Raw genomic sequence first — 115,343 nt, 5'->3', positions numbered from 1 at the left:
AGCATTACTAATATTTTGCACTAAAGAAGTTAAACTACTTAAATCACCTAAAAAATAATTTATAACGGCTTTTATTAATAAAATTCTGCCCAAACTATGAAGATGATCTCGATGGGCAAAGTGACCTAATTCATGGCCTAAAACCATCATTAATTCATTTTCAGAGTTCATTTCTTTTAATAAACCTTGATAAATAATAATTCTATCTCCAGGGATCGCAAGTGCATTAATGGTAGCTTCAGGAATATATAATACTTGATAATTACGATTTTCTTTTTTTGGTAAATTATTTTCTAAACGATCTAATAACTGATTGAGGGTATTTTGAGTAGGAGAAGGCAAAGATTTTGTTTCATAAACGGGGACAATTATTTTACCTAAATTTTGTTCAAATTCAGGAGGAATTAAATTAATTAAACTATTAATTAAAAACCAAATTATTAAAATAATTGAAATAATTACAGTCAAAAATAAACCCCCTAAAATTAATAATTGACTATTACTAACTTCAGGATTGCGATCGCTAAATTTGGCGGATGATTTAGGCATAATTAATGATAATTTTTGGCTTAAGTTAATTCAATTAATTTTGTTTTGTTAATTTCTATTTTGAGCAATTTATGTCGCTAATTGTGATTTTGTTGTCTTTGTTAAAGATTAGGTAAAATCATCAACTATTTTTTGAGCATAACCATTATGTTCCCAAGCACCTGTTACAGCACCTGCCACCCCTACAATTAAAAAACCGAAAACTGGGATATTTTTCTGTAATTTTTTAAATTCAGCAATTTGATAACATCTACAATCTCCTGTAGCCACAAGTCTAGCCCAATGTTCACAATTAAAACGATATAATTCATATAACCAATTTTCGTGAAATTCTTTTACAGAAATATGTAAAGCTTTGTTAATATTTTCTTTTGACCAAGATTTTGTTTGATCTGGTTTAAAATTATTCTTAATAGGCCAAATTGCTAATTTTCCTCTATCTTTTTCTTCCTGAGTTAATACTCCTTTTTTCGGTTTTTTCTTTGGGGTGATAATTTGTGGCTCTCCCACATAAGCTTTATCCCCTTTAAACGTTTGATTCATTCCAAACTTATTAAGATTTTGACGACAGATGTTAATATCACTTGAAGGCCCTGGTTTTCCCGCCACTACATCCACAATATCTCGGCCTTTTGGAAGACTAATTAATTGATTTTTAAAAGTATGTTCACATTTTTTTACACTATAACATTTTTTCTGTTCTTCATAGTCTAAAGGTCTTTCTCTTGGCTGTTCTTCACTATCTACTAATAATTCATTTTCCTTCAATTTTTCCAACATTTCTTCTATTTTTTCTGGGGACTTTTTTACTTGTTCTAGTAAAGAACATGGCAAAGCTTCTCTCATAATTTTTTGCCAATAATCAAACAAATTATTCGCCGTTGATTCACTTACTTGAAAGATGATACCTAATAGTTGAAAACTCAGGTGATGTCTTAAATAAATTAAAGTCAAAATAATCTGGTTTTCTTTTGAAAGTTTACTCTCTCTACCACCACCGGAATTGATAATTCTAGTTTTTTGTTTTTCGGATTCTTCTTTTGCTTGTTTCTCCAAGATCAAAAGATGTGCGATTAGCTGTTGTAATTGTTCATAATTAATTCCTAATAATCTTTTAGTTGCTTGTTTGTGATCTTGAATATATTGCCAAGTATAATTACTCATTTTTGTTATTTCTCCTTAAAATCTTTGTTGATGATAGCTTAATTTTTTTATTTCTATTATATTAGACATCTCCAATAACTGATAAAGCTTATATGGTAACAGTTTCATCTTTAATCAGCACTCAGCAATCAATCGCCGTAAAGTTAATTTCACGTCAAAATTTCCTCTAAATCTAATTTCCTCCCAAAAGTATGACTGATTAAAACATCAATTACTTCACTTGATGACGATGATTTTACTATTTCTAAAACTAAACTCTCAATTCTTAATCTCACTAACCCACAAACTGTTAAAAATACTGACTGATATTTATCTTTTCTTAATCTAAATCTTTCTCTTGCTACTCGCCATATTTTTATGATTCTAATTAAATGTTCTATAAATATTCTGACCGATGAAATCTTTTTATTTTCTTCTTTTTCTTCCTGAGTTAATACTCCTTTTTTCGGTTTTTTCTTTGGGGTAATAATTTGTGGCTCTCCCACATAAGCTTTATCCCCTTTAAACATTTGATTCATCCCAAACTTCTTGAGATTTTGACGACAAATGTTAATATCACTTGAAGGACCTGGTTTTCCCGCCACTACATCCACAATATCTCGGCCTTTTGGAAGACTAATTAATTGATTTTTAAAAGTATGTTCACATTTTTTTCCACTATAATATTTTTTCTGTTCTTCATAGTCTAAAGGTCTTTCTCTTGGCTGTTCTTCACTATCTACTAATAATTCATTTTCCTTCAATTTTTCCAACATTTCTTCTATTTTTTCTGGGGACTTTTTACTTGTTCTAGTAAAGAGCATGGCAAAGCTTCTCTCATAATTTTTGCCAATAATCAAACAAATTATTCGCAGTTGATTCACTTACTTGAAAGACGATACCTAATAGTTGAAAACTCAGATGATGTCTTAAATAAATTAAAGTCAAAATAATCTGGTTTTCTTTTGAAAGTTTACTCTCTCTACCACCACCGGAATTGATAATTCTAGTTTTTTGTTTTTCAGATTCTTCTTTTGCTTGTTTCTCCAAGATTAAAAGATGTGCGATTAGCAGTTCTAATTGTTCATAATTAATTCCTAATAATCTTTTAGTTGCTTGTTTGTGATCTTGAATATATTGCCAAGTATAATTACTCATTTTGGCTATTTCTCCTTAAAATTTTTGTTGATGATAGCTTAATTTTTTTATTTCTATTATATTATAGAGATGTCTATTATAGAGATGTCTAATAAACCACTTCTTTTTCCTTAATTTCATTAGAAATTAACTCGATTTGTGATTGCCAAACTTCCACCGTATCTAAAGGAATTAAACCTTCTAAACTATAACCATCTTCCCCTTCAGGATGATGATAATATTCAACAATTGTACCAATTTTACCTCGTTTTAAATTATATTCAGGTAAATCTTGATTTAAACGGACTTGAGTAAATAAATTAAATTTCATATTTTAACCTCCAAAATAAGGAAATAATGTGACAAATCTTGTTTCAGTTGGTGTAACTATCCAAATAGTTTTTACTGAAAGTATTTTTTGATTAACTCCTCTTAAATTGGCAATAATTTCATATTTTTGACCATGTTTTGTCTTAGTAGTAGGAGTTGCATCTAAAGTAAGTATTTGCTTTCTTAAATCTTGTTCTAATTGTAACCAATTATTTTGAGTATAACCACCTTTTGCTAAATATTGTGATTTATCATCTTTTGGCAATAAGACTAAGAGATAATCTCTTAATTTAGCTGGAGAAATTATAGCATTAGGATCGAGTAAAGTCATAATTTTATTAATAAATTTAGATCAATAATTATTACTTTAACTATTAATAACTCCCGTTAAAGGTGAACTCGCATCAGCATATTCTTTAACCGGAATACGCCCTGCTAAATATCCTAAACGCCCTGCTTCGGTGGCTAGTTTCATCGCTTTACCCATCCCTACGGGATCCTTCGCCATGGCGATCGCACTGTTAACCAGTAAGGCATCAGCCCCCATTTCCATCGCTAAGGCCGCCTCCGAAGGTGTACCAATACCAGCATCAACCACTACGGGGATCTGAGCCTGTTCAATAATAATGCGAATATTGGCGGCCGTTTGTATGCCTTGCCCCGATCCAATGGGCGATCCCAAGGGCATCACCGTGGCACAGCCTACCTCCTCTAAGCGTTTCGCCAAAAGGGGATCGGCGTTGATGTAGGGTAACACCGCAAAACCTTCTTTAACAAGCTTTTCGGCCGCTTCTAACGTGCCGATGGGATCGGGTAATAAATATTTACTATCCGGTATAACCTCTAATTTGATAAAGTTATTATCCTCTTGTCCTAATAATTTTGCCATTTCACGGCCTAAACGTGCCACTCTGATGGCTTCCTCGGCGGTTTGACATCCGGCCGTATTGGGTAACATCCAAATTTTACCCCAGTCTAAAGCCTCGGCTAAACCCTCATGGCCGGGGGCGTTGGTTTGTACCCTACGCACCGCCACCGTCACTATTTCACAACCACTACTGATCACACTGTCTTGCATGGCTTTAATACTGGGATATTTACCCGTGCCTGTCATTAAACGGGAGTTAAATTGTTTTCCCCCGATGATCAGAGGATTGGGATCGGTGAAAGTAGTTATAACAGGAGCGGAAGGAGTGGCAAAAGTTGTTAAATTCATAGTTTGATTTGAGTTTAAAAATCTTTCAAATGTAAAATTATTTAATAAAGAATCTGTTTTATTTTCTAAAATTTGATTAGCTAATAAAGAGGCTGTCACGGGAGCGAGTAAAATTCCGTTGCGATAATGACCAGTTGCTAAGGTTAAATTATCAGCAAAACTTTTACCTAAAATTGGTAATTCGTCAGGTGTTCCGGGACGAAATCCATACCAAAAACGCTCAATTTTCCAGTTTTTTAACTGAGGATATAATCTAATCGCACGATTTAATAAAGTTTGGATGCCTTCTGCTGTATTGTGAGGCTCAAAATCCACTGATTCGGAAGTTGCTCCGATGATTAACTGTCCTGTTTGACGGGGTACTAAATAGGTATTTTCTCCATAAATGACCCGTTTTAAGGGAAAATTATGCCCTTGTTTGGGCATTTGCAAAGCTAACATTTGGCCTTTAACGGGAGTTACAGGCAGGGGCAATAATTGATTTGACCATGACCCAGAGGCTAAAACGTATTTTTGTGCGGAAAATATCCCTTGATTAGTATGAATGGCGGTAATTTTTCCCCTATTTTGTGCTAAAGTTTGAACATTAACACCCTCTTTAATTTGAACTCCTAAAGTTTGAGCAGTTTGTAATAAAGCCTTAGTTAATAAAAGTGTATCTACTTGACCATCTTCAGGATACCAATAACCGCCGATCACATCCTCTCCTAAATTTGGTTGATAAAATTCAAGTTGATTTTTTTCTAACCATTGTCCTTGAGATAATGAATTATTGTGATTATTTTTACTATAAACCGGAGCAATAATACCTGTGGGTAAATAACCAGTCTCTAAACCGCTCAACTGTTCAATTTTGCTGATCCAGTCAGGATATAAATAAAGCGATTTTAAACATAATTCTAACAGATGTTGATTCGTGAGATTTTCGGCGTTAGGCGCTAACATTCCGGCCGCCGCCTGTGCCGCCGCTTCTTGAAAATTGCGACTTAAAACGGTGACGGTAGCCCCCCTTAACTGCAACTCAACGGCGATCGCCACTCCAATGATACCCCCACCGATGACAATAATTTCACTTTGATTTTGATTCATTGTTAATTTATCCCTTTAAGATCAGTTTTTCATTATAGCTTAAAGAATTGATCAAAAAGTTAAATGATTTCTGGTTTACTTTGTATATTTTATGAAATAATATTTAATAACTGTTTAAAATCTAATCTAAATATGAGTAAATATCAGCCTATTCAAAAAAAATTTTTGGTAGTCTGGGAACGGCAAAAAGCTATAAGTCTATACATATTAATAATTGGTTCACCAAGAAAAAAGAAAACAATTTGTTTATGAATATTTATTGCAAAAAGAAATTGAAAAAAATAAAGAAATAGCTCAAAATTATATTTTTAAATATTGATAAAAGTTAAGTCAAAATCATGATTTTAGTTTATTTGTAGAGATCTAGTTTACAATAAAGTCATATTATAATCAAAATTTGAGCTTGACTATGAATAATAAAGAGCAAATTAAACAAGATTTCATCAAAAAATTGAGGGTATTTGTAGATGAATTATCTGACTATTCTCAAACAAAAGACGGTCAATGGTCTATCAAAGGCTTTATTGATGTATTTAAAAATGTTTATACCATTTCTAATGATACAAAAATTATTTCCAAAATTATTGAAATACATTTATTTCCTAAACTTCTTGAATTTGCACAGAGATACTCTTATAAAATGGTATTAGCAGAACATCAAAATTTTGGACTTTGGACAAAAAGAAATTGGTAGAGGTTAAAATAGAAGATAAAAAAATAGACAAAGTAAAACTAACCTAAAATAATTTTAGGGGAAAAAAGATTAATTAACAGTCGTTTCTAACAGCAATTTAGCTATTTTGTTGACATTTTTGATTCTTTTTTATAACCTGATAACGTGGTCTTTTCACTTGTATTTCACCTTTTTCCGTCCAGAAGAATAACCACGGGGTTTGGGAAAATTAGAATTGATCTCAATGGTGCTAATAATTCTATAAAAGTCTCTCTGAACCAGCACTGGGGTAATCTTACTCTCACGAAAATTAGGCAAATATTTCTCCCAAGGGCGGGGTAAGCAAACAGCTAAATTCCTTGCATTCCACAATTGAATATAAGCAATTAAAATTAGGTTCATCCAGTTTTCTTCATAACTTGTATGAGAGGTTAAATAGTCGTTCATTAATAATCTTTGTTTGCCAAATCGAAAAAAGTGTTCCAAGTCAAAACGTTGACGATAAGATTGATAAATTTCAAGCAAAGTTAATTCGTTACGGCGTTTACCAATGGCAATTAACCACATTGGTTTCCAAATAGAATTACCTTCTTGATCAGTAACAGTAATTTCCAATAATGTAAAGGGATAATCATGCAATTTATGTTCCTTTGTTCCCTTCATTAACATATTATTCCAACCCTTAATTTTGACATTTAATAATTTACCACGTTTCGTAGTAAAATTAGTTTGAATTAAATCATCAGGGGGATGCCAAGAAGTTGAATCTTTTAAATCAAATTTATCACCATACCAACGTGGATGTCCACTTTTTAACTCAGAAGAATCTTTGACAAAAGGACGAAAAAAAACACGATTACTTTTAACTCTGGTGACAACAAGTCGATCTTGATTAAGAACTTGTTTGCCAATAAAATCTTTTTGACTATAAAGACAATCTACGACAATAACTGATAGAATTATCTTAAATAATAATGAATCTGTCAAAACTTTATTAATCTGTTTATGAGCAACAGAAACATCTTTTTCATCGCTTTTTACTCGTTGAACTGATAAAGGAATTGTCCAAGAAGCATCACAATTAGATATTTTTTCAGGTAAGTAAAAAAGCCAAGAATAAGCATGACCAATATTGATGGGTTTATTGCCTTTAATACTGTTAGGTTGATGAATAAACGTTTTATCAGATACAGTAGGAGAAAACTGGCGTGAATTAGGGGTTACATCAATGCCAAATAGATGAAACTTTCGCTGATTATTTTGAGGAATACTCTCTAAAATAATCTTAGATATTTCGGCTTTATTTGTGATTTGTGATTTCTTTTTTCCCGCTTTATTAAAATCAGCAATTGCTCGATAAATACTTTGGTATTTATGTTTAAATAGAGGATTTAAACTTAATTCCACGACTGTTTTAGCATCTTGATTACTACTAAGAGCATCGAGTAAATTCATCAAGGCATCTTTTCTTAAACCAAGACTTTGATATAATCGTTGACGACCTTGAATAAATTGTTCAACTTCTTGGTAATTTTTATTTTTGATTTTCATATTATTTTGAATAATAAACTATCTATTTATTCTAATCTATAGAACAAACTTGTTGAGAAAGAAAGTTTATTATTTGACATTATGCTATTAGACAATATTCAATTTCTCTTAATATAAATATCTTATTTTAATTTTTTCGGTCTGATGTGAGCTTCATTAAATCTAATTTTTTGTCCAAAGTCCAATACCTTGGATTTTAAGTAATCTTAATTTAAGCAAAAATAGCCTCTGGATAGAGCCTTTTATGGGGTCTGGAGTTGTTGGCTTTAATGTTTTACCAACAAGAGCTATTTTTAATGATCTTAACCCCCATTTAATCAATTTTTATCAGGCAATTAAAGAGGAAATAATTACACCATTTATTGCTAGAGAATATTTAGAAAATGAAGGTAATTTGTTAAAACATCAAGGGGAAAATTATTATTATGAAGTGAGAAAAAGATTTAATCAAAAACATGATCCTTTAGATTTTTTATTTTTGTCAAGGGCAGGTTTTAATGGCGTTATGAGATTTAATGCTAAAGGGGAATTTAATATTCCCTTTTGTAAAAAAATTGAAAGATTTAGTAAATCTTATATTACTAAAATTGTCAATCAAATTGGTCACATTTATGGTTTATTAAAAGTATATGATTGGCAATTTATTTGTGGTGATTTTGAATCTTTAATTATTCAAGCCAATCAAAATGATTTTATTTATTGTGATCCTCCTTATTATGGGAGATTTGCTGACTATTATCAGTCATGGCAAGAAACTGATGAAGAAAGATTAAGTTTTTTATTAAATCAAACTCAAGCTAAATTTATGGTTTCTACTTGGTACAGTAATCAATATCGAAATAATCCTTCTATTACTAAATATTGGGGGAATTTTTATCTACTCAAAAAAGAACATTTTTATCATATTGGAGCAAAAGAAACTAATCGTAATAGTATCATTGAAGCTTTAATTATTAATTATCAATCCTCATCACAATTAATTGATAATCAAAATAATTATCAACTAGCATTAAACTTGTAAAAGTTTGACTTTTCAGTTATGCTATTAATTGTTAAACTAACGATGAGTAAAATAACTTTTTAAGTTGTTACAAACAGGATACTCTTTTTACAAAAATTTTACTTAAATTAAACTTATGAATGAAGATTCCTTAGAAAATCAATTAAATAAAGAAGTTGAGAGTTTAAATATTAATCATCTTAACCAATTGGGTAACAAGGCTGTAAAATTAGGTTTAATTATCGGTCATGGTTATTTTCGTGGTGAGTATGAAATCCTCTTAAAAGACGAATCTCTTTTACTTACCCCCCTTCAAGCACAGGAATATTTGGAAAATTTAATCGCAGAAGCCGGAGGTTAACTTTTGACTGCCCTTTCCCCACAAACTACCTCACAAACTCAATCTTGGACTGAGGCTAATCATCTTTATTTAATGAAGGCGATCGCGCGAAAAGCGGCCTTAAAAGTGGGTTTACAACTTCATGGTATTTCCGCCGAAACTTTACCCACCGATCTTAATCAATTATCTTTATTAAAGTGTTTATTAGAAAGATAATATGCCTTAACTAATACCAAAATATTATTAAATTGTGATTATATTAAGATTAATGAGATTAATAAAGAAAAAGATCAAGTTATTTCAAGGTTTATTGATGTGTTGAATTGTCCTTTAATTTATCATCAAATTTGGGATATTTGTCGAGGGCAGTCGCGCCCCCGTTTAGAAGAATTAGCCCAAAGAATTGAAGCACAAGCCGACTGGGATGGGTTGAAGTTTTTTGAGTTGAATATTTACTAATATAAAAACCCCCTTAGGCCGGTTTTTCTGATGTAGCAAAGGGTTTTAAGCAGTCGCTTAAAAAATATTTGTTATAATATTTTCTATCAAATCTTAATTTCTAATTAAAAATATGATTAAAGTTCTCCTTGTAGAAGACTCCCCTATTGCTAAAACTTTACTTTCCCGTTTGATCGATTCCACAAATGATCTTAGGGTGGTGGGTACTGCTTCTACGGGAGTAGAAGGTTTGGAATTAATTCCAAAATTAAAGCCCGATGTGATCTGCACTGATCTTCATATGCCGACAATGGATGGCCTCCAATTCACTTCGGAAGTAATGATTAATTATCCTACTCCTATTTTAGTCATTAGTGCCTCTGTTCAAGAAGAAGATACTCGGAATGTTTTTTTATTATTACAGGCCGGAGCGGTAGATATTTTCCCTAAACCAAGAGCAGGATTAATTCAAGAATATGAATCTATTAAGCAAGAATTAATTAATAAAATCAGAATTTTATCAGGGGTAAAGGTTTTTAAACGGTCAAAATCGGCTCAAACAAATTTGCTTAAAACTGAAGTTAAGGAAAATAAACAGTTAATTCCATCTATTATTAAAACCCAACCACCTGAGTTGATTGCACCGATTAACCGTTCAGGAGTTAAAATTTTGACGATCGGCTCATCAACGGGCGGGCCTCAAGCTTTATTAGAATTATTCAGTAAATTACCCCCTCATTTTCCCATTCCAATTGTTTGTGTTCAGCATATTAGTGAGGGTTTTTTACAAGGTTTATTAGATTGGCTCTCTTATAATTCTGATTTAAAATTTCGCATCGCTCAACATTCGGAAATTCCTCAGCCTGGGATTGTTTATTTTCCGCCGGAAAAACATCATTTGGAGTTAGATCGTCAAGGGCGTTTTTTGCCTAGCACCGCCCTGCCTGTGGGGGGGCATCGGCCTTCTGTGACGGTAACTTTTCAGGCGATCGCTAAATTTTATCGCAACCGAGCGATCGGCATTTTATTAACGGGAATGGGGCGAGATGGGGCGGAGGGCTTATTGGAACTTTATAAAGCCGGAAGTTTGACTATTGCCCAAGATGAAAACACATCGGTGGTTTTTGGAATGCCCAAAGAGGCGATCTCGTTGGGAGCGGCACAAAAAATTTTACCAATTCAAGAAATTGTGCCATTATTATTACAAAAACTAGGCATAAGTTCTTTCTGCTAAAAAACCTAGTTTTATTTTGAAAAACTAAGATAATATTGATCCATAATTATTTATAAATTTTTTTTAATAACGATTTTTTAAGAAGATGTCCCAATATACAAACTATTTAAAACAAAAACAAATTTCAATCGAAACTTGTGATGGTGATTTTACCCCGATCATTTGGTCAGAACTAACTGATTCAGACTTTAATCAGATTTTATCAGATTTACTTTTATATAATCCTGATTATGACAATGAACAAAATCAACTTTTTGAAGTTAAATGGGAAGAATTTGCTTCAGAATTTCAAAATCAATCAAATTTTAATCAAAATTTAGAAATTCCCCTTATTGATAGCGAAATTATTGAGCCAAATAGTCCACCTCAAACTAAAGTTAATTCGCCAAAATCAACTAAGCAAACTTATGTCAAAAAATCTCAAAAGTTAGGTCAAAGTAGAAAAAAAGCTTTACCAATAATTAAATTACATGAGGATCTTTATGAAGAAAAACCTTTAAAAGCTAGTTCTTTTTTTAAATGGGTAATCTTAATTACCGTCAGTTTTATTTTAACAGGTTTGATGTTACAAAATCGAAGTTCTGTTATTGCTGAGAAAATTCCCATGACTAATCAATTATCTGTTGATAAACCATTAAATCCTACTCAAAATGTTTTGGATACTAATAATAACAAATTAGCCCAAATTCCCCATAATTCTAGTCAACAATTAGCCCAACCTATCCCCCAACCACCTAAGTTACATCAAAATAATCTTAAAGATAAAATGATAGTTGATCGTTATTATTTTCCCCAAAATAATTCCAATCAAAATCCCCAAATGATGATAGTCGATCGCTATTATTTAGCTCATGATCAACTCAATCAAATGATTATACCTCAAACAGAGTCTTTGATTAAAAATAATCTCCCGATCAAAGTTAATTCTTCAGATAATTATGTGACAAATAATCGAGTTTTACCCCCCCCACCGCCACCGCAACTTAACTCATCTATTCCTACTTTTACTCCTAAAGTTAATACTCCCGATTTATCCCAAACATCGCCGAGCAATGGCAATCAAAATACAACTTATACTTTACAGGGAATGATTAATTTTGGGGAATATTCAGCGGCCTTATTTAAAAATGCCGATGCGATCGTGCGGATTAATCAAGGTGAGGCGATGGGAAATAATGGTTGGATTTTAGCTAAAATAGATCAAGAAATGGCAATTTTAACTAAAAATGGAGAAATTAAAACCTTAAAAGTAGGAGAATCTGTTTCTATTTTAGAATAAAAAAACTTAACCATTTTATATTATCAGTATCTTACTTGTAATAGTTTACAAAAATTTTAAATAATGATTTTTTTTTATGTTTAAAACCTTGAATTAATTTTTTTAATTTAAACTAAAAACAATCATTTTAACTTTAAAATTTACTTAGAATAGTAATTATTTGATTACTTTTTAAAATCAAATAATTTTTACTTAAAACTTGAAAATACTTTAACCAATCTTCTACTATCATGCAACCAATAGTACATATTCTTGAAATATTTGGAAAACTAGATCTTTTAACAGGAAAACAATTAATTGCAACAACCCATGCAATTATGGAATTTGAGCCTGAATTTTTACTATTAGATCTTGAAGGGGTTACATTTGCAGATAGTGGTGGCTTAGGGGCAGTTGTCAGAGCATTTAAAATTGCTCAGGTAGGGGGAGTAAGATTTGCAATTTTTACTTCTCAAACTCAAGTTTTAAGTATTTTTCGTTTAACTTCAATGAATCAAATTATGGAAATTTATAAAGTCAAAGAAGAATTTTATGAACAATTAAAAGTAGAAATTCCTGAATATCGTTATCTTAATGAAATTCCTGAAGTTTCGATTCAAGTAAAATTATCAATTGATGATTGATGAATTTCCAGATTTATCATTTAAAAAATTTTTTTAATTTCAATTTTTTTTATTTTTTTAATTTTTTAATTTTTTTAATTTTGTCTTATGAATAATAATCTTACCGCCCAAAAAATTGAACAACTTTTAGCCCTATATAATCAAGGGCAACGTAACTTTAAAGGTTTTACATTAAATCAAGCTAATTTAGCACAAGTTAAACTCCCTTTAATTGTGATGGAAGATGCAAATTTAGAAGCAATAAATTTTGAACAAGCTAACTTAATGGGAGCAAATTTAAACCGTTCAAATTTAAAAAATGCTAATTTTAAAAGTGCTAATTTAATGGGAGCAGATTTAGTTAAAGTTGATTTAGAAAATTCTAATTTATCAAAAGCTTTAATCAGTGGAGTTAATTTAAGTGCTTCTAATTTGTGTAATTGTGATTTAGGAGGGGCTAGTTTTGTCGGCTCTGATTTAACGGCGGCCGATCTACGGGGAGCTAATTTAAAAGGTACTAATTTAAGGGGTGCTAATCTCAGAGGCACTAATTTAACTGAAACAAATATTGATTATGCGATTGTGGATTATGATGATTTAAAAAATGCAATTATTCCTGAACAATTAAGGGATAAAATATTATCTTTACAAGAAGAAATCCCAGATATTGAGGTAGATCAAGGGCTTAATGAATCTATTGATGATGAGGATCAAAGCCATGATTTTTTAATAGAAAATAATGATAATAATGCTGAACAAACAGAAATTAATCAGGCTCAATTTTTTGAAAATCAAAATCAAATTGAAACTAATGAAATTGATACAGATATTATTTATGATAGTTATTTATCCGAGGTAGAAACTGATAGTAAAAGTGATGATTTATCTAATTATTCTCCATTTTTAGAAATGGATAATTCTGAATGGTTTGAAAATGAAGATCAAGAGGATCATGCCGTTATTTTTGGCCATAATTTAGATCAATCTAATGATTCACAGGAAAATACACAAGTTAATCAAGAAATTCCCTCTAATCAAATAGAAGATCAGCCTTTAAGTAATATTTTAGATGATTATCAATGGTTTAATGATTCTGAAGAAAATCAAATGATTGAAATAACTGAACCCTTTTTAGAAATGCCAGAAAATGATCAAAATAGTATTTTTAAAGATAAAGATAGGGCTAATTTAGATAATTTAGATAATCAAGAAAATAGAGAATCAGGTGAGATGTTTGAAACAATTTTACCTGATAATAGTGATCAAGAATGGTTAAATGATTCTGAAGAAATTAAAATTGAAACTTTAGAAATTAGTGATCCTTTTTTAGAAGAAATGCCCAATAAATCACCAGAAAATCTTACTTTTGATCATAATTTATCAGAGCAAAAATCAGAACAAAATCTTGATAGTTTATTAGAAATTCCTGATCAATCTTCAGAAAATATGGAATTAGGTAATATTTTAGAAAGCATTGTAACCAATGATCGAGGATGGTTAAATGATTCTGAAGAAATCAAAATTGAAACTTTAGGAAATGTAGAAAGTTTAGAAAGTTTAGACAATTTAGATAACTTAGAAATCAGTGATCTTTTCTTACAAAGTGCTAGTAATCAAGAGCAAAAACCAATTATTTATGCTCAAAGTTGGGAAGAAAATGAGCTTGATCAATTATTAGCAGAAGATTTAATTTTATCCCATGAAAGTTATGATTTAGATCGGGAAATCAATGATTTATTTAACTTAGGAAGTGAGAAAAAAGAAACTTTAACTAAGGCCACTTTAGTTGATGAAGATAATATTTTTGATTTATCTATTGGGCTAAATAATGAGATAGATTCCCTTATAACTGAGGAAGAAACTATTAAAAATATCTCGGTTTTTGATAATAATAATAAACCTACTTTAATCTTAGAAGATAATCCCAATGAATTACAACAGATATCTGAAACTCAAAATGAGTTATTAGAATTAACTGAAAATCAGGTAATTATTGAGCAATTTGAATCAATAGAAAAAGAGGAAAAAAGTGAAGATTTACCATTGATTTTACCTGATGATTTAGCAACTGAAACTAATTTATTTGTCGCTGAAAATGAAGGTGAAGAAAAACAAACTTTAACTAAAGAAACTTTGATTGATCTTGATATTAATAGTCAAGATTTACCAGCAATTTTACCTGATGATTTAGAAACAGAAACTAATCCCTTTTTCCTTGAAAATGAAACTGAAAATGATAATTATGATCATTTCTTTGAATCAGAAAGTGAAGAAAAAGAAACTTTAAGTAAAGAAACTTTGATTGATTTTAATGCTGATAATGAAGATTTAGCTAACATTTTACCCCGTGATTTAGACATAGAAACTAATCCTTTTTTCACTGAAAATGAAAGTGCTAATTCCGATCATTTATTTGAATTAGAAAATCAATTATCTGAAAAGATTGAAGAAGATCAACATTTATCCCCCGAACAAATTGCTAAATTTAATCAATTTTCTGATTCAATAATTGAAGATCAAGAAGAAAAATTAACTCAATCTCAATCTAATTTTGAAAGTGAAATAACTGCTCAAAATGAAGAAAATGAATCTAATACAGCCATAGAAAGACGAAGAATCAATCAATCAAAATCTACCTTTATTCAAAAGTTAAATAATCCCGTGATTGAGTCTATTCAATCTGTTTTAAAAAACCGACTTCAATACCATTTTAAGAAAAATGTTTTTGAATATTATCAAAATCAATGTGCAATTACCCAATGTAATATTTTACCACTATTAGAAGTTGTAATGATCAATCCTTCCGCTCAAGAAATGCCCGATCACCCTTCTAATGGATTAGTATTAAGACGGGATTTAAGTGTACTTTTCCAATTATTTTTATTAGCAATTAATCCTGATGATTTAACCGTTTTAGTATCTCCTACTATTAAAAATAAGGAATATCAAGCTTTAAATGGGCAAAAAATATTGATCTCAAATCTGCCTAATAATCGCTCTTTAGTTGCCCATTTAAAAAACTGTTCATGGCATCAATCAAATCTTACTAATTTAGGACAAAAATCCCTCAAAAATCAACCATTATCTAAGCAAATAAAAGTTAAAAAAGTTAATGATTTTGACAATCTTAAAACTTATTTAATGGCCCAATCCCAACAACCACGCTGGTTAACTTTTGGCTTGGTGGGAATTACTGCTTTTTCCATAATTGGAGCATTTTTATTTAATTATTTTGGCGGAAATAAAGAATCTGAAGTTATTTCTTCTACTCAAAATTTAAAACCCATAGATGTTACAATCGGTGATTTAACTTATGAAAGTAATGGTTTAATTGATAACAATAATACCTATTTTTCTTTACCTGTTTTAAATCATTTAGGCTTAAATAGTGGTAAGATAAAACCTGAAGCCAATAAGATTAATTTAGAATTTTCAGGTAAGTTCAAAATTAAATTTGTTGATTTAAAAATTAAAGATGAAACCTTTAAAAATCAAGGTTTAATTATTGAAAAAACGGGTATTTCTTATATTCCAATTAATTTAATTAAATCCCTTAAAATTAAATCATCAAATCTAGTGGAAAATCAAACTATTACTTATCAAAATATCACCTATATTAAAACAGGAGAATTGAAAAGATTAGGAGTTAAAATTGGTTGGGATGAAAAAAGTCGGATTTTAACTTTACAGTAGAATATTTGCCCTCATCCCCCGCCCCTCTCCTGTGGAAGCAGGGCTTTTTCACTTATTTTTAAGATTAATAAATCACAAATTATTAAAAAAGTTATAATTTCTAATATAAATTAAGTTCAATTCATTGAACGATTTATATTAGCCTTGAAATTCATTTCAAGGCGGGATCAATACTTTAAGAGATCACAGTGAGTAATTCACTCCCAATGAAATCAATTTCATTGCTAACAGTGATCGTTCAATAAATTGAACTCAGAATTGTATTTTACCCCCGACTTTGAAAACGCCCTGCTGTGGGAGAGGGAAAAAAGAAAATTAACTTAATTTATATTTTAAAATTGCTCATTAAATTTTAATAATAAAAAAATGGATTTAATACCTTATTTATTAATATTTATATTCGGCTCTGCCATCGGTAGTTTTTTAAATGTGGTAGTCTACCGTTTACCCGCTAAAATCTCTTTACTTTACCCACCTTCCCGTTGCCCTCAATGTTTTCATCCTTTAGGAAAAACCGAAAATATCCCTATTTTTGGATGGCTTTGGTTAAGGGGAAAATGCCGTTGGTGTCATAGTCAAATTTCCGGCCGTTATCCCTTTATTGAAATAATCACAGGCCTATTATTTTTAGTTATTTTTAGTCATTTTGGCTTAACTTTTACTACCATTGGTTATTGGCTTTTTATTAGTTGGTTATTAGCCTTATCTTTAATAGATTTAGATACAATGACCTTACCCAATCAACTAACTCAATCAGGCTTAATTTTAGGCTTAATTTTTAACTCAATCAACGGCTTTTTAAATAATAGTTTAACCGGATTAATTTCTGAGTTAACATGGGCTTTAATTGCCATGACAGTGGGCATTTGGAGTTTAGATTTAATCGGTATTCTTGGCACAATTATCTTTAGAAAACAAGCAATGGGAGGAGGAGATCCCAAATTATTCGCCATGATTGGCGTTTGGATCGGTTGGAAAGCCTTATTAATTTCCGGTTTCTTAGCCTGTGCGATCGGGTCAATTTTTGGCATAATTGGCATTGGTTTTAAACAGCTAGGAACTTTTCAAAAAATACCTTTTGGGCCTTTTTTAGCATTGGGCGCGCTCTGTAGTGTCTTTTGGAGTGATATGATAATAACCACCTATCAAAAATTGTTTTTAAACAATTTAGCTTTTTAATTTCTTAACTCCTAATTATTATTGAATTTTTATTTTTAAAATTTGAATTTTTATGTCTTTATTTGATTGGTTTGCAAATCGCCAAAAAATGGATCCACCTCTACAAAAACAACAAGAAAGAGAAATCGCCGATGGTCTTTGGACAAAATGCCCCGTCTGTGGCCATGTGGCTTATACCAAAGACCTCAAAGCCAATAATTTTGTCTGTTCAGAATGTGATCATCATATTCGCATCGGTAGCCAAGAGCGGATCCGTCAACTGATAGATGATCAAACTTGGCAAATTTTAAATGAACAAATTAAACCTAAAGATCCCTTAAAATTTAAAGACCGTAAGGCTTATAAAGATCGTCTTAAAGATTATCAAGATAAAACGGGTTTAACTGATGCGGTTAAAACTGGTACAGGTTTACTAGATGGTTTACCCGTTGCCCTTGGCGTGATGGACTTTGATTTTATGGGGGGCAGTATGGGATCCGTAGTGGGGGAAAAATTATGCCGTTTGATTGAATATGCTACGGCCGAAAATCTCCCCGTGATTATTATTTGTGCTTCTGGGGGGGCTAGAATGCAGGAGGGAATGCTCAGTTTAATGCAAATGGCCAAAATTTCCGGCTCTTTACAACGCCATAAAGATGCCAAATTACTTTATATTCCAGTTTTAACCCATCCTACGATGGGCGGAGTTACAGCCAGTTTTGCCATGTTAGGGGATATTATCATTGCCGAGCCTAAAGCGGCCATCGGTTTTGCCGGCCGTCGTGTCATTGAACAAACTTTACGGGAAAAATTACCCGATGAATTTCAAACTTCTGAATATTTATTAAAACATGGTTTTGTAGATGCCATCATTCATCGTACTCAACTTAAAAAAACCTTAGCTAATTTAATTAGTTTACATCAACCTTATTATTCTCTTGTTCAACCCGTGCAATAATAAATAATAAATAATAAATAATAAGTAATAAGTAATAATTAATAAGTGTTGATTTTTAAATATTAAAAATATATGGAAGCACCTTTTGAACGTTTTAAATTATCTCAAACTGGCAAAACTCAATTAGGAAAACTCAAACAATATACCAAAATTGATCAGTGGAATATCCTTTGTCGTTGGGCTTTTTGTCGTTCTTTAGCAGAACCCACTATCCCCACCCCAATTGACATTCCAGCCGATAGTAATGTAGAGATAACATGGCGTGTTTTTGGGGGTGAATTATGCGATTTATTATTAATAGCTTTAAAACAAAGATGTTATAATGATGGTTTGAAAACCGATAAAGAAACTTTGACTCAACAATTTAGATTACATTTACATCGTGGAATTGGTTATTTAGCAGGGGATCTTAATTTAAAGAAAATTGAAGATTTAGTTATTTTAATTTCAGATCAAAATATAGTTTAATCCCATTTTTCTTAAATCAAAATACAATAATAACTAAGTCGGCCTAGGCAGAATTTTTGATGATAAACCAACCCTTAAGGGCTTTATTCTTTAACACCAAATATCATTTGTAAAACCATATTTTTACCACCTTTTTGATGATATTTGTCAGCCCAAGCCCTAATAATTTGATCTAATTCTTGCTGTGCTTCTTCTAAATTTTCTTCAGCAATATCAAACTCCTCTAAAATGCGCATATACTTTGTATTTTTAGTTGCCCATTCACTCATCATCCGAAAATAACGAGCCGTATCTTCTACCATCAAATAATTGCGTTCTTCCGAATTTTCAGGCGCATAAAAAGGAGTCAATAAAGCATAAAAAGGTAGATTATTCCCATGATCAATTCTTAAAATTGTATTAGAATAAACTAATCTTCTTTTAATATGTTCAGTTAAAGCATCACTAATTGGAACTCTTTTTTCTTCAGGAATATTCTTTTGTGAACCCTCATGTAAAATTTCAATTAATTCTAATAATTGAATTGAAGTAATTAATTGAGCAAAAGGCAAATTTGAAGGCAATTTTTCGAGGATTTTCTGTTGTTGTTCCTTAGAAATATTGATTTGATTAAAACGAGATATTTCTGGCAATAAAGGATATTTTTGTAGCCAAAGATAAGGAAATTGAATTAAATAACGAGGCTCTTGAGAGCCTAACATTTGTAATAGTTTTCCCTCAGTTAAAGCCTCTTTAATTTCCTTAACTATTTGTCTGACTCTTTTGGGTTCAATGTGATGAAGATGCCCTGTCATTCTTGCATTTTCATCTTGTTCAATATAGGTAGCGTAAACAGCTAATTTAGCGGCAGTGGCCGTGGCTTCTAAAAACGCTCCATGACGATGACCTCCCGTTCTTAAAGCGGTAAAAGCCAGATAAAATAGTATTTGATCCATTGAACTTGGACTAATACTTTTGATTAAATTGAGATCGGTTTTTAGATTTGGCATTTGTAGGAACTTTTTAAATCAATTATGATCAAACATTAATGCGTATTTTTAGTAGAATTATATTTTTATTTTGCTAGATCTTATTTTTAATAAAAGCAAAATATTGATATTTTACTAATAAAATATAATGGCTACAGCACCCTAACTTATTATCTGCCAATTGTTTATATTATAAATTGCATTATAGCATATAATTATCATTTTGGCATCAAAATTTCCAAGATTTTAGAAAAAAAACTTGAGATCTAAACATTATTCGACCCAACCCAAACAATTAAGATAATTTGGGTTGTTCTTCTGGATCACGGCCACTGCCCCTTTCGGCGGTTAATTCAGTATGATTATCTGATGAATTAGCGGTATAAAGGTTTAAAATATTTTTGATAGAAAAAGAAGTTACTAAAGCGATTAATAAGATTGGTAAAAATGATTTTTTGAACATTGTTAATAAAACCTCTAATGAATTTAGTTTCTCTTTACTCTCCTTACTTTTTATTCTCGTTCCGGAAATTTTTAAAAATTGTTCTTTTTTTAGATTGAATATTAGATTTAACCATAAAATTTTAATTAGAAAATAGACAAGAAAAATCAATAATTCTTGTCAAAAAATAAAATTGTGATCTCAATCAATTTAAGGCTTTTGACTCGATCACAACCTTCTCTAATTTATGATAAATTCAATAGATAAAGAAATTATTAAAAATTTTCTTCCTCCGTTCAAGGCCATGAAGAAAATCTAATTTGAAACAATTAACAACAGTTATTCACCAAGATCAGGACAAATTTGCTTAAATTTTTCCACTAATAACCAATTTCCCGAAGCATTAAAATTTCCCCAAAGTGAAACTTTTTGTAGATTAAGGCTTTGTTTTAATTCAATATGAATTTGTGGTAAAATCGTGATTAATTGAATTGATTGCTTATGTTTATTTTCAGGATATGTCACCTCTAAATAATATTCTTGATTTTCTTGGTGATGGATAATACCTTCATAAAAATTCGGTTTTTTCTCTTTTAAATAATTTAGTTTTTTGTCAAAAATTTGATCATTTTTTTGAGTAATGGCATTTTTTTGACTGTGTTTATCCCCTTTTGAGCCATAAAAATAACCACTAATAGGATATTCTTCTGGGCGATCGAGGTAAAATCTTTGACCCTCTACCCATTGGGAATGTTCCCACAGCAGATCAAAAAATGGCACGATGATCGCTGGTGCATTTTGATCTGTTAATAACTTTTCTTGAATTATTCTCACATTTAATTCATTAGGCTCACAATTTAATTGAATAGATAAAGCGGCCGCCATGCCGGCCGCCTGTCCAATATTCATCACTAAAGGCTGTAAACGGGTTGAACCGTTGGCAAGATGGGAAACACTAATATTTTTTTCACAAACCAGAAAACCCTCTGTATTTTCAGGGATTAAACTCTCATAAGGGATACAAAAAGGCGTTCCCGTCCATCTTCCGCCCCAACGAATAGACTTAGGCTGAAGGGGGAATTGAAAATTGGGGTAATGGTGATCATTGGCATAATTTCCCACTGCGATCGCACTGATCTGCCCTTGCTCATTAAGAGGTAACTGAGCCACATTCCCCCCAGCAACGGGTAAAATATCTTGTTCAATAATTGTTTTTTTACCAATTAAACGGCGACTTTCTCTGAAATAAGGATGTAAAGCAAAAGCACCACATCCTAATTCACTCGGAAAAGTATTTTTAGCTAAACCGTAACGGATGCCTAATTCCTGTTGAATAAAATAAGCAAAACCTAAACTATGATTAAAAGCCTCAGTTAAAAAACTTTGACGCTCCTCTTGAGAAGATATTAAACGGTTTAAATTTTCGCCGTAATCATTACCATGATGAGGCCAATTAATCATAAATAAATTATGGGGGAGACGACCATAATTTAAAAACATCTCGCCCCCATAACCATCCCATGCCCCCTCATAATTAGTAGGATTATAACTAGATGGTGGGGTAATTTTAGGAGCTTTTTGTCCCTGTCCATAATCCTGTAAAATGACCACCCATGTGGGAGACTGTACCGGATATTTGTGAGTTAACTGAGTTGGAGCGTGGGGAGCGCTCGGCTCTTGCCAATTTTCTCCAAAATCCCACCCCCAACGGTGAGAAACCTCACCTAAAGCCAATAAATCCCCCAATTCCGTGCCATCAATCACAATTTTGGCAAAAATGATATAATCTTGAAAACGAACCCCTAAAATTCGATTATTTTCCCTAATTAATTCCAGAGGTTTTTGTCCTGCAATCCACTGTAAATTATCTAATTGATTAACCCAATCCCTTAAAATATTAGCACCAGTGCGAGGATGATAGGAAAATAAACTAACCCAACTATGATTTAATTGTCCTTTTTGTCGGCGTTGTAAAGCCCTCAAATATGCCCCCCATAGCCCCGTTTGCCAACAAGCCAACTCATTGCCATCGGGAGCAGAAACACCGGCCGAGGTTAACATCCCTCCTAGCCAATATTCTTCACTTACCAGAATGGTTTTTACACCACAACGAGCCGCTTGAATAGCGGCGGCCGTGCCTCCCACGCCCCCACCTACTACTAAAATATCGGTTTTAATTTTTTCCATGTAAAGTCAAATTTTGTGATGATTTTAACCTTGATCTGATAAGAGTTTGAGGTTATTTTACCACCTAAAAAATCAAAAAATATTACAAAAGAGACAATTGCTAACAAAAATTAGTTCAATTTATTAAACAATTGAGGTTAGCCTTAAACCGAAGTTCAAGGCAGGTTAAGGCTTTTAGCATTTAACCCGCAATGAAATTAACTTCATTGCTAACAGTGATCGTTGAATAAATTGAACTAAGAATTGCATTTTCCCTCGACTTTGAAAACCCCCCAAGTCGGGAATGAGGGTTTTTCTAACATTTAAAATTCTCTCACAGACGGCTTTCCATCAATGATTTCACCAACTAAAACCACATCAGCTACCCCCACAAATAAACCATTATCAAGCACTCCGGGAATATTATTAATTTCCTTTTCTAAATCCGCCGGATTTTCAATATGATCAAATTTAACATCAATAATTAAATTTCCTTCATCCGTCACCACAGGGCCGGCTTTTTTAACGCCCATGCGTAACTGAGGTTTCCCCCCTAAAGCTTCTAACTTTCTCATGGTGGGAGTTAAAGCCATGGGGATCACTTCCACAGGTAACAGAAAAGTCGAGCCAAGTTTATCCACTAATTTTCCAGAGTCTACCACTACCACAAATTCATTAGCTAAACTATCCACTACCTTTTCTCTGGTATGAGCCGCGCCGCCACCTTTGATCATGTGTTTATCGGGATCAACTTCATCCGCCCCATCAATAGCTATATCAATGTGATCCACCGCATCGAGGGTAGTTAAGGGGATTTTATATTGTTTGGCTAAAACTTCCGCCTGAAAAGAGGTAGGAATACCCACAATATTTTTAATTTCACCACTAGCTAAACGCTCTCCAATATATTGAATGGCATAAGCCGTAGTTGAGCCTGTACCTAAACCTACCACAGAATCAGATTTAACTCTAGCGGCGGCGGCCTTACCTACCTCTTGTTTCATTAAAGTTACCGGATCCGCACTATTACTCATAAATTTAAAAATCTCCTGAAAATAAATTTTTTTAAATGTTTTTTGTGATTGATAATTAATAACTGACAATACACAGTGAACAGTTGACAATAACAAAAACTTATTGTCAATTGTCCATTGTCAACTGTCAACTGGGATTAACTGGCAGTTTGAGCGCTTAATCTTTCTTTAAGAATGGTTAACTGAGCCGCCCAACGGGGATCGGGCTGAAATGACTCGTTATTGCTGGTGCTGGTGACAGAGGGCTGACCATTGGCATTAGACTTCTGACGAGCATTTTTCTTATTCTTTTTACGGCCAGCGCCACCAATGGAAGGGGTAGGAGTAGAATTAGTATTAGCAACTTTAGGAGTAGGCTTACTCACCACAGTTACGCCTTCTTCTTTCTGATCTCCTTTACCTTTAGTGCGAGGAAGTGCTTTTTCAATTTTTAAGGTATTATCCATAAAAGGATGGCCATTATATTTTTCAATAAAGCGATCGGCATCTTCATCACTAGCCACCGTCACAAAACCAAAGCCACGACATTTACCAGTTTTACGATCTTTAATTAATTTCGTAGTTACCGCCACTTCAGAGTCAACAAAAACTCCTTGAAAAGCCTCACGATCGATCACGTCTTTAGGTAAATTACCAACATATAAACGAATAGACATATATATACCTCCAAATGGATAAAATCAAAAAATTGTGATGATGGACTGTATTCACAAACTATTCACAACAATGACACAAAAAAGAGAAGGATAGACTCGCAGTTTTTCAACTTTGTGCCTGTCGTCTTCCCTTTTCTGTGTCATGATGATAGTTTTTTTAATCAATATATGATTAGTCAATATCTGCTCACTCCTGAATACTGAGAGCCTTAAGAGCAATGTTTTTAGTTTTAGATCAAACAAGTAGTTATAAAAAAAACATAACCTGTTTGATTTGTCTCTTTAATAATTATTACAGATTCTTTTAACAATACGTTAAACAGTACCAAACGTCAAATAATTTTAAATCTATTTGTGTTATTAGTCGTGATATTGATCATTTGTCATTAGTCATTAGTTACCTTGACGCAATTTTGATCTGATTTTCATTAAAATTTTACCTAATTCATTTCGCCCCGTGCCATCTTTCCCACAGCCCCAATAATAGTCTGTAGGCGAGTTTTCCATAATTATTTCTTCACCTGTTGCCAATAAAATTTCTTGTAATTGACCATAGGTGTTAAATTTTATGGTAACTGCTTTTTCCATGATCCCTTGTTTAACTTGTTCCCAGTCTAATCTTACTCGATATTGGCTATTGCGCCCGATGGCCGCCGCTTCTTCAGGAGTTTTAACATCATAAATTTTCGTCATTAACCATTGATCTGGGCTATCATAAAATTTATGAGCTTGATAATAATGTTCTACAGTTAACCATAATTTCCCATCACAAGTAATAGAATGGGAAGAAAAATTAGAAAAACAACCATAAGCTTCATCTGCTTTATAAAAGTAAATTGTCATTGTTAAATTAGCTCTAGTTTTTTTATTTAAAATTTGATTATTTTTTTAATTCTACTAACTTGATAGGTAAAACTATTTAAAATAATAATTGCATTTGTAAATTACCAACATAAACATTATTATTATTAAATTGATTGGGATTAACAATTAGATAAAAAGTAGGAACTAATGCTAAATAATCATTAACAGGAAAATAATAAGAAGCCTCAAACTCTTGTGTCATTGTACCATTACCACCCCCCGCCACTAAATAATTTTTTCCCGTTAAAAGATCAAAAGGAATTGTATAAATAAAACTGGTAATAGTTCCCTCCTTTCCTAAATCTAAAATATTAATACCTGTTTGAATTTGTTGACTATTAATCAAACCATAATTAAGATTAACATTCCTTGGATCAATCTTGGTACTACTATAATTATAACTGCCAAAAAGACGAATTTCTGGATCAATAAACCAATCAAAACCTAGGCCAATCATTTGAGAATTTCCCCCCTTCAATTTCCCCCCTTCACCATCATCTATTACACCCCAAACAGGCAAACTTGAAACCTGTCCATTTTGATCTATTTCTAAATTAAAAATTTGTTGGTATAGCAGTTGAAAATTAAAATTATGACTGGGAGAATAGGTTAATTCACTACTTAAACTATTAGTGCCTTCAAATAAACTATTTTTGCGATTTCCAGCAGAATTAGAGCTATTTAAACGAGTGTTATTTTCTGTTAAATAAGCCGTATTTAATTGTAATTGATCATTGATCGCCCATAACACTATTATACCAGTACCCTGTCCCATCGGAGAAACTAAATTTTGATTAAAATTATTAGGTATAAAATTAACTATTTTATTAAAATAATTAGACCAATTAACACGAGGAGCAATCACCAATTGTAAAGAATTATTAATAGGTAATTGATACCATAATTCTTCAATGATAAACTGATCATCACCGCCAAGTTGACTATTATTAAAATTAACTCCCAACCGATCAAAATTACCCGTTGACATTAGTTGATTAATAGGATGATTATTATTACTCATAACCAACTTTGTTAATAATAGATCATCCCCATTAAAAGAAGTATTTAAACTTAATTCAAGGCGATGGGAAATAGTTAAATTTTGCTGATCAATTTGACGTTGAATAGGTTGATTATTTTCACCCCTTAAAGCTAAATTTTGATTAAGACCTTCAGCCTTAATTTGATCAGCAAAAATCACACCTGATAGGTTAAAATTAGCAATTCCTGTTAACTGGGTAGTAGTAGAAAATTTAGTTAATTCTTGTTCCGTAATTCTAGCTTCTAAACCATCATTTCTACCCTTTAAAATAGCTAATTCTAAAGCGAATTGATTTTGTAATTGTTGAATTTTAGTTAAATCTTCTGGTAGAATATAATTAAGATTATTTTGCTCTAAAATCTGATTGATTATCTCGTCAAAAATAATCGCAAATTCATCCCTTGTTAACTCTTGAACATTATTAAAAATTAATTGAAATTGCCCATTATTGATACTATATTTTTCGATTAATTCCTTTAAAACTAAAAAAGCCCAGTCAGTAGATTGAACATTATTTAATTGATAAACTAAAGGAGAATCTAAAGATAAATCTAAAGATAATTGATTATAATTATTATGATCAGCTAAAACTGGATTAATTCTCAAAAAATAAGCCCCCAGAATAACAGTTGATAAAAACACTGTTTTCATTAAGCTGAAATTCATAGAGTCTATCTTGTTCATTTCTAAAGCTTCGATTCAACAATTGACAATTACCTTTACTTCAAAGTAGAGGATTGAAAAGAAGGAAAATTTTTAAATTTTTCCCTATTCATCAATTGTCAATTGTCCATTGTTAATTGTCAACTGATCTTAATATAACTCATCAGTGATACATCCATAATCAGATAAAGCTTGATTAACTTTTTCTGTGACAGAATCGGGTAAATCAGGGGGTAAAATAGGTGGAGAAGTAGAAGCTAAAACATAACTATTATTTTGCTCATCTAAAACAGCAATTAATTCCACCCCATAAGTTTCAGATAAACTAAAATCTTGAGTAGAAATTACCTCTAAGCTAGTGCTAATTTGACTACTTTGTAATTGTCCTGATTGTTCTTCACCTAAAGAAAATGATAAAATTTGTGGACTAATCATATCTTTATTATATTGACCCGTTTCCTCATTTAAAATTAATAAACTCCATTCTGCTCTAAATTCTAAAATACACATTTTTCCGTCTATATTAGAAGGAAAAATACTCAAATAATAATTAGGATAATCCCCATCATGCCAAAGCCCTAAAAAGGGAGCGCTCCTTGGATTGACATTGCTCCATCTTTCTCGATATGATTGTAATTCAGGTGAAAATCTAGGAGGTGGATTCATTTTATCAAGGCCGGCTAAAGCAAACCAACTTTGAGATCTTTCTGTTAAAAAAGTTTTAAAATTAGATAGATTTTCTTGATTTAATTGAGGTAATAAAGGGGTAATAATTACAGGAAGATCTATTTCCTCCTTTGTGGAATAATCAGATGGAGGTAATGTTTCTATCAGTTCAGAATTGTGATTATTTTGATTAGAATTATCTTCAATAATTTGTGGTGATTGACAAAATTCTGAACTAATCACTAAGGCAAAAGAAAACAAGAAATTAGATATTTTGACTGACATAGAATAATCCTCAATAGCTTGTAGCCAATCCATTATTTGTTAAATTTTAGGTTAACCTTTTTAGCCGATATTTTAAGATTAATTAATCAAGAATTATTAACAACTAGATAATATCTCACAATTGTTAGTTCAATCAATTGAACTAACAATTGTATTTTAACCCCGACTTACAACATAATGAAGATATTTTCTTAAAATTGACCTAATAATTTAACTTCAGGATGTAAACAAATTGTCCAATGTTTTTCCACCTGTTCTTGAACGTAATTAATTAAATTTAAAATATCGATCGCTTTGGCTTGATTATAATTCAAAATAAAATTAGCATGACGTTGAGCCACCTGTGCGCCCCCGATCATATAACCTTTTAAACCTAATTGTTCAATTAACCAACCCGCTTTATAATCGTGGGGATTACGGAACACACTACCACAACTGGGCTTATCATAAGGTTGGGATTGTTTCCTCATGTGTAAATTTTGAGAGGTGATCGCCCTTACTTCCTCTTTACTGAAACCGGGTTGAAGTTGAAAAGTCGCTTCAATCACTAAACGCTGATCATTTTGTAACGATGAACTACGATAACTATAATTCAAATCCTGTGCTGTTAAAGTCTCTATTTTACCATCAGGATTAATCACTTTCACACTAACTAACACATTTTCAGTAGAACTTGTGTGCGCACCCGCATTCATAACTACCGCCCCCCCCACTGTGCCAGGGATACCCACCGACCATTCTAAGCCTTTACAGCCATATTTAGCGGCCTTCCATGCCAGTTTGGGCAAAGCTTCTCCTGCCCCAGCCGTCACCGTACCATTCTCTAGGTCAAATTTACTATAACTTAAATGACGAGTACATAAGACTAAGCCCTCAATACCTCGATCGCTGACTAATAAATTTGAGCCGGCCCCCATTAAAGTTAAAGGAAGATGGTGTTTTTGTAACCATTCAAAACTAGCTTCCACTTCATTAATATTTTGGGGAGCAACATACCACTGGGCTTGCCCGCCCACTCGAAAACTGGTTAAGTTAGCAAGGGCAACTTGAGGTTGGATCAAACATTTTGTTCCGGCAAGGGCGATGGCCGTGGGTTTTGAGCTTTGGGGAAAGAAAAAAGAGGACATGGTTTGGGTGGGAGTCAAGGAAAGAGTCATAAACCTAATATTTTCAGTAATAGTTTCAGTTTAAATGAAGATGTGAGCAATATTAAGTACAGATTTTGTTATAACAATAATCAGGTTTTTTTATTAGGTCAACTGTAATTTAAAGAATTTTGTCTTTGACTTAAAGACAAAATTAATTTAAGTTGTTAGGGGTTTAAGCTTGATTTTGATATAAATTAATCAAAGGATCAATCATTTGATTAAGATTACCTGCACCTAAAAACAAAGCCAAATCACCAGATTTAAGTATGGTTTTAAGAAAATCGGGTAAATTGGTTAAACTAGCTTGATAATAAACTTGGGGATGGTGATCGGCAATTAAATCAGCCAGTTCTTGTCCAGTAATTGTACCTAGATTTTCTTCCCCTGCACTATAAATATCTGTAATGATAACTACATCAGCATCTTGAAAAGATACGGCAAAATCATCTTTAAAAGTTAAAGTGCGACTATAACGATGGGGTTGAAAAATAGCAACTACCCTGTTATATTCAGGCTCTAAAGTGCGTAAACGGGCGGCTTTTAAAGTGGCTTGAAGCTCACTGGGGTGGTGAGCATAATCATCTATAAAGGTAATACCATTGGCACTTCCTTTATATTCAAAACGCCGTTTTGCCCCTTCAAAATTTTTAATCGCTTCGGCAATGGTGGTAAAATCTAAATTAATTAGTCTGCCCACTGCAATGGCGGCCAAAGCGTTACTGAGGTTGTGTTGACCTAATAATTTGAGGTTTAATTCTCCTAACAAAAGGCCTTTTTCCCAAATTTGAGCAGTTGTCCCATTGCCATGATAATTAACCTCTTTGACGGTATAATCGGCATTACGTTCCGCAAATAAACTATAACTAATTTGGGGTTTTAATTTTTCCTTAACTAGCTCACAGTCAACACATCCCACTACTATCTCCGATTGATCGGCAAAAATTTTAAAGGTTTTAATAACTTCCTCTAGATCTTGATAGTGATCAGGATGATCTAATTCAATATTAGTAATAACGGCAATTTTAGGAGAATGTTTTTTTAATGAGCCATCAGACTCATCGGCCTCGGCCACTAAATATTTTCCCTTGCCTAAACGAGCATTGCCCTCAAAAGCCTGAACTTCCCCCCCGATAATTACAGTGGGGTCTAAACCGGCCTGGTATAAAATATAAGAAATTAAACTACTGGTGGTGGTTTTACCATGAGTTCCGGCCACTGCAATACTTTGATAATCTTCAATTAAAGCGGCCAATAGATCGGAACGATGAAAAATTTGACAACCTTTAGACTGGGCGGCCTGATATTCAGCATTATTAAGATTAATAGCGGTGGAACAAATGACCTGTGGTAACAAGCTTGAAAGGTTAGCAGAGCAAGGATCTAAGTTAGGAGAGTGAAAAAAGTTTAAATTTTCCGCCGTCTGAGCATTAAAAATATGCGCTCCTACTGACTGTAAACGATCTGTAATATGACTAAAGCGTAGATCCGAACCAGAAACAGGTAAATCTCTTTTGGCCAAAACGTATGCAAGGGCAGACATTCCGATGCCACCGATCCCGATAAAATGAAAGGGTTTGCCGTTTAAATCAACTTTATTCAATCTTCACTCTCCTTAAACATACCGCTAAAAGATAATATAGGGTTTTAATGAACAATTACAGCGATATAATATCAATAAATTGGTAATAAAGGCTAGATTTGATTAATTTTTCTATTGTTAAGGTCTGTAAAGTTTTAGATTTTGTTATAGATTGCTGATTAGATTAATTAGTTGTTTTTCCCTTTCTGTTTTCCGTTTTCGTCTCAGTTGTGGAACAAGTCAAATTTGGAATTTTGAATTTTCTATGATTTTTTGATCAGCCTTTACGATATGATGTTGTCTTAATTAATAAAATTTTATTTTTGTAATCTAGTAAATTGAGGGTAAGACTCTGTGACTATTAAAGTAGCGATCAATGGTTTTGGACGCATCGGCCGAAATTTCGTCAGATGCTTATTAACAAGAACAAACAGCCAATTAGAATTGGTTGGTATTAATGATACTTCTGATCCTAGAACCAATGCTCATTTGCTTAAATATGATTCCATGTTAGGCCGGCTCGATAACACCGATATTTCAGCGGATGATAATTGTATCTACGTTAATGGTAAAACCATTAAATGTGTTAGCGATCGCAACCCTTTAAACTTACCTTGGAAAGAATGGGGTGTGGATCTCATTATTGAGTCTACTGGGGTATTTGTGACCGAAGAAGGTGCTTCTAAACACATTGAAGCTGGTGCTAAAAAAGTTTTAATCACTGCCCCCGGCAAAGGTGCTGGTGTGGGTACTTATGTAATGGGTGTTAACCATGAAACCTACGAACATAATAAACACAATGTAGTGAGTAATGCTAGTTGTACCACTAACTGTTTAGCTCCCATCGCAAAAGTGTTACATGAACAGTTTGGCATCATCAAGGGGACAATGACCACCACCCACAGTTACACCGGAGATCAACGTATTTTAGACGCTTCTCACCGTGACTTAAGACGTGCCAGAGCGGCGGCGATCAATATCGTTCCTACTTCCACCGGAGCGGCTCAAGCGGTAGCTTTAGTTATTCCTGAGTTAAAAGGAAAATTAAACGGTATTGCATTGCGTGTACCTACCCCTAATGTTTCCGTTGTTGACTTAGTGGTACAAGTGGAAAAAGGCACTTTAGCTGAACAAGTTAATGCGGTACTCAAAGAAGCGACTCAAAGCAAATTAAAAGGTATTTTAGATTATACCGAATTACCTTTAGTTTCTAATGATTTCCGCGCGACTGATGTTTCTTCTACTGTTGACGGTAGTTTAACCATGGTAATGGGGGGAGACATGGTTAAAGTTGTCGCTTGGTACGACAACGAATGGGGTTATTCTCAGCGTGTGGTTGACTTAGCTGAGTTAATGGCTTCTAAGTGGCAATAATGGGATAATCTCATTTTAGTTTAAAAATTCTCCGCCTGTGGCCATCGTGCTAAGGGCGGAGATTTATGTTTTAATCAAAATTATCGATCATGGGATAATTTTTCCTTAAAAAGTTGACGTTGCATTTCTGCTTGTGCTAACAGTGACTCTGCAAAGGCGATCGCATCTTGTGCCGAATGACCTCCCGTTAACTCTGCTAATTCATCCCTTCTATGGACATATTTTTCTAAAGATTTAACCCTGATTACTGTTCTTAAAGCTGAATCCTCTTTTTCTTGACTTAATACATTTGTTTCAATGGTTTGTTTATTGACCCGAAAATGACCGTCAGCCATGGCCGCCACTAGGGGCTGATGGGTGACACATAAAACTTGATGATAACAGCTTAATTGATGTAATTTAGCGGCGATCGCCTGAGCCACTTTACCTGAGACTCCCGCATCAATTTCGTCAAAAATTAGAGTTTTAGGAGTTTGTTGAGCTTGGGTAAAACAGGATTTTAAAGCGAGTAAAAAACGAGTCATTTCTCCCCCAGAAGCAATAGTCGCAAGGGGTTGTACTTCTTCTCCGGCGTTGGGGCTAAAATAAAAAGTAATGTTTTCTGCACCCTTGGCACAGGGAACACAGGGAATTAAACGACATTGAAATTTAACTTTTTCCATCGCTAAAGGTTTTAATTCTTCAATTAATTGTTGTTCTAATTTATCTGAGGAATTTTGACGTAATAAAGTTAATTTTTGACATAATTTATCTAAATTTTCTTGTTCAATTTGATATTTTTTCTCTAATTCTTCAATAGATTGGCCTTCATCGGTTAGTTCTAGTAATTCCCGTTGTAATTCTTGATAAAACGTCATTAATTCAGGTAAATTAAAGTTATATTTACGGCATAAATTCTTTAATAATCTAATTCTTTCTTCAATTTCACTTAATCTTTCTGGATCAGCCTCTAAATTTTCTCCATAACTATTAATTTGTTGACCTGCTTCCACCACTTGAGTAATAGCTGAGTCGATCAACTCTAAAATAGGCTCTAATTGCGGATCATAGTCCACCATATCCCTTAAAATATTTTCCGCATCCCCCAACAGATCGGCGATGGCAGGGCGATCGAGATCATTTTGATAAAGTAACTGATAAGCCTGATAACTAGACTGTTGTAGCTCTACAATATGACTAAGGCGCTCCCTTTCCTGTTCTAACTGTTCTAACTCATCAACCTCAGTTAACTGAGCTTGATCCAATTCCTGTAATTGATATTGAATAAAATCTAACCTTTGAGAGCGTTGCTGTTGTTGGGAAATTCTTTTTTCTAAATTTTTCTTCGCAATCTGAGTCAATTCATAAGCTTCTTGAACTTTTTTTCTTTGTTCTAATAATATTTCACCGCCATAACTATCTAATAATTCCCTTTGACGCTCTGGAATCATTAAGTCAATGGTTTGACCTTGAGCCGTAATTTCTACTAATTGCTCCCTTAGTTGACTCATAAAGCTCCGATTGACCAATAAACCATTAACTTTCATGCGCGATCGCAGACTAGAACCAGCACTCATTAATTCCCGACTAAAAAGAATTTTATTGTGAGGTAAAGGCTTAATTTGATGAAGATCTAGTAACTTTTTTAAATTATCATTAATGGGAAAAACCCCCTCAATTTTTGATTTGTGACTACCCGCTCGGATCAAACGACTATTAACTTTACCACCTAATAATACATCAATGGCATCAAGAATAATAGATTTACCAGCACCTGTTTCCCCCGTCAAGACAGTTAAACCAGCCTGAAAATCCAATTCTAGCTGGTCTATAAGTGCAAAATTCTCAATTGAAAGAGACAATAACATATTCTAGGTTTAAGAGTGCAGATGTTCAGGATAAATCACAGGTTTATTATTGATTAGAACTATTATAAACTGATCCTTAACAATCAATTTAAAAAATTCAACGCAGATTAGGTTACAATGATCTACGATGAATCATTATATAAATTCAAGGTAAAAAATTATGACTCCTTCTTTAGCAAACTTTTTGTATAGCTTATTAGCTGGTGGACTTATAGTTGTAATTCCTGCAACGGTGGGTTTAATCTGGCTTAGTCAAAATGATAAAGTGACTCGTTCATAATTTTATTTTGTTGAATCTCATCCCCTCTCCCAAGGGCGAGGGGTAATTTCACTTGAACAAATTATTCCCAAATTTCACAACTTAGATCTCCGGCTTTTTTGGTAAAACGGATATTTTCTTGATAGTCTACCGGACAATCAATCACCGTGGGGACATCTTGGGCTAAGGCTTCTTTTAAAATTGGGATTAAATCATCGGCCGATTCTACTCGATAGCCTTTCAAGCCCATACTTTCGGCAAATTTGACAAAATCGGGATTGGTAAAATCAATAAAACTGGCATGGCCAAATTGGTTCAGTTGTTTCCATTCAATTAAACCATAACCATTATCGTTAAAAATCAGAGTAACAAAAGGAGTTTTCACCCTTTTTGCTGTTTCTAATTCTTGACAATTCATCATAAAGCCACCATCCCCTGTAACGGCCACAATTTTTTTGTCAGGATAAACTAATTTAGCGGCGATCGCCCCTGGAATGGCAATCCCCATGGCCGCAAAACCATTGGAAATAATACAAGTATTGGGCTTATCACAGTGATAATGACGCGCCATCCACATTTTATGCGCCCCCACATCACTAATGACTATATCCTCTGCTCCCATCACTTGACGTAAATCATAAATAATTTTCTGTGGTTTAAGAGGAAACTCTCGATCGACACAGTAACGCTCATATTCCTCTTTAAGATCCGTTCTTAACTTGGTTAAACTAGAAGAAACTTTTCCGGTGCGATCGGCACGTTTGAGAATATTATCAAGGGAATCGGCTATATCCCCCACTACTTCAACGGTTGGAATATAACTACTATCTATTTCGGCGGATAATTCGCCAATATGAATAATGGGAGTTTTACCTAAAGGATTCCATTTTTTAGGGGAATACTCAATTAAATCATAACCTACGGCAATAATTAAATCACTTTGTTCAAAGGCGCAGGTAATTAAATCCCTCTGTTGTAGCCCTACTGCCCACAATGACAGGGGATGGGTATAGGGGATCACCCCCTTACCCATAAAAGTATTGGCCACTGGAATCTGTAATTGGGTAGCGAATTCTGTTAACATTTCCGAAGCATGGGAACGAATAGCACCATTTCCTACTAAAATAAGGGGATTTTTCGCTTTAGAAATTAAAGAGGCGGCCGCATTAATTGTCCGATAAGAGGAGTAAATTTTATCTTTATTATCTTTACTTAAGGGTTTTCCCTCTACTTCCATGGCCGCAATATTTTCGGGTAAATCTATATGCACAGCACCGGGCTTGTCGGATTGGGCAATTTTAAAGGCTTTGCGTACTACTTCCGGCGTAATGCCTGGCCGCACAATCTGTTTATTCCATTTTGTGACGGGTGCAAACATGGCCACGAGATCAAGGTATTGATGGGATTCGATGTGCATTCGATCTGTTCCCACTTGGCCGGTAATGGCCACAAGGGGAGCGCCGTCTAAGTTAGCATCCGCTACCCCTGTCATTAAGTTGGTGGCGCCGGGCCCTAAAGTGGAGAGACAAACTCCGGCCTTGCCTGTGAGTCGGCCATAGAGATCCGCCATAAAGGCCGCGCCTTGTTCATGACGTACGGTGATAAATTTAATCGTTGAATCTCTTAAAGCTTCTAATATATGGAGATTTTCCTCGCCCGGAAGTCCGAATATATATTCAACTCCCTCGTTTTCTAAACATTTAATTAATAAGTCTGCTGTGTTCATAAATTTAGTTATTGGTTATTTGTAATTATTACTGATTACTGATTACTGATGAATTGTTTTAATGTTTTTAATAATTCTTCTATTGTATAAGGTTTAAGGAGAAAAGTATCAGCACCCATCTTGAAAGGGGTTTGATAATTTTTAATTAATCCACTATTAACTATTATTTTAACATATTAATTTTGGCTCTGTAATATTGGTATTAACTACTGAAATGGTTTTTCTACATTATTGTTGTTATTACATTAAATAATATATCATGTTTTTTAATAAGATTTAATTGAAAAATAATTGATCATAGTGAGGATAAAAAGGGTCTCTAAAATTTATTTACTTGAAGGTTTTACCCCCACAATGACATAATTACTATTTAATCCAAATAGTTTTAATATTGACAAATTCTTTAATCCCTTCAATCCCTAATTCTCGGCCAAAACCTGAATGTTTGATCCCCCCAAAAGGTAAACGAGGATCTGATTTAACCATGCCATTAATAAACACTGCTCCCGCTTCAATTTCTTGAATAAAACGCTCAATTTTAAGCTGATCTTTTGTCCAAACACTAGCACCTAAACCTAAGGAAGTATCATTGGCTAAATTAATCGCACAATCAATATTTTTTACTCTAAATAGTAGGGCAACGGGGGCAAAAAATTCTTCTTTGTAAGCAGGAGAATTAAGGGGAATATCTTTTAAAATTGTAGGGGGATAAAAATTACCTGAACTCTCTAAAATTTGACCTCCTGTGACAATTTTTGCTCCCATTTCTACGCTTTTTTGTACTTGTTGATCAATATCTTGTAAAATCGATCGAGTAGCTAAAGGCCCAATATCCGTATCGTTTTTAAAGGGATCTCCCACTTTCAAGGCTTCAAATTTTGCTTTTAATTTTTCTTCAAACTGATCGGCGATCGCTTCTAATAAAATAAATCTTTTGGCCGCAATACAAGATTGACCATTATTTAATAATCTGGCAGTAACTGCCACATTCACAGCCTCATCAAGCTCTGCATCCTCACAAACGATAAAGGGATCACTTCCCCCTAACTCTAAAACCACTTTTTTAATATTTTGCCCTGCTACGGAGGCAAAACTAGCTCCGGCCGGCTCACTTCCCGTTAAAGTTCCCGCTTTGATGCGATCGTCTGCCATTAGTTTAGGCACTTGATCCGCCCCGATCAATAAAGTTTGAAATACCCCTTGGGGTAAACCGGCCAGTTTAAAAATTTGCTCGATGGCTAAGGCACATTGGGGAACATTGGAGGCGTGTTTTAATAAGCCCACATTTCCCGCCATCAGAGCAGGAGCGGCGAAGCGGAAAACTTGCCAAAAGGGAAAATTCCAAGGCATCACCGCTAAAATCACCCCTAAAGGTTGATAGGTAATATAACTCTCAGTAGCATCACTAGCAATCTTAATATTTTTTAGAAAATCAGAGGCATTTTCGCCATAAAAACGACAAACTAAAGCACATTTATTGACTTCAGCGATGGCACTTTTGAGGTTTTTTCCCATTTCAAGGGTCATAATTTCAGCATATTTTTGGGAATTTTGCTCTAAAATATCAGCTACCCTCATTAAATATTGACTGCGTTGCTCCATCGAAGTTTGACGATAGGCAATAAAAGCTGATTGAGCCAAATTAAGCTTAGATTCAATTTCCTCAGAATTGAGAGGTGAAAAAGATTTAATTGTTTCTCCCGTAGAAGGGTTGACTGTAGCGATACCCATAATTTTTACTTTGGTGATAATTGAACAATTGTCAAGAATTGATAACTGGTTATTTGTGATTTGTCAACAGTATATAGACAAAATTTTAACAGAAATTATCACACAATAGATCAGGTTAAAAGTTAGGATTTTGGTAAAATTCCATTGTCAATTATCAATTGATCAATAAAGATAGATTTAATGATCTTTTGTGTTCAAATGATTATAAAATTAAAAATATTAAGTATTAAAATTAAAACTAATTAAGATTTTTGCGCTTTAGCATTAGGTTAAAGCTTTCTCATGGACACTAATCAACTGTTAACACGCTATCAACAAGGCCAAAGGGATTTTCAACAGTGGAAACTACGAGAAGCCAATCTGATCGGAGTTAAACTATCTCAGGCTAATCTTTCAAAAGCAGATTTGCAAAAAGCCAGTTTAGCTAGAGCGGATCTCAGTCGTTGTTATTTAATTGAAACTAATTTCACGGAAGCTTTTTTATATGGCACTGATATGAGATTTGTTAAATTACAAAAGGGAATTTTACTCCATGCTGATTTAACAAAAGTTAATCTTCAAGGGGCAAGATTAGATCATGTGGATTTAACGGGTGCTAAACTAAGTGGTGCTATTTTAAGTTGGGTTAGTTTCTATAAGGCTAATTTACCTCATGTTAATCTTTGTGGTGCTAATTTGAGCGGGATTAATTTTCGTTCTGCTAATTTAACTAATGCTAATTTAAGTTGGACAAATTTAACAGGTGCTAGATTAAGTGGTGCTAATTTAAAAGGTGCAATCTTAAATGGAGTTAAATTAAATAGTGCTTTTCTCAATGGCTTAGACTTAGAGGGAATTGATTTTAGTGGAATGGATCTAAATCAGGCTAAATTAAGTGGAGTTAATTTTAATGGTGCTAATTTAAGTGGTGCGGATCTAAGTGAGTCTCATCTACAGGTAGCACAATTAAATGAGACTAATTTAAAACAAGCTAATTTATATCAAAGTAAATTAAATCGCTCCCATTGTATTCAAGCTAATTTAATGAAAACAGATTTAAGGGAAGCTGACTTAAGAAATGCGGATCTGCGGGGTGCAAATTTGAATTTAGCTAATTTAACTGGGGCTGATCTTAGTGGTGCAAATTTAGAAGAAGCTTATTTATGGGGTGCAAATTTAGAAGGGGTTAATTTAACAGATGCTAATTTAACTAAAGCTAGTCTAAGAAATGCAGATCTGACTGGTACTAATTTAAACAATGCTATTTTAAATGGGGCTATTATGCCAGACGGAAAAGTTTATTAAATAATAAGTTAATAAACTAAAAATATACTTATTACTGATTACTTATTATTTAAAAATTAGGGTAGATCCGTATCACCCATTAAAAAGCGATCGCACTCCCGTGCCACTTCACGCCCTTCATTAAACGCCCAGACAACTAAACTTTGACCTCGGCGACAGTCTCCGGCCGCAAAAACTTTAGGAAGACTGGTGGCATATTTGCCATATTCGGCCTTAATATTACTACGGGGATCCCGTTCTAAACCTAAACTATCTAATAAAGGTTGTTCAGGGCCTAAAAAGCCCATCGCTAATAATACTAATTGGGCGGGAATTATGCGTTGTGTCCCTTCAATTTGTTTGAGATTAAAACGACCATTTTCGTCTTTTTCCCATTTAACTTCTACCACATGAACAGCCTTAACATTACCGTTTTCATCGCTCTCAAATTTAGTGGCAGTGGTTAAATAACTACGAGGATCATCCCCAAATTTTGCGACTGCTTCCTCTTGTCCATAATCTAATTTATAGACTTTAGGATATTCAGGCCATGGGTTATCAACTCCCCTTGTTTCGGGAGGTTTGGGCATAATTTCTAATTGAATAACACTGTTACAACCGTGACGAATGGAAGTACCAACACAGTCTGTTCCCGTATCACCACCACCAATAATAACTACATCTTTTCCTTGTGCAGAAATAATGTCGGGGTTTTTGTTAGGATCTAAGACATTTTTCGTATTAGCAGTTAAAAATTCCATCGCAAAGTAAATACCTTTGAGATCACGGCCTTCAATGGGTAGATCACGGGGCTTAGTTGCACCTGTACAAAGAATTACCCCATCATATTCATCTAATAATTGTTGGGCGGGTAAATCTTTGCCAATTTCCGTATTACAAACAAACTTAACCCCTTCTTCTTCTAATAATTGAATGCGTCTTAAAACCACATTAGTTTTATCTAATTTCATGTTAGGAATGCCGTACATTAATAAACCACCCGGCCGATCTTCCCGTTCATAAACTGTTACTAAATGACCTGCTTTGTTGAGTTGGGCGGCCGCAGATAAACCGGCCGGCCCTGAACCCACAATTGCAACTTTTTTACCCGTTCTTTTGGCTGGAGGCTGTGCTTTAACCCAACCTTCTTCCCAACCTTTGTCAATAATAGAAACCTCAATATTCTTGATAGTAACAGGGGGATTTGTAATACCTAAAACACAAGCACCTTCACAGGGTGCAGGGCAGACTCTACCAGTAAATTCAGGGAAATTATTTGTTTTATGAAGACGATCTAAAGCCTCTTTCCATAAACCCCGATAAACTAGATCATTCCACTCAGGAATTAGGTTATTAATAGGGCATCCACTTGCCATATTGTTAAGGGTTTTTCCCGTATGACAAAAAGGGATCCCACAGTCCATACAACGAGCGCCTTGATTTCTCAATTTTTCCTCGTCCATTGGTAAATGAAACTCATCCCAATTACCAATACGTTGATCTGGTAATAATTCAGATGGTAATTCTCGTAAATATTCTAAAAATCCTGTCGGTTTTCCCATAATTATTCCTTGTAGTTAAATAAATATAATTTATGATTCTTAATTTTAGCAAATAATTGTCATTAAATGCTAGGGTTGTTATTAATTAATCCTTGACAATGGCAATTTAACAATTTTACTGTAATTGATGCTCCATTGTTACGCCTGTCTTGTTACAATTGGCTTAAGCCCACAGACTTTATCCCTGTTGACTTAATCTTAAGTTTTGAGATCAATTAAGAAAGTGCAAACTTGATTATACCGATTATTGACAAATAATTTGTATAAATATTTATATTTGAAAAAAAAAGTCTAGTCAATAATCAATAGATCATCAATCAAAAAAAGGTTAAAATAAGATTATTAGACTTCTTGCACAAGTCAAGTAATAGGTAATAATTAATCAGTAATAAGGATAAGAATTGATAAAAACTTGATGATAATTGATTTTATTAGTTAATATTTATTACTTTTCTAAGAAGTCTATTTACATCATTATAATTATATTTTGGAGTGTTAAATAATGGCTTGGCGAGGTTCAACTAATATTCAAGATCGCACTTTTAGTATTTTAATTTATTTATTTGCTATTTATGATAGTTTCTTTTTTGGTAGTTATTTATTTGATAAGTTTCCACCATTAATCCAATTAATTTTATCTTATATTTTATTTCCTATTCATATTGTTTATAGTTTAAATAGTTATGCTAGTTTTATTGTATTTATCATTTTATATTTAGCGGTGGTTAGAAATAATCAAATTAAACATTTTATTCGTTATAACGCTTTACAAAGTATTTTAATTGGTATTTTATTAAGTTTATTAGGTTTAGTGATTAAGTGGATTTTTGAGCCTATTTTTGCGGGATTTCCTTTATTAATTCAAGCACTTTATAATTTAATTTTTATTACTTCTTTTGGGGCTTGTTTATATGCCATGTTTCAGTCAGCAAGGGGAATTTATGCAGAACTTCCTGTTATTTCAAAAGCGGCCTATAATCAATTATATTATTAGTTAATCCTTGATTAAATTCACTCTTTTATTATTAATTTAGTTCAATAAAATTAAGTAATTTTTGATTGAAAATTATTTATAGCAATCCTCAATAAACCCTAGCAAATCAATTATTATAAAAAAGACAATCAATTTATAAATGATATATCTTGAAATAAAATTTTTCTTTGCTATAATTAATCAAAAGTAACCAATAAAAAATAATCAATCATAAATTTATTTAGGAGTTAAAAAATGTTTCGTGGCTCAATTGAAACTAAAGATAAAATTATCAGTAGTTTAGTTTATCTTTTACCTTTTCTTGATGTATTTCCCATTGGTATTCCCTTAATGAAAGATTTTCCATTGGTAACATTAATTTATTTACCTTTTCGCCCTTTAATTAATTTTTATCATAGTTTTCCCTTTGCAGGATTAATCATTTTCTTTGCTTTATTTTTAGGTGTAGTGAGAAATCCTAATGTTAATTATTTTACTGCATTTAACACTTTACAAGCAATTTTATTAGATTTAGTTTTAGTTTTAGGAGGCTTTGCCTTACAAATTTTAATGAACGGTTTAGGGTATCAAAATTTATTAGTTTTAACGGTAGCTAATACGATTTTTCTTGGTACTTTAACGGCCTGTTTTTATGGCACAATTCAATCAGCTAGAGGCTTAAAAGCTGAACTTCCTGCCATTTCTAATGCCGTTTCTTCCCAAATTCGTTAATTTTTGCTATTGCTCATTATCCATTATTCATCAATTGATAATTGACAATTAATTTTGTTTAAAATCACTCAAAAAAACCAAAATAAAAAAATTTTCTTTATTTTTAATCTTCTACTTTTAAATAGTTTAAAGTAGACATTATTGTCAATTGTCAATTGTTGAATTATTATTCTAAAATAACATAATTTTCTAACGAGCCGATCCCCTCAATTTCCACTCGAATGCGATCGCCCACTTGTAACCCTGCGATGCCACTGGGTGTACCCGTTAAAATCACATCTCCGGGTACTAAAGTCATAATTTGGGAAATATAAGAAACTAAAACCTCCGGTGAAAACAACATTTCTTGAATAGAGGCACATTGACGGGGTTCGGTTTCGTCATTGACAAAAGTTTTTAAATATGCTCCCACGCTGATCTCACGCACGATCCAAGGGCCTAAAGGGCAAAAAGTATCAAAACCCTTGGCTCTCGTCCATTGTTCGTCTTTGATTTGTAAATCTCTGGCCGTAATATCATTGGCGATGGTATAACCCCAAATTTTACTTCTAGCTTCTTGGGGTGGCAGATGGGAAATGCGATCGCCGATCACAAGGGCTAACTCCCCCTCATAGTCTAAACGGTGAGATTGTTTAGGATAAATAACAGGTTTATTATGGGAATTTAAGGTGGTGGGGGGTTTGAGAAAAATTAGGGGTTCATCGGGGGGAGGAGTTCCCATTTCAGCCGCATGGAGAGGATAATTTTTACCTACCGCTACAATTTTAGAAGGGTTACAAGGTGCTAATAATTCATATTGATCGGGGTTTAATTCTAAATCAACTTCTTTGCCACCTAACCAAGGAGGTGCATCTAAAAGTTTAACCGTGCGATTAAGTTGTAATAAACCGTAATGAATGGTATTTTCTAAGGTTTTCACCCTAACATAGCGTTGTGCCATAATTTATCTATTGATCCTAGCTCTCTAAAATAATCATAAAAATCAAAAAATTAAGGTGAGAGGATGAGTCATCTTGTCCATTATAATAGTAAAATGCTAAATGCCTTGTTTTTCTAATTGTATCTTTAAACTTAATGACCTAAAGACAGTCAGAAAAACCATCTTGTCCATAAGGAGAATATCTAAATAATGAGTAATTCCTACGAAATGATGTATATTTTGCGCCCTGAGTTCTCAGAGGAGCAGGTATCTCAAACGATCGAAAAGTATAATAAATTTTTAACCGATCACGGTGCCACTGATATTGAAGTTAAAAATTTAGGTAAGCGTAAATTAGCTTATACCATCAAAAAACGTAATGACGGAATTTATATTCAAACGAATTATAAAGCCGATGGCACTCAAGTTGCACCCTTAGAAAGAGCAATGCGTTTAGGAGATGAGGTTATTCGTTATTTGACGATCGCCCTCAAAGATGAAGCTAAAACATCCGAGTCAAAGGTTGAAGATGCTACTTCAGAAGCCGATGCTAATTAACAATTGACAATTGAACCATTCATTGTTAACTTTCCATTATCAATTATCCATTAATAAAAAATACCCACCTTCTAACCTGAAGGTGGGCTTTTTTGTGCAAATAGTTAAATTTTTGAGATTAAAAATTAATCTTAAAGATACTTTTAGACAAAAACAGATTTTAGTTTAAATTAGTAAACACCCAGATTGATCCGATTATCTTCTTAATTTAAGACATCATCACTCCAAGTAGTAATCATAAACTCACCGAAATTAGCGTCAAGCTTGGCTCTTTGAGCTTCAGTTAAGTCAGGAATATTTAACACATCCTCAATTTTTTGGTATGGTGCATTGTCAATAATTTTTTTGGCTAAAATAGGATAAAAACCGGGTAAGTGAATAAAATCTCTTACCTTTGAGTTATTCAAATCCACTTTTTTCCCAAAATTAGTTCCTAGTTTGCTGTCTGCTCTATTGTACATAAAAATCAAAAAAAGAAAGTTATCTATTTAGTTTTCCAGTTAATTATAACGATAAAATGCTAAAGTTTTGTTTTTTTATCTAACTTTAAAATTAATTTCTAAACATAAAACTAAATTTTTTTACTAATCAAATTTAGCTTTCATTATTAATGAAAAAATACCCACCTTCAGCTTATAAGGTGGGCTTTTTTGTGCAAATAGTTAAATTTTTGAGATTAAAAATTAATCTTAAAGATACTTTTAGACAAAAACAGATTTTAGTTTAACTTAGTAAACACCCGGATTGATCCGATTATCTTCTTCATTATAGACATCAATCGGAGGGTTAACTGTAAATTTGTCTAAATTGGCTTCAAGTTTAGCTCTTTGAGCTTCAGTTAAGTCAGGAATATTTAACACATCCTCAACTTTGTCGTATGGTGCATTTTTGCCAATTTTTTCGGCTAAAGTTGGATAAAAACCGGGGATCTCACGGAATTTACGCAAAGGGGTATTATTCAAATCGTATTTTTTACCAAAATCAGTTTCCAGCAGAGCATCAGCCGGATTACGGCGTTCTGTTACTGCTAAAATAGGGGATGAGGGTAAGGTTAATTGTAATTCACCAGCACTACTTTGATTAATGCCAAAAGCAAAACTACTGATTACAAGAACCAATACTGCTAATGCCTGAATTAACTTTTTCATCAATTTAAGTCCTCCTTTGGCTGATTAAGCCAAAAATATATGTTGTTTTTTAATTTTAAGTTTGATGGTACAAAAATTTAAGTTTTTTGTTCAAAATCTCATTTTATACTAAGGCGCACTTTCCTTAACTGTGACCACGATTTAGAAAAGATGTGTTAACATCAAAAAAAATTTATTCTAAATTATCTCAATTAATATTCTCTGACGGTTTAAGCAAGATGAGTAAGGTTTTAGTTCTCAATGCTTCCTACGAACCCCTGAATGTTACCAGTTGGAAAAGGGCAGTGGTTTTATTGATTAAAGGTAAAGCTGAATCAATTGAACATTATGAAGAATATTTATATCATAATTTTCCTTCTCCGGCGGTAATTCGTCTGCGTTATTATGTGCGTGTGCCTTATCAAGAAATTCCTTTGACTCGTCGTAATATTTTTGAACGGGATCGCCACACTTGTCAATATTGTAATCGAGTCGGGGGAGAATTAACTTTGGATCATATTATTCCCCGTTCAAGGGGTGGCGGCCAATCATGGGAAAATTTAGTTACTGCTTGTATGAAATGTAATGTGAAAAAGGGTAATCGTACTCCGAAAGAAGCGAATATGATCTTATTAACTAAGCCCGATCGCCCTAGCAGTACCCTTCATTTTGAAATTATTAAACATTCTAAAAATGTTATTAATCATCATTGGCAAAAATATATTATTAATGGATAATTGACCGTTGAAAATTAACAATTAACAATGAATTGATCGATTTTATTTTCTGCCAAAATCGGCGGGAATTTGTCCATAATTGGCCGTATCCCATTTAATAATTTTATTTTGATAACGGTTATTTTCTAACCAAAATAAAGCCCGATTAATTAAATCAAAAATTTCTTGATTATCTTCAGTTTCTATTAAGTTAGTGGTAACTTTTTGCCGTTTTACCCAGTTAATTGCAATTTTTGAATCGGAATAAATAGGAATAGTTGAATTTTTAGTTTTAAGATAGGCTAAACCGTGAACGATCGCTAAAAATTCACCAATATTATTAGTACCATTAGGGATGGGTTTTTTCTGAAAAATAATTTCACCTGTGGCTAAATGTACTCCTCGATATTCTACTAAACCCGGATTTCCTAAACAAGAAGCATCTACACAAATACTATCTAAAATTATGTCATCTGTCCATAAATTAGGATTAATTATTTTAGTATTTTGTTCTTGTTGATGAAAAGTATTTTTAAATTGTTCAGCACTTAAATTAAAAGCTTTTTCGGCTTCAGTTAAAGTTTTAAATGATTTATATAAAGCACCTTTAAAGCCGTTAACTTGTGCTTGACAGTCTGGCCAATTAGTAAAAATTCCCGTTTTTTTTCCTTTTAAAACAACGTAATATTTTGACATAGATTTGGTTATTTTTTATTCTTTATTTGTTCATTATCAATTATCAGTTATCAATTGTCAATTATTAACTTATTCTTCCTAATAAATTTTGTTTTTTAATCATCACAGGAAAATTACTAATAATAGTAGAACAATTTTGAATAAAATGAGAAGTCCATTGTTTAAAAGTAATCAATTCTTGAGGAGTAATTTCTTGATTTGAATTACCACTTACGGTAATCTGTCCTTTAGTATTCATTTGAAATTGTTGTGACAAAGAATCATTACCTTGAGTTGATTGAAAATAATTTTTGGTTAATGTAGCACCTAAATAACGCATACTTAATTTAGAAATTCGATTAAATACAATTTGTAATTCTTCTAAAGTAATTGGTTCATTTTCTCCAAAAATACGCACATTTTCTTCCGCCGCTTCAAGGGGTAATGGCTCATCAAAAAGATTAACCGTTTCTTGATCTTCTTCATTTCTTGTTTCTTCAATTAATTGCGCTCTTGAAGCAGTAGCAAAGTTAATTTTTTCCTTAATTTCTGTTTCTATTTCCGTTGCTTCAAGGGGAATAAAATCTAAGTTTAATTCCTTTATTTCTGTTATTTGCGTTGTTATTTCTTCTGTTTCTTCTCGATAGGGCAGAAAATCTAAATCTAATGTCATAGTTTGAACCTCATTATTTTCCGGTTCAATTGCTTGATTAATTTCCCTTGTGTCAATGGTTATTTCTTCTTCATCTTGAGCAAAATTAAAATTAAAATTAAAGTCAAAATTAATCTTTCCATCTACATTAATATTAGAGTTAATTCCATCTTCTTCAGCCCCATCATCTAATTCAAATTTTTCTAAATCAGTATTAATTAATTCCATTAAAATTGAGGAAATTTGTTTTTCTGTATCTTCAATTTGTGCTTGACTATAACCTTGTTTCGAGGTCATAATTTTATACCATTTTAACAATACTTCAATTTTCCCTATTTTTTGTGTTAACTCTAAATTAACAGAACCAATTATTTCTAACCAAGCTTTAATCTCACTTGATTTTTCTATCATAATATTTTTTTGCTGTTTAAATGCTTGTTTTAAAGAAGCATTTTTCAGACAAATTTGACTAATAAGATCGTAATTATTCGGATTGAGAGAATTAGTATTATCCATAATTTTATCTGTCTTGAAAATTATTAATATTTTAGCTTTGAAAATTAGTTAAGATATTTTAACTAATTTTTTCCTGATCCTGTTTTACCCTTTAGTATACATATTGATCAGTGCAAGATCAATAAAAAAATAAATCTTAATTGTTAATCTAATTGTTAATCTATATTAACAATAATTTCCCTTAATATTAAGTTTCGTTATTTTTTCTTGATCTTTAGGAATAATTAAGCTTTGATGTTTAATGATAGGCTCAACTAATAATTATCTTAAAGTTTAAGCTTTGATGGTAATTTCGTCAATTTACTTGAGGATCAATCTCTAGGCCGATTTGACTTAAATTTTACTTAAAATTTTGCTTAAAAGTTAAGAACTGTAAAAACAACTACTCCTTTGAACAGTCAATTAGCTCTAACAAACAATCAGTAATATAATTGATCTTGAGATGAATGTTAATTTTGATTAACTAAACAGAAAATAGTCTTTAATTTTTGTTTTAAATTGTTTATTATCAATAATTAACAGTTTTTTTGTAGCTCAACTAGCTGATCAATCTTAAAATCTTCATTAGTTATTTATTATGAGGAATATTTATCAATGGTTTTAACTTCGCCTACTTCACCTACTAAGATCACCAGTCAAAATAAAACTTTTCCGAAAAAAGTAGAACATCGTTTAAGACAAAAATTTCCCACCAAACATAATCATTATTGCGTTGCTGATTTTTTTGATTTCGATCAGGAAAATGGCTCGATCGCCGACTGGAATGAGTCTCGTAATGTCTTAACCAGTGAAGATTTTATCATTGGTTTGATGCAGGGGCTAGAAGAAGAAGTGGGAAGTGCCTCCTCAGTCGTTTTATATAGTATTGGCGAGGCATGGGGTGTTAAAGATGCGGAGTTTTTCCGTCAATGGTTCAGAAAAGAATATCCCTATCGTCAAAAACTCAGTCAAACTAACTTACCCTATGTGTTAGAGGCGTGGTGGTGGCCTTTTACTACCCAAGGCTGGGGTAACTGGGATGTGGATATGACTGAACAAAAAAATGGTTTTATGTTTGTCAATATTTTTGATAGCGCGATCGCCCGAACTTTAGGCAACGTGGGGAAACCCGTTTGTCACCTTTATGCTGGTTTATTTGCCGGATTTTTTAGCGATCTAGTGCAAAAACCCCTCAACTGTATTGAGATCCAATGTTACGCTATGGGGGAAACCTACTGTAAATTTTTGTTAGGGAAACAGGATCGCATTGATGCGGCCACCTTCTGGCAAAATGAAGGCGCTACCTCCAAAGATATTCAAAAACGCCTGTTAAATGGAGAATATTTAGCATGAGTCAAGTTTTAGACTGGCGCTGTTTCACCGTTGAGGATTTTTTCACTCAACACAACTGGACTGGAATTAAACAGCCTCAGTTATCCTCTATATCCTCAGAAGTGAAACAACCAGAGGTTAGGGTTTCGCCTCAAGTTGTTGCGACCCCAACCCTTGAGGAAAAACAAGCCCCTCAAGCACGGATCAAGCCCCTAGAGGAAACAAAAACTCAACCCCAAAAACCCAAGAAAGCTAAAACTGTTCCTTGGCAATGTTTATCGGTGGAAGACTTTTTCCACCAAAATAATTGGTCAGGCCGACTGAAACAGTTGAATTTTCAGGCGGTGGTAGACCTTAATTCTTTAGGGTCACAAGAAATTGAAATCGGAGAAAATCTTGAAGATAATTTACATAATATATCTGAAATTAAAGCTCAAACTTTAATTAACACTCAAGAAATGATTACTGCTGAAACTCCCTTAACATCTGTTGAAAAAAGCCCCGTGTTAACCGCTACGGCCATCAGTAATCAACCTTTTTCTTTAACTTTATCAGTTCAAGATTTTTGGGCGGCCTTTGACTGGCAAGGAAAACCTGCGATCGCAGTCTTACCCCAGAGTAAAACCAAAAAAGCAAATTCTTCTCAAGAAGAAGAATTTACCCTTGATGATTTATCCCAATTATTTTAAAGATAGCTGATAGCTAAAGTTTAAATTATAGAAACATTAATTAATCAAATAAAAAGTCATTAAGTATTATGCACAAAGACTTAACAATTTTATTCCACCGAGCCGAAGATCACTATCTATGTGATGGTGAAATTATTTGTTTAAGACATTTTAGTAAACGCTTAAAACACAGTTTAAAAGTATATGAAATTTTAAGGGAAAATGAGTTAAAAATTTTTCAAAGCGTGGCCGATCGCTTAGTCAATGCCTTTCCCCAAGAAAGCGAAAAAGTGCTAGAAGAAGCGATCAAACATTGGTTAGCAATTATGCGTTATTGTGCCATGGCCTTATTATTAAATAGTCCTGAATATTTAGATTATCATATTTTAGAATGGTTAACCGATCAGGTGAAAGCTCATCAAATGCAAACCGTTGAAATGAGACTTTATAAATTATTAAAAAGAGAATTAGAAAGCTTTTTACCTGCTCAAGAATATGATGTTTTATTACCCTTTTTAGAACAGGTAAAAAATACCCTTTTCTCCTCAGAAAAAGCCAAACAACCAGAATTAGTTACTTAATTTTAAGTAATAAGTAATAAGTAATAAGTAATAAATTAATATTTATCGCTAATAGCTAACCAATAACTAATAAATTATGATTTCTGTTGCAAATTTAGTTAATGACTCTCGCCGTTTAGGTAATTTTTTCTCACCTGACGCTTATCTCCAAGGAGACGTGGAAACTGGCTTATTAGAAAGTCGGGGTGGAGCTAGACTTTTGGCGTTACCAGAGGCTTTATTACAGGGTTTATATAATGGTTTAATCAATGAAGTAGGGCAGGCCGCAGGGGTGGTATTATTCAAATGTGGTAGTCATTGGGGCAAACATTTTTATCGCCGTTTTGGTGAAGAAATTAGTCAATATTACCAAAAACCGATCGCCCAAATGGAAATGATCGAGTTTTTACAATGTTTAAAACAGTCTTGGAAAACTCATGGTTGGGGGATTATTGACTTTAATTTCGATCAGTATGACAAGGGTTTTATGGTGGCAAAAATTAAAAATTCGCCTTTTGATGAAGTTACCCCTGATGATGATCTAACGATGGGTTTTGCTGAGGCCGGCATTTTGAGTGCTTTTTTCAGTTTACTAACGGGGCGTAACCTTCATTGTGTGCAAACTTCCCATCAAACCCCCGATCTGCCTTGGAATTATTTTGTGATCGGTTTGGAAGAAAGAATTAAACCTGCACAAGCATGGCGATCAGAAGGGCAAGATCATGATACAATTATGGAAAGATTAAGTAATAATCAGCCAATTAATCAATAAAAGGGAGAATAAAAAAGTGCCAAAAATCGTTAAATTAGATCCTGTTAATCTGGATGTAGCCATTAAAACTAACGATAATTTACTTTCGGGAATGATTAAACAGGAGTTAAACATCCTGAGAGAATGCGGAGGAAGGGGACGTTGTGCCACTTGTCACGTTTTTATTAAAGAGGGAATGGAGGCTTTATCCCCTATTTCCCGAAGGGAACAGAGGACTTTAGAGGTAATTACCACTTGTCGCACTAATTCCCGTTTAGCTTGTCAAGCAAGGGTTTTAGGTGAAGGTGTTACCGTTGAACTTCCGGGGGGGATGTATTTATCTCAAGTTGACGATGTGGAGTCTTTAATCGGTAGACGCGCCCAGCAAAATATCCTCCATCCCATTTATGGAACGATTTTAGTTGAGGAAGGCAAGTTAATCACTCGGACAATGATCTCTCAACTTCAAGATACTCAAGGTAAAGTTCGTGAGTTTTTAGCTAATACTGAAAACGCCTAAACAGTGAACATTTAGCAATAACCAATAATTATTTTTAGGAGATAAAACCATGTTAAAACAATTGGCACAATTAAGTTTAGAAGCAGAAGGGCGTTATGCAACGGCCGATGAATTGGACTTTTTAAAAGTTTATCTTAATTCGATCGAAGATCGCATTAGTGCTTATAAAAAAGTGCGAGAGTTAGAAGAACGCATTATTTATCGAGTGGAAATGGCAAAAAGAGCGCTTCCTGAAGATATGTTTCATCTTGGCTCAAGGGATATTACTTGGATTTGTAGATATGATTTAATTATGGTGGTTAGATGTATTGCGGCGGCCATGTTATTTAGTGATTTAGATCGCTTAAGAGAGGGTATGTTAATCTGGTATGAAACAATTGTGAGAGCCTTTGCTTATAAGGAATATACCCAGAAAACTTATCAAATTTTACAAGATGTGGTTAATGAATTTTTTGAACCTGAACACGCTAAATTATTAATGCCAGGTTTACAATTAACCCATAGTATTTTAGCTAATTAATTATTTTTCATTGGTCATTATTGAGTTAATTATTAATTTTAAGTTTAATTTTTTTTAGGTAAAATTATGGAAAGTTCAACCGAAACTACTAACAATAATCCCGTTTCTCAATCTAAAACTAAAGGTTATGATACTTTAGAAATTGTGGAGTTGGCTTCAATTATTCTGGCGATCGGTGGCTCGGTTGCTTCTGTGATTATTAATCAATTTGCCATTGCTTCTTTACCGATTTCTGCTTCTTTAGCTCTTAACTTTTATAATCGTAAAAGATTAGTTGAACAAGGGGATCAAAATATTAATGGTAAGTTAATTCAACTAGCTCAATATAGTAAGAATAAGTTAGATTATCTAACAGAAAATATTGAAGAAGTTGATAATCAATTGACCAAAAATCATGAACTTCTTTCTCAAAAGTTACAGCAATTACAAGAAGAAACAATTATTCCTTTAACTTTAGAAAGTAGTCAAAATAAAGAAACTTTAGCTGTAGTTACTCAAGATCTTAATGATATTAAACAATTAAGTATTGAAGAATTACTAGAAAGGGGTCAATTAATTCAAGATAATAACCAAAATAAAAACCAAATTAATTATTTACGAGATCAACTTCAAGAAATTCAAAAATTCACGATCGCCGAATTAATTGAACAAAGTAAAGCCCATCAACAAAATTTACAAAGTTTATCCGTTAAATTACAAGAAGTTCAACAAACAGCTTTAACTGAATTATCAAAACAAAGTCAAAATCAACAACAAAATTTACAAAAATTAGCCAGTCAATTATCTCAAGTTAATGAGTTAACTTCTCATTTAAAACAAGATACCCAACAACTTCATGAATATACAAAAAACATGGATTCTAAACATCACGAATTAGCCGAAGTTGTAGAATGTCTTAAAGAAATTGAAACAAAAACTCAAACGATTAAACTTGAAGACAAAGCCGCAGATTCTTACTTTGATTTAGGCCTCAATCATGAACGTTTAGGGGATTATCAAGTAGCAATTAATGATCATACTGAAGCTATTAAAATCAATCCCTGTTTTGCTAAAGCTTATTATCATCGAGCAGTTTTACGCCAAAAAATCGGCGATCGCCAAGGCGCTTTAGATGATTTAAGAGAATCGGCCAAACATTATTTTGAACAGGGCGATATTCCCAATTATCAAAAAGCCAGAGACTTAATGAAAGAAATTCATCATATTGGCGGAAAAGCCGAAGAAAGAGCGCCTAATGTGGCAGTAAGTGGTTTATTTGAATAAATTTAAAGTTAAAATGTTAAGATCAAAAGTCGGAGATTTTTTAAATCCCCGACTTGATCTAACTAATTTTTAAGTTGTTTAAAATTAAGGTATGATCAAAATAAATATATATTTTGTAATCATCTATCAATGAATTTTTCTCAAATTAAACAAAAAATTAATCATACATTAAACTTTTTTGATAAGTTAAGAATCGTTATTTCTCTAATTATTTCCATACCTTTAATTTGGTTAACTTTAAATCTTCCAAAAACCGAAATTCGAGATCAAGCAGGTTTTATCTTTGAACAAAATTTTTGGTTTTGGTTACATGATCATATTCCTAGTTGGTTCGGTCAAATATTAGCTTTTTTATACAATATTGGAGACAAAGAAATTTCCGCTTTTATTGTAGCAGGAACTCTATCTTTTTTACTTTGGAAAAATCGTTGGTTAGATAGTTTTTTCCTTGCCATTTCATCAGGAGGAGTCTTAATTTTAGTAGATAAAATACTTAAACCCCACATTGGCAGAATGCGGCCTCCCTATTTTTATCCACCATACGGTAATGTTCCAGACATTATCGGTTTATCTTTTCCCAGTGGTCATGCTACGGGCAATTTTACTTTATATTTAGTCTTATCAACTCTTTTAACCCGACAATTTCCACAATATCAGATTTTAATTTATAGTTTAACTTTTACCTTTATTTTAGGAATGGGTTTAGGTAGTCTTTATTTAGGAGTACATTGGCCTACAGATATAATAGGAGGCTATGGAATTGGTTTTATTTGGTTTACAATTTGTTTAACATTAATTAAATTATTTTTTCAGAAAAATAAATCTAACTAAATTAAGATTAACTATCAACAATCAACTATTAACTTATCACATTTTGATAGGAGATTTCAATTGTTAAAAAAACCAATAGCCAGATCATTGGCCAAAACTAATTCTAGCCTTTTCAACAATTTCCACTGTCACAACATTATCTTCAGTTTGACGCGCAATTTCTTCAATCATTTTACGCGCTTGAGTTCGAGCAAAAAAAGGAACATTTTTAAATTTAAGTTTGGCTTCTGGAGTCCAACGTAAAACCCCAGTATGATTAAGATTATCCATAATTACTTTACCTTAAACTTTTATTTATTGTTATTATAACTTATGGTAGTATTGTCTAGTAAAAGTTTTGGCTTGTAGCCAAATATCTTCTACTGGATTTTGTTCGGGAGCATTAGGAGCAAATTTATGACAAGTAATTAACCATTCTTCTTCTATCTAATAAATCTTGATTGATTATCGTTAAATATTCCCTAAATTCTTTTGAGTTATGATACGTTGCTCCATCCCAAAATATTGCTAATCTTTTTCCTTTTCTTAAGGAGAATAAATATTTGAGAAACTTAATCGTATTTTCCGTATTTCCACTTTCATTTTTTCCAAATCTCTAATTTTTCACTGATTTCTTTTTGTTTAGCTTCGACTAATTCGTCATTTTTAGCTGGATTATTTTCGCTTCTTTGAGCAAACTATAATAACTTTGATTGGATTTATAAATAATCTTATATTCTCGCTCTAAATAAATTTTTAAATCAGATAATCTTATACCATTTACAAAAAGTAAGTTCAGGGTTAGTATAGGAATAGATTAACAGGAGCAATAGTATGTCAGGAATATCAAAAATAGAAGTAATTGAATCAGCAGATACACTAAAAAATCTCATGAAACAACAAAAAACAGCTTTGAATTTTGCCAAAGTTCAAGCTTTATATCTTTGGAAAATTCAAGTGGCTGAAACGATCAGATACTTAGCGGTAATGATGGGACGTAGTGAGAGAACAATTTACGAATGGTTTCACTTATATAAGACGGAAGGATTAGACGCATTATTACAAGAACATAATTTCAGTAGATGGAAAAGTTTTGAAGAAGCTGGATCAAGCAACAATTTGGTAACATTGAATACAAAAATCAAGAGAAATACAATAAGTAAAACTTATCTTAATTAAAAACTTTGATTCAGCCTTCAGTTAAATAAATTAGATCAATTACTTCATATAATTTATCAACAGCTGATCTTAGAAAAGATAGCATTTGTTTAAAAGTGAATAAATGACCTAAAATTAATCGCCCACCACGTCTAGGAATACTTATTTTTCGCCAAAGTAAATTAACCCAAATGTTAACCAATACAAAGGATATTCCTATAAATAATAAGCGAATTATTGGCTTTTTATTAGTCGTTTTGATTCGACAAATATTCTTGATTCTATAGCTTGTTTCTATTCCAAATCTTAAACGGTAATCTTCATAGATACTATGTAAACTTATTGCTGGTTTATATACAACATAAGCAAAATATTTTCTCTCTTTTTTCTTTCCTTTTCTCGAAATATACTTACAGACTATCCATAAATCAAAAGTAACATAATCATCGTCACTTTTTCCCATTCTATAGGTCGTTTTATAACTTTTTTTCCCTTTCAAAAATTGTTTAATTCCACCTGTTTTTCCTGTTTTTATTGCCGGAATCATAAAAGGAATTTTTAAGGCTTTTCTTCTTCTGATGGTTCACCATAATAAGGAATTAAATTTAAGTCAATAGCTAATTTTAATTTCCCTTGAATAATCCTTGGTAAAACTTGACTTTTTAAAGCTAAATTAACTTGTGACTCTAAGGTTTCAAACTTATTAAATTTATCTAAATGATAACGAATATTTCTACCTGAAGGACAATTCTTTAACGTTTTAGAAGTATTTTCAATACTATCATTATTACTAGCGGCTCTTACTAATAACTGAAATAAATCTTTCTTGCTAAAAGCACCTTGGTTATTGATCTCAATGTGATTGATTAAACAATCAATCGTTTGGTTTAATGTTTCTTCCTGTGTAATTAAAATGGGCTGACTATTTTTCAAAATTGTCCTTTATTCTTCTTTGATATTCTCGTCAAGATATTAACATTTTTAGGGCTATTTGTGGTTATTTTTTTGCTTTTGAATATTTTTTTGTATTAGATAATTTTTTCTTATCACATTCCTCTTTGTTAGTACATATATCTTGACAAACTTTTTAATAATCGCTAGTTTTTCGTGTTCCGATCAATCCTAAATAAAAACTTTTCCATCTACTGATCGTATTGACAGAATTAATAAAGCCTGTGCAGAAGTTTATCAAGCAGTTAAAGTATTTTATGACAAGGGGATGTACCCAACAGAACAGAAAATTGCATCTTTTCTAAACCAAGAGGGTATTTTCAGAGATAAAGAAGTTCGTGTTGCTTTTCATCAAATTATAAAAAAACTTCATCTCGAACCATAATCTTGCCTCAACGGCAAAGTTATGATATGAGTAAAGTTACACTTTGGAAAACCCTGAAAGGGTTGTATAGTAATGGGGGTGGAGAGACTTGAACTCTCACGACCTTATAAGGGTCAACGGATTTTAAGTCCGCAGCGTCTACCATTCCGCCACACCCCCGTTTCTGAGTAAAATTTTATTTACTTTTGTTTAGTGAAGTTTTGACATTTATTTTGTTTCGTTTTCACTGTTAGTGATATTAACACAGGTCAAAAGAAAAAGCAAGGGGTTTGACAAAATTTTTTGAAATTTTTTTCTTTTTTCTCAAATTTAGGGCTTTTCCCCCTAGAAAGCGGTAAAATGATCTTGTTGTTTTTTTGGTTTATTTGTGATGATGTTAGATTTTCAAACTCTGGTGGTGGGGGCTTTATATCTTATTTTGAGTGGTCTCTATCTTGTGGTTATTCCGGGGGGTCTCTATCTTTATCTACAAAAACGCTGGTATGTGGCCAGTTCCGTTGAAAGATTTATTATGTATTTCTTTGTTTTCTTTTTCTTCCCTGGGATGATTTTATTGAGTCCTTTTCTTAATTTAAACCCTAAGCGTAGAGATGCTAAGGCTTAAATAAGTCATATTTTTAAATAAATTATTAAAAAATTAGTTATTTGTGATGTTTAACTTTTATCTATTTGTGATTATTAAACAAAACAATTAACTAATTTTTAGAATGGTGTTTTAATTTAGTTCGGGTGCTTTTAGGGAAACAAAGGTTGAATTTTCTGTGGGTAATTCGGCTTGTTTGATCAGACTGGGAACTGCATTTCTTAAGACGGTTGTTAATTGATGGGTAGTGGCATCATAAATTTGGGTGACAATTTTTGGATATAAACCGACTCCGATAATTGGTATTAATAAACAGGCAATAATAAATACTTCCCTTGGCTCGGCATCTATTAAGGCGTATTTCTTGGTTAATTCTTGATTTTCCTGTCCGTAGAGAATTTCCCTTAACATGGAGAGTAAATAAATCGGCGTTAAAATCACTCCCACGGCGGCTAAAACAATGACAATTACTTTAAAAGTGGGGTTATAAGCGTCACTGGTGGCAAAACCGACAAAGACCATTAATTCTGCCACAAAACCACTCATTCCGGGTAAAGCTAAGGAGGCCATGGAGCAAGTTGTCCACATGGCAAAAATTTTCTTCATCTGTTTACCTACTCCCCCCATTTCATCTAACATGAGGGTATGGGTGCGATCGTAGGTTGCTCCCACCATAAAGAATAAACTAGCACCAATTAAACCGTGAGAGATCATCTGTAAGAGCGCTCCGCTTGTACCTAAGTCGGTAAAAGAGGCGATCCCGATCACCACAAAACCCATGTGGGAAATAGATGAATAGGCAATTTTGCGTTTTAAGTTCCGTTGGGCAAAGGAGGTTAAAGCGGCGTAAACAATGTTAACTACCCCTAGAATGATTAAAGCGGGGGCAAAAACCGCATGGGCATGGGGTAACATTCCCGCATTCATTCTAAATAGGGCATAACCTCCCATTTTTAAGAGGATCCCCGCTAGTAACATATGGGCAGGGGCGGTAGCTTCACCATGTGCATCTGGTAGCCATGTATGGAAGGGAAAAATTGGTAATTTTACGGCATAAGCAACAAAAAATCCGGCATAGAGTAATAATTCTAAGTTGATCGGATAATCTTTTTGTGCCAATAGTTGCATATCAAAGGTGATCTGATCACCATAAAAGGCCATGGTTAAACCGGCTACTAAGATAAAGAGAGAACTTCCGGCGGTGTAGAGAATGAATTTTGTGGCGGCATAGAGACGTTTTTTTCCTCCCCAAATGGACAGAATTAAATACACGGGTACTAATTCCAATTCCCAGACAAGGAAAAAGAGTAAAATATCTTGTACGGCAAAGACGGCGATCTGCCCTCCATACATTAATAACATTAAAAAGTAGAAAAATTTAGGCTTAAAGGTGACAGGCCAGGCCGCCATGATAGCTAAAGTGGTAATAAAGCCTGTTAAGAGGATCAGGGGCATGGATAACCCATCAGCCCCTACTGACCAGTTTAAATCCATTTGGGGAATCCAAGGATAACTTTCTGCTAGTTGCATCCCACTGGCTTTAAGATCATAGCCTGTAATAAATGCGTAGATAATGAGGATAAAGTCAATTAAGGCAATGATCAATGAATACCAACGCACCGTTTTTCCATCCTGATCAGGAATGATCGGAATAAATAAAGCGGCAATAATTGGAAAAAGGATAATTATTGTTAACCAAGGTAAGTTAGTTAAATTCATGTTGTTGTTTTCTAAATAGTAATTTTGAACTATATAACCAATAAATGCTTTTAAGATTAAGGATACCTATTTTAGTTTTGTTTGTGTCACCTACAATCTTGTAATGTAAGCAAAATCAAACAAATCAAACAACATTTATAGCAGAGATTGTTAGAAATGATCATTAAATCATAACAATTTGTTAAGATTTGTATAAATATTTAGAGCGAAAGCACAACCACAAACCTTTTTATTAAGTTCTTAATTTATGATTCAATATTCAATTGTGATTCCGATTTATAATAGACTTGTTGCAAATTAAATATGTGTATATCTGAAAGCCTTGTTACAGAGGGATCGATTGTGGCAAAAAAGCTATTTGGCAATAAGTCTAGTTAATTTTTTTATTATTTATTAAATAAGATTAATCTTAAATAAAATATAAAATATGAATAATCAAATTATTGTATTAATTAAAAAATCTTGGCACAATCATCTATTAACTTGGCTTCTAATTATTAGTAGTCTGATTTTATTTTTTTGTAGCAGTTTGCGTCACTATCTTTTTCAATCTAACGCCCTTGATTTAGCTCTATTTGATCAATGGATCTACTTGACCAGTCAAGGATTACCTCCTATTTCATCTTTTTTTGGTTTTCACATGATCGGAGATCATGCGGCTTTTATTCTTTATTTTATTGCTATTTTATATAAAATTTATCCCCATGTTTATTGGTTATTTATCATTCAAGCGATCGCTCTTTCTTTAGGGAGTTTACCCATTTTTGCCCTGAGTAAACAAATCGGTTTATCAACAGATTATGCCAAAACAATTGTTATTTGTTATTTACTTTATCCCGCTTTATTTAATATTAATTTTTTTACCGATTTTCGTCCAGAAGCCATGGCCATCCCTTGTTTTTTATGGGCAATATGGGCGGCCATAGAAAGAAAAACAGGGCAATTTATTTTAGCCATTATTTTAGTCTTAAGTTGTAAAGAAATTTTAAGTTTAAATATTATTGCTTTAGGAATATGGTTATTATTAATTCAAAAAAGAAAAATTTATGGTTTTCTATCTATTTTGATCGGCACTTTTTGGTATTTAATAACAATAGGTTATCTTGTACCAATGCTTAGACAAGGACAAGCCGGAGGAGTGGTTTTCTTTGCATCTTTAGGTAATTCACCATCAGAAATTATCTTTAATATTCTACAAAATCCTAGTTTAATTATTAACAAATTCTTTTTACCTGATACATTATTTTATTATTTTTTATTAATTTTACCAGTAATTTTTGGTTTACATTGGCGACAAGCTTTAATAATTATACCAGCCTTACCATCATTCTTATTAAATATAATTTCTGATTATTTTGCCCAAAGAGATTTAGTTCACCATTATTCTTTAATTATTTTTCCCCTGATAATTGTTTGGTTATCACATTCGATTTATTATTATCAACAAAATCATCAACGAAAATGGTTAAATAGAAAATTTTTGATCACATGGTCTATTATCGCTTTTTTATTATTAGGAAAATATGAATTTTTTGTAAATAGATATTTATCCAGTGTTCCTTATCTTTCATCACTTTACAATGCAGTGGAATTAGTAACAACTAAAGAAAGTGTTTTAACAACTTCAAGAGTGGCTCCCCACTTAAGTCATAGGGAAATTATTAAATTAACTAATGTAAACCTTGAAAATACACAAATTAAACCAGAAGATTTTAAATATATTTTATTAGATCAGAATCAGAATAAGAATGAATTTGATCCCAATTTAATTAATGATCTGAAAAATAAATCCTCTTTTGATTTAATTTATGACCAAGATAATATCTTTTTATTCGTCAAAAAATAAACAAATTTTAGGTGAATATCTTGGTAGAATCTATGATAAAGTAAAACAACGCCCTATTTATAAGGTAAAAAAAGTTGTTGGTTTTGATTTCTCTAACAAAAATATTAATAATTAAATTAACTAACTATTTAATAAAATGTCAATTGTTAATTTTTTAATCTTCTATTTGATAATGAATTTTGACATTTTGGGTAAATTTTAAGGGAATTTGTAAGGGTTGTTGTTGAAAATTTAATTCTTCTAAACTTTCTAATAAGGCTTTTTGTAAAATAATTTCTTCTTCATAGGATAACATGATTTGAAAATAATCATTTAATTGTTGTTCTTGATTTTTATTTAATTCATGTTTTAAAAATAAATCGGTTAATTTCCGAATGGATATTAACCTTTTTAATTGATTGGTTGAGGTTAAATTTTTTAATAAATTTTCAAAATTTTCCTGATTTTTTAATTTTTGTTGACTGGTATTTTGCCATAATAATAAACCGGCAATTACTAAGGTAATTAAACCTTGTAAAATAACTCCTGTGGCTAACCAACGGTTATCAGAAGTTAACCAAATTGTGAGAATTAAATAAACTAAAAACGCACTTAAACCACCTATTCCAACGGAACTAATGAAGCGAGTATTAAGATTATTAAAGTTATGAAACTTAGTTAATAAATTGGTATAATAATGTTGCCAATTCCATTCTTGAAAGAGATAGGTTAAGGCCATCATTCCTATACCCACTGAAGTGGCAAGTAATAAAGTCCAATTCCATAAAAATAAACCGATAATTACAGTGAGATAAAATAGTGTATATATTTTACGCCGAAAAGTTTTAGAACGCCATTTTTGAGAGGTCAATATTTGTTTTAATTGGCGTTGATATTTGGTTTTAAATTGTCTTAAAAATTGATTTTTCATTTTATTTTTTTCTCAATTACGGTTTTTTTATCAGTTGACAATTGACAATTGACAATTTAATTAATTGCTATCAAAATAATTTCAGACTTTGATTATATCATAAAATGTGTTTATTTTAATTAAATTTTTTCACTCAAGGCCGTGAAAGCAAAAATAGTTCTTTTTTGATCGTCAAAATTGTGTGGAGATGTTCCATTAAATGTCTCTACAGAATTTATTTAATTATTAATTACTTCAGTAAAATTAAATTGCCGTTGTTGATCTAATTCTTTAATTTTATTTTTTGCTTGATAAAATTCTTTCATATAATAACTAAAATTGTTTTCATCTTTTTGGGGATCAAGACTTTTCCATTTTTCTAAACAATAATTACTATATTTTTCATAAGTTATTCTTTCTAAAGTAGCGATCGCCGATCTAATTATTAAATTAATTCTGTTTAAATCTTTTTCATTAAATTCATTTAGAAAAAATAAATGATTGAGTAAATTTAATTGTTCAGGAAATGACATTAAATGCTCTTGTAATAAGTCGTAAAGTTGATTATCATAATCAGCATGATCAAGATTAAATTGTAGTTCAATTTGATTAATTTGTTGCCATAAAAAGCGATAATGGGATAAGCTAAATAATAAATCTTTTTGTTCTAAATAATCAACAATTTCTTGACGATATTCGGGACAATGTAAATAAATTACTAATAACAAACTTTCGGCATTTTTTAATAAAATGTTTTCATCTTTGCCATTTAAAAGATTAAATTTTGATTGAGTTTGACTATTTTTTAAAATAGGTTTTTTTAAATTTTGATTAATATTTTCTATATATAAATTAATTAAACGTGATTCCCCTTGACTTAAAATTTCTGCACAATAACGTATATAATAAGTTCTTTGATGGGGATTTTCTAATTTATTTAAAATATTCATAATTTCTTGAAAAGCAATAGAAAATTGATCGGCTTGTTTTAAGTTTTTACTATTAATAATTTGTTCAATTTCCCAATCTAACCATAAGGGGGCTTTCGTTAACGCTGTTTGATAATTTTCCACTGCGAAGGGAGCAGATTTTAAAAATTCATCCGCATCTTTACCCCCCGGTAAGTTTAAAATTCTTAAGTTTATTTGCCCTGTATAAATTAATTTTTCAATCTCAGAAATTGCCCTTTTTGTAGCATTAATTCCGGCTTGATCCGCATCAAAATTTAAAATTATTTGCTTTGATTCTGTATATTTTAATAATACTTTAATTTGATTTTCACTTAAGGCCGTACCTAAAGAGGCAACTGTTTGATTTATTCCCGCAATATGCAAAGCGATTGCATCAAAATAACCCTCAACAATAACCACTTGATCATTTTTTTGAATGGCATTTTTAGCTTTATCTAAGCAAAATAAAGTTCTACCTTTATCAAATAAAATAGTATCAGGTGAGTTTAAATATTTAGGTTCTTGATCATCTAAACTGCGCCCCCCAAAAGCAATAATTTTACCCTGAGAATTATGGATCGGAATCATTAATCTATGACGGAAATAATCATAATAACCGTTACCATTTTTTCTAGGTTTAATTAACCCTGCTTTTTCCACTAGGGCAAGGGGATAAGCCTTTTGTTCAACTAAATAATGATATAATGTTTCCCAGCCTGAAGGGGCATAACCTAATTCAAATTTTTGGATATTTTCCTGCGTTAATTTTCTAGTTTCTTTTAAATAATCTAAGGCTATTTTACCCTCATTTTGTCTTAAGGCGTGTTGAAAAAAACTGTTAGCAATGGCCACTATTTCAAAAAGTTGATCTTTTTCCGTTATTTGTCTTTGTAATTCTTGTTTTTTTTCTGGTTCTAAAGTTTTGATGGGAACTTGATACCTTTTCGCTAATTCTAAGACAACTTCTGCAAAAGATTGTTTATTAATTTCCATTAAAAATTTAATCCCATTACCCCCTGCACCACAACCAAAACAATGATAAAATTGTTTACTGGGATTAACCGAAAAACTAGGGGATTTTTCATTATGAAAAGGGCAAAGGCCTTGATAATTTCTCCCCCGTTTTTTTAAAACTACATATTCTGAGATGATGTCAACAATATCAACTCGGTTTTTTACTTCTTCAATGGTGTCAGGATGTAATAAAATTGTCATAATTAAGTAATAATTGATTATTGTTGATTGGTTACATCAAATTGATTAATCGTCAAATGTTGATCGGTAATAACTGTTGGTAAATCTGTTAAATTATCCGTTTCTTGATCTAATTTTTGATCGGGAGAATCCTTTGATTCAAAATAACCATAATTCAAAAATTCTTGAGTAGGTAAATCTGTTAAATTATGATCGGGAGGAATCTCGGTTTTTGCAGAAGGAATATCAGAAATTGAGGGCATTTTAGTTGAAACTTTATTACTAGATAAAGCTAATTTTTCTTGATTAATTCCCTGTTTAAGAGAAGTTAAACGAGGATTTTTGTGTAAACTTGTTTGTCTTTTTTGTTGATATTCTCGTAAATCTTTTAACACTTCTTTGGCCGTTTGATAACGCTGACGAAAATCTCGACAAATCATTTTATTAATAATAGCAATAAATTGGGGATCCACTTCTCCTTCTATATTTTCTTGCCATAATAATTCATCTGTTTGTGCATTTTTATCAATCAAAGAAGGATGTAATAAAGTTAAAGATTGAATGGCTATCATTCCCAAAGCATAAATATCACTATTATAACGTGGACTTCCGGCGGATTGTTCCGGCGGAGTATAGCCTTTTGTGCCGATCGCAATGGTAAATTTTTTCTGTTCATCTGTCAATCTCAATTCTTGGGTAATCTGTTGAGAAAGTTCTTTCACCGTACCAAAATCAATTAAAACTAATTTATCATCACTACGACGACGAATCACATTAGGAGGCTTAATATCTCTATGAATTACCCCTTGACGTTGCATAAAATCTAAAACTGGCAATAAATCCTCTAAAATTCCCATTGTTCTTGATTCAGATAAATCTAAAAATCTCGCTAATTCTTTACTTAATGGCTCACCTATAATTAATTCTTGAATTAAATAAAACTCCTGCCCATCATCAAAATAAGCTAATAGTTGAGGGATTTGATCATGAGTGCCTAATTTTTCTAAAACCTGCGCTTCACTCACAAACATCCTTTTCGCTAACTCCCAATGTTTGGGATTATCAGTCATGGGCTGTAACTGCTTAACTACACATTCCGGTTCGCCCGGCCGCTGTAAGTCTTTGGCGATATAGGTTTTTCCAAACCCACCCTCACTTAATGGTTTAAAAATTTGATAACGTCCTCCTAATTTTCTATTTAATATTTCTTTTTCTTTTTCCTCTAATAAATCTTGTAAATCATCTTGATGTGCAATAATTTCTTGTACAATTGGTGAAGAAGCATAAGTTTTAAAGGTTTGACGTAAATCTAACCAATTTAAGACTTCTTGTAATGCTCCATAAATACCATATACTATCCCTACGATTAAAACTCCTAATACGGGGGTAGCCATTGGTAACAAAACGTAAGCAATCACAAAGCTCAAATAACTCACAATAATCCAAATAGAAGCGATGATCAGAGCAATTTTTAAACGAGTCCACCAACGTCTACGCCACAAAAATAATAAACCAGTGATCATAATTTGCCCAAAAGTAAATATTCCTCTTAACGGGGGAGATTTAATCCCTTTAGTGAAGGCGGTTTGTTGTTTTAAAGAAGCAATAACATTAGCATGAACTTCAATTCCGGGCATTTTTTCATCCATTGGGGTACGGTGAAAATCTTGACTAGCCACATTGGTAGGCCCGATTAAAATAATTTTATCTTTAAAATATGCACCATTTTGATAGAAATTAGCCCAAGCTTGTGGATCTAATAAATCAATAAAAGAAATATGCTCAAAAGTCTTACTTTTACCATAAAAATTAATAAAAGTATGATCATTTATTATTACTGGAAGATTACTCGCTTGTAAAATTGCGGAGGGAAAAGATGGAAAAGTCCCCATAAACTCTAAGGTTTTTGCAAAATCTGGATTATCTTTTATCAAATTTTTAAGATATTGTTCAGGTAATTGATGTATCCTACCATCGGCCTCTAAAGCATAATTAATCAGGCCAATGGACATTAATGAAGAAGTTATATTTTGATGGGGCTGGGCGATGCGAATTAAATCACCCGTGCGAATTTCTCTTTCTTCTTCATAAATGGCGGCTAAGGTAATTTTATCGCCATAAGTTTCTAAGACTTTTAATAATTTTTGATCATCTTGTTCACCATAAAGGCTAGGGCTATCAAAAATCAAATCTATTCCCACTGATAAAGCCCCACTATCCAATAATTTTTTAATGACTTGGGCATAAACTTCCCTTTGCCATGGCCAACTGTGTAACCCCTTTAAATAAGCTAATTGTTGAGATTTTTCTAGTTGAGAATCTACCGTTCCCTGTTGCAAAGAGTTATCATCAATGGCAATAATCACAATATCATCAGGAGGTTTAATCTTTCCTCTGATTTTAAAAAATAAAGTTTGACCTTGATTTTCCAGCCATTGAATCGGTTTAAGATCAGTTGTCGTAGCGATCGCCAGAGTCAGACTCCAAATAAAAACGAAAATTTGTCCTAAAGTTCTATTTTTTAAGCGTTGATTTTTTAATTTTCGCTTTAAATTGCCTTTTTGATCTTGAACAGTGGGGGAATTAATATTAGAGTTAGTCATAATCCCAATGTGTAAATATTAAGTAGTAATGTATTTATAATTCATAATTTTTGATTGCAGTCAGTCTATTTTTTGCACCAGTCAAGGCAGAAGTAAAATATTAAATCCTTAATTTTATTTGTTAATTGTTATTACTTTCCCAAGACTGATCAAGCTTAAAATTGTTAATTTCTATCATAACTATAAAGATTAATCATTAAGATTGGTCAAGAATTGTTTGTAAAGTTTTGTAAAATGAAAAGTCAACAATTGTCAATTATCAGTTGATAATTACGATCTTTCTCAATTATGACTAATGAAATCATTATTTTTTGTTAAAAAACTATTTTCTGTTCTTAAATCTCGATTTTCCCGTTTATTTTTAGCCACTTTCTTGAGTGCGATCTTAATTAATTATTCTTTAGTTAGTTTTTCCTCTCCTGAGCCTGAAGTAAGGGGCATTTGGTTAACAACTAATGATACAAATATTTTACTTGATCAACCAAAATTAAAAGAAGCGATCGCTCAATTATCGGAATTAAATTTTAATACCATTTATCCCGTAGTTTGGAACTCTGGTTATGCTTTATATCCCAGTAAAGTGACCCAACAAGCAGGGATACAGCCCTTTATACATCAAGGTTTTCAAGGACAAGATCCCCTCGCAGATTTGATTTATAACGCCCATCAAAAAAACTTATTAGTATTAGGATGGTTTGAATTTGGGTTTATGACCCCCCAAGCCTCAGAATTGGCTCTGAAACATCCTGACTGGTTAACTCAAAAAAGGGATGGAAGTCAAACCACTATCAGTGCGGCAGGGGAAGTAGTTTGGTTAAATCCTTTTCATCCTCAAGTTCAAAACTTTCTCACTTCTTTAGTGATGGAAGTCATGGATTTATATAGAATAGATGGGATTCAATTTGATGATCATTTCAGTTTACCAAGCGAATTAGGCTACGATCCCTATACCATTAATTTATATCAACAAGAGACCAAAAAATTACCCCCAGAAAATTATCATGATCCCACATGGGTAAAATGGAGGGCGGATCGCATTACCGCTTATGTGAGCCAATTGCGTCAAAAAATTAGAAATAAAAACCCTCGCGCTATTTTTTCCATTTCTCCAAATCCTTATGATACAGCTTATTTAAGTTCTTTACAAGATTGGTTAACATGGTTAAGACAGGATTTAATTGATGAATTAATTGTTCAAGTTTATCGTCCAGATCTTAATAGTTTTATTCAACAATTAGAGAAACCAGAAATAGTAGAAGCCAAAAGCAAAATCCCCACCAGTGTAGGTGTTTTAACTGGATTAAGAAATAATCTAGTTGACATTGATTTGATTGAAGATAAAGTTTTTGTGGCTCAACAAAATGGTTTAGGAGTTTCTTTCTTTTATTATGGAAGTTTATTAAATTATTCTGAATCTTTAGAAGAAAGAAAACAGAAAATTTTAGAATTTTTCCCAGAGCAATCTTTGAGAAAATTATAAATTAACTGTTAGAAATTAACGACAATTTAAACTTTCTCTTGTGGAAACTCCAGTAACAGGGTTAATTCCCTCTGCATATTTACACAATTGGGCTACTTGATAACGATCTAATAATGAATCAGTAAAATCTGCGCCTGTGATAATTGCATCTTTAAAATCGGTGCTGGTGACGGTTGCTTCTCGAAAAATAGTATTAGTTAAATTGGCTTTTTCAAAAGTTGATCGATCACCGAGAATTTCGCTTAAATTAGCATCTTTAAAATTAGTTTCTAATAAAGTTGCCTTAGTAAAAATAGCACCTTTTAAAATAGCCCCTTCAAAATTGGCACGGCGGAGATCCGCCGCCGCAAAAACTGCTTTTTCTAGGTTTTTATGGGCGAAATTCGCATCAGGTAATTCTGAATAAGTGTAGTTAACATTTTTATCATCAGCTAGGGCTATTTTTGCATCAAATAACACCCAAACCACCGCTAAAATTAAAATAAAAAAAACTGTGAAAACACGAATTAATAGATTTTTCATAAATTATTTAAGTGCCAATTCCAAGCGTGTTGAATAATTAGATCAAGATTAACATATTGGGGATTCCAATTTAAGATTTTTTTGGCTTTTTCACTACTACCAATTAAAATAGGAGGATCACCTACTCGCCGTGGAGTTTCCATTATTTTAATATTTTTTTGTGTTATTTTTTGGGCAGTTTCTATTACTTCTTTAACGGAAAAACCATTGCCATTTCCTAAATTAAAGGCCTGTGTTTCTCCCCCATTTAATAAGTATTTTAAGCCTAAAATATGGGCATCTGCTAAGTCACAAACATGAATATAATCCCTGATACAAGTACCATCTGGGGTATCATAATCATTACCAAAAACAGAAATTGACTCTTTTTTTCCTAAAGCTGTTAATAAGACTAAGGGTATTAAATGAGTTTCGGGATCATGTTTTTCTCCTAATAAACCATTAGGATGCGCTCCGGCCGCATTAAAATAACGAAATATTACTGATTTTAAATCATAGGCTTGATCAAAATCTTTAATAATTTCTTCTACCATTAATTTAGTTTTTCCATAGGGATTAATTGGTTTTTGTGCATGATCTTCTGTTAATGGTAAATGTTGAGGAATACCATAAGTTGCACAGGTAGAAGAAAAAACAAATTTTTTGATATTTGCTGTTACCATTTCTTCTAATAATGTTAATGTTCCTACTACATTATTTTGGTAATATTTAGCCGGATTACTAACAGATTCACCTACATAAGTATAAGCACAAAAGTGCATAATCCCTTCAATATGATGACGATTAAAAATATCTTTTAATAGTTGACGATCTTGAATATCTCCAATTATTAATTTAACTTTTAAAACATCTTCAACTATTTTTTGATGTCCATGAACTAAGTTATCTAAAACTATTACATCATAGCCTTGATTTTTGAGGGCAAAAACTGCATGAGAGCCAATATATCCCGCTCCCCCTGTTACTAAAATTGTCATATTTTATCTGTTAGTTGTGATTAGTAATAATTAAAAATGGACAATTTTTAACTATTATTAATTGTCCATTTTTTAATTTGTGATTATTAAATTTATTCACCTTTAAAAACACAAGCAGAACGATAAAAAAGTTTTAATAAACTCATTCCTGCTAACAATTTTGCTACTTCTAAAAACCAGTAACTTCCTTGTAATGACATCATTTCTTGAGGTATTTTATGTGAATTATTAAACAAATCAAAGTTTAATTGTAATCCATAAGCACTCAATTGTGGAGTCAAAATATATGTATAAATAATGGCGATCGTAAATAAAGCAATAGATAAACTGGTAGCCCAAGATAGCTCTTGATCACTAAAATTGTGATAATGACGAAACACTAAAACCGTAGTTAAAACTAAAGCGGCACAAACCAATTCAATGCGGTTAAAAATACCAAAAATAACGTATAAAGCACTGGTAAAACTTTCTTCAGAAATCATCCCAGTGGCAGACAAACAGGGCATTATAACTAAATCTAATAATAAACTCCCACTGAGCCAAAAACCAAGGGTAAAAAGAATTAATCCTGCCCAATTTATTTGTTTTTCAATTTTTTGTACCATTACTCCCATGATTCAAACCTCCATCTTTGTATTCTAATTAAGATTATTTAGTTTTCATTTTAAACGATTAATTTCCATAAATAGTTTTAAAAATGTTAACTATTTTTAAGTTATTTTAAGCAATCGCTTCATCTTAGATCATTAGTGAGAACTTAAGAAAAAAAAAGAAAAAGTCAAGGGATTGTTATAAAATGTAATAAATGCTCAAAATCTTGATTAAACTCCTTGCACAAGTCAGGGAAAAGGAGAAGGAAAACTTACTCCATTAAGACTCAACATGGTTTTGATCTTTAATCCTCACAAATCCAATCTTAAAAAATTTGTATTTAGATGAAAACATGATATGATATACTTTCAAATGTTATTGAGAAAACTTCTTATTACTGTTCTTAAAAAATTTAACGGATTGAACATCAGCAATTATGATTGAGTCAGAGATCCTCAGTATTCAACAAATTAGTAAAACTTTTTCAGGCAGTTCTAGCCGTGCCGTTAATCATGTCAGCTTTACCTTAAAACAGGGAGAATTACTTGGTTTATTAGGCCCTTCCGGTTGTGGGAAAACTACCCTCTTAAGAATTTTAGCCGGATTTGAAAAGCCCGATCATGGTCAAATTTATCTGGCCGGACGTTTAGTTAATGATCATAATTTATTAATTCCGCCGGAAAAGCGCAATACTGGCATGGTTTTTCAGGATTATGCTCTGTTTCCTCACTTAACTATTGCTGATAATATCGCTTTTGGCTTAGAAACTAAACAACCTCGCCTCAGTCGTACAGACATTAAAAGTAGGATTTCTGAGGTTTTAGCCTTGGTAGGGTTAACGGGTTTAGAAAAACGATTTCCCCATGAATTGTCCGGTGGTCAACAACAGAGAATTGCTTTAGCACGGGCTTTAGCACCCCAACCCGCTTTAATTTTATTAGATGAGCCTTTAAGTAATTTAGATGTAAAAGTGCGTCAAAAATTACGTCATGAAATCAGAAGAATTTTAAAACAAAGTGGAATTACTGGGATTTTTGTCACCCATGATCAGGAGGAGGCTTTAGCAATTTCCGATCAAATTGCCGTGATGCAAAATGGTAATTTAGAACAGATCGGCACTCCTGAAGAAATTTATACTCAACCTGCTTCTCGTTTTGTGGCGGGTTTTGTGACTCATGCCAATTTTTTACCTGCTTTTCGTGATGGCAATTTTTGGAAAACGGAAATTGGTGAATTTAAAATCCCTGTAATCAGAGGTTCACAAGAGTTAACTGAGGGTGAATTAATGTTAAGGGAAGAAGATATTATGTTATATCCTGATGATAATGCGTTAGTGGAAGTGAGCGATCGCCAATTTTTAGGGAGAGAATATCGTTATTGTTTAAGAACGGCCTCAGGGCAAAGATTACACGCGCGTACTGCTATTAATATGCAATTAGCCATCGGCACGAAAGTTAGAATTAGTGTCAATAATGGTTCACTACCGATTTTTGCTAATTAGTTATCGGTTAGACTTCTTGCCCCAGTCAACTAATGAGTAATCAGTATCATAATTGATAAAAACTTCATAAAAATTGATTTTATTAGTTAATATTGATTACTTTGGCAACAAGTCTAATGACCGATTCTGTTAAGAAAATTGTATTTAATCCTCATCTGAGTAAAATCTCTAGTTATAATTGAGCAAAAATTGATCAGGAGGGTCAAAACGTGAAATATGAAATTCGTTATAAACCGTCTTTTGCCAGTATTTTTGTTACCCTAGCCCCAGGAGAAAGTATTACGGCTGAAGCAGGGGCTATGACTAGCATGGATAGTCGCCTTACCATTGAAACTAAATTTTCAGGGGGTTTGATCCCAGCCTTGTTAAAAAGTTTTTTAGGTGGGGAGTCCATGTTTATTAATATTTATACTAATCGCACCAATCAACCTTTAAATTTAGCTTTAACTCAATCGGCGATCGGGGATATTGATCGCATAGATCTGGCACAGTTACCCAGTCATGAAATTTGTTTTCAACCGGGGGCTTATATTGGACATACCGAAGGCGTAAAAATCGGGGTTGCATGGGCTGGCCTCAAAAGTTGGTTTGCTGGAGAAGGTTTATTTAAACTTAAATGCACGGGTAACGGGCGAGTCTTTTTTGGTTGTTATGGCGGCTTAACTCAAAAAAGAATTAACGGTGACTTTGTGGTAGATAACAGTCATTTAGTGGCTTATGAACCCGGAATTAAAATGAATCTTGGACTTTCGGGCGGTTTAGTGGGATCCGTTACCTCTGGAGAGGGTTTTGTCAACCGTTTATCGGGTAATGGTTTAATTTATCTTCAATCTCGGAGTATTTCGGGTTTAGTTAAATATTTACGTCCAAAAATGCGTTTTTAGAATCGTTTTTGAGAGTTTTAAAGTTTCATCACTAATAATCAATCACTAAACAAATGGATATTAAACTTTTACAACAACCGGATAATGCGATCGCCCAGATCACTTTAGATGCGGGAGAAGAAATCGTGGCGGAAGCGGGGGCGATGATCGCCATGAATAGCAAAATTAACCCTAGTACCACTTTACGCCAAGGTAAAGGGGGGGGGATCATGGGCGGTTTAAAACGAATGTTAGGAGGAGAATCTCTCTTTTTAAGCGTTTTTCGTGCGCCTACTAATGACTGTGAACTTTTCCTTGCCCCAAAATTAATGGGGGATCTCAAAAGCTATCAAATGAATAACAATGAATTAATTGTTCAAGCTACCTCCTATTTAGCTTCAACCTCCGATGTCAATATTGATTTGGGATGGCAAGGTTTTAAATCTTTTTTTTCGGGGGAGTCCATCTTTTGGTTAAGTGTTACCGGAGTAGGCACGGTTTTATTAAGTTCCTTTGGGGCAATTTATGAAATAAATGTAGAGGATGAATACACCGTAGATACGGGTCATATTGTGGCTTTTGAAAATACCCTCAGTTTTACCATTGGTAAAGCTAATAAAAGTTGGTGGGGGGCAATTTTCGGAGGTGAGGGTTTAGTTTGTCATTTTAAAGGTAAGGGAAAAATTTATTGTCAAACTCATAATGCGGGGGCTTTTGGCCGTTTAGTGGGTTCTCAACTTCCCCCCAGATAATTAAGTAATAATTAATAAGTAATAATTGACAAATAAGCAATAACTAATCACCAATATTAGGAGAAATCAAAATGTCAGAAATTGCCTATAAAATTGAACATAATCCTTCCTATGCTTCCCTAATTTTACAACTACAAGCTAATCAAAATGTCCTTGTAGAATCGGGAGCAATGGCGGCTATGGACTCCTGTTTAAAAATGAAATCAAAAATACAAGGAGGCCTAATGAAAGGAGTCGGCCGAATGTTAGGAGGTGAGTCTTTATTTCTGAGTGAATTTACCGCCGAAGGTAAGGCCGCAGAATTATATTTATCACCCGGAGTTCCGGGTGATATTCAACATTATCGAGTTAATTCTAGTTGTAATTTAATGGTACAATCTTCCGGTTTTATTGCTTGTAGTCCAACGGTAGAAATTGACACTAAATTTCAAGGTTTTAAAGGGTTTTTTAGTGGAGAATCTTTATTTTTATTAAAGGCATCGGGAGACGGGGATTTTTGGTTTAGTTCTTATGGTGCAATTTTAGAAATTCCCGTAGAAGGTGATTATGTTGTAGATACGGGTTATATTGTCGCTTTTGAAGACACTTTAAACTATAACGTGGAAATGATTGGCGGTTTATCATGGCGACAATTAAAAACGGGTATTTTTGGCGGTGAAGGCTTAGTTTGTCGTTTTTCTGGTCAAGGGCGTTTATGGATTCAATCTCGTAATCTTTTTCCTTTAATTAATTTTCTTAATATTTATCGTCCTGTGAAAAATGATTAATGATAATTAATAATTATTCAAGATAGCAAGATTAAGCCCACCTTAACTTTTAAATATTAATAATATTAATGGTGGGCAATCATTAAGATTATTGATTTAATTCATCATTAAATGCTGATTGCCTATACTACTATAATATGAAATAAATAAACTGCTTTTTATAATCAAGGATGTTTAAGATGAAAGCATTTAAAACAATGGCAACAGTTAATGAAACTGGACAAATAACTCTTGATCAACCTTTAGTTATTTCTAAAGATATGAGAGTAGAAATTATTGTAAGTACCTAAGCAAAATTAATTACATAATGTGGAATGGGCATCCTGCCCGTCACAGGCTAGAAGCCTGTGCCACCATTGAGTAATTAATTACACACATCTACTTACTTTTCCCTGAAGAAATAGAAAATGATTATTCTGATTTATCTCAATCAGAAATATTAGATGATTTTCGTCAAGCATGGCATGAAGCTCAAACAGATAAAACAATACCAATTGATCAATTATGGGAAACTTTAGAAGATGAGTGAACAAAGATTGATTAATATATATTAATATTAATGGTGGACAATCATATTATTCACCCCATCTTAATTTAATTGAAATCTTATGGAGATTTATTAAATATGAATGGATTGAGTTATCAGCATATGATATAGCAATCCTAAATAGGTTGTGGCAAAATTCCATATTGATAAAGTTTGGGGAAATCAAATATTTGACCATGCGCAAAAAACTTAAATAGCCACTTTACTATTTTAAATGATTTACATAAATGATAGAATTGTCTAATAAAATTTTTCACTTGTAGCCAAATATCTTCTACCGGATTTTGTTCTGGAGCATTAGGGGCAAATTTATGACAAGTAATTAACCATTCTTCTTCCAATAAATCTTGATTTATTATAGTTAAATACTCCCTAAATTCTTTTGAGTCATGATAGGTTGCTCCATCCCAAAATATTGCTAATCTTTTTCCTTTTCTTTTTGATAGTAAATACTTGATAAATTTGATCGTATTTTCTGTATTTCCACTTTCATATTCTTTGACAATAAATTCTTTAGTTTGATAGTCTAATGCCCCATAATAAGTTTGTCGGCTTTTTTCATTTTTAATGGGAATTTCTATTCTTTGATCTGTTCTTCCCCAAACATAACCTAAAATGTCTCCCCAAAGTAAATGACATTCATCAATCATAAACACTACAAGCTCTCCACTCTCTATTTCTTCTTTCCAAATCTCTAATTTTTCACTGATTTCTTTTTTTTTAGCTTCGACTAATTCGTCATTTTTAGCCGGATTCTTTTTTGAGTTTTTTCCAACTTATTTTCGCTTCTTTGAGCAAACTATAATAACTTTGATTGGATTTATAAATAATATTATATTCTCGCTCTAAATAAATTTTTAAATCTGATAATCTTAAATATTCTTGCTCTCTTAACCAATTAATAACTTGGTCTTTTTCTTCTGGTTTTAATTCACTTTTAGTTCCTTTAAACTGTAATTTCAAGCTTTCTACTCCACAAAAAAGAGCTTGATTTTTCCACATACTAATAAAGCTATGAGAAACTTGTAATAATTCTTTTACTTCATGGTATGATTTTCCTTCTAAAATCATTTTGACAGCTAAAGCCCTTTTTATTTCTTTAGCCTCTTTTGTTTGATTGATAAAATCATTTAACTCAGAAATAATGTTCATTTTTTTTTCCTTGAATTTAGATTATAATTAATATTATATCTGTTATGACCTATTTAGGATTGCTATATTTGATTGATGATAAAAACATTAATATAATAATATAACTTATAATATCATAATAGTTTGTAAGTTACCAGTGCTTTTAATCTTAATTTTACCGATCAATTTTATATTAATTGCCCACCTTAAAAACTCTGTATTTACCATTAATTAAAAAAATTAAAGCAAATTTGTTATAAAACTTATTCTTAATCTTCTTTTTTATCAAAATAGCACAAAAGATTAGCAATTGTTAAATTTGATGCTTTTTCTAAATTTGACGCAGTTAACATTGTATGACCAGATTGGATTGCTTGATCACTAATATATTCTTCCAATACTTGACGGCGATCAGGAAACATCAACAATTGTAGCTGAATGTATAATGATAAAAAATGAGATTTTTCTTTTGATTCTTCATATATAATCATTTCTTTTGGTTTATCTAAATTAACTGATAGATAACTATATTTAGAAAAATCTATATTAGATTCTTCTATAATTGTTAATTCTTTAAGCTCAGATGATGATAAAGAAAGTTTCCAATCTGTTTCATTTTGCCAAATTTTTAAGTTAACTAAATCATGATTATAAATATGATTAATTTCAGGAAAAATAAAATCAAGTTCATCCATATCTTCACAATTTTCAGCAATTGTTTGACAGTGATTTTCAATTGTATCTCTTAATTCTAAAAGACGATCTTGCACAGCATTCAATTCATTTTGTAATTGATAAGTCATAATAATTGTTTGTTCAATTATCCATGCACATTCATATCTGCGAAGTTTTCCGGGATTACAAATATCATCTAATAAATAAGTATTATTATAAATAGCTAAAGCTTCTCCTAATGTTTGTCTAGCATTAGCTAATTCTCTTTTTCTCGCTTCTATATCTTGAAAGGCTAAACTTGTTTTAATTAGTTTTGTTGCTTCAATAAATTTGCCATAAGCTTTAATTAATTCTAAACGATGTTGATTAAATTTAACATCTTGAGCAACTTCATTAATATGTTGGATAATCTCTATACCTTGATTTTTTAATGCTTGTTTAAGATCAATAAAACCGTCTCTAATTTCTAATCTTAATTGTTTTACATCTTCTCTTAATTTTAAAGTCTGCCATAAATTAGCCGCCGATAAAGCAATATTAGCAACCACTCCCACACCAATAATAGCAGTAGAAGCTTGTAAAATGCCTAAACTATGTTGTATTCCATTAAGTTTAGAAATAGCCAAGGGGTCTAAAATTCTATCATCAATATATGTGGCTTTTGCTATACCATCTTGAACATACCGACCCGTTACAGCATCTCTAACTCTACCAATCAATTCCCCAGTTTTTTTACTTTTTTCAATTATGAGTGTTCCATTTTCAATCCCTTTTTGAATATGATCAGCAAAAATATATACTACTTGTTGCATTTTGCATTAACTCCTTTTACAAAAATTTATAATTCTTAGTTATAAAATGAGGGTATATTTATTTTATAATAAACTATAAAGAAGAATTACAGATCATAATTTTATGGATAAAAAACTAATCAATTCAGATATTGTGGAAATTGTAGCTGAAATTTTAGAGCAACCACTTTTGTTACAAGATGTTACACCACCTGTAATCTTTACGACTGCTGTTTTGAGTGTTTTAGTGGGAGTATTATATGCTGATAACGTAGTAAAAATTGAAGAAACACAAAGACTCAATAATATTATTAACCGTTTATTTCCACCATCTAGTAAGGTTGTTCCTTTTTCTCGACTAATTCTGAAGGGAGTACAAAAAGTAAAAATTTATAATAACCTTGAGGCTTTTTATAAATTAACAAGTCCTTTTAACGAATCTGAAAAATTATTATTAATTAGTTTTGGTTATGAAATGTCAACCGCAGATGGAGATATGGATTTGAAAGAAAAGGGTTATTTGCAGTTGATTAGTAATAATTTAGAGATTAATATTCAATATCTAAATTGTTTAGAATTAATCTTTACAAAAAAACAAAATATAGATCAAAATATTTTAGAGAAAATTAAACTTTTATTAAATCCTGCACTTTTTCAAGAACTTGATCCAATATTTGTTCATGCGGCTCAACATATTTTTGAACAATTGCCAAAAACAGCTATCAAAATTCAAGAAAAAAGAATAAATCAACGTCAAACTTCTAATAAATCTTATCAACAATTAAAAGAATTTCAAAAATATAAAAAACAACTTGACAATTATTGCCATGAACTTTATCAAATTATTTCTGATTGTCAAAAACGTAACTTTATTCGGAATAATTTATTAGAAGAAATTACTAAAATTTCAAGAAAAATACAATCTCAAGAGTTTCGGATCGCAGTAGTTGGTGAATTTAGTCAGGGAAAATCTACCTTACTTAATGCTCTTTTAGGAGAGGAAATACAACCAGTCAGAGAAATTCCTTGTAGTGGGGTTATAACTGTTTTAAAATATGGAAAAGAAAAGCGAGTAATTTGTTGTTATAAAGATGGAACTAAAGAAGAAATATCTTATTCTCTATATCAAGAAAAAGCATCAATTACTGAAGATATAGCTTTAGGTAGTTTAAGTGAAGGATTAGAAAAATCTAATTTGAAAGAGATTATTTTTGAACACCCTAATTTAGATTTATGTAGTAGTGGTGTGGTTATTATTGATTCACCCGGATTAAATGAACATCCAGATAGAACATCTATTACAGAAAAATTAATCGAAGGAACTGATGCAGTTATCTTTTTAACTAATGCTTCTCGTCTTTTAACTCAAGGTGAAAGAGAGTTAATTGAAGATTTAAAAAATAAACTTACAGGAAAATATAATCAACCTGCGGAAAATCTTTTTATTGTGGTGAATTTCTGTGATTTAATTCGCAGTGAAAAAGGTTTACAACAAGTTGAAGAAAGAGTTAAAAGATTTGTCTTAGGAGAAAAGCCTTTAATTACTGGCAATAATAGAATCCATTTTCTATCTTCTCAACTCGCTTTAGATGCAATTCTTAATCAAACTGAAAATAAATATTTAATTAAATTTCAAGATTTTACAAAATCCTTAGAGCATTTTCTTATTATTGAAAGGGGTAGTTTAGAAGTAAAAAAAATAATTAATAAACTTAACTCTTTAATTCAATCTATTGAAGCTGAGTTGAAAGAAACCGAGGGAATTTTAGAGGGCAAAGTTCATCTTTCTGAATCAGAAAAAATTAATATTTTAGAACAAATTGGAGAAATTAGTGGCGTTTATTATCGAATAATGGAGACAGGAGAAGTATTGACAAAAACAACAATTGATGAAGTGACAAACTCATGGAATAAATGGGTAGAAAATTTGGACAATAGATTAATAGAAAAATCTCAATATTGGGAATCTGATCATTCAATGTTTTGGGATCAAGAAAAGGTAATCAAAGATTATCAAGATTGTTTTTTTAGAGATTTAAAGGAAGAATTATCTAAATGGGAAAATCAATATTTTATTTCTATTTTGAAAAAAAAGCTTGATTTTTTAGATAGTTATATTAGAGCAGAATTTCAAACAATACAAGAAAATATTGAAGATATTAACATAAAAAATCATAATATTAGTAATAAATTAAGTAATCAAATAAATACAACAATCGGACATATCAAAGTGGAATGTGGAATCTATAATACTGGTATTCGTACTACTGTTGCCATTTTAGGATTAGCTTACCCCCTTGGTATGGTAATTTTAAGAAGTTCAGCAATTCGTGATTTATTGGGATGGTTTGGAGGAGGCAATGATCGAGAAAAAGAAAGAAACATAAAAACAAAAGTCTTTGAATTAGGAATAAATCGTTTTACAGAATCGTTAGAGCAAATTTTTCCAGAAATTGATAGTAAAATAGAATCTATTTTTAATGAAAGAATGGAATTAACAAGAAAAGCTATTGATGAAACTATATTTATTTATGAAAGTCTTTTAGAAAAACAAGATAAATTTTATCAAGAAACCTTAGAACAAAGACAAACTGAACAACATTGGATTAATTTAAAACAGCAAGAAATTGATCAAATTAATACAAAAATAGAAAAATTATTTTTTTCCATTTAAAGAATAAATTTTATAAACTATACTTTTTAAAAAAGCAAAAATATATATATCTTTGAATATTAGGATGCAAAAAATAACTATAGCAATCCTAAATAGGTCATAACAGATATAATATTAATTATAATCTAAATTCAAGGAAAAAAAAATGAACATTATTTCTGAGTTAAATGATTTTATCAATCAAACAAAAGAGGCTAAAGAAATAAAAAGGGCTTTAGCTGTCAAAATGATTTTAGAAGGAAAATCATACCATGAAGTAAAAGAATTATTACAAGTTTCTCATAGCTTTATTAGTATGTGGAAAAATCAAGCTCTTTTTTGTGGAGTAGAAAGCTTGAAATTACAGTTTAAAGGAACTAAAAGTGAATTAAAACCAGAAGAAAAAGACCAAGTTATTAATTGGTTAAGAGAGCAAGAATATTTAAGATTATCAGATTTAAAAATTTATTTAGAGCGAGAATATAATATTATTTATAAATCCAATCAAAGTTATTATAGTTTGCTCAAAGAAGCGAAAATAAGTTGGAAAAAAACTCAAAAAAAGAATCCGGCTAAAAATGAGGAATTAGTCGAAGCTAAAAAAAAAGAAATCAGTGAAAAATTAGAGATTTGGAAAGAAGAAATAGAGAGTGGAGAGCTTGTAGTGTTTATGATTGATGAATGTCATTTACTTTGGGGAGACATTTTAGGTTATGTTTGGGGAAGAACAGATCAAAGAATAGAAATTCCCATTAAAAATGAAAAAGCCGACAAACTTATTATGGGGCATTAGACTATCAAACTAAAGAATTTATTGTCAAAGAATATGAAAGTGGAAATACAGAAAATACGATCAAATTTATCAAGTATTTACTATCAAAAAGAAAAGGAAAAAGATTAGCAATATTTTGGGATGGAGCAACGTATCATGACTCAAAAGAATTTAGGGAGTATTTAACTATAATAAATCAAGATTTATTGGAAGAAGAATGGTTAATTACTTGTCATAAATTTGCCCCTAATGCTCCAGAACAAAATCCGGTAGAAGATATTTGGCTACAAGTGAAAAATTTTATTAGACAATTCTATCATTTATGTAAATCATTTAAAATAGTAAAGTGGCTATTTAAGTTTTTTGCGGATGGTCAAATATTTGATTTCCCCAAACTTTATCAATATGGAATTTTGCCACAACCTATTTAGGATTGCTATAATGATACTTTGGCAAGACAATAGAATAAGTTATGCCCACCCTACAAATTAATCATTTTGCCTATTGTTCGGCTAAAAGTAAGAAGTCTTGTGCGAGAAATCTAATTTTGTTGTTAAATAGAGACAAATAAAATTTTGTTAAGTTTGAGGCTTAATTTATGTATATTGTGCAAGTAGCTTCGGAATGCGCACCAGTAGCCAAAGTTGGCGGTCTGGGTGACGTTGTTTACGGGCTAAGTCGGGAACTTTCCATGAAAGGGCATTGCGTTGAGATCATTATGCCCATGTATGACTGTATGCGTTATGACCATATTTGGGGTTTACATGAGGCCTATCGGGATCTGTGGGTGCCTTGGTTTGGCGGAGCGATCCATTGTTCGGTTTTTGTGGGTTGGGTACATGGTCAAGTTTGTTTCTTTATTCGTCCCAATTCGGGGGATAATTTCTTTAATCGTGGTCATTATTATGGAGCTTTAGATGATCACATGAGGTTTGCTTTCTTTAGTAAAGCGGCCTTAGAATTTCTCTTAAAAAGTAATAAACGCCCCGATGTGATCCATTGTCACGACTGGCAAACAGGTTTATTACCCGTGATGTTATTTGAAATGTATAAATGGCATGGCCTATGGAATCAACGGATTTGTTATACTATCCATAATTTTAAACATCAAGGTATTGCTGGAACAAATGTACTTTGGGCTACAGGTTTAAATAATGAGCCTTATTATTTCCATTACGATCGCCTTCAAGATAATTTTAACCCCCTTGCATTAAATTACATGAAAGGGGGTATTGTTTATGCTAATCATGTTACCACTGTATCACCTCATCACGCTTGGGAAGCACGTTATAGCGATATTAGTTGCGGTTTAGGTCATACTCTCCATGTTTACCAAAATAAATTTAGTGGGGTTTTAAATGGGATTGATTATTCTATTTGGAATCCTGAAATTGATAAATATATTCCTGTTCAATATAATATCGAAACTTTAGCAGAAAAAGCACAAAATAAAAAGGCATTAAGAGAGCGTTTATTATTAGCAGATAATGATAAACCAATTGTTTGTTTTATCGGTCGTTTAGATGATCAAAAAGGTGTACATTTAGTGCATCATGCCATGTATTATGCCTTAAATCGAGGCGCACAATTTGTATTATTAGGATCGGCTACTGAACCGAATATTAATAGTTGGTTTTGGCACGAAAAACACCATCTAAATAATAATCCAGATTGTCATTTAGAGTTAGCATTTAATGAAGAATTAGCCCATTTAATTTATGCAGGGGCTGATCTGATGGTTGTACCGAGTAATTATGAGCCTTGTGGCTTAACTCAAATGATCAGTTTAAAATATGGTACTGTTCCCATTGTGCGCGGTGTGGGTGGCTTAGTCAGTACGGTATTTGATCGAGACTATGATCAAAATTTACCACCAGAAAAAAGAAATGGTTATGTCTTCTATCAAAGTGATAATCATGCTTTAGAGACGGCCATGGAACGAGCGATCGGTTTATATAACCAGTTTCCTAAAGAATTTCAAAAATTACAAAAACAAGGAATGGCTTGTGATTATTCATGGAATGAACCAGGTAATGAATATGTAACAATTTATGATTATATTAAAGCTTAATTAGTCATTTTATCATTGGTCATTAGTCATTAGTCATTTGTGATTCGTTAATTATATTACAGCATTTAGCTATCAGCTATGAGCTATCAGCTAGTTTGTTATCCTTATAAAGACTAGCTTTCAAACTGATGAAGTGTACCACAGCGATCGGCAAAGTGCTGTATCAATTATCAATTATTAATTACCAAGGATTGCCGATCATGGTAAAAGCACTCCAATAATAGGGATGGGAGAGATCGGGAACTTGTTGACTTAAACTTTCAGGTAAAGGGATTGCTCCTAATTTTGTGATTAATTGTCCATTTTCATAGCGAGTATTACCCCTAATTAAATCTATTTGGGCTTGTCTGAGAGCCTCAGATTTTACGGGGTAATCTTTTAATTTTTGATAAAAACTACTCATTAGTGCTAATGTACCCTCATCTGACACATACCATAAACTGCCTAAAGCCGATTTTACTCCGGCGGCGATCGCAAGGCCAGCAAAACCCAATTCTGCGGATTTATCCCCCACCGCCGTGCGACAAGCGGATAAAACTAATAATTCAACGGGAGGATCATTTAAACTTAGTTTTTCGAGTTCATTAAGAGCTAACTTATCATCCCAAAATTGAATATAGGAATTATCAGCATTCCCTGAACTAAATTCACCGTGAGTTGCTAAATGTACAATGCCATAATTAGCTCTACTTTCTCTTAATTTTTGTAAATTATCAATGGTAAAATTTTCATTTAAAAATGATTCTCCTTCCCCTTGCCAAATTTGTTGTGTAATTAAGGATAATTCAAGTGGTACGGCAGGTAAAGGAGATTGTTCATTATTCAGATTTTCAAATTTTTCCGCTCCCATTGCTAAAATAGGTCGATCGTTCAAATTGACATATTCAGTATTAGTTAAAGCATAACTTGGCATCATTCCTAAGCTATATTTTTCGATTAAAAATTGATTGGTTTTTCCATCATATAAAGCGGCGATAGGTACAGTTCTTAAACCTTGATCCATAATAAAACTAAGATTATTAATTTCTTCTTTTGTTAATTGATTTTCAATTGGTTCAATTAACAATTTATAAAGTTGTTTGGCTGAATTAAGATAAGCAGTTTTGCGTCTTACATCAGTTATTTTTCCTCGAAATTCATTCACGATACTATTTATATCTTTACGAGTATAATCGCCTATTTTTTGTTTAACCACATTGCCCGATGAAGTAACAACAATTATTTCTAATTGATCGGTAGCCTTTTCTTCTTCAGTACGAATATTTATACGATTAGAATTATTAGTAGGAAATTGCCAAATTAAATTATTATTATCGGAATCGGATTCATTTTGAGGCACAAAATGAACATATACTAAAGCTGGTTTAATTCCCGTTATTTCTTCAATTTGTCTGAGACGATCTTCAGGAGAAATTGTTGTTTGAGATGGAATATTTTGCCCTAAATAACTACTGATTTGTCCTTTTATATTGTTTTCAACTTCTTTAACTTCTGCTAATTTATTTCCTGTAAATAACTCTGAATTATCAGCATAGTAAACTGATTCACTGTCTTTATTTGTTTCAACTTCTTCATCAGATTGATCGGGTGATTGATCTGAAGATTGATCTGAAGATTGATCTGAAGATTGATCTGAAGATTGCTCACTAAAGTCACCATAATTACTAAAGTCACCATAATTACTAAAGTCATCATAAGTGCTAAAATAATCATAAGTGCTAAAATAATCATAATTGCTAAAATAATCATAATTACTAAAGTCATCATAATTACTAAGGTCATCATAATTACTAAGGTCATCATAATTACTAAGGTCATCATAATTACTAAGGTCATCATAATTACTAAGGTCATCATCAATTGGTTGCTCAATAAACATTTCAGCCCCTTGAAGAGTAAGATTTCCTGCACCTAAAGTTAAAATACCATCTTGAGTAACATCTCCTGTAATATTAAGAAATCCCCCTATTCCACTTTCCGTATTAAGTTCAGTTCCACTATTAATAATTATCGCATTACTAGCCGTTAAATTAATATTTCCACCATCAAGAAAAGTTGGTATTCCTGTATATAAAGTTAGACCAGATGCAATATTAATATCGCCATTATTTGCTGTTAAATTAATATAACCTCCTTGGGTACTAACATTCGCATTAATATTAATAGAACTAGCTATTAAATCTAAATTTAATAAGCCATTGATGGCAAAAATACTATTATTTATTTCAATTAAATTTCCGGCTAATAAAATTAAAGTTCGATCAACTGTACCAGTATAATCAAAATCACTATTCCAAAAAATATTATCACTTGCTTCTAATATTAAATCATTAGCATTTAATAGAGTATTAATATCATCAACGCCGATAAATTGATCACCTATATTTTCATCCCACGACCAATAAAAATCATCAAAAACTGGATCGGCTGTATCTATAACACTTCCAGACACAACAATAATATTGGTAGGATCTAAAAGTAATGTTCCTGTGTTACCATTAACAGCAGAAGTGTTAACATTTCCCTGAAAAATTAAATTATTTTTACCACTAACTTCCACAAAACCACCATCACCAAAAATACTCCCACCTTGAGCATTTATTTCACCATAAAAGGCAGTATTTTGATCAGACCAAATAATGACTTTACCGCCATTTCCTGTTACTAAACTATTAGCATTAATGGTTGTATTTTGATCAACAAATGTATAATTGGCATTAGGAATAACACCTTGACCTTGATAATCTCCACCGATTAAAATTGTACCGCCATTATTATTTCCATTCGCATTAATTTCTGTATTTAATAAACCGATTTTATCTCCTAAAATGTTAATATTTCCACCGTTATTATTACTAGAAGTATCAATTAAACCTGAAATAATAGTTGTTCCCTGTTCACTAGGAATAATCTGATTAGTTGAACTTAAAACAACTTGACCATTTTGATTGATTTCTAAGCCCGTATTAACTCCAGTTCCTGTTAATAATTGAGGTAAATCTAAGGGTGTTAAATCAGTAAGATTTAAGTTAGTTTTGCCTAGATCTAATTCTAAACTTAATAAAGAGCCTTCAGGGGTTAATGTTATCACTTTTGAACCTGCAACCGAGGCTATATTAATATTACCTTGAGGGGCTTTAATTGTACCTGTATTAATAGTATTACCTGCAATTATATTAATATTATTTTCTGCCAAAACTTCAATATTTCCCGCATTGATAATTGTTCCATTATTACTTAAATTAAAAGCAAAATTTGTAGGATTTCCGTTTAAATTTTGATAATTATTTTCACCAAAAGCATTAAACCAATTCTGATCAAAACCCATGCCAGTGGCGGTAGTTGCCGTAAAATCGGCCGGAACATTTAAACTAAAATTTGAACCAAAAATTAATCCAGCCGGATTGATCAAATATAAATTGGAATTGCCACCTGTAACTTGAATTAAACCATCAATAATTGAGGCATTGCCTCCGGTAATTCTTGTTAAAATATTATTAATGTTTGGCTGAGAAATAAAATTGGCGATTTGTCCAGAGGTTAAATTAAATTGGGCTAAACTATGGAATAAATTTGTGCCATCTCCAGATAAAGTTCCCCCATTGATATTAAAAATATTACCATTTTGATTGATAATTGTACCTGTACTATTGTGATCATTATTTGATATAATAGGTTGGGCATTAACAATAGTTGTAAATAAAATAGAACTAAATGCAAGGGTACTAACATAAGATAATTTAATCATAATTAAACAATTAAAATCAGAAATAATATGAAACAAAGTTAATTTTACACTAAATTTAAGGGAGATTTTACTCCCCCTAACATTGTTTTATCTTTAATTATACTTAGCTAGTATAAATCAATTCTAGTTAAATGTGTTTCTTTTTGAGTCAAATTGTTGTGTAATCTTAAAAACCAGATATGGATAATTCTTTAGTGACTTTAAATCCATCTAATCATAATGATAATCACCCTGAAATATTACCTTTAATTAAGATTGAAAACATTACCAAAATTTATGGAAAAAATGAATCTCAGGTAATTGCCCTTAATTATGTGAATTTAATGATTAATCAAGGTGAGTATTGTTCAATTATGGGGACTTCTGGCTCTGGAAAATCCACCATGATGAATATAATTGGTTGTTTGGATCGGCCTTCATCGGGAGAATATTATTTAGATGGGATCAATGTCTCCCAATTATCGGATCAGGAATTGGCCAAAATTCGCAATCAAAAAATCGGTTTTGTTTTCCAACAATTTCACCTTTTGCCTCAGATGACGGCCTTAGAAAATGTGATGTTACCGATGATTTATGGAGGAATCCCACCCTCTGAAAGAAAAGAAAGGGCAGAGGCCGCTTTAATTAAAATTGGCTTAAAAGATCGACTCAAAAATAAGCCTAATCAGCTTTCTGGAGGGCAACAGCAACGGGTAGCGATCGCGCGAGCCATTGTCAATCAACCATTATTATTATTAGCAGATGAGCCAACAGGCGCATTAGACTCACAAACTACGGCGGAAGTAATGGGGATTTTTCAAGAATTACATGATAGTGGAATTACGGTGGTAATGGTGACACATGAGCCTGATGTGGCAAGTTTAACGGAGCGCATTATTTGGTTTAAAGATGGCAATGTTTTGCAAAAAGATTAAATTAAAAAAAATATTAATTATTCAATTACTAAATTTCTAAAATTTTGGTTATGGTAGACATAGAGCAATCCTAAATAGGTTGGAGCAAATTAATTAGTTTTTAAAAAAGTGCTAAAGCCTTGTTTATACTAACGAATAACTAATAACAAATCAGAAAAGCGTTAACCTTGCCACGACTAATTTAGGGGTGCGATCGAGCATTACATCATCTGATGAGGTGTAAAATTATGAGGCGACTTATCTCCTATCTTTGGAATCATAAAATTTTGCGCAGTTTCAGCCGATTCACCTTAATTGGCTCTGTGGCTTTTTTGATGTCTACTTTTGTTAACTGGAATAATCCGAGAATTTCTACTCAAGCTAGAAATTTATCAAATCAAAATGTAACTGATCATTTTTCTAGTTTAAAATTTAACCAAAATTCCCATCTTGTGATTACTAATTGTAACAGTTTAACGCCAATTTGTCCAGAGGAAAAATTACTTTATATTGGTGATTCTTTAAGTAATATTTCCCAAGATTGGTTAAGTGCTAATTTAAGTAATTATCCTTACCAATTAATCCATTCTAGTGAGCAAAATAATCCTAATGAGCCGCCAATAATTGAGGGGCGAATTTATACCCTTGATCAATTACCTAATGTGGAAACTGCTCAAATTAAACCGGAAGAAATCGGCTTAAATCAATGGAAAACTGCTTTTTTTATAACAGGGGGTTTCACCACATGGTTAGGGTTAGAAACTTTTTTATATCGCCAAAAAAGAAATAGTCAATTTTCTAATCAAAAAATAGTTAAATTACAAGAGCAACAGGAAATTTTTAAACAAAAAATTGATAATTTAATTAAAGAAATTAATCAAATTCAAGAAACATTAGAGGATGTTAACGATAATAAAAAGGCATTGCAAACGATCATTGCGGCCAAAAATGCCGAACTAGAACAAGTTAGACAAGAAGCAAGAGAATTTGAACAATATGTATTAGAAGAAAATCAACTTTTAGAAAAAGAAAATAATAATTTATTAGAAGAAAATCAAGAATTAAGTTTACAATTATTATCAACAAAAGAGGAGCTTTACCATTTACAAATTACTTTAAATAAAATAAAAAAACAACCTCTAACATTACAATTAACTCAAGAAAATTTAGAAGAAACAGAAGAAGAATTTTTATTAGCTTTTTCTCCCCAAGCTCGATCTCAATTATTTCATTTAGCCAAAAATGATCAGAAAAAATATAAAAAAGTTCTCAAAACTTTAAGCACAATGACTTCAAATTTGCGCCATCACAGTTTACAAACCCATGAATATGCGGAGTTTTCAGGGGCAAAAGGGGAAAAAGTGTTCGAGTCTTATGTCGAACAACATACCCCCAGTGCATGGCGTATTTTTTGGTATTATGGGCCGGGGCAAGGTTTTTTAACCATCGATCAAATAATTCCCCATCCTTAATTATGTTTAATAATCTGTCTTTAAATTATATTCTTTTGAATATTTAGCATTAGACAAAATAATTATTTAGTTTTTTTTAAATTCTTGATTTTTTGCTAAAATCAATTTAATATCAAAATAATTTTAAATTTTTAGGATTAACCTTAATGGCAATTATTATTAGTACAGTCAATATGAAAGGTGGTGTGGGGAAAACAACTCTCACCGTCAACTTGGCCGCTTCTTTAGTTAAAAATCATAAAAAACGAGTTTTAGTGGTGGATCTAGACGCACAAATTAGTGCGACATTGAGTTTAATGCCTCCTCAAGATTTTGCTAAACTAAGAAAAGAAAAACGCACGATTAGTTCTTTAATTAATAATCAAATTAAACCTAATCAAAAAACTTTAGATATTAATGATGTTGTAAAAACTTATATTTGTAACTTAAATGGTTTAGATTTATTACCAGGGGATATTGAACTTTATGATGAATATTTAGTTTCTGAAATGCTCCATCAAAGTGCAATAAAACAAGATAATATTGAATTTGAAAAAGTTTGGAATGATTTTGAAAGAGTTTTAGTTAAAAATATTTTAAGTCCGATCTTAGATCAATATGATTTTATTATTATGGATTGCGCACCCGGCTATAATTTAACTACTCGCAGTGGATTGGCCGCCAGTGATTTTTATTTATTACCTTCACGGCCTGAACCTCTGTCTGTGATAGGTATTCAGCTTTTACAAAGAAGAATTAAACAGTTAAGGGAAAATCATAAATTTAGTAATCCTTTATCAATTCAATTACTAGGAATTGTTTTTATTTTATCAGGTAATACTTTATTAGGAAACTATTATAAACAAGTAATAAAAAGGGTACAAAATGATTTTAAACCCACTGAATTATTCCAGCAAAAAATACCAATGGATATTAATGTTTCTAAGGCTTTAGATACTTTTATGCCTGTGGTTTTATCCCATCCTGCCACAGCAGGAGCAAGGGCTTTTCTCAAGTTAACGGAGGAAGTTTTAGAGAAAGTTCAACAAACTGAAGCCGCTAAAAAGTTAGAAAATCAGGCGATCGATCTGAAAACTTTAGAATAAAATTTGATCACAAAAACTTACTTGAAGCTCCTCTCATAGGGAGAGGGGTTTGGGGTTAAGTTGAAGATTTTAACCGTTAATTTTGATAATTAATAATTAAGATTTGGTAGCAATAATTAATTAAATAATTAATCCAATTGTAAAAGAAATTAAAGATAAAATAGCTAATAATAAAGTTCTTTGACTTTGACGATAACCTGCTCTTTGCATTTCAAAACGTAATAGAATAGCAGAAGAAACTAAAACTAAAATATGAATAAATTGTTTTAACCAACAACCAATTAAAACCGCCGCCAATGCAAATGCTAAAATAGCAAGTAAAGCTTTAGTATCTGATGTTAACCAACTACCAAATAAAAAATTTAATAAAGCAGAAGGCTTAGTTAAAATAAAAGCAATAAATAAAACTAAAACAAAACCGATTATTTTTAAAATAATCAACAAAATAGTTTCACTGATATGAAGATCAAAAAATGCAGTTGTTTCGAGGAAAGATTCAACCCAGTTAGGAATAGATTGACTATAAATCTTACCAAATAAACTATAAGTTGAGATTAATAAACCAATGGCTAACCAAGGTATTTTTTTTAACTTTATTAACACATTAATTAATAGATAATAGATAATGGATAACAAATAACTAAAAATACAAACAGTCACTAACTTAATTAAAATAATTTTAACAAAGCTAGTGACTGAATGTAAATTTCCAATAAAAAACTTGAAAATTAAGATAAAGATTGAATCATGAAATCAAAATAAGGTGCTGTTTCTTGGGCATCTTCTGTGCTAAGTAAAGGCAGAGCCGCATCTTTTAAAGCAACGATCGCATCTACCATACCCGGAACAGGAACACCAAGAGAATTGTACATTTCCTTGACACCAATTAAACCAATTTTTTCAATTGGCTCTTTATCTCCGGCTAAAATGCCATAAGTCACCAGACGTAAATACCAGCTATAATCCCGTAAACATTGATTATATTCACGAGTTCCCGCCGCATTACCACCAGCAGTTCTATATTCAGGATGTTGTCTGAATAATTGTTTACTGGCTTGATCTACAATTTTCTTTTCGTTATCTGCTAAAGTCTCAGCGATGCGGATCCGTTGCGCTCCTGTGATTAAAAAACTTTCAATACCTTGAAGTTCTCCACTACTAGGATAACGTAATTCATCATCCGCTTTGAGAATGACTTGGCTAACTATGCTCATTTTATCTTTTGGTTAAATAAAATCCCCACAGATTAAAATTGATTTACTTTTAATCTTGGGCTGTTCACACTAATTTTAAATGTACACCGTATCTTGTAACAATAGGCGATCGCTAAGTGTCACAAAAAAACACCCTTTAAAACTCTCAACCTATGCTTAAATATGGATCTTATCTCATTGAGTGTAAAGCTTTGTGTCTTTGGGTAAACTGATTATCTTTAATTTTTTAACATATTGTTACATACACCACCACCAACTAAATATTAAGATAACAAAAGTCGGGGATTTGTTAAATCCCCAACTTTTAAAAACCAAGAAAATCTCTTTTATTTTTTCAGCCGAGTTTTAGACTTATAAAAAGGTTTTTTAACTACCGTGGCCGGATAAAGTTTTCCTCTTATTTCAATCTCTAATTTTTGCCCAATTTTACTCAATTCTTTCGGCACATAAGCCAGTGCGATCGCATAATCAAGGGTTGGGGAAAATGTCCCACTCGTTACTTTTCCTATGACCTTACCCTCAGATAACACAGAATAATCATGTCTAGCGATATGTCGTCCCTCCATTTTTAAGCCTACTAAAACTCTATTTAAACCCTCTCTGATTTGGGTTTCTAGGGCTTGACGACCAATAAAATCCCCTTTAGCGTCCAAATGTACTATCCATTTTAAACCGGCCTCTAAAGGGGTTATTTCCTCATTAATTTCTTGACCATAAAGACACATGGCCGCCTCTAGGCGTAAGGTATCCCTCGCCCCTAAACCGCAAGGTTTAACCCCTTTTTCCCTCAGCGATCGCCACAATTTTTGACCAGTTTGGGCATCGGTCATAATTTCAAAACCATCTTCCCCTGTATAGCCTGTACGGGCAATAAAAGCGGGTTGATCAAATAAAGTAGTAGTTAAATGGGAAAAAGCTTTTAAATTATTTAGATTATCGGTAATTAAAGATTGAATTATCTGTGAAGATTGTGAGCCTTGAACTGCAATTAAAACTTGATCATCAGATAAATCTTGAAAATTAATTACATTATGATCTAAATGGCTGAGTAACCATTTTTGATCTTTATCTTTAGTGGAAGCATTAACAATTAAAATTCCTTCTTCTTCCCCATTATTATTAATACCTTGATCATAGAAAATAATATCATCAATAATGCCTCCATTTTCATTTAATAAAACACTATATTGAGCTTGTCCTGCGGTAATTTTAGCTAGATCAGAAGGGATTAAAGATTGTAATTGATCCTTTAAATTTTTACCCTTAAGTTTAAATTTTCCCATGTGGGAAATATCAAACATTCCCACACTATTTCTAACAGTTTCATGTTCAGGTTTTAAACCTTCATATTGTACGGCCATTTCCCACCCTGCAAAAGGAGTAAATCGGGCTTTTTCCGCTACGGAAAGTTCATATAAAGGGGTACGTTTTAAAGTTTCAGTGTTAGTTATTTTTGCCATAATAATTTTAATAATTAATAATTAAAAGAGACGACACAGAAGGCTTCAGCCTTCTGCTACAAGAACAAAGTCTGCCCACGCAGACTTTGTTTATATAGCCTAACCCTTTAGGGTTAGGGCTTGGGGGGTGAGGTCAATTAAAATTATAATCTAAAAATGATAGTAAATTAATGTTAAATTTTTACTCAATAAAATATAAATATAATTGCATTAAAACTTGATTCAAACTAACAAAAATTACGACAATTAATTAAATTAAAATTTAATTAACCTTCAGGCGATAACTAGGCTAAACTAGCGGCCACCCAAAATAAACTATCAACAAAGAGGGTACTTAAAACCGCCCCCCCACAAGCAAACCAATAATTTCTTTTCCCCTGTAAAGCGATCAAACCACAGGCTAATAAAAGATTAACTAAGACGATCGCCCAACAGATCCCCCACAGAGACTGCATTTGAGTTAAAGCTTGTTGAAAAATGGGTTTGGCTAAGTTGGCATCAACTAACATTAATTCGCGCCAATAGGGAATTAAATCAGTTAAATAAAAATAAATATCGGTAACAATTGTGCCAAATAATGAGCCTAAATAAAATAAATTACCGATCATTAATTTCCCTTTTTTCAAACCATAAAGGGCAAAAGGTAGACCGATCGCCTCGATCGGGAGATGGTATAAAGGCTCCCAACGAAACCATCCCCAATAAATAGAGCCGGCCAACCAACTCCAACTAAAACCAAAAAGTAAGTCTCCCCAGACTTGAGTTTGGGGCTTTTGGCATAATTGCCATGCCCAAGCTACCCAAAAAAATGTTAAAATCAAAGTTAACCAAGGATTTAACCTCACTAAAGGGGCTTGAATAAACACAGGCACTGATACTAAAAAACAGGCCGCCCCAAACATTAACCCCCGTTGTTCTAAAGTTAACCAACGGTACAAACGCTCCACTAAAGAAAATAAGTTAGTGTCAGCAGTTTGATCACTTCTCACACTAGGAGATTGAAAAAAAATGAGTAAATTAAACAAAATTCTTTAATATTCGTTACTTATCTTTACATTACTTTAAGATACCACATCTCTCAAATTCAGAAAGATTAAAGTTAAAATTTTAAGATTATCTCAACAAGTCTACTTAAAATAATTTGATTAGAATAAATAAGATATTATTGTATTTATTTAAAATAGAATTTTAGTTAAACTAATGTTAAAATGATCAATAATCACTATGACTACCTCATCCCCTAAATCTTTCTTGTCTTATCAAGAAATTCTTGAACATACTCGTTTAGGTCGCCTTTGTGGGAAAAAACAATTATTTCAAGAGCGCTACCACATTCGCCAATTATTGGGGCGTGGTGGTTTTGGGGTCACATTTTTGGGGTGTAATGTGGTATTACCGGGATCCCCTTTATGTGTGATCAAACAGTTATGTTTACCTTTAGGCAGTCTGCCCGATGCTTTTCACCGTGCCAAAACTAGATTTAGAAAAGAGGCTAAAATCCTTTCTTTATTAGGACATCATTCTCAAATCCCCCTTTTATTAGATTATTTTGTGATTGATGAAGAATTTTATCTGGTACAAGAATTTATCAAAGGTTATACCCTTTCCAAAATTGTTAAACGCTATGGAGTGCAACCGGAAGAATTTGTGAAACGCACTCTTAAAAGTATGTTACCCGTTTTAAGTTATATCCATGCAAGGGGAGTTATTCATCGTGATATTAAACCTCAAAATATTATTTTAGCGGCCGATGATGGGCGTTTAGTTTTAATTGATTTTGGCTCAGTAAAGGAAGAATTACACCTTAATGATCATAATTTAGATCAATCTCTGACTCAACATTTTATCGGTACTTTGGGTTTTTGCGCCCCTGAACAATTATTATTAAAGTCCGTTTATGCTAGTGATATTTATTCTTTGGGCATGACTTGTTTATTTTTATTAACGGGTCATCGTCCTTCAGAATTACAGGATAACAATGATAAAAATATAATTAATTGGCGAGAAAAAACTGAAATTAGTCCCCAATTTGCTGATATTTTAGATAAAATGATCCATTCTGATTTAACAAAACGCTATAGTAGTGCTTCTGAAGTCCTTGAAGATTTAGAGGTTAATCAAAGGAATAATCAAACTATAATCACACAGTTAACGCAAAATAATTTTAATAATCAGTGGATTTACCTCCAATCTCAAAATATTCCGGCTAAACAGCCTCAGTATGCAATTCATCACAATATAAATTCACCCGAATATAATGCAGATTTATTAAATGCTTATTATGCTTATAATAAATTATCACAGGTAGCACAAGGAAAAAATCAAACTCACAATCAAGATTTAAACAATAATTTAATTAATAAAACCTCAAAACAAAAGACGAAAAATCAAGAAATTCAAGAAGAAATCACTGAAATTCAAAAAGCTGAAAAAATACCGATTTTAAAAAAATTATCAATAATTATCAATAATTTATTTAAAAAATTATCTTGATCAGCCCTTTTGATTACTCAAAATCAAGAAAACAGGTTAAGATCGATCTTCAGCAAAAACAATGTACCAAAATTATTAATTATTTAACTTATTTCTATGATTCGTAAACGTTCTATTCCTTGGAATCATCGTTGGTCACGTCAAATTATTGCGGCGATCGCCGGATTAGGTATTATTAATACAGGCTATCTCACCACCACTAAATTGTTAGGTGGAGAAGTAATTTGTAAAGCATCAGAAATCCCAAATGTTGGCTCTCCTTGTAAAGGAGTTTTAGAAAGTCCTTATGCTGAAATTTTCGGTTTACCCCTTAGTTTATATGGCTTAATCGCCTACATTGCAATGTTAATTTTTGCAATAATTCCCCTATTTATTAATCAAGAAACGAACCGCAAAAAAAGAGGTGAAGTAGAAAAATGGACATGGTTATTATTGTTAATTGGTTCTACGGCCATGACGGTTTTTAGTGCTTATTTAATGTATATTTTATTTACTATTTTAATTCCCGAATTAAAATTAACAGAACCCTGTTATTATTGTATAACTTCCGCAATTTCTTCTACGAGCTTGTTAATTTTTACGATTTTTGGCAAAGACTGGGAAGACTTAGGGGAAATGTTTTTTACAGGTTTAATTGTGGCAGTTATTACTTTAGTAGGAACTTTAGGAGTATATGCGAATGTTAGTTTGGAAAATACTACTAATAATAGAAATATAACAGAATTTACCGGAGAACCTTTACAAATTCCCGAACCCACGACTGAACCCGTAGCCCCTCATGGTTGGGAGATCACCACCACTTCATCGGCGGCCGAAATAGCCTTAGCAGAGCATTTAAGCAATTCAGGAATTAAAATGTATGGAGCATTTTGGTGTCCCCATTGTTATGAGCAAAAAGAACTTTTTGGGAAAGAAGCTTTTGCTAAAATTAAATATATTGAATGTGCGCCACAGGGAGTCAACCCCCAACCGGATCTATGTAAAGCCGCCGGAATTGAAGGTTATCCGGCTTGGGAAATTAACGGTAAAATAGAAAGCGGGGTGCAGACTTTACAAAAATTAGCCAATCTTTCCAATTATACAGGCTCTACCAATTTTAAATATAAATTTAGATAATTAGTTAATTCTGCTATCTTGTAGGGGTTAACGGCTGGTTAATCCCTATGATCTAAAATAAATGAACTAAAAAAAATTAAATTGTAATCAAAATTGATGGAAAATGATGAAAGTAAAATTATTCAAATTATGGTCAATGTTCAAAAAATGGTTAACACAAAATCGTGATGTTTTGACTTCATCAAGTTCTGTCACATTTGTTTTAATTATCTTAAGATTAGCAGGGATTTTACAACCTTGGGAATTATCCACATTTGATCAATTAATCCGTTTACGCCCTCAAGAAAAAACCGAAGATCGCATTTTAATTGTGGGTATTACGGAAGAAGATTATCAAAAATATCAAGGGTTTTTTTCTGATCAAATTATTGCTGAATTAATCACAAAAATTAATCAATATTCGCCCCGTGTCATTGGTTTAGACCTTTATCGTAATTTTCCTAAAGAACCTGGCCATCAACAACTTAAGGAAGTTTTTAACACAATTCCTAATATTATTGGCATTGAAAAATTAGCAATAAATAAGATGGACGGAGTGGATCCTCCTCCCATTTTAAAAGAGAAAAAACAAATTGGATTTAATGATTTTTTACCAGACGCAGATGAAGTAATTAGACGTAATTTTATTATTAATTATCAAGAAAAAAAAGCTTACCCTAGTTTCGCTTTAAAATTAGCTTTAAGGTATCTCGAACAAGAGGGAATTAAATCAAAAAGTGATAAAAATCTTAAAATAGGAGCAGTAGAGTTTCCACGTTTTAACAGGAATGATGGCTCTTATATTAGAGCAAATCGTAAAGGCTATCAAGTCTTAGCAAATTTTCGTTCTCCGGATCTATTTCAAACAGTTTCAATGGGGGAAGTTTTAACGGGAAATTTTGATCATCAATTAATTAAAAATCGGATTATTTTAATTGGTTATACCACAAAATTGAGTGTTAGAGATGTATTTTCTTTCCCCTATAGTTATCAATTTAATCAAACAGTTAATCGTATTTCAGGAGTAGAATTACACGCTAATTTTACCAGTCAAATTATTAGTAGTGTTTTAGATCAAAGACCTTTAATTCAAGTTTTACCCGAATGGCTTGATTATTTGTGGTTGTACGTTTGGACGGTGATCGGTTCTCTTTTAATTTGGCGTTGGCGATCGCCTTTCAAAGCATCTTTATCTTTAACAATTTGCGGTTTCTTTTTAGGAGGAATTTGTTATCTTTTAATATTAGGAGGATGGTGGTTTCCCTTCGTCCCACCCCTATTAGGATTGATCGGATCAGGCACAATTTTAATTACTTATTTTGCCTATCAAAAACAAGAATTACAAAGATCAAAAGATTTCTTTCAATTAATTATTAATAATATTCCCGATCCAATTTTTGTTAAAAATCAATATCTGGAATGGGTCATTTTAAATCAAGCTTTTTGTGATTTTATTGGTGTACCTGTGGCCAAATTATTAGGTAAAACTAATGATGATTTTTTAAAAAAAGAAGAAGCAGAATTATTTTTAGAACAAGAAAAAATAGTTTTAGAAACAAGGGCAACTCTCGAACAAGAATCAACTTTTACTAATATTCATGGTAATATGTATTTTACTGAAACTAAGCGATCTTTTTATCAAGATCGCGCCGGAAATATCTTTTTAATCGGTGTAATTCGGGATATTACCGAGCGCAAATTAATCGAACAAGAATTGAGAAGAACTACAGCAGAATTGAGGCGTTCTAATTCAGATTTAAAACAATCAGAAGAAAAATTACGTTATTTGGCACACCATGATCCTTTAACGGGATTAGCTAATCGTCAACTATTTAATGAAAGTTTTAAAGAGTTATTAAAATGGGGTGCAGAACATCAAGAATTAGTCGGTTTATTGTATTTAGATTTGAATGGTTTTAAGCCTGTTAATGATAATTTAGGCCACGATCTAGGGGATTTATTATTAAAGGCAGTGGGCAAAAGAATTAAAAATTGTTTGCGCTCAAGTGATGTGGTTTCTCGCTTAGGTGGAGATGAATTTACCGTTATTTTACCTGGTATTAAACAAGCCACTGATGGCGCGATCGTAGCCGATAAAATAGCCTCAAATATTGCCCAAACTTTTATGATTAATAATCATTCAATTAATATTAGTGCTAGTATTGGCATCAGTATTTATCCCTTGGACGGAGAAGATCCTGAAATTTTAATCAAAAAAGCCGATACTGCCATGTATGATCACAAAAAAGGGGGAAATAAAAGATAAATAGATCCCCTATGCAATTTAATTTTTTTAGACATTAGATTAAACTAGAATAAGAGAGAAAATCATCTCTTAAAATTTTTTTGATTACTTTATATATCGTCAGAGGATAAATAAGAATTATGGGATTATTTGATCGTTTAAGTCGTGTGGTACGGGCAAATCTTAATGATTTAGTCAGTAAAGCCGAAGATCCAGAGAAAATTTTGGAACAGGCTATCATTGATATGCAGGAAGATTTAGTGCAACTTCGTCAAGCCGTAGCACAGGTGATCGCCAGTCAAAAACGCACTGAACAGCAATATAATAAAAATCAGGCTGAAGCTAATAGTTGGCAACAAAGGGCAGAATTAGCTTTAAAAAAGGGAGATGAGGATCTCGCTCGTCAAGCATTACAACGCAAAAAAGCCGCCGCCGATACGGCCGCTATGCTCAAACAGCAGTTAGATCAACAGTTTAACCAGTCTGAGCAGATGAAGAAAAATTTAATTGCCCTTGAAAGTAAAATTGGCGAGGCAAAAACTAAGAAAGAAATGCTCAAAGCTAGAGCTAAAGCGGCTCAAGCTAATAAGCAACTACAAGAGACGATGAGTAATATGGGTACAAGTAGTGCTTTAAGTGCTTTTGAGCGTATGGAAGACAAGGTTTTATCTTTAGAAGCGGCTTCCCAGTCTGCCTATGAGTTAACGGGTACTAATTTAGAATCTCAATTTGCTCAACTGGAAGCGGGAAGCGATGTTGATGATGAGTTGGCTATGATGAAGGCTCAGTTAACTGGTGCTTCTCCCACTCAAGGGGCTTTACCTGCGTCTTCTACCCCCACTGATAAGCCTGTTTCTGAGGTAGATGCTGAGTTAGAACAATTAAGAAAGTCTTTAAAGGATTTATAACTAATGGGGTATATTCTTAACCCCAAACCCCTTTCCGCAGTAGGGAGGGGGGCTTTTTTTTCTAAGATTAAAAACGAATAACAAAAGTGTTAACTTTTTTTGCAATGATCAATTTACCACTGAGATAAGTAGATGTGTGTAATTAATTACTCAATGGTGGCACAGGCTTCTAGCCTGTGACGGGCAGGATGCCCATTCCACATTATGTAATTAATTTTGCTTAGGTACTTATTATTCAATTATTGTTCTAAAACTATATTTTATCTGTTCTATAACTTCATTGTTATCTTCAATTTTTGGTAAAGAATCTGATAATATTTCTGGTAAAATATAACTTTTAATTTGATTAATATTGGCTTTACATTGTTCGCATCTTTGGTTTAAATAATACCAACTATCTTCATGATAGCCAAGTTTACAATTTAAACAAACATAAATTTTTTCTCCTGATTTTAAAATCTCTCCACTAACTAAGTCTTTTTGTCCAATTAAATTTGTTAAAATGTGTAAGATTTTTGCTTCGGAAATTAAATCATTATCTTCTATTTTTCTTTGATTTATTAATGGTAAATTTTGCCAGAATACAGAATCATCAACTATTGCGTCCATTTGATCTACATTAACTGTTTGATGGATTAGTTTTTTTGGCTTACCCCCAACATCATTTTTTTGATAATATTCTTCCCCTACTGAGCTTTGATCATCTTCAGCATAAAGTAAGCCGATTATAATAGTTGTTAATAATAATCCGATGATAATTGTTACTAAAATTTCCATTTTCTCATCCCTATTATACGATAGCAGAATTACAAATTACTGGTCTAACTGGTTGAGCTTTTTTTCCTAAAAAATAACCGATTTCATGTCTGACTGGATCATAAACTATTGATAAACTCCAAGGATGATAAAAAAAGGCCTCCTGTGTTTTTAAATCCGTATTTGACATGAAAACTCCAATATTAGGGTGGGAATGATACCAGCCTACTATATTTTCGGAAAGTTCGATTTTTTTGGCATAATCCATAATACCTTGCCATGTTTGGGCGGTAAATTCAAGATGGGCTTTAGTGGCAAGGGTATTGGGGGCGGCGATCGCGCTAACGATTTTCACATAAATTCCTTTTTCGGGATCCCGATAGGCATTTCCAAATAAAATGCCTCCTTGTTCTTTTTCTAAATCTGATTTTAGGTGATTAATTATGGTTAAATAAGCTTTTTTTTCAATGTAAACTGGGTTAACTTGAGGCAAAATATTTGCTTCTTGCCAAAATTGAGTAAAAGGTTTATCAATTGGACGGTAAACATCATCACAATCTTTCCAGATTACTTGTTTAAAATGCTCTGATTTGATAGATGGTGCTTTAATTGGAGGGAGTTGGGGAGATCGAACCGAGGTCAAAGGCTGACCAATCCTTTTTTGAGAGGTTTTTCTGGTAAGTTTGGGCGGTAAAATATGATTTTTGCGCGGAAGCAAGGCTTGTGAGTTTTCTGAGCTTATCTGAGGTTGGGGTTGTAAATTTAGTTCAAAGGGTTTAATCGTGATTTTTGCTTGATTTTCAGGGTTTGGGGAGGGTAACTTTTTCCTAACAAGAGACTCATTATCCTCATAATTAAAGGGAGGGGAGAGGGAATGCCAAAATTGTTTTAATTTATGCCAGATCATGCCAGTTAATATGTAAGGATTTTTGAGAGGGAACTTTAAAAGTATGATGATCAAGGGGAAAACGCCATTGATTCTCTTTCGCCCAACTAGCGGCGATCGCAAGGGCGGGGCTGTTTAAATTGACAACGGCCAGATCATATTGAATTAACTTGCCAATGCGGATCACTAACTGCGCTAAAGTTTCAGCCATCGTCCAATAATCTCCTAAACAAACCACATTATTTTCATAAATATTTGGGTGAAAAATAGGTGTGAGGAACTTAACATAAGGGGATTTTTTAGGATAATTTTGTCCTAAACTAAATCTAACTTGATGAATAAAGCGAAAAATAGGCTGATTATTTTCTAACTTTTCAAGGCCTCGACATTGATATTCAATCACATATTCATTAGGAGGATTGTGATTATAAGAAACAATTTGTAAAACCCCTTGGGATGAGTCTACCAGTCGGGATAACTCTTGAAAGTCGTTGTCAAGCCTTTTTCGCCATACGCTCATATTTTAACCAGCCTCCAAAATGGGGAAAATTTCTAAAATATCATTTTCCTCTAAGCCTAACTCCTCTAAGGTGTTAATGGGATCAAGTTGTTGGCCTGTGCGCTCTAAACGCACGGCATAACTGGCATTGGCCGGTAAATTCCAATGTTTTTGGGTGGTTTGTAACAATTCTTCAACGGTGAAGGCAATAGGTAATTGTACAGAGGCTTTACGGGTTTGATCCGCCGAGCGAATAATTAAAGAAATTTGTTCAGATACTTCAGACATAGGTTAAATTTGTGATAATGATTTAATTAATGAAAATAAATTTTTATTTTACCCTTTTGGGTTTCACAATATAAGATCTCATTCTTAAAAATACATAAATCTTTAAGAGAAATCTGTCGGTGATTGTCTTCTAAAGAGAATTTTTCCAAAATTTCTAAATCTCGCTGTTGTTGACAATGGGGGCAGTTTAATTTAGTTTCAGAAAATTGTCTTAAGGGTTGATTAATTATTTCTTTAGTTTGACAATGGGGATTTAAACAAATCAGTTGATGTAAGATTTCATTTCTTAACCATAATACCGGATCGGGGTCATATTTTTCTTTAATTTCTGTTAAAATTTCTGCAATTGTTAGGTTAGAATCATAATTAATTTTAATGGTTTCTTGAGTATTAAAATCATGGGCTAAACAATCTTTTTGTTTTTGAATTTTGACTTTAAAACTAAGCCAAGGTTTTAAACTTAAAAAGATTTTTTCTCCTGATTTTAAAAAACTTTCATCGCCATGTAAATATAATAATGCCTGTTGTACTTGCATGGCACTCACCAACGAGGCGATCACGGCGGTGGTGGGCATAGCCGTTTGGGGTAACTCCCGTTTTAAGCCTTGACAGGAATAACGCTGGTTGCGTCTTGCCCACATTTGACTAGAAATACTGCACTCATAACAGGCTCGATCGGTTTTGGGATCAAAAAAGGTAACTTCCCCCTCAGAGATGCCGATCCCACCATTGATCCAAGGAATACCCGTGCGATAAGCTAATTGATTAATCGCCCAACGTGCATTAATACTATCTAAACAACCAATAATTAAATCATGTTGTGCTACAAAACCCAATCTTAAATCAAATTCTAAATCGCCGTTAATTGTAGTAATATTTAGATGGGGATTTAAGTCTAATAAGCGTTGTTTTGCCACCTCAACTTTAGGTAAATTTAGATCATTTTCCCTAAATAAAACCGAGCGCGTTAAATTAGTAATACTAACGGTATCAAAATCAATAATTGTTAAATTTTCCACCCCTAACAAAGCCAAATTTTTTAAAACTTCATTCCCTAAAGCCCCCACTCCAGCCACTAAAATTTTCGCTTTTTTTAACTTAGTTTGATCCCACCATTCTATTAATTGATGACGATCATAACGACTTTCAATTGTAGGTAAAAAATCTATATTATTCATGGTTATATGATGATAGTTAAAAATATTGTCATAGATCACAAAGTTTGTAGTTGGGCTTTAGCCCTCCGATAGTAGGCTTTTGATAATCAATTTGTTAGGTTATTTTTGATCTTAATTAATCAAAAATTATTTAAAAATTAATTATTGAGATTAATCACAGTTCAATTGATTGAACGTCTTACTATTAGCATCGAAATTAATTTCGATGCGGGATAATACTTATAAATTAACCCTTAGTAATTTTCTCGCAATGAAATTAATTTCATTGCTAACAAAAATCGTTCAATAAATTGAACTAATAATTGTAATTTACCCCCGATTAAAAAATTAGATTGAGAGGGCTAAAGCCCAACTACAAACTTTTTGGTTAATAAATTAGTTGTCATTATTTTTAAATTCTTGAATCATAAATTGATGTTTCAATAATTAGTTAATAGTTGATAAATTATAACATAAATTAAATTGGTTTTGTTTAATTATGTTTCGTTAAAACGCCATTTAAAAATATATCAGCCAAACCCTCAGCCATCTGCTTTAATTGTTTAGGACTAGCATCAGGCTCAATCATGGTACTATGGGAAAAACCCGCCACTGCAAACATTCCTAAAAATACCTGTGCCACAATTTTCGGATCCATGCGCCGATAAATACCACGATCCATCGCCGTTTCAAAAAAAGCCTCCGCCACATCCGTCATTTTAGTGATTACTTCTGACTGTATTCTCTCCCTTAACTCAGAATGAAACTGAGCCTCCATAAAACACACTCTCATTAAATCTGAGTTTTCTCTCATGTGGAGCATTCGATGTTTCATTACCTCAGCTACGGCTTGATAACTGGCCATTTCACTCAATTCTGTTAATAAATCTGTGAGTATATCCACCCAACCTTGGGTAGCAATTTCGATTAAAATAGCTTTTTTATTAATAAAATGACGAAATAATGTACCCTCGGCTACCTGTGCTTTTTCCGCTAACTCTTTGGTGGTTGTACCGTCAAAACCCTTACGAGCAAAGAGATATAAGGCCGATTTTAAAATACGACTTCGGGTATCATCTTCAGAGGGTAAATGGGTTTTTTGGTTGTTTTTTTTCTTGAAAACTTGCATAATTTTTTACCTCAATATTTAAAATAACTGATCAAATCAAAAATTTAATTTTTAATTTATTAATTTTTGTAACAATGCCCTCGATTGAATACTTCTAATATTTATTTTCTAACAACAATGTTTAAAATTGGACAAAACTTAATCAAATGTTATAGAATAGCTTTAATCTTTGCATTTTATATCAATACATTACGATTTATTGAGTAATATTATTAAATATCTGCTTAATCGGTTAAAATAATTGTTTTAGATTAATGAAATTTCATTAACATTACTTAATATAAATTAATTTTATTTCATAAATAAATAAACAAGGGTCAAAAAATATGAATAAAACAGCAATCAATCATCTTTCCGCAGAACAAACTAATCTTTTAAAAATTGTTTGGACAATGGCATGGTCTGACGGTGAATTTTCTGAAGAAGAACAGGATTTATTATTATCTTATTGTTCGGAATTATTAGCAGAAAATGAACAACAACAAGCGGAAATTAAAGCATATTTAGCTTCAAAATCTGTGGAAATTCCCGCAATTGAATTATTAGATGAATTAGTACCTCAATTATCAATTGAAGAAGACAGAGAATTAGCTTTAAAATTAGGTTATATGGTGATTGCTATTAGTAAAAAAACAGGCTTAGATTCTCAAATTAATTTGGAAGAAAAAAGGGCTTATCGAAAATTAGTAGAATTATTAAATTTACCTGATGAAACTGTCCAAAAAATAGAGTGGGCGGCCAATACTGATCTGGAACGTCAAGAACAACCTTTAGAAATTTTAAAATCTTTATTAGCACGTTTTTTAAACAATTAATAATTAACAATTAATAATTAATTATTGATAGTTAATAGTTAAGAAATAACGAATAAATAATAACAAATAATGTTAGTTTCTAAATTACAAAAAATAGCAAATTATTCCGCTCCCATTAGAATTTTTAGTTTTTTGGGTTTATTATTAATTTTTTGGATACCTTTTGTTATATGTTTTTATTTTGTTTTGCAAAAAGATCAAAATTTAATGACTATTGCAACGATGGGAACATTATTTCTTGAATTTTTAAATTTAACTTTTATCTGGGGTAAATTAGTTTATCAAAAAAATAATTTATTTTCAGAATATGGTTTAATTTTTTCTCGTAAAAATGGGATTGAATTAATTAATTATTTAGCGTTAGGTTTAGGTTTAACTTGTGGTTTATTTATCTTAGAAAATGCTTTGGGATTAATTAATTTTCAATTGCCTAGTGTACCTTTATCCCGTTTAATTTTAGAAGGTTTATTAAGTGGTTTAGGGGTGGCTTTTGCTGAAGAATTAGTATTTAGAGGTTGGTTATTATCGGAATTAGAAAAAGATTATTCTTTACAAACTGCTTTAATTAGTAATAGTTTGATCTTTGCTTTATTGCATTTTTTAAAGCCGATTGAAGTAGTTATTGCCTCTTTTCCTGCTTTTCCCGGATTAATTTTGTTAGCTATGAATTTGATTTTAATTAAAAGAAATAATCAAAATAAATTAGGCGGTTGTATTGGTTTACATGGGGGTTTGGTTTGGGGTTATTATATTTTTAATGTTGGACAAATTGTGCAATATAATGATAATATTTCTCCTTGGATCACAGGTGTTGATCGCAACCCGATCGCTGGTTTAATTGGCTTATCAATTTTAACATTATTATTAATAATTAATCTAAAAAAATAATTAAATAGTTAAGTGTAATTAAATTTTAATAAAATTAGAGTGAAAGAACTATTTTTAATGATTGGCAATTCCCGTTTACATTGGGCTTTATTTAATAATAATAGTCTTATTTCTACATGGGATAGTCAACATTTATCTGAGAATTTTAATCAAGATTATCTTAATCAATTTTTTCCTCAAAACTTAAATTTATCTCGATTATTTGAGGAAAAATTAACTCTTAATCTGGCTTCTGTTGTGCCACCACAAACTAATTTTTTTTTAGAATATCCTCAACTAAAAATGATTACATTGGCGGATATTCCTATTAAAAATCTTTATTCAACTTTAGGTATAGATCGGGCTTTAGCTTTGTATGGAACGCTTATTAAATACGGATTTCCGGCTTTAGTAATTGATGGGGGAACTGCTTTAACTTTAACAGGAATTAATCAGGATCAAGAATTAGTTGGAGGGGCAATTTTTCCCGGTTTAAAACTTCAATTTAATTCCCTATTTCTTCAGACTGCTAATTTACCTAAAATTAATTTTTCTGATGTTTTGCCTCCCCGTTGGGCTTTAACTACCCCTTGCGCAATTGAAAGCGGAATTATTTATACTGTTTTAGCAGGGATTTGTGATTTTATTAAAGATTGGTTAAGAGAATTTCCCGAAAGTGAAATTTTGGTGACGGGGGGCGATCGCCAATATTTAATTAAAATGTTAAAAGAATATCAAGGGCATCTTGGGGAGAAAATGAGGGAAGATGGAAATTTAATTTTTTGGGGGATGAAATATCTTAATTGCTCAAAATGATGTAAGATTTTAATTAATGTCAAATTCAGATGTTTATTTAACTGATAAAATACAAAGATGGATATTTTAACATTAGGTTGGGCTACCTTTTTAGCCCTATTTACTTGGACTTTAACGATGGTTGTTTGGGGCCGTAAAGGTTTCTAAACTTTCTTGATTTAAAGTTAATTTGCTTTGTTTACTGAAGAAAAAAGGCGAAGATTTATTTATATTTTAAATAATCTTACCTTTTTTCTCATCAATTTTAAAGTTTATTTAAAGTTTATATTTTGATTAATTTTTTTGACTATGGAATCAACCAATCTTTTTAATATTTTAGTAATAGTTGCTTTAGTTTTATTAATTGTAGTTAGTGGTGGTGTTTTATATTTATCTTCTCTTGAATGGAGCGATCGCCGTCTTCAAGAAAAACAAAAAAAAGCTAAAAAATAAGGGTAAATATTTAATTTAAGTCAATAAACATTGAGATTAAATTAAATTAACATTTCAATAACCAATAAACAATAATCAGTAGAAAATATTAAGTGACGAGTGACTAAAACTCAGCATTAAGAGGGGTACGAGGGAAAGGAATAACATCACGAATATTAGTCATTCCTGTCATAAATTGTACCACTCTTTCAAAACCTAAACCAAAACCCGCATGAGGCACTGTGCCATATCTTCTTAAGTCTAAATACCACCAAATATCCTCTACATTTAGGTTTAATTCTTTAATTCTTTTTTCTAAAATATCAAGTCTTTCTTCCCTTTGAGATCCGCCAATAATTTCTCCTATTTTGGGGGCTAAAATATCCATCGCTGACACCGTTTTTTCCCCTTCATCTAATCTCATATAAAAGGCCTTAATCTCTTTCGGATAATTAGTAACAATGACGGGTTTTTTAAATAAATTTTCAGCTAAAAATCTTTCATGTTCTGACTGTAAATCTACTCCCCATTCTACCGGAAATTCAAATTTTTGATCCGCTTTTTCTAATAAATTAATCGCTTCAGTATAGGTAATTCTGGCAAATTCATTATTAATAATATTATCGGCCGTTTCTAACACTGAATTATCAATTCTTTGATTAAAAAATTCCATATCTTCAGGGCAATTTTCCAACACAAATTTAAAAATATATTTTAAAAATTCTTCCGCCAAGTCTTGATCCCCCTGTAGATCGCAAAAAGCCATTTCTGGCTCAACCATCCAAAATTCTGCTAAATGACGTGAGGTATTAGAGTTTTCCGCCCGAAAAGTAGGCCCAAAAGTATACACATTCTCGAAAGCCATAGCCATTACCTCAGCTTGAAGTTGACCACTGACAGTTAAATAAGCTTTTTTTCCAAAAAAATCTTGAGTATAATCAGTTTTATGTTCCGAGCCTTTAGGAATATTATCTAAATTAAAATTAGTAACAGTGAATAATTCACCCGCCCCTTCACAATCACTAGCGGTAATAATAGGAGTATGTACCCATAAAAAGCCTCTGTTTTGAAAAAATTGATGAATTGCAGTCGCACAGGCATTTCTCACCCTCATCACTGCCCCAAAGGTATTAGTGCGCGATCGCAGATGGCCGATCGTGCGTAAAAATTCAAAAGAATGACGCTTTTTCTGGAGGGGATAGGTAGCAGGATCAGCATCGCCGAAAATCGTCAAATTTTGGGCTTTTAGCTCAATTTTTTGATTTTTGCCCTCAGAGGGGACTAAAACGCCGGAAATCGCCACAGATGAGCCATTGTTAAGACGTTTAAGGATGGTATCATAGTCGGGGAGGGTAGTTTCGAGAATCACTTGCAAATTAGCCAAAGATGAGCCATCATTGACCTCTAAAAAGGCAAAGTTTTTTAAGTCTCTTTTGGTGCGCACCCAACCTTGAATTGTCACATTTTGATCCCCTTGGCCGTGACGTAAAATTTCGATAATTCTTTGATTAGTCATTGTATTTAATGTTGTTAATTATGTTGATTACTTCTTATTAAATAGCGCACTTCTTCTAATAAAACATTAAATCGTTGATTATTTTCTTCTTGACGTTGTTTCAAAATTTTGATTCTCCTTAAATCAATTCCAAATTGCCCTTTCCATTATAACTGAACTTTCCCCCGTACTTTTGTACTAAATACTGGGTAAAGTTCAGCCATTAAACTCTAAAATTTGCCGAAAGTTTCGATCGCACTTGTTAAGCGTGTGATCACCTCATCCACAGCGATCGAGCCGAGATCACCATCGGCACGGGTACGAATACTTAAGGTTTGACTATCCTTCTCTTTTTCCCCAACCACCGCCATGATGGGAATTTTCTGCTTTTCAGCATTGCGGATCATCTTACCTAAACGCTCCCCAGAAGTATCCACTTCCGCCCTGATGCCTAAACTTTGCATCTTAGACACAACTTCCTGACAATAGGGTAAAAAGTCATCACTCACCGCCAATAACCGCACCTGCACGGGAGAAAGCCACAGAGGGAAGTCTCCCGCATATTCCTCAATTAGAATACCAATTAAACGCTCCAATGAGCCAAAAGGCGCACGGTGGATCATCACGGGGCGTTTTCTAGTGCCATCTTCCGCCACATATTCCAAATTGAAACGCTCAGGCAAATTATAGTCCACTTGTACTGTTCCTAACTGCCATTCCCGCTCAAGGGCATCATGGAAAATAAAATCTAATTTAGGCCCGTAGAAGGCGGCCTCGCCGGGTGCTTCAAAATAATCCATTCCTAAGTGGGTAACAGCCCTTCTAATGGCGTTTTCGGCCTTATTCCATGCGTCTTCTGAGCCAATATACTTATCCGACTGTGGATCACGGAAACTTAAACGGGCTTTAAAATTCTTGAGTTGCAGACTCTTAAAGACGGTTAAAATTAAATCAACTACGCTCAGAAATTCCTCATCTAACTGGTCAGGAGTAACGAATAAATGTGAGTCGTCAACGGTGAATCCTCTGACACGGGTTAATCCTCCTAATTCTCCCGACTGTTCATAACGGTAAACCGTGCCAAACTCCGCTAACCGCATGGGTAAATCACGATAGGAGCGTAATTCATTTTTATAAATTTGAATATGAAAAGGACAATTCATCGGTTTTAAGACAAAACCCTGTTCTATTTCCATCTCTGCTTGACTTTCAGCCATCATAGGAAACATATCCTCTTTATATTTTTGCCAATGGCCAGAAGTTTTAAATAAATCAACCCTCGCAATATGGGGAGTAACTACCCCTAAATATCCTCTTTTTACCTGTTCTTTTTTGAGAAATTCCTCTAATAAAGAACGGATAATTGTACCTTTAGGTGTCCATAAAGGTAAACCCGGCCCCACCACATCAGCAAAAGTAAATAAACCCAACTCTTTACCCAACTTACGGTGATCCCGTTTTAAGGCTTCCTCCTTGCGTCTTTGATATTCGGCTAGTTGTTGGGGAGTTTCCCATGCCGTGCCATAGATCCGTTGTAGTTGGGCTTTAGTTTCATCCCCACGCCAATAAGCCCCGGCCACACTTTCCAGCTCGATCGCTTTGGGATCTAACTCTTGAGTATTTTCTAAATGGGGGCCAGCACAAAGATCCCACCATTGATCCCCCAAATGATAAAGGGTGATCGGCTCTTGAATACTATCTAAAATTTCTAATTTATAGGGTTCATTTAAAGCAGTAATTCTTTTTTTTGCTTCTTCTCTGGTGACTTCTTCCTTAATAACAGGTAGTTTTTTATTAATAATTTTAACCATCTCTTTTTTTACCGCTTTAAGGTCTTTTTCCGTGAAAGGATCCGGTGCATCAAAATCATAATAAAAACCTGTCTCAGTCCAAGGCCCAATGGTAACTTGAGCTTTTGGAAATAACTTTTGCACAGCCATGGCCATAATATGGGAAGTAGTGTGACGAATGCGTTTTAATTTGTCAGATTCACTGGTTTTTGGTAATTTAATTGGTTCAATTGGTGATTCTAATTTAGACATAGGTTTAAGATTTTCAATTAATATTTTTTTGAATCATTTTAATGAAAGTTAAAATTTATTTTACTATTGATTAAGCTATTATGGACAAAATCGAGTAAAATAGAAAGGTTGTCTATATTATGGAAATTTTTTATTATGGCTGTACCTAAGAAGAAAACCTCTAAAGCAAAAAGAGATCAACGCAAAGCTAACTGGAAACGTAAAGCGGCTTTCCAAGCTCAAAAAGCTTTATCTTTAGGTAAATCTATTCTCTCAGGTAAATCTACCTTTGTTTATCCTAACCCTGAAGAAGAAGATACAGAAGAATAGACTGATGATACAACTCAAGTAATAATTAATAAGTAATAAGTAATAAATAATAATTAATAAGTAATAAGTAATATTAAAAAAAAATTATTGTCAATTGTCAACTGTTTAACTCCCTAATAACTATATTTAATTGATAACCAATTAACATGACTAAAGAGCTAATTTGTAACCATAACATTAAGACAATAATCGCTCCAAATGCACCGTAAACTTTATTATATTGTCCAAAATTTGAAACATATAATCTAAAAATTGCTGAAACAATTACCCATGAAATAGAAGCTAAAATTGCCCCCGGAAATAGGGGAGTTTCTTCTTGCCAAATACTGCTACCAATGCGATAAATAAAAGCAAAAGCTAAGGCCACAATGGCCAGAGCCACCGGCCAACTTAATAATTGCCAAATTTGCACAATTAGATTAGATACAGAATAATCATCACTAACTTTATTGATTAAATAATTAATAAATAACAGAAAACTAATTAATAAAATTAAACTAATAATAATCAAAATTAAGCCTATTATGATACTTCTAATTTTGCGTAAAGGATGACGTTTATCTTCTTTTTGATGAAAAATTTTATAGATTAAAATTCCTAAAATTGAAATAGTGGCAAAAGCTAAAGGCCAATTTAATAAACGCCAAATTTTTAATAATAAATAACCCCCCGTATCATCTACGGGTAATTTCTGCATTAAAAATAAAGCAAATTTAATCACATAATCCCCAATTAAGACTAAAAAAGATGCTAAAATTAACAATAATAAAGCACTAATTGTAATCAAAATGGCAATCAATTTGGCTTTCCAAAAAGGTCGTCTTTTTTCTAATGGTATTTGTTGAATTTGATCAAGTGCATTCATGGTTGATCCTAACGCATTAGAAGAAATCCAAATTGAAATGATCATACTTAAAGAAAAAATTTGACTACTACTGCTTTGAGTTACTTCTAAGATAAAATGTTCTAATAGATCCCAAACTATTTTAGGAAAAACTGTTTGATATTGATATAAAAGGGCGAATAGGGTTTTTTGGATTGAATCTTGAAATAAACCTAAAGCCGTTAAAATAGTAATTAAAGATGGAAATAGGGATAATAAACTATTAAAAGCAATTTCAGAAGATAAGCCAAAAACTCTTTTTTTTAATGCTTTATTAATAGTTAAGTGAATGATTGTCCAATTAAAGGAGGAAGACAAACCAAGAAAATTAATATTTTTCATGGTAACAATTGAAGATTTAACAAATTTTTATATTTAATAATATAGCTTTTTTTTTGCTTATTTACAACGGGCATTTTACTTGTTACAATAAGCCAAAGTTTAAACAATAAAGAAAATTAGAAACAGTTTGAGGAGTAATGATTTATGAGTGATGAAGTTATTAAATGGTTGGGGGAAATTCGTTCTCTTAAAGAACAATTAACCAAGTTACAACAGCAAAGGGATCAACTTAAAGAAAGTGAGGCTAATTGGCGTAATTTATATGCCACTGAAGCCCAACAGAGACGCACTGATGCTAAACTTGCTCAACAACAGTTAGAACAACTTAAAAATCAATTATCTAATTTAACTTTAAATCAACAAATTAAAAAATCTGATTCTGTTGAAGCTAAAACTATTTTATTAGAAGAATTAAAAGGTTTAGAGACAATTGAGGCTTTACAAGGGCGATTATTAGAGGTTTTACAAGAAAGAGATGATTTAAAAGAAGCTTTAAAACAGGAGCAAGACAGCCATCGGCAAACCCGTAAAAGTTTAACGGCTGTGATTGGTGAAACGGTTGATCAATTGGCGAAAGAAAGGCAACAGTAAGCTTTGACCTCCTAAAAGGTTGATCTCAATGGGATTGGCTCTGATTTGATATTCAATTTCTGAAGTGTTACAATTGTTTTATAATAAATAATCTCTAAATAATAATTTAAAAGTTAACAAACTATGACAAAAAAATTAATTGTTGCTACCACTAACGCCGGAAAAGTTAAGGAAATGCAGGATTATTTACAGGGTTTAGACTGGCAACTTGAGTTACAACCCCAAGATTTAGAAATAGAAGAAACTGGCACAACTTTTTTAGAAAATGCTTGTTTGAAAGCTTCTTCTGTGGCTAAAATTTTAGGAAAATGGGCGATCGCCGATGATAGTGGGTTAGCCATAGATGCCCTTAATGGTGCGCCAGGAGTCTATTCTGCCCGTTATGAAAAAACTAATCAAGAACGCATTGATCGAGTTTTAAAAGAGTTAGAAAATATAGATAATCGTAAGGCTCAATTTATTTGTATGATCGCCCTATCTAACCCCCAAGGGGAAATAGTTTTAACGGCCGAAGGTAACTGTCAAGGTGAAATTTTGAGACAGATCAAAGGGGAAAAAGGCTTTGGTTATGATCCGATTTTTTATATACCTGAAAAACAACAAACTTTTGCTCAAATGTCTTTAGCTGAAAAGCAAAAAATTAGTCATCGAGGTAAAGCTTTTCAAGCTTTAATTCCCAAATTAAAAAATCTTAAAATTTAACTTTTTTATGATTAATTAATAACTTTTACTCATTACAATTTAAAAAAGTTTGATTATAATAATTAATAACAACCTATTAGTTTAATTGATATGTCTTTAAATTCTCCCCTTTCCCAATCCTTATCTGAACTTAGTACATTAGAATTAGCTCAAATTTTAGCGGAACGTCTGGCGATCGCTCCTAATGACTGGCACAGATTAAAAAACAATCGTCAAGCCCAAGCCTTACAACAAGCCTCAGCCGGCCTTGTTTTTCTATTAAAACAGGAAAAAAACGGGGCGATCTCCCATTTAACTCAGGCCGTAGGATGGCTCGATCGCACCGTTGAGCCTTTGCCATGCCCCACTCATGGGAATAAATAATAAGTAATAAATAATAAATAATAAGTAATAAGTAATAAATAATAAATAAGAACAAATAATTAATAACCAATGAAAATACTATTAGTCGAACATGATCAAAAAATAATCAAAAAATTCACCTCACTTTTGAGTAATAATTATTTAATTGATAGCTCCCACGATGGTGAAGATGCTTGGGAAGTAATCAATTTATTTGAATATGATTTATTAATTATTAATGTTAATTTACCTAAATTTGATGGGATTCGCCTTTGTCAAAAAATTCGTAAAAATGGTAAACAAATGCCCATTTTATTATTAACAGAACAAGAAAGTAATCCCGATCAAAAAATAGTTGGACTTGATTCAGGTGCAGATGATTTTATCATCCAGCCAGTGGAAAATGATGTATTATTAGCAAAAATTAGAGCTTTATTAAGACGTGGAGCTTCAATTTTACCCCCAATTTTAGAATGGAGACATTTAAGTCTTGATCCCGTTAAACATGAGGTAAAATATCAAAATAAACCCCTTAATTTAACCCCAAAAGAATATAGTTTATTAGAACTTTTTTTGCGTAATAGTCGCCGTATTTTTAGCCATAGTAGCATGATTGATTTACTCTGGTCTTATGAAGAATGTCCTAATGAAACAACGATTAGATCCCACGTTAAAAGTCTGCGCAAAAAACTTAAAAATTCAGGAGTTCCCGATGATTTTATTGAAACAGTTTATGGTGTAGGTTATCGTTTAAAAACCTTTGATGAAAACGATCAACCTAATGTTATTAGTCAAGAAAATACAACTAATAATAATAATAATAATAATTCTAAAATAGCTCAAGAAAATAATCAAGAAAAAATAATTGGCTTACCTGAAATTAACCCAGAACTGTTAGATATTTTTCAACAATCTCAAAGTTTACTTAATGCCCGTGTTAATCTGTTAGAAAAAGTTGTAGAAGCATTAACTAATCATGAATTTAGCGAAGAATGGCGACAAAAAGCATTATCAGAAAGTCATAAATTAGTGGCTTCTTTAGGCACTTTTGGCTTTAATCGAGCTTCGGCAATTGCCAGAGATTTAGAAACAATTTTTAAAACTAAAACCCAGATTGATCCCGAAAAAATCACCCAAATCTCAGAACAAGTTAAAACTATTAGAACTGTTTTAGATGAATGTCCTTTAGCTCCTATACCTGAAGATTTTGATTTCAATGAAACCGCCCCCAAAATATTAGTAATTACTCAAGAATTAAACTTTTTAGAAAAATTAGATATTGAAGCTTTAAAATGGGGTTTAAAAACCGATATAGCCATCACTTTAGCTGAAGCAAAAACAGCCATCGAAAAAACTCAACCTAACTTAATTTTATTAGATTTAGAAATAACTAAAAACCTAGATAATTGTTTAAGCTTTTTAGCAGAAATAAATCAAAGAAAAATACCCTTACCAGTTTTGATCTTAACTAATAATAATGATCTTGAAACAAGAGTTAAAATTTCAAGTTTAGGGGGCAAAGGTTTTTTAAATAAATCAATCTTAATTTCTGATATTATTAAAACAGCCATTAACTTAATAGAACAAGTTATCCCCAAAGAATCAAAAATTATGATAGTAGATGACGATCCCATTTCTTTAAATTTTGTCAAAAGTAATCTTGAACCTTGGGGTTTAAAAGTTAAAATTTTAGAAAATATTAAAGAGTTTTGGCAAACTTTAAATAATTTTTCCCCCTATTTATTAATTTTAGATATGGAAATGCCTCAGTTGGGAGGTTTAGACTTGTGCAGACTGGTGCGTAGTGACTCCCGTTGGGCTAGTTTACCCATTATCTTTTTAACTTCCCATCGTGATCCTGCGGCTATCAATCAAGCTTTTGCGGCCGGGGCTGATGATTTCGTCAATAAACCCATTGTTGGCTCAGAATTAGTAATCAGAGTTATTAATAGGATTGAGAGGGTTAAATTACTGCGCAAATCTACGGAAGTTGATCCCGTTACCGGAGTTATTCATCGTAACCGTTTTGTCGAAAGATTAATTAGTTTTTTCTGTTTAGCAGAACGCTATTATCAAAATGTTTGTATTGTGGTAATTAAAATTAATAATTTAGCACAAATTAAAAACCAATATAATTTAAGTGTTGCGGATCAATTATCAATGTCTTTAGGAAAATATTTAAAATATAAATTACGGCGCGAAGATATGATTACATCATGGCAAGATGATATTTTTGTGATCTCAATGTATCCTAGTAATAAAGAGAGTATTCAACTAAGATTAGAAAAGATTTTTAAATTTTTAAAATATCATACTTTTCAAGTATCTTATGAACAAGAAATAATTGATTTACAGGTAGAATGTAGTCATGGGATCGCCCAATTTCCACAAGATGGAAGGGATATTCAATCATTATATGATTTCGCCAAAAGTCAATTTATAAGCTAATTTAAGCCTAGTTTTATCACATTTTACCAAGGATTACCAATAATAGTAAAAGCACTCCAATAATAAGGATGAGTTAGGGTAATATCTCCTAACTGTTTTAAGTCTTCCGTAAGGGGAAAATCGCCATTAGTTGTAATCAATTTTCCATTTTCAAGCCTTACTTTTCCCTTTAACATA

At 32.3% G+C, this 115,343-nt stretch carries 108 protein-coding genes, 1 tRNA gene and 1 pseudogene (2 of these 110 only partly in view); 55 read left to right on the top strand and 55 right to left on the bottom strand.

Going from position 1 to position 115,343, the window contains the following annotated elements; genetic code table 11:
- The 7 genes from Anndu_RS12390 to thiO form a co-directional block, all read right to left on the bottom strand.
- Window positions 1-549 carry the 5' portion of a M48 family metallopeptidase gene (locus Anndu_RS12390; RefSeq protein ID WP_464101499.1) on the bottom strand. The gene continues 258 nt to the left of window position 1, outside the view, so only the first 549 of its 807 coding nucleotides appear in the window; its start codon is at window positions 547-549; its stop codon lies off the left edge, out of view.
- A gap of 108 nt (window positions 550-657) precedes the next feature.
- Window positions 658-1,713 (bottom strand): transposase, encoded by a 1,056-nt coding sequence (locus Anndu_RS12385; RefSeq protein WP_464101498.1) that lies wholly within the window; start codon window positions 1,711-1,713, stop codon window positions 658-660.
- 149 nt (window positions 1,714-1,862) lie between these two features.
- A complete protein-coding gene (locus tag Anndu_RS12380; protein ID WP_464101136.1) occupies window positions 1,863-2,516 on the bottom strand; it encodes an HARBI1 family protein in 654 nt (217 codons plus the stop codon).
- Between the two features lie 13 nt (window positions 2,517-2,529).
- The gene (locus tag Anndu_RS12375; protein ID WP_464100878.1) at window positions 2,530-2,850 is read right to left on the bottom strand and encodes a helix-turn-helix domain-containing protein; all 321 of its coding nucleotides are present in this window, start codon (window positions 2,848-2,850) and stop codon (window positions 2,530-2,532) included.
- 88 nt (window positions 2,851-2,938) lie between these two features.
- Window positions 2,939-3,160: a DUF4926 domain-containing protein gene (locus tag Anndu_RS12370; RefSeq protein ID WP_464101497.1), complete on the bottom strand. Its 222-nt coding sequence runs from the start codon at window positions 3,158-3,160 to the stop codon at window positions 2,939-2,941.
- A gap of 3 nt (window positions 3,161-3,163) precedes the next feature.
- On the bottom strand, window positions 3,164-3,490 hold the full coding sequence (locus Anndu_RS12365; RefSeq protein ID WP_464101496.1) for a DUF6883 domain-containing protein: 327 nt from the start codon (window positions 3,488-3,490) through the stop codon (window positions 3,164-3,166).
- A 36-nt stretch (window positions 3,491-3,526) separates the two neighbouring features.
- Window positions 3,527-5,464, bottom strand: a complete 1,938-nt coding sequence (gene thiO, locus Anndu_RS12360; protein ID WP_464101495.1) for a glycine oxidase ThiO — start codon at window positions 5,462-5,464, stop codon at window positions 3,527-3,529.
- 409 nt (window positions 5,465-5,873) lie between these two features.
- On the opposite strand from thiO, the gene Anndu_RS12355 reads away from it, so the two are divergent.
- Entirely contained in the window at window positions 5,874-6,158 is a 285-nt protein-coding gene (locus Anndu_RS12355; RefSeq protein ID WP_464101494.1) for a type II restriction endonuclease, read from the top strand.
- Between the two features lie 97 nt (window positions 6,159-6,255).
- Here Anndu_RS12355 and Anndu_RS12350 read toward each other — a convergent pair.
- Window positions 6,256-7,688, bottom strand: a pseudogene (locus Anndu_RS12350) (NF041680 family putative transposase).
- Between the two features lie 244 nt (window positions 7,689-7,932).
- Between Anndu_RS12350 and Anndu_RS12345 the strand changes: the two are divergent.
- From Anndu_RS12345 to dndE, 11 genes are all read left to right on the top strand, one after another.
- Window positions 7,933-8,709 (top strand): DNA adenine methylase, encoded by a 777-nt coding sequence (locus Anndu_RS12345; RefSeq protein WP_464101493.1) that lies wholly within the window; start codon window positions 7,933-7,935, stop codon window positions 8,707-8,709.
- Between the two features lie 115 nt (window positions 8,710-8,824).
- Entirely contained in the window at window positions 8,825-9,049 is a 225-nt protein-coding gene (locus tag Anndu_RS12340) for a hypothetical protein (protein ID WP_464101492.1), read from the top strand.
- A 3-nt stretch (window positions 9,050-9,052) separates the two neighbouring features.
- The gene (locus Anndu_RS12335) at window positions 9,053-9,244 is read left to right on the top strand and encodes a hypothetical protein (protein WP_464101491.1); all 192 of its coding nucleotides are present in this window, start codon (window positions 9,053-9,055) and stop codon (window positions 9,242-9,244) included.
- Window positions 9,245-9,343: 99 nt separating this feature from the next.
- Window positions 9,344-9,487 (top strand): hypothetical protein, encoded by a 144-nt coding sequence (locus Anndu_RS12330; protein ID WP_464101490.1) that lies wholly within the window; start codon window positions 9,344-9,346, stop codon window positions 9,485-9,487.
- Window positions 9,488-9,599: 112 nt separating this feature from the next.
- Entirely contained in the window at window positions 9,600-10,700 is a 1,101-nt protein-coding gene (gene cheB, locus Anndu_RS12325; RefSeq protein ID WP_464101489.1) for a chemotaxis-specific protein-glutamate methyltransferase CheB, read from the top strand.
- Between the two features lie 85 nt (window positions 10,701-10,785).
- Complete coding sequence (locus Anndu_RS12320; protein ID WP_464101488.1) at window positions 10,786-11,979, top strand: hypothetical protein; 1,194 nt, start codon at window positions 10,786-10,788, stop codon at window positions 11,977-11,979.
- A gap of 230 nt (window positions 11,980-12,209) precedes the next feature.
- Complete coding sequence (locus tag Anndu_RS12315; protein WP_464101487.1) at window positions 12,210-12,602, top strand: STAS domain-containing protein; 393 nt, start codon at window positions 12,210-12,212, stop codon at window positions 12,600-12,602.
- Window positions 12,603-12,689: 87 nt separating this feature from the next.
- Window positions 12,690-16,274, top strand: a complete 3,585-nt coding sequence (locus Anndu_RS12310) for a pentapeptide repeat-containing protein (protein ID WP_464101486.1) — start codon at window positions 12,690-12,692, stop codon at window positions 16,272-16,274.
- A gap of 366 nt (window positions 16,275-16,640) precedes the next feature.
- Window positions 16,641-17,453 (top strand): prepilin peptidase, encoded by an 813-nt coding sequence (locus Anndu_RS12305; RefSeq protein WP_464101485.1) that lies wholly within the window; start codon window positions 16,641-16,643, stop codon window positions 17,451-17,453.
- A gap of 52 nt (window positions 17,454-17,505) precedes the next feature.
- A complete protein-coding gene (gene accD, locus Anndu_RS12300; protein ID WP_464101484.1) occupies window positions 17,506-18,390 on the top strand; it encodes an acetyl-CoA carboxylase, carboxyltransferase subunit beta in 885 nt (294 codons plus the stop codon).
- 72 nt (window positions 18,391-18,462) lie between these two features.
- Window positions 18,463-18,858, top strand: a complete 396-nt coding sequence (dndE, locus tag Anndu_RS12295) for a DNA sulfur modification protein DndE (RefSeq protein WP_464101483.1) — start codon at window positions 18,463-18,465, stop codon at window positions 18,856-18,858.
- A gap of 83 nt (window positions 18,859-18,941) precedes the next feature.
- On the opposite strand, the gene hetR is transcribed toward dndE, so the two are convergent.
- The 10 genes from hetR to murC all read right to left on the bottom strand — a co-directional run bounded on the left by hetR (window position 18,942) and on the right by murC (window position 30,332).
- Complete coding sequence (gene hetR, locus Anndu_RS12290) at window positions 18,942-19,847, bottom strand: heterocyst differentiation control protein (RefSeq protein WP_464101482.1); 906 nt, start codon at window positions 19,845-19,847, stop codon at window positions 18,942-18,944.
- 274 nt (window positions 19,848-20,121) lie between these two features.
- On the bottom strand, window positions 20,122-20,289 hold the full coding sequence (locus Anndu_RS12285; RefSeq protein ID WP_464101481.1) for a hypothetical protein: 168 nt from the start codon (window positions 20,287-20,289) through the stop codon (window positions 20,122-20,124).
- 318 nt (window positions 20,290-20,607) lie between these two features.
- Complete coding sequence (locus Anndu_RS12280) at window positions 20,608-22,455, bottom strand: FAD-dependent oxidoreductase (RefSeq protein WP_464101480.1); 1,848 nt, start codon at window positions 22,453-22,455, stop codon at window positions 20,608-20,610.
- A gap of 302 nt (window positions 22,456-22,757) precedes the next feature.
- On the bottom strand, window positions 22,758-23,468 hold the full coding sequence (gene rpiA / locus Anndu_RS12275) for a ribose-5-phosphate isomerase RpiA (RefSeq protein ID WP_464101479.1): 711 nt from the start codon (window positions 23,466-23,468) through the stop codon (window positions 22,758-22,760).
- A 137-nt stretch (window positions 23,469-23,605) separates the two neighbouring features.
- Entirely contained in the window at window positions 23,606-24,124 is a 519-nt protein-coding gene (locus tag Anndu_RS12270; protein WP_464101478.1) for an RNA recognition motif domain-containing protein, read from the bottom strand.
- Window positions 24,125-24,517: 393 nt separating this feature from the next.
- A complete protein-coding gene (locus Anndu_RS12265; RefSeq protein WP_464101477.1) occupies window positions 24,518-24,967 on the bottom strand; it encodes an NADAR family protein in 450 nt (149 codons plus the stop codon).
- Window positions 24,968-25,043: 76 nt separating this feature from the next.
- Complete coding sequence (locus Anndu_RS12260) at window positions 25,044-26,681, bottom strand: iron uptake porin (protein WP_464101476.1); 1,638 nt, start codon at window positions 26,679-26,681, stop codon at window positions 25,044-25,046.
- Between the two features lie 162 nt (window positions 26,682-26,843).
- A complete protein-coding gene (locus Anndu_RS12255; RefSeq protein WP_464101475.1) occupies window positions 26,844-27,677 on the bottom strand; it encodes a hypothetical protein in 834 nt (277 codons plus the stop codon).
- A 158-nt stretch (window positions 27,678-27,835) separates the two neighbouring features.
- Window positions 27,836-28,801, bottom strand: a complete 966-nt coding sequence (gene murB / locus Anndu_RS12250) for a UDP-N-acetylmuramate dehydrogenase (protein WP_464101474.1) — start codon at window positions 28,799-28,801, stop codon at window positions 27,836-27,838.
- Between the two features lie 163 nt (window positions 28,802-28,964).
- Complete coding sequence (murC, locus tag Anndu_RS12245) at window positions 28,965-30,332, bottom strand: UDP-N-acetylmuramate--L-alanine ligase (protein WP_464104089.1); 1,368 nt, start codon at window positions 30,330-30,332, stop codon at window positions 28,965-28,967.
- Window positions 30,333-30,725: 393 nt separating this feature from the next.
- On the opposite strand from murC, the gene Anndu_RS12240 reads away from it, so the two are divergent.
- Window positions 30,726-31,745, top strand: coding sequence for a type I glyceraldehyde-3-phosphate dehydrogenase (locus tag Anndu_RS12240; RefSeq protein ID WP_464101473.1), 1,020 nt, complete (start codon window positions 30,726-30,728; stop codon window positions 31,743-31,745).
- Between the two features lie 80 nt (window positions 31,746-31,825).
- On the opposite strand, the gene recN is transcribed toward Anndu_RS12240, so the two are convergent.
- The gene (gene recN, locus Anndu_RS12235; protein WP_464101472.1) at window positions 31,826-33,592 is read right to left on the bottom strand and encodes a DNA repair protein RecN; all 1,767 of its coding nucleotides are present in this window, start codon (window positions 33,590-33,592) and stop codon (window positions 31,826-31,828) included.
- A 160-nt stretch (window positions 33,593-33,752) separates the two neighbouring features.
- On the opposite strand from recN, the gene psbX reads away from it, so the two are divergent.
- The gene (psbX, locus tag Anndu_RS12230) at window positions 33,753-33,872 is read left to right on the top strand and encodes a photosystem II reaction center protein PsbX (RefSeq protein ID WP_464101471.1); all 120 of its coding nucleotides are present in this window, start codon (window positions 33,753-33,755) and stop codon (window positions 33,870-33,872) included.
- Between the two features lie 61 nt (window positions 33,873-33,933).
- On the opposite strand, the gene Anndu_RS12225 is transcribed toward psbX, so the two are convergent.
- Complete coding sequence (locus Anndu_RS12225; protein ID WP_464101470.1) at window positions 33,934-35,577, bottom strand: acetolactate synthase large subunit; 1,644 nt, start codon at window positions 35,575-35,577, stop codon at window positions 33,934-33,936.
- 366 nt (window positions 35,578-35,943) lie between these two features.
- Entirely contained in the window at window positions 35,944-37,308 is a 1,365-nt protein-coding gene (locus tag Anndu_RS12220; RefSeq protein WP_464101469.1) for an NAD-dependent succinate-semialdehyde dehydrogenase, read from the bottom strand.
- 282 nt (window positions 37,309-37,590) lie between these two features.
- Here Anndu_RS12220 and Anndu_RS12215 point away from each other — a divergent pair, with 282 nt between their 5' ends.
- Entirely contained in the window at window positions 37,591-38,592 is a 1,002-nt protein-coding gene (locus Anndu_RS12215) for a pentapeptide repeat-containing protein (protein ID WP_464101468.1), read from the top strand.
- Window positions 38,593-38,648: 56 nt separating this feature from the next.
- Here Anndu_RS12215 and Anndu_RS12210 read toward each other — a convergent pair whose 3' ends face one another.
- Window positions 38,649-40,133 carry a glutamate synthase subunit beta gene (locus Anndu_RS12210; RefSeq protein WP_464101467.1) on the bottom strand — a complete coding sequence of 495 codons (1,485 nt, stop codon included), beginning with the start codon at window positions 40,131-40,133 and terminating at the stop codon, window positions 38,649-38,651.
- Between the two features lie 502 nt (window positions 40,134-40,635).
- Between Anndu_RS12210 and Anndu_RS12205 the strand changes: the two genes are divergently transcribed.
- Together Anndu_RS12205 and Anndu_RS12200 are read left to right on the top strand one after the other, a co-directional pair.
- Window positions 40,636-41,127 (top strand): Tic20 family protein, encoded by a 492-nt coding sequence (locus tag Anndu_RS12205; RefSeq protein ID WP_464101466.1) that lies wholly within the window; start codon window positions 40,636-40,638, stop codon window positions 41,125-41,127.
- A gap of 234 nt (window positions 41,128-41,361) precedes the next feature.
- Entirely contained in the window at window positions 41,362-41,838 is a 477-nt protein-coding gene (locus Anndu_RS12200; protein ID WP_464101465.1) for a Tic20 family protein, read from the top strand.
- A 166-nt stretch (window positions 41,839-42,004) separates the two neighbouring features.
- On the opposite strand, the gene Anndu_RS12195 is transcribed toward Anndu_RS12200, so the two are convergent.
- Window positions 42,005-42,778, bottom strand: a complete 774-nt coding sequence (locus Anndu_RS12195) for a fumarylacetoacetate hydrolase family protein (protein ID WP_464101464.1) — start codon at window positions 42,776-42,778, stop codon at window positions 42,005-42,007.
- 189 nt (window positions 42,779-42,967) lie between these two features.
- On the opposite strand from Anndu_RS12195, the gene rpsF reads away from it, so the two are divergent.
- Entirely contained in the window at window positions 42,968-43,315 is a 348-nt protein-coding gene (rpsF, locus tag Anndu_RS12190; RefSeq protein WP_464101463.1) for a 30S ribosomal protein S6, read from the top strand.
- 203 nt (window positions 43,316-43,518) lie between these two features.
- Here the strand turns inward: rpsF and psbU (Anndu_RS12185) are convergent, their stop codons facing one another.
- Together psbU (Anndu_RS12185) and psbU (Anndu_RS12180) are read right to left on the bottom strand one after the other, a co-directional pair.
- Entirely contained in the window at window positions 43,519-43,776 is a 258-nt protein-coding gene (gene psbU, locus Anndu_RS12185) for a photosystem II complex extrinsic protein PsbU (RefSeq protein ID WP_464101462.1), read from the bottom strand.
- Window positions 43,777-44,043: 267 nt separating this feature from the next.
- Window positions 44,044-44,463, bottom strand: a complete 420-nt coding sequence (gene psbU / locus Anndu_RS12180) for a photosystem II complex extrinsic protein PsbU (protein ID WP_464101461.1) — start codon at window positions 44,461-44,463, stop codon at window positions 44,044-44,046.
- 218 nt (window positions 44,464-44,681) lie between these two features.
- Between psbU (Anndu_RS12180) and Anndu_RS12175 the strand changes: the two genes are divergently transcribed.
- On the top strand, window positions 44,682-45,179 hold the full coding sequence (locus Anndu_RS12175; RefSeq protein ID WP_464101460.1) for an HNH endonuclease: 498 nt from the start codon (window positions 44,682-44,684) through the stop codon (window positions 45,177-45,179).
- Between the two features lie 42 nt (window positions 45,180-45,221).
- Here the strand turns inward: Anndu_RS12175 and Anndu_RS12170 are convergent, their stop codons facing one another.
- Together Anndu_RS12170 and Anndu_RS12165 are read right to left on the bottom strand one after the other, a co-directional pair.
- Window positions 45,222-45,854: a ribonuclease H1 domain-containing protein gene (locus Anndu_RS12170; protein WP_464101459.1), complete on the bottom strand. Its 633-nt coding sequence runs from the start codon at window positions 45,852-45,854 to the stop codon at window positions 45,222-45,224.
- 64 nt (window positions 45,855-45,918) lie between these two features.
- Window positions 45,919-47,001: a hypothetical protein gene (locus Anndu_RS12165; RefSeq protein ID WP_464101458.1), complete on the bottom strand. Its 1,083-nt coding sequence runs from the start codon at window positions 46,999-47,001 to the stop codon at window positions 45,919-45,921.
- Window positions 47,002-47,595: 594 nt separating this feature from the next.
- Here Anndu_RS12165 and Anndu_RS12160 point away from each other — a divergent pair.
- The 8 genes from Anndu_RS12160 to Anndu_RS12125 all read left to right on the top strand — a co-directional run bounded on the left by Anndu_RS12160 (window position 47,596) and on the right by Anndu_RS12125 (window position 53,425).
- Window positions 47,596-48,333, top strand: a complete 738-nt coding sequence (locus tag Anndu_RS12160; protein ID WP_464101457.1) for a V4R domain-containing protein — start codon at window positions 47,596-47,598, stop codon at window positions 48,331-48,333.
- The gene (locus Anndu_RS12155; RefSeq protein WP_464101456.1) at window positions 48,330-49,001 is read left to right on the top strand and encodes a hypothetical protein; all 672 of its coding nucleotides are present in this window, start codon (window positions 48,330-48,332) and stop codon (window positions 48,999-49,001) included. The genes Anndu_RS12160 and Anndu_RS12155 overlap by 4 nt, the downstream gene beginning before the upstream one ends.
- Before the next feature lie 68 nt (window positions 49,002-49,069).
- Window positions 49,070-49,561: a globin family protein gene (locus Anndu_RS12150; protein WP_464101455.1), complete on the top strand. Its 492-nt coding sequence runs from the start codon at window positions 49,070-49,072 to the stop codon at window positions 49,559-49,561.
- A 76-nt stretch (window positions 49,562-49,637) separates the two neighbouring features.
- Window positions 49,638-50,312 carry a 4-vinyl reductase gene (locus tag Anndu_RS12145; protein WP_464101454.1) on the top strand — a complete coding sequence of 225 codons (675 nt, stop codon included), beginning with the start codon at window positions 49,638-49,640 and terminating at the stop codon, window positions 50,310-50,312.
- 16 nt (window positions 50,313-50,328) lie between these two features.
- A complete protein-coding gene (locus Anndu_RS12140; protein WP_464101453.1) occupies window positions 50,329-50,811 on the top strand; it encodes a 2Fe-2S iron-sulfur cluster-binding protein in 483 nt (160 codons plus the stop codon).
- 49 nt (window positions 50,812-50,860) lie between these two features.
- Window positions 50,861-51,331, top strand: coding sequence for an allophycocyanin (locus tag Anndu_RS12135; RefSeq protein ID WP_464101452.1), 471 nt, complete (start codon window positions 50,861-50,863; stop codon window positions 51,329-51,331).
- A 66-nt stretch (window positions 51,332-51,397) separates the two neighbouring features.
- Window positions 51,398-52,594 carry a tetratricopeptide repeat protein gene (locus Anndu_RS12130; RefSeq protein ID WP_464101451.1) on the top strand — a complete coding sequence of 399 codons (1,197 nt, stop codon included), beginning with the start codon at window positions 51,398-51,400 and terminating at the stop codon, window positions 52,592-52,594.
- Window positions 52,595-52,723: 129 nt separating this feature from the next.
- Window positions 52,724-53,425 (top strand): phosphatase PAP2 family protein, encoded by a 702-nt coding sequence (locus tag Anndu_RS12125; protein WP_464101450.1) that lies wholly within the window; start codon window positions 52,724-52,726, stop codon window positions 53,423-53,425.
- An 84-nt stretch (window positions 53,426-53,509) separates the two neighbouring features.
- Here the strand turns inward: Anndu_RS12125 and Anndu_RS12120 are convergent, their stop codons facing one another.
- Window positions 53,510-53,695 (bottom strand): PCP reductase family protein, encoded by a 186-nt coding sequence (locus Anndu_RS12120; protein WP_464101449.1) that lies wholly within the window; start codon window positions 53,693-53,695, stop codon window positions 53,510-53,512.
- A gap of 543 nt (window positions 53,696-54,238) precedes the next feature.
- Here Anndu_RS12120 and Anndu_RS12115 point away from each other — a divergent pair.
- Complete coding sequence (locus Anndu_RS12115) at window positions 54,239-54,583, top strand: helix-turn-helix domain-containing protein (RefSeq protein WP_464101448.1); 345 nt, start codon at window positions 54,239-54,241, stop codon at window positions 54,581-54,583.
- Window positions 54,584-54,593: 10 nt separating this feature from the next.
- Here Anndu_RS12115 and Anndu_RS12110 read toward each other — a convergent pair whose 3' ends face one another.
- The 3 genes from Anndu_RS12110 to Anndu_RS12100 all read right to left on the bottom strand — a co-directional run bounded on the left by Anndu_RS12110 (window position 54,594) and on the right by Anndu_RS12100 (window position 56,057).
- On the bottom strand, window positions 54,594-55,109 hold the full coding sequence (locus Anndu_RS12110) for a hypothetical protein (RefSeq protein WP_464101447.1): 516 nt from the start codon (window positions 55,107-55,109) through the stop codon (window positions 54,594-54,596).
- 11 nt (window positions 55,110-55,120) lie between these two features.
- Window positions 55,121-55,495 (bottom strand): hypothetical protein, encoded by a 375-nt coding sequence (locus Anndu_RS12105; protein WP_464101446.1) that lies wholly within the window; start codon window positions 55,493-55,495, stop codon window positions 55,121-55,123.
- A 476-nt stretch (window positions 55,496-55,971) separates the two neighbouring features.
- A tRNA-Leu gene (locus tag Anndu_RS12100) sits at window positions 55,972-56,057 on the bottom strand.
- 211 nt (window positions 56,058-56,268) lie between these two features.
- Here Anndu_RS12100 and ndhL point away from each other — a divergent pair.
- Entirely contained in the window at window positions 56,269-56,502 is a 234-nt protein-coding gene (gene ndhL / locus Anndu_RS12095) for an NAD(P)H-quinone oxidoreductase subunit L (RefSeq protein WP_464101445.1), read from the top strand.
- A gap of 111 nt (window positions 56,503-56,613) precedes the next feature.
- On the opposite strand, the gene Anndu_RS12090 is transcribed toward ndhL, so the two are convergent.
- Window positions 56,614-58,200, bottom strand: a complete 1,587-nt coding sequence (locus Anndu_RS12090) for an NAD(P)H-quinone oxidoreductase subunit 4 (protein ID WP_464101444.1) — start codon at window positions 58,198-58,200, stop codon at window positions 56,614-56,616.
- A gap of 427 nt (window positions 58,201-58,627) precedes the next feature.
- Between Anndu_RS12090 and Anndu_RS12085 the strand changes: the two genes are divergently transcribed.
- Window positions 58,628-60,046, top strand: a complete 1,419-nt coding sequence (locus tag Anndu_RS12085; protein WP_464101443.1) for a DUF2079 domain-containing protein — start codon at window positions 58,628-58,630, stop codon at window positions 60,044-60,046.
- A gap of 154 nt (window positions 60,047-60,200) precedes the next feature.
- On the opposite strand, the gene Anndu_RS12080 is transcribed toward Anndu_RS12085, so the two are convergent.
- From Anndu_RS12080 to Anndu_RS12070, 3 genes are all read right to left on the bottom strand, one after another.
- The gene (locus Anndu_RS12080; RefSeq protein ID WP_464101442.1) at window positions 60,201-60,956 is read right to left on the bottom strand and encodes a hypothetical protein; all 756 of its coding nucleotides are present in this window, start codon (window positions 60,954-60,956) and stop codon (window positions 60,201-60,203) included.
- Window positions 60,957-61,174: 218 nt separating this feature from the next.
- Window positions 61,175-63,100, bottom strand: coding sequence for a DNA primase (dnaG, locus tag Anndu_RS12075; protein ID WP_464101441.1), 1,926 nt, complete (start codon window positions 63,098-63,100; stop codon window positions 61,175-61,177).
- 17 nt (window positions 63,101-63,117) lie between these two features.
- Window positions 63,118-65,682, bottom strand: coding sequence for a CHASE2 domain-containing protein (locus Anndu_RS12070; protein WP_464101440.1), 2,565 nt, complete (start codon window positions 65,680-65,682; stop codon window positions 63,118-63,120).
- Window positions 65,683-65,977: 295 nt separating this feature from the next.
- On the opposite strand from Anndu_RS12070, the gene Anndu_RS12065 reads away from it, so the two are divergent.
- Entirely contained in the window at window positions 65,978-67,162 is a 1,185-nt protein-coding gene (locus Anndu_RS12065; protein ID WP_464101439.1) for a family 10 glycosylhydrolase, read from the top strand.
- A 15-nt stretch (window positions 67,163-67,177) separates the two neighbouring features.
- Here Anndu_RS12065 and Anndu_RS12060 read toward each other — a convergent pair whose 3' ends face one another.
- The 3 genes from Anndu_RS12060 to Anndu_RS12050 all read right to left on the bottom strand — a co-directional run bounded on the left by Anndu_RS12060 (window position 67,178) and on the right by Anndu_RS12050 (window position 69,266).
- A complete protein-coding gene (locus tag Anndu_RS12060; RefSeq protein WP_464101438.1) occupies window positions 67,178-67,684 on the bottom strand; it encodes a pentapeptide repeat-containing protein in 507 nt (168 codons plus the stop codon).
- The gene (gene galE / locus Anndu_RS12055; RefSeq protein ID WP_464101437.1) at window positions 67,681-68,661 is read right to left on the bottom strand and encodes a UDP-glucose 4-epimerase GalE; all 981 of its coding nucleotides are present in this window, start codon (window positions 68,659-68,661) and stop codon (window positions 67,681-67,683) included. Before galE ends, Anndu_RS12060 begins: the two co-directional genes overlap by 4 nt.
- 92 nt (window positions 68,662-68,753) lie before the next feature.
- A complete protein-coding gene (locus Anndu_RS12050; RefSeq protein ID WP_464101436.1) occupies window positions 68,754-69,266 on the bottom strand; it encodes a hypothetical protein in 513 nt (170 codons plus the stop codon).
- A gap of 422 nt (window positions 69,267-69,688) precedes the next feature.
- Here Anndu_RS12050 and Anndu_RS12045 point away from each other — a divergent pair, with 422 nt between their 5' ends.
- From Anndu_RS12045 to Anndu_RS12030, 4 genes are all read left to right on the top strand, one after another.
- Complete coding sequence (locus Anndu_RS12045; protein ID WP_464101435.1) at window positions 69,689-70,753, top strand: ABC transporter ATP-binding protein; 1,065 nt, start codon at window positions 69,689-69,691, stop codon at window positions 70,751-70,753.
- A 209-nt stretch (window positions 70,754-70,962) separates the two neighbouring features.
- On the top strand, window positions 70,963-71,637 hold the full coding sequence (locus Anndu_RS12040) for a TIGR00266 family protein (protein ID WP_464101434.1): 675 nt from the start codon (window positions 70,963-70,965) through the stop codon (window positions 71,635-71,637).
- A 53-nt stretch (window positions 71,638-71,690) separates the two neighbouring features.
- Window positions 71,691-72,368 carry a TIGR00266 family protein gene (locus Anndu_RS12035; RefSeq protein WP_464101433.1) on the top strand — a complete coding sequence of 226 codons (678 nt, stop codon included), beginning with the start codon at window positions 71,691-71,693 and terminating at the stop codon, window positions 72,366-72,368.
- Window positions 72,369-72,439: 71 nt separating this feature from the next.
- Window positions 72,440-73,135 (top strand): TIGR00266 family protein, encoded by a 696-nt coding sequence (locus tag Anndu_RS12030; RefSeq protein ID WP_464101432.1) that lies wholly within the window; start codon window positions 72,440-72,442, stop codon window positions 73,133-73,135.
- 663 nt (window positions 73,136-73,798) lie between these two features.
- Here the strand turns inward: Anndu_RS12030 and Anndu_RS12025 are convergent.
- Window positions 73,799-74,825, bottom strand: a protein-coding gene (locus Anndu_RS12025) for an IS630 family transposase (RefSeq protein ID WP_464104064.1) whose coding sequence is annotated in 2 segments (ribosomal slippage) — window positions 73,799-74,447 and window positions 74,446-74,825 — 1,029 coding nt in all. Because the reading frame shifts where the segments join, the coding sequence is not laid out codon by codon here.
- A 257-nt stretch (window positions 74,826-75,082) separates the two neighbouring features.
- Window positions 75,083-76,300: a hypothetical protein gene (locus Anndu_RS12020; protein ID WP_464101431.1), complete on the bottom strand. Its 1,218-nt coding sequence runs from the start codon at window positions 76,298-76,300 to the stop codon at window positions 75,083-75,085.
- Window positions 76,301-76,403: 103 nt separating this feature from the next.
- On the opposite strand from Anndu_RS12020, the gene Anndu_RS12015 reads away from it, so the two are divergent.
- The 3 genes from Anndu_RS12015 (at window position 76,404) to glgA (ending at window position 81,775) form a co-directional block, all read left to right on the top strand.
- The gene (locus tag Anndu_RS12015) at window positions 76,404-78,953 is read left to right on the top strand and encodes a dynamin family protein (protein WP_464101430.1); all 2,550 of its coding nucleotides are present in this window, start codon (window positions 76,404-76,406) and stop codon (window positions 78,951-78,953) included.
- 154 nt (window positions 78,954-79,107) lie between these two features.
- A protein-coding gene (locus Anndu_RS12010; RefSeq protein WP_464104088.1) for an IS630 family transposase occupies window positions 79,108-80,135 on the top strand; the annotation gives its coding sequence in 2 pieces (ribosomal slippage) (window positions 79,108-79,699 and window positions 79,699-80,135; 1,029 coding nt in all).
- Between the two features lie 167 nt (window positions 80,136-80,302).
- Window positions 80,303-81,775, top strand: coding sequence for a glycogen synthase GlgA (glgA, locus tag Anndu_RS12005; RefSeq protein ID WP_464101429.1), 1,473 nt, complete (start codon window positions 80,303-80,305; stop codon window positions 81,773-81,775).
- Between the two features lie 181 nt (window positions 81,776-81,956).
- On the opposite strand, the gene Anndu_RS12000 is transcribed toward glgA, so the two are convergent.
- Window positions 81,957-85,523 (bottom strand): CHAT domain-containing protein, encoded by a 3,567-nt coding sequence (locus Anndu_RS12000; RefSeq protein ID WP_464101428.1) that lies wholly within the window; start codon window positions 85,521-85,523, stop codon window positions 81,957-81,959.
- A gap of 179 nt (window positions 85,524-85,702) precedes the next feature.
- Between Anndu_RS12000 and Anndu_RS11995 the strand changes: the two genes are divergently transcribed.
- The 3 genes from Anndu_RS11995 to Anndu_RS11985 all read left to right on the top strand — a co-directional run bounded on the left by Anndu_RS11995 (window position 85,703) and on the right by Anndu_RS11985 (window position 88,973).
- Window positions 85,703-86,437: an ABC transporter ATP-binding protein gene (locus tag Anndu_RS11995; protein ID WP_464101427.1), complete on the top strand. Its 735-nt coding sequence runs from the start codon at window positions 85,703-85,705 to the stop codon at window positions 86,435-86,437.
- Between the two features lie 227 nt (window positions 86,438-86,664).
- Window positions 86,665-87,888 (top strand): hypothetical protein, encoded by a 1,224-nt coding sequence (locus Anndu_RS11990; RefSeq protein ID WP_464101426.1) that lies wholly within the window; start codon window positions 86,665-86,667, stop codon window positions 87,886-87,888.
- 146 nt (window positions 87,889-88,034) lie between these two features.
- A complete protein-coding gene (locus Anndu_RS11985; protein WP_464101425.1) occupies window positions 88,035-88,973 on the top strand; it encodes a ParA family protein in 939 nt (312 codons plus the stop codon).
- Between the two features lie 120 nt (window positions 88,974-89,093).
- Here Anndu_RS11985 and Anndu_RS11980 read toward each other — a convergent pair whose 3' ends face one another.
- From Anndu_RS11980 to Anndu_RS11965, 4 genes are all read right to left on the bottom strand, one after another.
- Entirely contained in the window at window positions 89,094-89,576 is a 483-nt protein-coding gene (locus Anndu_RS11980) for a hypothetical protein (RefSeq protein ID WP_464101424.1), read from the bottom strand.
- 125 nt (window positions 89,577-89,701) lie between these two features.
- Entirely contained in the window at window positions 89,702-90,187 is a 486-nt protein-coding gene (locus Anndu_RS11975) for an allophycocyanin (RefSeq protein ID WP_464101423.1), read from the bottom strand.
- Window positions 90,188-90,513: 326 nt separating this feature from the next.
- Window positions 90,514-91,647, bottom strand: a complete 1,134-nt coding sequence (gene gcvT / locus Anndu_RS11970; RefSeq protein ID WP_464101422.1) for a glycine cleavage system aminomethyltransferase GcvT — start codon at window positions 91,645-91,647, stop codon at window positions 90,514-90,516.
- Between the two features lie 284 nt (window positions 91,648-91,931).
- Window positions 91,932-92,594: a DUF3120 domain-containing protein gene (locus tag Anndu_RS11965; RefSeq protein ID WP_464104087.1), complete on the bottom strand. Its 663-nt coding sequence runs from the start codon at window positions 92,592-92,594 to the stop codon at window positions 91,932-91,934.
- A gap of 277 nt (window positions 92,595-92,871) precedes the next feature.
- Between Anndu_RS11965 and Anndu_RS11960 the strand changes: the two genes are divergently transcribed.
- The 4 genes from Anndu_RS11960 (at window position 92,872) to Anndu_RS11945 (ending at window position 98,388) form a co-directional block, all read left to right on the top strand.
- Window positions 92,872-94,140, top strand: coding sequence for a protein kinase domain-containing protein (locus Anndu_RS11960; protein ID WP_464101421.1), 1,269 nt, complete (start codon window positions 92,872-92,874; stop codon window positions 94,138-94,140).
- Window positions 94,141-94,236: 96 nt separating this feature from the next.
- Window positions 94,237-95,256 carry a vitamin K epoxide reductase family protein gene (locus Anndu_RS11955; RefSeq protein ID WP_464101420.1) on the top strand — a complete coding sequence of 340 codons (1,020 nt, stop codon included), beginning with the start codon at window positions 94,237-94,239 and terminating at the stop codon, window positions 95,254-95,256.
- 103 nt (window positions 95,257-95,359) lie between these two features.
- Window positions 95,360-97,501, top strand: coding sequence for a CHASE2 domain-containing protein (locus Anndu_RS11950; RefSeq protein ID WP_464101419.1), 2,142 nt, complete (start codon window positions 95,360-95,362; stop codon window positions 97,499-97,501).
- A gap of 119 nt (window positions 97,502-97,620) precedes the next feature.
- A complete protein-coding gene (locus Anndu_RS11945) occupies window positions 97,621-98,388 on the top strand; it encodes a PspA/IM30 family protein (RefSeq protein WP_464101418.1) in 768 nt (255 codons plus the stop codon).
- Window positions 98,389-98,619: 231 nt separating this feature from the next.
- On the opposite strand, the gene Anndu_RS11940 is transcribed toward Anndu_RS11945, so the two are convergent.
- From Anndu_RS11940 to Anndu_RS11915, 6 genes are all read right to left on the bottom strand, one after another.
- Window positions 98,620-99,165: a hypothetical protein gene (locus Anndu_RS11940; RefSeq protein WP_464101417.1), complete on the bottom strand. Its 546-nt coding sequence runs from the start codon at window positions 99,163-99,165 to the stop codon at window positions 98,620-98,622.
- Between the two features lie 13 nt (window positions 99,166-99,178).
- Window positions 99,179-100,051, bottom strand: coding sequence for a M67 family metallopeptidase (locus tag Anndu_RS11935; protein ID WP_464101416.1), 873 nt, complete (start codon window positions 100,049-100,051; stop codon window positions 99,179-99,181).
- On the bottom strand, window positions 100,038-100,550 hold the full coding sequence (locus tag Anndu_RS11930) for a ubiquitin-conjugating enzyme E2 (RefSeq protein WP_464101415.1): 513 nt from the start codon (window positions 100,548-100,550) through the stop codon (window positions 100,038-100,040). The genes Anndu_RS11935 and Anndu_RS11930 overlap by 14 nt, the downstream gene beginning before the upstream one ends.
- Before the next feature lie 3 nt (window positions 100,551-100,553).
- A complete protein-coding gene (locus Anndu_RS11925; RefSeq protein ID WP_464101414.1) occupies window positions 100,554-100,817 on the bottom strand; it encodes a ubiquitin family protein in 264 nt (87 codons plus the stop codon).
- 26 nt (window positions 100,818-100,843) lie between these two features.
- Window positions 100,844-101,995: a HesA/MoeB/ThiF family protein gene (locus Anndu_RS11920; protein ID WP_464101413.1), complete on the bottom strand. Its 1,152-nt coding sequence runs from the start codon at window positions 101,993-101,995 to the stop codon at window positions 100,844-100,846.
- A 472-nt stretch (window positions 101,996-102,467) separates the two neighbouring features.
- A complete protein-coding gene (locus tag Anndu_RS11915; RefSeq protein ID WP_464101412.1) occupies window positions 102,468-103,103 on the bottom strand; it encodes a TetR/AcrR family transcriptional regulator in 636 nt (211 codons plus the stop codon).
- Between the two features lie 326 nt (window positions 103,104-103,429).
- Here Anndu_RS11915 and Anndu_RS11910 point away from each other — a divergent pair, with 326 nt between their 5' ends.
- From Anndu_RS11910 to Anndu_RS11890, 5 genes are all read left to right on the top strand, one after another.
- Window positions 103,430-103,918, top strand: coding sequence for a tellurite resistance TerB family protein (locus tag Anndu_RS11910; protein WP_464101411.1), 489 nt, complete (start codon window positions 103,430-103,432; stop codon window positions 103,916-103,918).
- Between the two features lie 207 nt (window positions 103,919-104,125).
- Window positions 104,126-104,806 (top strand): CPBP family intramembrane glutamic endopeptidase, encoded by a 681-nt coding sequence (locus Anndu_RS11905; protein ID WP_464101410.1) that lies wholly within the window; start codon window positions 104,126-104,128, stop codon window positions 104,804-104,806.
- A gap of 39 nt (window positions 104,807-104,845) precedes the next feature.
- Entirely contained in the window at window positions 104,846-105,601 is a 756-nt protein-coding gene (locus tag Anndu_RS11900; protein ID WP_464101409.1) for a pantothenate kinase, read from the top strand.
- Window positions 105,602-105,658: 57 nt separating this feature from the next.
- Entirely contained in the window at window positions 105,659-105,748 is a 90-nt protein-coding gene (gene petN / locus Anndu_RS11895) for a cytochrome b6-f complex subunit PetN (protein WP_464101408.1), read from the top strand.
- A 141-nt stretch (window positions 105,749-105,889) separates the two neighbouring features.
- Window positions 105,890-106,033, top strand: a complete 144-nt coding sequence (locus Anndu_RS11890) for a hypothetical protein (RefSeq protein ID WP_464101407.1) — start codon at window positions 105,890-105,892, stop codon at window positions 106,031-106,033.
- A gap of 103 nt (window positions 106,034-106,136) precedes the next feature.
- Here the strand turns inward: Anndu_RS11890 and asnS are convergent, their stop codons facing one another.
- The gene (gene asnS, locus Anndu_RS11885; protein ID WP_464101406.1) at window positions 106,137-107,528 is read right to left on the bottom strand and encodes an asparagine--tRNA ligase; all 1,392 of its coding nucleotides are present in this window, start codon (window positions 107,526-107,528) and stop codon (window positions 106,137-106,139) included.
- 209 nt (window positions 107,529-107,737) lie between these two features.
- Window positions 107,738-109,549 carry a threonine--tRNA ligase gene (gene thrS, locus Anndu_RS11880; protein WP_464101405.1) on the bottom strand — a complete coding sequence of 604 codons (1,812 nt, stop codon included), beginning with the start codon at window positions 109,547-109,549 and terminating at the stop codon, window positions 107,738-107,740.
- A gap of 135 nt (window positions 109,550-109,684) precedes the next feature.
- Here thrS and rpmF point away from each other — a divergent pair, with 135 nt between their 5' ends.
- On the top strand, window positions 109,685-109,858 hold the full coding sequence (gene rpmF, locus Anndu_RS11875) for a 50S ribosomal protein L32 (RefSeq protein ID WP_464101404.1): 174 nt from the start codon (window positions 109,685-109,687) through the stop codon (window positions 109,856-109,858).
- A 97-nt stretch (window positions 109,859-109,955) separates the two neighbouring features.
- On the opposite strand, the gene Anndu_RS11870 is transcribed toward rpmF, so the two are convergent.
- Window positions 109,956-111,083, bottom strand: coding sequence for a YihY/virulence factor BrkB family protein (locus tag Anndu_RS11870; protein ID WP_464101403.1), 1,128 nt, complete (start codon window positions 111,081-111,083; stop codon window positions 109,956-109,958).
- A gap of 144 nt (window positions 111,084-111,227) precedes the next feature.
- On the opposite strand from Anndu_RS11870, the gene Anndu_RS11865 reads away from it, so the two are divergent.
- From Anndu_RS11865 to Anndu_RS11850, 4 genes are all read left to right on the top strand, one after another.
- Window positions 111,228-111,674 carry a hypothetical protein gene (locus Anndu_RS11865; RefSeq protein ID WP_464101402.1) on the top strand — a complete coding sequence of 149 codons (447 nt, stop codon included), beginning with the start codon at window positions 111,228-111,230 and terminating at the stop codon, window positions 111,672-111,674.
- A 123-nt stretch (window positions 111,675-111,797) separates the two neighbouring features.
- Window positions 111,798-112,376: an RdgB/HAM1 family non-canonical purine NTP pyrophosphatase gene (gene rdgB / locus Anndu_RS11860; protein WP_464101401.1), complete on the top strand. Its 579-nt coding sequence runs from the start codon at window positions 111,798-111,800 to the stop codon at window positions 112,374-112,376.
- Between the two features lie 90 nt (window positions 112,377-112,466).
- Window positions 112,467-112,739 carry a DUF6439 family protein gene (locus Anndu_RS11855; RefSeq protein WP_464101400.1) on the top strand — a complete coding sequence of 91 codons (273 nt, stop codon included), beginning with the start codon at window positions 112,467-112,469 and terminating at the stop codon, window positions 112,737-112,739.
- A 69-nt stretch (window positions 112,740-112,808) separates the two neighbouring features.
- Complete coding sequence (locus tag Anndu_RS11850; protein ID WP_464101399.1) at window positions 112,809-115,166, top strand: response regulator; 2,358 nt, start codon at window positions 112,809-112,811, stop codon at window positions 115,164-115,166.
- Window positions 115,167-115,189: 23 nt separating this feature from the next.
- Here the strand turns inward: Anndu_RS11850 and Anndu_RS11845 are convergent, their stop codons facing one another.
- A protein-coding gene (locus Anndu_RS11845) for a CHAT domain-containing protein (protein WP_464101398.1) crosses the window boundary here: on the bottom strand, window positions 115,190-115,343 show its 3' portion. The gene runs 4,157 nt beyond the window's last position; only the last 154 of its 4,311 coding nucleotides appear in the window; the start codon falls outside the window, past its right edge; its stop codon occupies window positions 115,190-115,192.

This window comes from Annamia dubia NIES-4383, from assembly GCF_055394725.1.
This window is presented reverse-complemented; position numbering and strand designations above follow the sequence as displayed.

Bases quoted from the DNA above. Each gene is read 5' to 3' on its own strand.
- Anndu_RS12315 (WP_464101487.1), top strand. From the start codon at position 12,210: ATGCAACCAATAGTACATATTCTTGAAATATTTGGAAAACTAGATCTT.
- Anndu_RS11935 (WP_464101416.1), bottom strand. From the start codon at position 100,051: ATGATCTGGCATAAATTAAAACAATTTTGGCATTCCCTCTCCCCTCCC.
- psbU (WP_464101461.1), bottom strand. From the start codon at position 44,463: ATGAAAAAGTTAATTCAGGCATTAGCAGTATTGGTTCTTGTAATCAGT.
- rpmF (WP_464101404.1), top strand. From the start codon at position 109,685: ATGGCTGTACCTAAGAAGAAAACCTCTAAAGCAAAAAGAGATCAACGC.
- Anndu_RS12260 (WP_464101476.1), bottom strand. From the start codon at position 26,681: ATGAAAACAGTGTTTTTATCAACTGTTATTCTGGGGGCTTATTTTTTG.
- Anndu_RS12065 (WP_464101439.1), top strand. From the start codon at position 65,978: ATGAAATCATTATTTTTTGTTAAAAAACTATTTTCTGTTCTTAAATCT.
- murC (WP_464104089.1), bottom strand. From the start codon at position 30,332: ATGTCTGCCCTTGCATACGTTTTGGCCAAAAGAGATTTACCTGTTTCT.
- Anndu_RS12110 (WP_464101447.1), bottom strand. From the start codon at position 55,109: ATGATTCCGGCAATAAAAACAGGAAAAACAGGTGGAATTAAACAATTT.
- Anndu_RS12115 (WP_464101448.1), top strand. From the start codon at position 54,239: ATGTCAGGAATATCAAAAATAGAAGTAATTGAATCAGCAGATACACTA.
- galE (WP_464101437.1), bottom strand. From the start codon at position 68,661: ATGACAATTTTAGTAACAGGGGGAGCGGGATATATTGGCTCTCATGCA.
- Anndu_RS11850 (WP_464101399.1), top strand. From the start codon at position 112,809: ATGAAAATACTATTAGTCGAACATGATCAAAAAATAATCAAAAAATTC.
- Anndu_RS11955 (WP_464101420.1), top strand. From the start codon at position 94,237: ATGATTCGTAAACGTTCTATTCCTTGGAATCATCGTTGGTCACGTCAA.
- Anndu_RS12200 (WP_464101465.1), top strand. From the start codon at position 41,362: ATGTTTCGTGGCTCAATTGAAACTAAAGATAAAATTATCAGTAGTTTA.
- Anndu_RS11945 (WP_464101418.1), top strand. From the start codon at position 97,621: ATGGGATTATTTGATCGTTTAAGTCGTGTGGTACGGGCAAATCTTAAT.
- psbU (WP_464101462.1), bottom strand. From the start codon at position 43,776: ATGTACAATAGAGCAGACAGCAAACTAGGAACTAATTTTGGGAAAAAA.
- Anndu_RS12160 (WP_464101457.1), top strand. From the start codon at position 47,596: ATGGTTTTAACTTCGCCTACTTCACCTACTAAGATCACCAGTCAAAAT.
- glgA (WP_464101429.1), top strand. From the start codon at position 80,303: ATGTATATTGTGCAAGTAGCTTCGGAATGCGCACCAGTAGCCAAAGTT.
- Anndu_RS12150 (WP_464101455.1), top strand. From the start codon at position 49,070: ATGCACAAAGACTTAACAATTTTATTCCACCGAGCCGAAGATCACTAT.
- Anndu_RS11870 (WP_464101403.1), bottom strand. From the start codon at position 111,083: ATGAAAAATATTAATTTTCTTGGTTTGTCTTCCTCCTTTAATTGGACA.
- Anndu_RS11915 (WP_464101412.1), bottom strand. From the start codon at position 103,103: ATGCAAGTTTTCAAGAAAAAAAACAACCAAAAAACCCATTTACCCTCT.
- Anndu_RS11975 (WP_464101423.1), bottom strand. From the start codon at position 90,187: ATGAGCATAGTTAGCCAAGTCATTCTCAAAGCGGATGATGAATTACGT.
- Anndu_RS12255 (WP_464101475.1), bottom strand. From the start codon at position 27,677: ATGGATTGGCTACAAGCTATTGAGGATTATTCTATGTCAGTCAAAATA.
- Anndu_RS12030 (WP_464101432.1), top strand. From the start codon at position 72,440: ATGTCAGAAATTGCCTATAAAATTGAACATAATCCTTCCTATGCTTCC.
- Anndu_RS11890 (WP_464101407.1), top strand. From the start codon at position 105,890: ATGGAATCAACCAATCTTTTTAATATTTTAGTAATAGTTGCTTTAGTT.
- Anndu_RS12060 (WP_464101438.1), bottom strand. From the start codon at position 67,684: ATGAAAAATCTATTAATTCGTGTTTTCACAGTTTTTTTTATTTTAATT.
- Anndu_RS12090 (WP_464101444.1), bottom strand. From the start codon at position 58,200: ATGAATTTAACTAACTTACCTTGGTTAACAATAATTATCCTTTTTCCA.
- Anndu_RS12000 (WP_464101428.1), bottom strand. From the start codon at position 85,523: ATGATTAAATTATCTTATGTTAGTACCCTTGCATTTAGTTCTATTTTA.
- Anndu_RS12205 (WP_464101466.1), top strand. From the start codon at position 40,636: ATGGCTTGGCGAGGTTCAACTAATATTCAAGATCGCACTTTTAGTATT.
- Anndu_RS12215 (WP_464101468.1), top strand. From the start codon at position 37,591: ATGGACACTAATCAACTGTTAACACGCTATCAACAAGGCCAAAGGGAT.
- Anndu_RS12310 (WP_464101486.1), top strand. From the start codon at position 12,690: ATGAATAATAATCTTACCGCCCAAAAAATTGAACAACTTTTAGCCCTA.
- Anndu_RS12345 (WP_464101493.1), top strand. From the start codon at position 7,933: ATGGGGTCTGGAGTTGTTGGCTTTAATGTTTTACCAACAAGAGCTATT.
- rpiA (WP_464101479.1), bottom strand. From the start codon at position 23,468: ATGAGTAATAGTGCGGATCCGGTAACTTTAATGAAACAAGAGGTAGGT.
- Anndu_RS12375 (WP_464100878.1), bottom strand. From the start codon at position 2,850: ATGAGTAATTATACTTGGCAATATATTCAAGATCACAAACAAGCAACT.
- Anndu_RS12170 (WP_464101459.1), bottom strand. From the start codon at position 45,854: ATGTCAAAATATTACGTTGTTTTAAAAGGAAAAAAAACGGGAATTTTT.
- Anndu_RS12035 (WP_464101433.1), top strand. From the start codon at position 71,691: ATGGATATTAAACTTTTACAACAACCGGATAATGCGATCGCCCAGATC.
- Anndu_RS12020 (WP_464101431.1), bottom strand. From the start codon at position 76,300: ATGCAACAAGTAGTATATATTTTTGCTGATCATATTCAAAAAGGGATT.
- Anndu_RS12050 (WP_464101436.1), bottom strand. From the start codon at position 69,266: ATGGTACAAAAAATTGAAAAACAAATAAATTGGGCAGGATTAATTCTT.
- Anndu_RS12070 (WP_464101440.1), bottom strand. From the start codon at position 65,682: ATGACTAACTCTAATATTAATTCCCCCACTGTTCAAGATCAAAAAGGC.
- Anndu_RS11855 (WP_464101400.1), top strand. From the start codon at position 112,467: ATGTCTTTAAATTCTCCCCTTTCCCAATCCTTATCTGAACTTAGTACA.
- Anndu_RS12340 (WP_464101492.1), top strand. From the start codon at position 8,825: ATGAATGAAGATTCCTTAGAAAATCAATTAAATAAAGAAGTTGAGAGT.
- hetR (WP_464101482.1), bottom strand. From the start codon at position 19,847: ATGCCAAATCTAAAAACCGATCTCAATTTAATCAAAAGTATTAGTCCA.
- asnS (WP_464101406.1), bottom strand. From the start codon at position 107,528: ATGACTAATCAAAGAATTATCGAAATTTTACGTCACGGCCAAGGGGAT.
- Anndu_RS11950 (WP_464101419.1), top strand. From the start codon at position 95,360: ATGATGAAAGTAAAATTATTCAAATTATGGTCAATGTTCAAAAAATGG.
- Anndu_RS12125 (WP_464101450.1), top strand. From the start codon at position 52,724: ATGAATTTTTCTCAAATTAAACAAAAAATTAATCATACATTAAACTTT.
- Anndu_RS11995 (WP_464101427.1), top strand. From the start codon at position 85,703: ATGGATAATTCTTTAGTGACTTTAAATCCATCTAATCATAATGATAAT.
- cheB (WP_464101489.1), top strand. From the start codon at position 9,600: ATGATTAAAGTTCTCCTTGTAGAAGACTCCCCTATTGCTAAAACTTTA.
- Anndu_RS12265 (WP_464101477.1), bottom strand. From the start codon at position 24,967: ATGACAATTTACTTTTATAAAGCAGATGAAGCTTATGGTTGTTTTTCT.
- Anndu_RS11865 (WP_464101402.1), top strand. From the start codon at position 111,228: ATGAGTGATGAAGTTATTAAATGGTTGGGGGAAATTCGTTCTCTTAAA.
- petN (WP_464101408.1), top strand. From the start codon at position 105,659: ATGGATATTTTAACATTAGGTTGGGCTACCTTTTTAGCCCTATTTACT.
- Anndu_RS12320 (WP_464101488.1), top strand. From the start codon at position 10,786: ATGTCCCAATATACAAACTATTTAAAACAAAAACAAATTTCAATCGAA.
- thrS (WP_464101405.1), bottom strand. From the start codon at position 109,549: ATGTCTAAATTAGAATCACCAATTGAACCAATTAAATTACCAAAAACC.
- Anndu_RS11990 (WP_464101426.1), top strand. From the start codon at position 86,665: ATGAGGCGACTTATCTCCTATCTTTGGAATCATAAAATTTTGCGCAGT.
- Anndu_RS12365 (WP_464101496.1), bottom strand. From the start codon at position 3,490: ATGACTTTACTCGATCCTAATGCTATAATTTCTCCAGCTAAATTAAGA.
- Anndu_RS12195 (WP_464101464.1), bottom strand. From the start codon at position 42,778: ATGGCACAACGCTATGTTAGGGTGAAAACCTTAGAAAATACCATTCAT.
- Anndu_RS12085 (WP_464101443.1), top strand. From the start codon at position 58,628: ATGAATAATCAAATTATTGTATTAATTAAAAAATCTTGGCACAATCAT.
- Anndu_RS12120 (WP_464101449.1), bottom strand. From the start codon at position 53,695: ATGGATAATCTTAATCATACTGGGGTTTTACGTTGGACTCCAGAAGCC.
- Anndu_RS12130 (WP_464101451.1), top strand. From the start codon at position 51,398: ATGGAAAGTTCAACCGAAACTACTAACAATAATCCCGTTTCTCAATCT.
- Anndu_RS11905 (WP_464101410.1), top strand. From the start codon at position 104,126: ATGACTATTGCAACGATGGGAACATTATTTCTTGAATTTTTAAATTTA.
- dndE (WP_464101483.1), top strand. From the start codon at position 18,463: ATGGAAGCACCTTTTGAACGTTTTAAATTATCTCAAACTGGCAAAACT.
- psbX (WP_464101471.1), top strand. From the start codon at position 33,753: ATGACTCCTTCTTTAGCAAACTTTTTGTATAGCTTATTAGCTGGTGGA.
- Anndu_RS12380 (WP_464101136.1), bottom strand. From the start codon at position 2,516: ATGCTCTTTACTAGAACAAGTAAAAAGTCCCCAGAAAAAATAGAAGAA.
- Anndu_RS12305 (WP_464101485.1), top strand. From the start codon at position 16,641: ATGGATTTAATACCTTATTTATTAATATTTATATTCGGCTCTGCCATC.
- Anndu_RS12135 (WP_464101452.1), top strand. From the start codon at position 50,861: ATGTTAAAACAATTGGCACAATTAAGTTTAGAAGCAGAAGGGCGTTAT.
- Anndu_RS12225 (WP_464101470.1), bottom strand. From the start codon at position 35,577: ATGAACACAGCAGACTTATTAATTAAATGTTTAGAAAACGAGGGAGTT.
- Anndu_RS12220 (WP_464101469.1), bottom strand. From the start codon at position 37,308: ATGGGTATCGCTACAGTCAACCCTTCTACGGGAGAAACAATTAAATCT.
- dnaG (WP_464101441.1), bottom strand. From the start codon at position 63,100: ATGACAATTTTATTACATCCTGACACCATTGAAGAAGTAAAAAACCGA.
- Anndu_RS11960 (WP_464101421.1), top strand. From the start codon at position 92,872: ATGACTACCTCATCCCCTAAATCTTTCTTGTCTTATCAAGAAATTCTT.
- Anndu_RS12280 (WP_464101480.1), bottom strand. From the start codon at position 22,455: ATGGAAAAAATTAAAACCGATATTTTAGTAGTAGGTGGGGGCGTGGGA.
- Anndu_RS12165 (WP_464101458.1), bottom strand. From the start codon at position 47,001: ATGGATAATACTAATTCTCTCAATCCGAATAATTACGATCTTATTAGT.
- Anndu_RS11930 (WP_464101415.1), bottom strand. From the start codon at position 100,550: ATGAGCGTATGGCGAAAAAGGCTTGACAACGACTTTCAAGAGTTATCC.
- Anndu_RS11985 (WP_464101425.1), top strand. From the start codon at position 88,035: ATGGCAATTATTATTAGTACAGTCAATATGAAAGGTGGTGTGGGGAAA.
- gcvT (WP_464101422.1), bottom strand. From the start codon at position 91,647: ATGGCAAAAATAACTAACACTGAAACTTTAAAACGTACCCCTTTATAT.
- Anndu_RS12270 (WP_464101478.1), bottom strand. From the start codon at position 24,124: ATGTCTATTCGTTTATATGTTGGTAATTTACCTAAAGACGTGATCGAT.
- Anndu_RS12370 (WP_464101497.1), bottom strand. From the start codon at position 3,160: ATGAAATTTAATTTATTTACTCAAGTCCGTTTAAATCAAGATTTACCT.
- accD (WP_464101484.1), top strand. From the start codon at position 17,506: ATGTCTTTATTTGATTGGTTTGCAAATCGCCAAAAAATGGATCCACCT.
- murB (WP_464101474.1), bottom strand. From the start codon at position 28,801: ATGACTCTTTCCTTGACTCCCACCCAAACCATGTCCTCTTTTTTCTTT.
- Anndu_RS11920 (WP_464101413.1), bottom strand. From the start codon at position 101,995: ATGAATAATATAGATTTTTTACCTACAATTGAAAGTCGTTATGATCGT.
- Anndu_RS12385 (WP_464101498.1), bottom strand. From the start codon at position 1,713: ATGAGTAATTATACTTGGCAATATATTCAAGATCACAAACAAGCAACT.
- Anndu_RS12175 (WP_464101460.1), top strand. From the start codon at position 44,682: ATGAGTAAGGTTTTAGTTCTCAATGCTTCCTACGAACCCCTGAATGTT.
- ndhL (WP_464101445.1), top strand. From the start codon at position 56,269: ATGATGTTAGATTTTCAAACTCTGGTGGTGGGGGCTTTATATCTTATT.
- Anndu_RS12210 (WP_464101467.1), bottom strand. From the start codon at position 40,133: ATGGGAAAACCGACAGGATTTTTAGAATATTTACGAGAATTACCATCT.
- recN (WP_464101472.1), bottom strand. From the start codon at position 33,592: ATGTTATTGTCTCTTTCAATTGAGAATTTTGCACTTATAGACCAGCTA.
- rpsF (WP_464101463.1), top strand. From the start codon at position 42,968: ATGAGTAATTCCTACGAAATGATGTATATTTTGCGCCCTGAGTTCTCA.
- Anndu_RS11910 (WP_464101411.1), top strand. From the start codon at position 103,430: ATGAATAAAACAGCAATCAATCATCTTTCCGCAGAACAAACTAATCTT.
- Anndu_RS12155 (WP_464101456.1), top strand. From the start codon at position 48,330: ATGAGTCAAGTTTTAGACTGGCGCTGTTTCACCGTTGAGGATTTTTTC.
- Anndu_RS11940 (WP_464101417.1), bottom strand. From the start codon at position 99,165: ATGGAAATTTTAGTAACAATTATCATCGGATTATTATTAACAACTATT.
- thiO (WP_464101495.1), bottom strand. From the start codon at position 5,464: ATGAATCAAAATCAAAGTGAAATTATTGTCATCGGTGGGGGTATCATT.
- Anndu_RS12080 (WP_464101442.1), bottom strand. From the start codon at position 60,956: ATGAAAAATCAATTTTTAAGACAATTTAAAACCAAATATCAACGCCAA.
- Anndu_RS12045 (WP_464101435.1), top strand. From the start codon at position 69,689: ATGATTGAGTCAGAGATCCTCAGTATTCAACAAATTAGTAAAACTTTT.
- rdgB (WP_464101401.1), top strand. From the start codon at position 111,798: ATGACAAAAAAATTAATTGTTGCTACCACTAACGCCGGAAAAGTTAAG.
- Anndu_RS12015 (WP_464101430.1), top strand. From the start codon at position 76,404: ATGGATAAAAAACTAATCAATTCAGATATTGTGGAAATTGTAGCTGAA.
- Anndu_RS11925 (WP_464101414.1), bottom strand. From the start codon at position 100,817: ATGTCTGAAGTATCTGAACAAATTTCTTTAATTATTCGCTCGGCGGAT.
- Anndu_RS12355 (WP_464101494.1), top strand. From the start codon at position 5,874: ATGAATAATAAAGAGCAAATTAAACAAGATTTCATCAAAAAATTGAGG.
- Anndu_RS12145 (WP_464101454.1), top strand. From the start codon at position 49,638: ATGATTTCTGTTGCAAATTTAGTTAATGACTCTCGCCGTTTAGGTAAT.
- Anndu_RS12285 (WP_464101481.1), bottom strand. From the start codon at position 20,289: ATGTTCAAAAAATCATTTTTACCAATCTTATTAATCGCTTTAGTAACT.